The organism is Salmonella sp. 32082101201600294FB01SM01, assembly GCF_017572865.1.
Lineage (GTDB): Bacteria > Pseudomonadota > Gammaproteobacteria > Enterobacterales > Enterobacteriaceae > Salmonella > Salmonella enterica.
This window is the reverse complement of record NZ_JAGESB010000002.1, coordinates 57672-173014: the sequence shown is the minus strand read 5'-3', so window position 1 is coordinate 173014 and position 115343 is coordinate 57672. Positions and strand designations below refer to the sequence as shown.

The 115343-nt window shown below is 50.2% G+C and carries 117 protein-coding genes and 5 tRNA genes (2 of these 122 cut by a window edge); 67 read left to right on the top strand and 55 right to left on the bottom strand.

Translation table 11 applies throughout. The features are described from left to right. The 8 genes from hycE to hypF all read left to right on the top strand — a co-directional run. A protein-coding gene (gene hycE, locus J4645_RS10605) for a formate hydrogenlyase subunit HycE (protein WP_001288155.1) crosses the window boundary here: on the top strand, positions 1-1162 show its 3' portion. 548 nt of this gene lie to the left of the window's left edge; 1162 of the gene's 1710 nt are visible here — the last part of the coding sequence; its start codon lies off the left edge, out of view; its stop codon occupies positions 1160-1162. A gap of 9 nt (positions 1163-1171) precedes the next feature. Beyond that, positions 1172-1714, top strand: coding sequence for a formate hydrogenlyase subunit HycF (hycF, locus tag J4645_RS10600; RefSeq protein ID WP_000493767.1), 543 nt, complete (start codon positions 1172-1174; stop codon positions 1712-1714). Then, a complete protein-coding gene (hycG, locus tag J4645_RS10595) occupies positions 1714-2481 on the top strand; it encodes a formate hydrogenlyase subunit HycG (RefSeq protein WP_000067419.1) in 768 nt (255 codons plus the stop codon). Before hycF ends, hycG begins: the two co-directional genes overlap by 1 nt. Continuing rightward, the gene (locus tag J4645_RS10590) at positions 2478-2888 is read left to right on the top strand and encodes a formate hydrogenlyase maturation HycH family protein (RefSeq protein ID WP_001660787.1); all 411 of its coding nucleotides are present in this window, start codon (positions 2478-2480) and stop codon (positions 2886-2888) included. Before hycG ends, J4645_RS10590 begins: the two co-directional genes overlap by 4 nt. Beyond that, complete coding sequence (gene hycI, locus J4645_RS10585) at positions 2881-3351, top strand: hydrogenase maturation peptidase HycI (protein WP_000132981.1); 471 nt, start codon at positions 2881-2883, stop codon at positions 3349-3351. The genes J4645_RS10590 and hycI overlap by 8 nt, the downstream gene beginning before the upstream one ends. A 26-nt stretch (positions 3352-3377) precedes the next feature. After that, positions 3378-4187 (top strand): hypothetical protein, encoded by an 810-nt coding sequence (locus J4645_RS10580; RefSeq protein WP_023214350.1) that lies wholly within the window; start codon positions 3378-3380, stop codon positions 4185-4187. A gap of 200 nt (positions 4188-4387) precedes the next feature. Continuing rightward, the gene (gene hydN / locus J4645_RS10575; RefSeq protein WP_001078787.1) at positions 4388-4933 is read left to right on the top strand and encodes an electron transport protein HydN; all 546 of its coding nucleotides are present in this window, start codon (positions 4388-4390) and stop codon (positions 4931-4933) included. A gap of 145 nt (positions 4934-5078) precedes the next feature. Continuing rightward, on the top strand, positions 5079-7319 hold the full coding sequence (hypF, locus tag J4645_RS10570) for a carbamoyltransferase HypF (RefSeq protein ID WP_023214349.1): 2241 nt from the start codon (positions 5079-5081) through the stop codon (positions 7317-7319). 96 nt (positions 7320-7415) lie between these two features. Here hypF and norW read toward each other — a convergent pair whose 3' ends face one another. Together norW and norV are read right to left on the bottom strand one after the other, a co-directional pair. Continuing rightward, positions 7416-8549, bottom strand: a complete 1134-nt coding sequence (norW, locus tag J4645_RS10565) for an NADH:flavorubredoxin reductase NorW (protein WP_023214348.1) — start codon at positions 8547-8549, stop codon at positions 7416-7418. Beyond that, complete coding sequence (norV, locus tag J4645_RS10560; protein ID WP_000026005.1) at positions 8546-9985, bottom strand: anaerobic nitric oxide reductase flavorubredoxin; 1440 nt, start codon at positions 9983-9985, stop codon at positions 8546-8548. The genes norW and norV overlap by 4 nt, the downstream gene beginning before the upstream one ends. Positions 9986-10170: 185 nt before the next feature. Here norV and norR point away from each other — a divergent pair, with 185 nt between their 5' ends. Then, positions 10171-11691 carry a nitric oxide reductase transcriptional regulator NorR gene (gene norR, locus J4645_RS10555; RefSeq protein WP_000010808.1) on the top strand — a complete coding sequence of 507 codons (1521 nt, stop codon included), beginning with the start codon at positions 10171-10173 and terminating at the stop codon, positions 11689-11691. On the opposite strand, the gene gutQ is transcribed toward norR, so the two are convergent. From gutQ to srlA, 7 genes are all read right to left on the bottom strand, one after another. Continuing rightward, a complete protein-coding gene (gene gutQ / locus J4645_RS10550) occupies positions 11688-12653 on the bottom strand; it encodes an arabinose-5-phosphate isomerase GutQ (RefSeq protein WP_001278206.1) in 966 nt (321 codons plus the stop codon). The two genes, norR and gutQ, sit on opposite strands and share 4 nt — an antisense overlap. Then, positions 12646-13419: a glucitol operon DNA-binding transcriptional repressor SrlR gene (gene srlR, locus J4645_RS10545; protein WP_023214346.1), complete on the bottom strand. Its 774-nt coding sequence runs from the start codon at positions 13417-13419 to the stop codon at positions 12646-12648. The genes gutQ and srlR overlap by 8 nt, the downstream gene beginning before the upstream one ends. Positions 13420-13616: 197 nt before the next feature. After that, complete coding sequence (gene gutM, locus J4645_RS10540; protein WP_000255198.1) at positions 13617-13976, bottom strand: transcriptional regulator GutM; 360 nt, start codon at positions 13974-13976, stop codon at positions 13617-13619. Between the two features lie 76 nt (positions 13977-14052). Further along, entirely contained in the window at positions 14053-14832 is a 780-nt protein-coding gene (gene srlD / locus J4645_RS10535) for a sorbitol-6-phosphate dehydrogenase (RefSeq protein WP_001077372.1), read from the bottom strand. Positions 14833-14843: 11 nt separating this feature from the next. Next, a complete protein-coding gene (gene srlB, locus J4645_RS10530; protein WP_000111553.1) occupies positions 14844-15206 on the bottom strand; it encodes a PTS glucitol/sorbitol transporter subunit IIA in 363 nt (120 codons plus the stop codon). An 11-nt stretch (positions 15207-15217) separates the two neighbouring features. Then, the gene (locus tag J4645_RS10525; RefSeq protein ID WP_023214345.1) at positions 15218-16189 is read right to left on the bottom strand and encodes a PTS glucitol/sorbitol transporter subunit IIB; all 972 of its coding nucleotides are present in this window, start codon (positions 16187-16189) and stop codon (positions 15218-15220) included. Next, the gene (gene srlA / locus J4645_RS10520) at positions 16186-16749 is read right to left on the bottom strand and encodes a PTS glucitol/sorbitol transporter subunit IIC (RefSeq protein ID WP_000573333.1); all 564 of its coding nucleotides are present in this window, start codon (positions 16747-16749) and stop codon (positions 16186-16188) included. Before srlA ends, J4645_RS10525 begins: the two co-directional genes overlap by 4 nt. Before the next feature lie 252 nt (positions 16750-17001). On the opposite strand from srlA, the gene mltB reads away from it, so the two are divergent. Further along, entirely contained in the window at positions 17002-18081 is a 1080-nt protein-coding gene (gene mltB / locus J4645_RS10515; RefSeq protein WP_000476811.1) for a lytic murein transglycosylase B, read from the top strand. A 37-nt stretch (positions 18082-18118) separates the two neighbouring features. Here mltB and J4645_RS22230 read toward each other — a convergent pair whose 3' ends face one another. Continuing rightward, positions 18119-18364, bottom strand: coding sequence for a hypothetical protein (locus tag J4645_RS22230; RefSeq protein ID WP_001519391.1), 246 nt, complete (start codon positions 18362-18364; stop codon positions 18119-18121). Positions 18365-18558: 194 nt separating this feature from the next. On the opposite strand from J4645_RS22230, the gene pncC reads away from it, so the two are divergent. The 15 genes from pncC (at position 18559) to J4645_RS10440 (ending at position 30368) form a co-directional block, all read left to right on the top strand. Then, the gene (gene pncC, locus J4645_RS10510; RefSeq protein WP_000132239.1) at positions 18559-19056 is read left to right on the top strand and encodes a nicotinamide-nucleotide amidase; all 498 of its coding nucleotides are present in this window, start codon (positions 18559-18561) and stop codon (positions 19054-19056) included. Between the two features lie 84 nt (positions 19057-19140). Beyond that, entirely contained in the window at positions 19141-20202 is a 1062-nt protein-coding gene (gene recA / locus J4645_RS10505; protein ID WP_023214344.1) for a recombinase RecA, read from the top strand. A 115-nt stretch (positions 20203-20317) separates the two neighbouring features. Beyond that, positions 20318-20818, top strand: coding sequence for a recombination regulator RecX (gene recX, locus J4645_RS10500; RefSeq protein WP_001294863.1), 501 nt, complete (start codon positions 20318-20320; stop codon positions 20816-20818). 235 nt (positions 20819-21053) lie between these two features. Next, on the top strand, positions 21054-23684 hold the full coding sequence (gene alaS, locus J4645_RS10495) for an alanine--tRNA ligase (RefSeq protein ID WP_000047220.1): 2631 nt from the start codon (positions 21054-21056) through the stop codon (positions 23682-23684). A 234-nt stretch (positions 23685-23918) separates the two neighbouring features. Continuing rightward, positions 23919-24104, top strand: a complete 186-nt coding sequence (gene csrA, locus J4645_RS10490; RefSeq protein WP_000906486.1) for a carbon storage regulator CsrA — start codon at positions 23919-23921, stop codon at positions 24102-24104. A gap of 303 nt (positions 24105-24407) precedes the next feature. Continuing rightward, positions 24408-24500: transfer RNA gene (locus J4645_RS10485), tRNA-Ser, on the top strand. A gap of 3 nt (positions 24501-24503) precedes the next feature. Next, positions 24504-24580, top strand: a tRNA-Arg gene (locus J4645_RS10480). Positions 24581-24641: 61 nt separating this feature from the next. Further along, positions 24642-24718: transfer RNA gene (locus J4645_RS10475), tRNA-Arg, on the top strand. 62 nt (positions 24719-24780) lie between these two features. After that, a tRNA-Arg gene (locus tag J4645_RS10470) sits at positions 24781-24857 on the top strand. A 196-nt stretch (positions 24858-25053) separates the two neighbouring features. Beyond that, positions 25054-25130: transfer RNA gene (locus J4645_RS10465), tRNA-Arg, on the top strand. Positions 25131-25365: 235 nt separating this feature from the next. After that, on the top strand, positions 25366-25932 hold the full coding sequence (gene yqaB / locus J4645_RS10460) for a fructose-1-phosphate/6-phosphogluconate phosphatase (protein ID WP_000271296.1): 567 nt from the start codon (positions 25366-25368) through the stop codon (positions 25930-25932). After that, on the top strand, positions 25929-26354 hold the full coding sequence (locus J4645_RS10455) for a YqaA family protein (protein WP_001279499.1): 426 nt from the start codon (positions 25929-25931) through the stop codon (positions 26352-26354). The genes yqaB and J4645_RS10455 overlap by 4 nt, the downstream gene beginning before the upstream one ends. A gap of 76 nt (positions 26355-26430) precedes the next feature. Further along, positions 26431-27987, top strand: coding sequence for a glutamate--cysteine ligase (gshA, locus tag J4645_RS10450; protein ID WP_000611821.1), 1557 nt, complete (start codon positions 26431-26433; stop codon positions 27985-27987). 149 nt (positions 27988-28136) lie between these two features. Then, entirely contained in the window at positions 28137-28652 is a 516-nt protein-coding gene (gene luxS / locus J4645_RS10445) for an S-ribosylhomocysteine lyase (RefSeq protein WP_001130194.1), read from the top strand. A gap of 345 nt (positions 28653-28997) precedes the next feature. Next, entirely contained in the window at positions 28998-30368 is a 1371-nt protein-coding gene (locus J4645_RS10440) for a carbohydrate porin (protein ID WP_023214625.1), read from the top strand. A 48-nt stretch (positions 30369-30416) separates the two neighbouring features. On the opposite strand, the gene emrB is transcribed toward J4645_RS10440, so the two are convergent. The 12 genes from emrB to J4645_RS10380 form a co-directional block, all read right to left on the bottom strand. Next, positions 30417-31955, bottom strand: coding sequence for a multidrug efflux MFS transporter permease subunit EmrB (gene emrB / locus J4645_RS10435; protein WP_001187297.1), 1539 nt, complete (start codon positions 31953-31955; stop codon positions 30417-30419). Positions 31956-31971: 16 nt separating this feature from the next. Continuing rightward, entirely contained in the window at positions 31972-33144 is a 1173-nt protein-coding gene (emrA, locus tag J4645_RS10430; RefSeq protein WP_001275603.1) for a multidrug efflux MFS transporter periplasmic adaptor subunit EmrA, read from the bottom strand. Between the two features lie 126 nt (positions 33145-33270). After that, the gene (mprA, locus tag J4645_RS10425; protein WP_000378431.1) at positions 33271-33801 is read right to left on the bottom strand and encodes a transcriptional repressor MprA; all 531 of its coding nucleotides are present in this window, start codon (positions 33799-33801) and stop codon (positions 33271-33273) included. A gap of 496 nt (positions 33802-34297) precedes the next feature. Then, positions 34298-35482: an MFS transporter gene (locus J4645_RS10420; protein ID WP_000165772.1), complete on the bottom strand. Its 1185-nt coding sequence runs from the start codon at positions 35480-35482 to the stop codon at positions 34298-34300. A gap of 164 nt (positions 35483-35646) precedes the next feature. Beyond that, entirely contained in the window at positions 35647-36642 is a 996-nt protein-coding gene (proX, locus tag J4645_RS10415) for a glycine betaine/L-proline ABC transporter substrate-binding protein ProX (RefSeq protein WP_001216613.1), read from the bottom strand. 69 nt (positions 36643-36711) lie between these two features. Further along, complete coding sequence (gene proW / locus J4645_RS10410) at positions 36712-37776, bottom strand: glycine betaine/L-proline ABC transporter permease ProW (protein WP_000775021.1); 1065 nt, start codon at positions 37774-37776, stop codon at positions 36712-36714. After that, positions 37769-38971, bottom strand: coding sequence for a glycine betaine/L-proline ABC transporter ATP-binding protein ProV (gene proV, locus J4645_RS10405; RefSeq protein ID WP_000985527.1), 1203 nt, complete (start codon positions 38969-38971; stop codon positions 37769-37771). Before proV ends, proW begins: the two co-directional genes overlap by 8 nt. A gap of 354 nt (positions 38972-39325) precedes the next feature. After that, positions 39326-40285, bottom strand: a complete 960-nt coding sequence (gene nrdF, locus J4645_RS10400) for a class 1b ribonucleoside-diphosphate reductase subunit beta (protein ID WP_000777903.1) — start codon at positions 40283-40285, stop codon at positions 39326-39328. Between the two features lie 10 nt (positions 40286-40295). Beyond that, entirely contained in the window at positions 40296-42440 is a 2145-nt protein-coding gene (gene nrdE, locus J4645_RS10395) for a class 1b ribonucleoside-diphosphate reductase subunit alpha (protein WP_024147061.1), read from the bottom strand. Then, positions 42413-42823 (bottom strand): class Ib ribonucleoside-diphosphate reductase assembly flavoprotein NrdI, encoded by a 411-nt coding sequence (gene nrdI / locus J4645_RS10390; protein WP_001275402.1) that lies wholly within the window; start codon positions 42821-42823, stop codon positions 42413-42415. Before nrdI ends, nrdE begins: the two co-directional genes overlap by 28 nt. Then, a complete protein-coding gene (nrdH, locus tag J4645_RS10385) occupies positions 42820-43065 on the bottom strand; it encodes a glutaredoxin-like protein NrdH (RefSeq protein ID WP_000028870.1) in 246 nt (81 codons plus the stop codon). The genes nrdI and nrdH overlap by 4 nt, the downstream gene beginning before the upstream one ends. A 271-nt stretch (positions 43066-43336) precedes the next feature. Beyond that, positions 43337-43768: a carboxymuconolactone decarboxylase family protein gene (locus tag J4645_RS10380; RefSeq protein ID WP_000209808.1), complete on the bottom strand. Its 432-nt coding sequence runs from the start codon at positions 43766-43768 to the stop codon at positions 43337-43339. Positions 43769-43856: 88 nt separating this feature from the next. Between J4645_RS10380 and J4645_RS10375 the strand changes: the two genes are divergently transcribed. Then, a complete protein-coding gene (locus J4645_RS10375) occupies positions 43857-45191 on the top strand; it encodes a PLP-dependent aminotransferase family protein (protein WP_001138473.1) in 1335 nt (444 codons plus the stop codon). An 83-nt stretch (positions 45192-45274) separates the two neighbouring features. Here the strand turns inward: J4645_RS10375 and J4645_RS10370 are convergent, their stop codons facing one another. After that, positions 45275-45601, bottom strand: a complete 327-nt coding sequence (locus J4645_RS10370; protein ID WP_001549924.1) for a DUF883 domain-containing protein — start codon at positions 45599-45601, stop codon at positions 45275-45277. 161 nt (positions 45602-45762) lie between these two features. Between J4645_RS10370 and J4645_RS10365 the strand changes: the two genes are divergently transcribed. After that, positions 45763-46113, top strand: a complete 351-nt coding sequence (locus J4645_RS10365; protein WP_000281304.1) for a DUF2002 family protein — start codon at positions 45763-45765, stop codon at positions 46111-46113. Between the two features lie 34 nt (positions 46114-46147). Here J4645_RS10365 and alaE read toward each other — a convergent pair whose 3' ends face one another. Continuing rightward, positions 46148-46597, bottom strand: a complete 450-nt coding sequence (gene alaE, locus J4645_RS10360) for an L-alanine exporter AlaE (protein WP_000492669.1) — start codon at positions 46595-46597, stop codon at positions 46148-46150. 899 nt (positions 46598-47496) lie between these two features. Between alaE and stpA the strand changes: the two genes are divergently transcribed. Further along, positions 47497-47898, top strand: a complete 402-nt coding sequence (gene stpA, locus J4645_RS10355) for a DNA-binding protein StpA (protein WP_001051100.1) — start codon at positions 47497-47499, stop codon at positions 47896-47898. 89 nt (positions 47899-47987) lie between these two features. Here stpA and J4645_RS10350 read toward each other — a convergent pair whose 3' ends face one another. The 3 genes from J4645_RS10350 to J4645_RS10340 form a co-directional block, all read right to left on the bottom strand. Beyond that, positions 47988-48167, bottom strand: coding sequence for a hypothetical protein (locus tag J4645_RS10350; RefSeq protein WP_000494935.1), 180 nt, complete (start codon positions 48165-48167; stop codon positions 47988-47990). 78 nt (positions 48168-48245) lie between these two features. Continuing rightward, positions 48246-48773 carry a rhodanese family protein gene (locus tag J4645_RS10345; RefSeq protein WP_000022011.1) on the bottom strand — a complete coding sequence of 176 codons (528 nt, stop codon included), beginning with the start codon at positions 48771-48773 and terminating at the stop codon, positions 48246-48248. A gap of 9 nt (positions 48774-48782) precedes the next feature. Continuing rightward, entirely contained in the window at positions 48783-49082 is a 300-nt protein-coding gene (locus tag J4645_RS10340) for a metalloregulator ArsR/SmtB family transcription factor (protein ID WP_023214628.1), read from the bottom strand. A gap of 182 nt (positions 49083-49264) precedes the next feature. Between J4645_RS10340 and J4645_RS10335 the strand changes: the two genes are divergently transcribed. After that, positions 49265-49423: a YqaE/Pmp3 family membrane protein gene (locus tag J4645_RS10335; RefSeq protein WP_000508175.1), complete on the top strand. Its 159-nt coding sequence runs from the start codon at positions 49265-49267 to the stop codon at positions 49421-49423. A gap of 99 nt (positions 49424-49522) precedes the next feature. Next, positions 49523-49972, top strand: a complete 450-nt coding sequence (gene lysM, locus J4645_RS10330) for a peptidoglycan-binding protein LysM (protein ID WP_060634079.1) — start codon at positions 49523-49525, stop codon at positions 49970-49972. 21 nt (positions 49973-49993) lie between these two features. Here the strand turns inward: lysM and csiR are convergent, their stop codons facing one another. From csiR to J4645_RS10285, 9 genes are all read right to left on the bottom strand, one after another. Continuing rightward, a complete protein-coding gene (gene csiR, locus J4645_RS10325) occupies positions 49994-50671 on the bottom strand; it encodes a DNA-binding transcriptional regulator CsiR (RefSeq protein WP_000126152.1) in 678 nt (225 codons plus the stop codon). Between the two features lie 41 nt (positions 50672-50712). After that, a complete protein-coding gene (gabP, locus tag J4645_RS10320; RefSeq protein WP_000531288.1) occupies positions 50713-52113 on the bottom strand; it encodes a GABA permease in 1401 nt (466 codons plus the stop codon). Between the two features lie 129 nt (positions 52114-52242). Beyond that, positions 52243-53526, bottom strand: a complete 1284-nt coding sequence (gene gabT, locus J4645_RS10315) for a 4-aminobutyrate--2-oxoglutarate transaminase (protein ID WP_023214629.1) — start codon at positions 53524-53526, stop codon at positions 52243-52245. A gap of 14 nt (positions 53527-53540) precedes the next feature. Then, a complete protein-coding gene (gene gabD, locus J4645_RS10310) occupies positions 53541-54989 on the bottom strand; it encodes an NADP-dependent succinate-semialdehyde dehydrogenase (RefSeq protein ID WP_023136555.1) in 1449 nt (482 codons plus the stop codon). A gap of 21 nt (positions 54990-55010) precedes the next feature. Next, entirely contained in the window at positions 55011-56279 is a 1269-nt protein-coding gene (lhgO, locus tag J4645_RS10305) for an L-2-hydroxyglutarate oxidase (protein WP_023136556.1), read from the bottom strand. A 25-nt stretch (positions 56280-56304) separates the two neighbouring features. Then, complete coding sequence (gene glaH, locus J4645_RS10300; protein WP_015406327.1) at positions 56305-57282, bottom strand: glutarate dioxygenase GlaH; 978 nt, start codon at positions 57280-57282, stop codon at positions 56305-56307. Positions 57283-57584: 302 nt separating this feature from the next. Further along, on the bottom strand, positions 57585-59099 hold the full coding sequence (locus J4645_RS10295; protein WP_000382034.1) for a tripartite tricarboxylate transporter permease: 1515 nt from the start codon (positions 59097-59099) through the stop codon (positions 57585-57587). A 10-nt stretch (positions 59100-59109) separates the two neighbouring features. Continuing rightward, positions 59110-59544 carry a tripartite tricarboxylate transporter TctB family protein gene (locus J4645_RS10290; RefSeq protein ID WP_077905333.1) on the bottom strand — a complete coding sequence of 145 codons (435 nt, stop codon included), beginning with the start codon at positions 59542-59544 and terminating at the stop codon, positions 59110-59112. 11 nt (positions 59545-59555) lie between these two features. Next, positions 59556-60533 carry a tripartite tricarboxylate transporter substrate binding protein gene (locus J4645_RS10285; protein WP_000744413.1) on the bottom strand — a complete coding sequence of 326 codons (978 nt, stop codon included), beginning with the start codon at positions 60531-60533 and terminating at the stop codon, positions 59556-59558. 154 nt (positions 60534-60687) lie between these two features. On the opposite strand from J4645_RS10285, the gene tctD reads away from it, so the two are divergent. The 3 genes from tctD (at position 60688) to J4645_RS10270 (ending at position 63910) form a co-directional block, all read left to right on the top strand. Then, entirely contained in the window at positions 60688-61362 is a 675-nt protein-coding gene (gene tctD, locus J4645_RS10280; RefSeq protein ID WP_001237934.1) for a transcriptional regulator TctD, read from the top strand. Then, positions 61349-62764 (top strand): sensor histidine kinase, encoded by a 1416-nt coding sequence (locus tag J4645_RS10275; protein WP_000872340.1) that lies wholly within the window; start codon positions 61349-61351, stop codon positions 62762-62764. The genes tctD and J4645_RS10275 overlap by 14 nt, the downstream gene beginning before the upstream one ends. Before the next feature lie 132 nt (positions 62765-62896). Continuing rightward, complete coding sequence (locus J4645_RS10270; RefSeq protein ID WP_001059351.1) at positions 62897-63910, top strand: HoxN/HupN/NixA family nickel/cobalt transporter; 1014 nt, start codon at positions 62897-62899, stop codon at positions 63908-63910. A 721-nt stretch (positions 63911-64631) separates the two neighbouring features. On the opposite strand, the gene J4645_RS10265 is transcribed toward J4645_RS10270, so the two are convergent. Then, a complete protein-coding gene (locus tag J4645_RS10265; RefSeq protein ID WP_000701508.1) occupies positions 64632-65528 on the bottom strand; it encodes an antimicrobial resistance protein Mig-14 in 897 nt (298 codons plus the stop codon). A 293-nt stretch (positions 65529-65821) separates the two neighbouring features. Next, the gene (locus J4645_RS10260) at positions 65822-66751 is read right to left on the bottom strand and encodes a VirK family antimicrobial peptide resistance protein (protein WP_000178742.1); all 930 of its coding nucleotides are present in this window, start codon (positions 66749-66751) and stop codon (positions 65822-65824) included. A 516-nt stretch (positions 66752-67267) separates the two neighbouring features. On the opposite strand from J4645_RS10260, the gene pipB2 reads away from it, so the two are divergent. Together pipB2 and J4645_RS10250 are read left to right on the top strand one after the other, a co-directional pair. Continuing rightward, positions 67268-68260: a type III secretion system effector PipB2 gene (gene pipB2 / locus J4645_RS10255; protein ID WP_023136559.1), complete on the top strand. Its 993-nt coding sequence runs from the start codon at positions 67268-67270 to the stop codon at positions 68258-68260. 1043 nt (positions 68261-69303) lie between these two features. Then, positions 69304-71478 carry a TonB-dependent siderophore receptor gene (locus J4645_RS10250; protein ID WP_023136560.1) on the top strand — a complete coding sequence of 725 codons (2175 nt, stop codon included), beginning with the start codon at positions 69304-69306 and terminating at the stop codon, positions 71476-71478. Between the two features lie 41 nt (positions 71479-71519). Here the strand turns inward: J4645_RS10250 and J4645_RS10245 are convergent, their stop codons facing one another. The 4 genes from J4645_RS10245 to iroB all read right to left on the bottom strand — a co-directional run bounded on the left by J4645_RS10245 (position 71520) and on the right by iroB (position 78693). Continuing rightward, positions 71520-72455: an alpha/beta hydrolase gene (locus tag J4645_RS10245; protein WP_023214630.1), complete on the bottom strand. Its 936-nt coding sequence runs from the start codon at positions 72453-72455 to the stop codon at positions 71520-71522. A gap of 31 nt (positions 72456-72486) precedes the next feature. Then, on the bottom strand, positions 72487-73731 hold the full coding sequence (locus tag J4645_RS10240) for an esterase family protein (protein ID WP_001239928.1): 1245 nt from the start codon (positions 73729-73731) through the stop codon (positions 72487-72489). A 109-nt stretch (positions 73732-73840) separates the two neighbouring features. Then, a complete protein-coding gene (gene iroC, locus J4645_RS10235; RefSeq protein ID WP_023214631.1) occupies positions 73841-77497 on the bottom strand; it encodes a salmochelin/enterobactin export ABC transporter IroC in 3657 nt (1218 codons plus the stop codon). Positions 77498-77577: 80 nt separating this feature from the next. After that, positions 77578-78693 (bottom strand): salmochelin biosynthesis C-glycosyltransferase IroB, encoded by a 1116-nt coding sequence (iroB, locus tag J4645_RS10230; protein ID WP_023194778.1) that lies wholly within the window; start codon positions 78691-78693, stop codon positions 77578-77580. Positions 78694-80466: 1773 nt separating this feature from the next. Here iroB and J4645_RS10225 point away from each other — a divergent pair. The 4 genes from J4645_RS10225 to J4645_RS10210 all read left to right on the top strand — a co-directional run bounded on the left by J4645_RS10225 (position 80467) and on the right by J4645_RS10210 (position 83967). Continuing rightward, positions 80467-81336 (top strand): hypothetical protein, encoded by an 870-nt coding sequence (locus J4645_RS10225; protein WP_000603564.1) that lies wholly within the window; start codon positions 80467-80469, stop codon positions 81334-81336. An 8-nt stretch (positions 81337-81344) separates the two neighbouring features. Next, positions 81345-81728, top strand: a complete 384-nt coding sequence (locus J4645_RS10220) for a hypothetical protein (protein WP_000504709.1) — start codon at positions 81345-81347, stop codon at positions 81726-81728. Positions 81729-81977: 249 nt separating this feature from the next. Next, complete coding sequence (locus J4645_RS10215; RefSeq protein ID WP_001090617.1) at positions 81978-82289, top strand: conjugal transfer protein TraD; 312 nt, start codon at positions 81978-81980, stop codon at positions 82287-82289. A 1408-nt stretch (positions 82290-83697) separates the two neighbouring features. Continuing rightward, positions 83698-83967 (top strand): hypothetical protein, encoded by a 270-nt coding sequence (locus tag J4645_RS10210; RefSeq protein WP_000657150.1) that lies wholly within the window; start codon positions 83698-83700, stop codon positions 83965-83967. A gap of 111 nt (positions 83968-84078) precedes the next feature. Here J4645_RS10210 and J4645_RS10205 read toward each other — a convergent pair whose 3' ends face one another. The 3 genes from J4645_RS10205 to J4645_RS10195 form a co-directional block, all read right to left on the bottom strand. Beyond that, the gene (locus J4645_RS10205; RefSeq protein ID WP_023214633.1) at positions 84079-84507 is read right to left on the bottom strand and encodes a hypothetical protein; all 429 of its coding nucleotides are present in this window, start codon (positions 84505-84507) and stop codon (positions 84079-84081) included. After that, positions 84491-85354 (bottom strand): hypothetical protein, encoded by an 864-nt coding sequence (locus J4645_RS10200; protein ID WP_001067697.1) that lies wholly within the window; start codon positions 85352-85354, stop codon positions 84491-84493. Before J4645_RS10200 ends, J4645_RS10205 begins: the two co-directional genes overlap by 17 nt. A gap of 341 nt (positions 85355-85695) precedes the next feature. Further along, on the bottom strand, positions 85696-86937 hold the full coding sequence (locus J4645_RS10195; protein WP_000113811.1) for an integrase: 1242 nt from the start codon (positions 86935-86937) through the stop codon (positions 85696-85698). Positions 86938-87442: 505 nt separating this feature from the next. On the opposite strand from J4645_RS10195, the gene J4645_RS10190 reads away from it, so the two are divergent. Next, positions 87443-87646, top strand: a complete 204-nt coding sequence (locus J4645_RS10190) for an AlpA family transcriptional regulator (RefSeq protein WP_023214634.1) — start codon at positions 87443-87445, stop codon at positions 87644-87646. A 919-nt stretch (positions 87647-88565) separates the two neighbouring features. Here the strand turns inward: J4645_RS10190 and J4645_RS10185 are convergent. The 3 genes from J4645_RS10185 to mobQ all read right to left on the bottom strand — a co-directional run bounded on the left by J4645_RS10185 (position 88566) and on the right by mobQ (position 91138). Next, positions 88566-88943 (bottom strand): hypothetical protein, encoded by a 378-nt coding sequence (locus J4645_RS10185; protein WP_023214635.1) that lies wholly within the window; start codon positions 88941-88943, stop codon positions 88566-88568. 36 nt (positions 88944-88979) lie between these two features. Continuing rightward, positions 88980-89474 (bottom strand): DUF4755 domain-containing protein, encoded by a 495-nt coding sequence (locus J4645_RS10180; protein WP_023214636.1) that lies wholly within the window; start codon positions 89472-89474, stop codon positions 88980-88982. A 362-nt stretch (positions 89475-89836) separates the two neighbouring features. After that, positions 89837-91138, bottom strand: coding sequence for a MobQ family relaxase (gene mobQ, locus J4645_RS10175; RefSeq protein WP_023214637.1), 1302 nt, complete (start codon positions 91136-91138; stop codon positions 89837-89839). A gap of 336 nt (positions 91139-91474) precedes the next feature. Between mobQ and J4645_RS10170 the strand changes: the two genes are divergently transcribed. From J4645_RS10170 to J4645_RS10145, 6 genes are read left to right on the top strand one after another with little or no spacing between them, the layout of a single operon-like run. Next, positions 91475-91660, top strand: coding sequence for a hypothetical protein (locus J4645_RS10170; protein ID WP_023214638.1), 186 nt, complete (start codon positions 91475-91477; stop codon positions 91658-91660). Continuing rightward, positions 91657-91992 carry a hypothetical protein gene (locus J4645_RS10165; protein WP_023214639.1) on the top strand — a complete coding sequence of 112 codons (336 nt, stop codon included), beginning with the start codon at positions 91657-91659 and terminating at the stop codon, positions 91990-91992. Before J4645_RS10170 ends, J4645_RS10165 begins: the two co-directional genes overlap by 4 nt. Then, positions 91982-92332 carry a hypothetical protein gene (locus J4645_RS10160; protein ID WP_023214640.1) on the top strand — a complete coding sequence of 117 codons (351 nt, stop codon included), beginning with the start codon at positions 91982-91984 and terminating at the stop codon, positions 92330-92332. Before J4645_RS10165 ends, J4645_RS10160 begins: the two co-directional genes overlap by 11 nt. Continuing rightward, positions 92325-92735 carry a hypothetical protein gene (locus J4645_RS10155; RefSeq protein WP_023214641.1) on the top strand — a complete coding sequence of 137 codons (411 nt, stop codon included), beginning with the start codon at positions 92325-92327 and terminating at the stop codon, positions 92733-92735. The genes J4645_RS10160 and J4645_RS10155 overlap by 8 nt, the downstream gene beginning before the upstream one ends. Further along, positions 92732-92968, top strand: a complete 237-nt coding sequence (locus J4645_RS10150; protein WP_001528703.1) for a hypothetical protein — start codon at positions 92732-92734, stop codon at positions 92966-92968. The genes J4645_RS10155 and J4645_RS10150 overlap by 4 nt, the downstream gene beginning before the upstream one ends. A gap of 1 nt (position 92969) precedes the next feature. Next, entirely contained in the window at positions 92970-93434 is a 465-nt protein-coding gene (locus J4645_RS10145; RefSeq protein WP_023215379.1) for a hypothetical protein, read from the top strand. Between the two features lie 201 nt (positions 93435-93635). Here the strand turns inward: J4645_RS10145 and J4645_RS10140 are convergent, their stop codons facing one another. The 4 genes from J4645_RS10140 to J4645_RS10125 all read right to left on the bottom strand — a co-directional run bounded on the left by J4645_RS10140 (position 93636) and on the right by J4645_RS10125 (position 98669). After that, a complete protein-coding gene (locus tag J4645_RS10140) occupies positions 93636-95375 on the bottom strand; it encodes an LA2681 family HEPN domain-containing protein (RefSeq protein ID WP_023214644.1) in 1740 nt (579 codons plus the stop codon). An 82-nt stretch (positions 95376-95457) separates the two neighbouring features. Then, on the bottom strand, positions 95458-96678 hold the full coding sequence (locus tag J4645_RS10135; protein ID WP_023214645.1) for an integrase domain-containing protein: 1221 nt from the start codon (positions 96676-96678) through the stop codon (positions 95458-95460). 329 nt (positions 96679-97007) lie between these two features. Then, positions 97008-98033 (bottom strand): site-specific integrase, encoded by a 1026-nt coding sequence (locus J4645_RS10130; RefSeq protein ID WP_001536726.1) that lies wholly within the window; start codon positions 98031-98033, stop codon positions 97008-97010. 3 nt (positions 98034-98036) lie between these two features. Continuing rightward, positions 98037-98669 carry a helix-turn-helix domain-containing protein gene (locus tag J4645_RS10125; protein WP_208208974.1) on the bottom strand — a complete coding sequence of 211 codons (633 nt, stop codon included), beginning with the start codon at positions 98667-98669 and terminating at the stop codon, positions 98037-98039. Between the two features lie 116 nt (positions 98670-98785). Here J4645_RS10125 and J4645_RS10120 point away from each other — a divergent pair, with 116 nt between their 5' ends. The 3 genes from J4645_RS10120 to J4645_RS10110 are packed head-to-tail and all read left to right on the top strand — an operon-like array spanning position 98786 to position 99811. Beyond that, a complete protein-coding gene (locus J4645_RS10120; protein WP_000102104.1) occupies positions 98786-99025 on the top strand; it encodes a hypothetical protein in 240 nt (79 codons plus the stop codon). Positions 99026-99060: 35 nt separating this feature from the next. After that, positions 99061-99570 carry a phage regulatory CII family protein gene (locus J4645_RS10115; RefSeq protein WP_000460862.1) on the top strand — a complete coding sequence of 170 codons (510 nt, stop codon included), beginning with the start codon at positions 99061-99063 and terminating at the stop codon, positions 99568-99570. 7 nt (positions 99571-99577) lie between these two features. Next, complete coding sequence (locus tag J4645_RS10110) at positions 99578-99811, top strand: phage filamentation protein Fil family protein (protein ID WP_000957775.1); 234 nt, start codon at positions 99578-99580, stop codon at positions 99809-99811. Here J4645_RS10110 and J4645_RS10105 read toward each other — a convergent pair. Then, positions 99759-100217: a hypothetical protein gene (locus J4645_RS10105; RefSeq protein WP_000166366.1), complete on the bottom strand. Its 459-nt coding sequence runs from the start codon at positions 100215-100217 to the stop codon at positions 99759-99761. The two genes, J4645_RS10110 and J4645_RS10105, sit on opposite strands and share 53 nt — an antisense overlap. Positions 100218-100436: 219 nt before the next feature. Between J4645_RS10105 and J4645_RS10100 the strand changes: the two genes are divergently transcribed. From J4645_RS10100 to J4645_RS10050, 11 genes are all read left to right on the top strand, one after another. Then, positions 100437-100778 (top strand): DUF5347 domain-containing protein, encoded by a 342-nt coding sequence (locus tag J4645_RS10100; protein ID WP_000963195.1) that lies wholly within the window; start codon positions 100437-100439, stop codon positions 100776-100778. 67 nt (positions 100779-100845) lie between these two features. Beyond that, positions 100846-101079: a DUF2732 family protein gene (locus J4645_RS10095; RefSeq protein WP_151352076.1), complete on the top strand. Its 234-nt coding sequence runs from the start codon at positions 100846-100848 to the stop codon at positions 101077-101079. Beyond that, entirely contained in the window at positions 101079-101306 is a 228-nt protein-coding gene (locus J4645_RS10090) for a TraR/DksA family transcriptional regulator (protein WP_000785509.1), read from the top strand. The genes J4645_RS10095 and J4645_RS10090 overlap by 1 nt, the downstream gene beginning before the upstream one ends. Further along, the gene (locus J4645_RS10085; RefSeq protein WP_208208972.1) at positions 101303-102157 is read left to right on the top strand and encodes a DNA adenine methylase; all 855 of its coding nucleotides are present in this window, start codon (positions 101303-101305) and stop codon (positions 102155-102157) included. Before J4645_RS10090 ends, J4645_RS10085 begins: the two co-directional genes overlap by 4 nt. Next, entirely contained in the window at positions 102154-102984 is an 831-nt protein-coding gene (locus J4645_RS10080) for a hypothetical protein (RefSeq protein ID WP_000164042.1), read from the top strand. Before J4645_RS10085 ends, J4645_RS10080 begins: the two co-directional genes overlap by 4 nt. Then, positions 102981-105356, top strand: a complete 2376-nt coding sequence (locus J4645_RS10075) for a replication endonuclease (RefSeq protein ID WP_000073901.1) — start codon at positions 102981-102983, stop codon at positions 105354-105356. Before J4645_RS10080 ends, J4645_RS10075 begins: the two co-directional genes overlap by 4 nt. Positions 105357-105509: 153 nt before the next feature. Beyond that, on the top strand, positions 105510-105698 hold the full coding sequence (locus tag J4645_RS10070; RefSeq protein WP_001154431.1) for a hypothetical protein: 189 nt from the start codon (positions 105510-105512) through the stop codon (positions 105696-105698). A 10-nt stretch (positions 105699-105708) separates the two neighbouring features. Beyond that, on the top strand, positions 105709-105942 hold the full coding sequence (locus J4645_RS10065) for a DinI-like family protein (RefSeq protein WP_001217575.1): 234 nt from the start codon (positions 105709-105711) through the stop codon (positions 105940-105942). Positions 105943-106055: 113 nt separating this feature from the next. Further along, positions 106056-106733, top strand: coding sequence for a hypothetical protein (locus J4645_RS10060; protein WP_000700647.1), 678 nt, complete (start codon positions 106056-106058; stop codon positions 106731-106733). 324 nt (positions 106734-107057) lie between these two features. Next, positions 107058-107639: a phosphoribosyltransferase family protein gene (locus tag J4645_RS10055; protein WP_015701350.1), complete on the top strand. Its 582-nt coding sequence runs from the start codon at positions 107058-107060 to the stop codon at positions 107637-107639. Then, positions 107629-108606 (top strand): DNA-processing protein DprA, encoded by a 978-nt coding sequence (locus tag J4645_RS10050; protein ID WP_014344392.1) that lies wholly within the window; start codon positions 107629-107631, stop codon positions 108604-108606. The genes J4645_RS10055 and J4645_RS10050 overlap by 11 nt, the downstream gene beginning before the upstream one ends. 26 nt (positions 108607-108632) lie before the next feature. Here J4645_RS10050 and J4645_RS10045 read toward each other — a convergent pair whose 3' ends face one another. Then, positions 108633-109664, bottom strand: a complete 1032-nt coding sequence (locus J4645_RS10045; protein WP_208208970.1) for a phage portal protein — start codon at positions 109662-109664, stop codon at positions 108633-108635. Next, entirely contained in the window at positions 109664-111430 is a 1767-nt protein-coding gene (locus J4645_RS10040) for a terminase ATPase subunit family protein (protein WP_208208968.1), read from the bottom strand. The genes J4645_RS10045 and J4645_RS10040 overlap by 1 nt, the downstream gene beginning before the upstream one ends. A gap of 142 nt (positions 111431-111572) precedes the next feature. Between J4645_RS10040 and J4645_RS10035 the strand changes: the two genes are divergently transcribed. The 7 genes from J4645_RS10035 to J4645_RS10005 form a co-directional block, all read left to right on the top strand. Beyond that, entirely contained in the window at positions 111573-112406 is an 834-nt protein-coding gene (locus tag J4645_RS10035) for a GPO family capsid scaffolding protein (protein ID WP_208208967.1), read from the top strand. Between the two features lie 16 nt (positions 112407-112422). After that, positions 112423-113490 (top strand): phage major capsid protein, P2 family, encoded by a 1068-nt coding sequence (locus J4645_RS10030; RefSeq protein WP_000730754.1) that lies wholly within the window; start codon positions 112423-112425, stop codon positions 113488-113490. A 3-nt stretch (positions 113491-113493) separates the two neighbouring features. Continuing rightward, complete coding sequence (gene gpM, locus J4645_RS10025) at positions 113494-114144, top strand: phage terminase small subunit (RefSeq protein WP_000059169.1); 651 nt, start codon at positions 113494-113496, stop codon at positions 114142-114144. 93 nt (positions 114145-114237) lie between these two features. Next, positions 114238-114702 carry a head completion/stabilization protein gene (locus J4645_RS10020; protein WP_208208966.1) on the top strand — a complete coding sequence of 155 codons (465 nt, stop codon included), beginning with the start codon at positions 114238-114240 and terminating at the stop codon, positions 114700-114702. After that, complete coding sequence (locus tag J4645_RS10015; RefSeq protein ID WP_000868184.1) at positions 114702-114905, top strand: tail protein X; 204 nt, start codon at positions 114702-114704, stop codon at positions 114903-114905. The genes J4645_RS10020 and J4645_RS10015 overlap by 1 nt, the downstream gene beginning before the upstream one ends. A 3-nt stretch (positions 114906-114908) precedes the next feature. Next, positions 114909-115124, top strand: a complete 216-nt coding sequence (locus tag J4645_RS10010) for an HP1 family phage holin (protein WP_000171565.1) — start codon at positions 114909-114911, stop codon at positions 115122-115124. Continuing rightward, a protein-coding gene (locus J4645_RS10005; RefSeq protein WP_058108880.1) for a lysozyme crosses the window boundary here: on the top strand, positions 115105-115343 show its beginning. Its footprint extends 271 nt past the window's final position; 239 of the gene's 510 nt are visible here — the first part of the coding sequence; it begins with the start codon at positions 115105-115107; its stop codon lies off the right edge, out of view. Before J4645_RS10010 ends, J4645_RS10005 begins: the two co-directional genes overlap by 20 nt.

Genomic DNA, 115343 nt, shown 5'->3' with positions numbered 1-115343 from the left:
GATTGGCCCGCTGCATGTCACTTCCGATGAACCGGGCCACTTCCGTCTGTTCGTCGATGGCGAAAACATTATCGACGCCGACTACCGTCTGTTCTATGTCCACCGCGGCATGGAAAAACTGGCGGAAACCCGTATGGGCTATAACGAAGTGACGTTCCTGTCGGATCGCGTGTGTGGTATCTGCGGCTTCGCGCACAGCACCGCCTACACCACTTCCGTGGAAAACGCGATGGGCATTCAGGTGCCGGAACGTGCGCAAATGATCCGCGCTATTCTGCTGGAAGTGGAACGTCTGCACTCGCATCTGCTCAACCTCGGCCTGGCCTGTCACTTCACCGGCTTTGACTCCGGCTTTATGCAGTTCTTCCGCGTGCGTGAAACCTCCATGAAGATGGCGGAGATACTGACCGGCGCGCGCAAAACTTACGGTCTGAACCTGATCGGCGGGATTCGCCGCGATCTGCTGAAAGAAGACATGATCCAGACCCGTCAACTGGCGCAGCAGATGCGTCGTGACGTGCAGGAGCTGGTGGACATGCTGCTGAGCACGCCGAATATGGAACAGCGTACCGTGGGTATCGGCCGTCTGGACCCGGAAATTGCCCGCGACTTCAGTAATGTCGGCCCGATGGTGCGCGCCAGCGGCCACGCCCGCGACACCCGCGCCGATCACCCGTTTGTCGGTTACGGTCTGCTGCCGATGGAAGTACATAGCGAGCAGGGCTGCGATGTGATTTCTCGTCTGAAAGTCCGTATCAACGAAGTCTACACCTCTCTGAATATGATCGATTTCGGTCTGGATAATCTGCCGGGCGGCCCGCTGATGGTGGAAGGCTTTACCTATATTCCGCACCGTTTTGCGCTCGGCTTCGCTGAAGCGCCGCGTGGTGACGATATCCACTGGAGCATGACCGGCGACAACCAGAAGTTGTACCGCTGGCGCTGCCGTGCGGCGACCTACGCCAACTGGCCGACGCTGCGCTATATGCTGCGCGGCAACACCGTCTCCGACGCGCCGCTGATTATCGGCAGCCTCGACCCGTGCTACTCCTGTACCGACCGGATGACCGTGGTCGATGTGCGTAAGAAGAAGAGCAAAGTCGTGCCGTACAAAGAACTTGAGCGCTACAGCATTGAGCGTAAAAACTCGCCGCTGAAATAAGGAATCGCCATGTTTACCTTTATCAAAAAAGTTATCAAAACCGGCACGGCGACCTCGTCTTATCCGCTGGAGCCGATTGCGGTTGATAAAAACTTCCGCGGCAAGCCGGAACATAATCCGCAGCAGTGCATCGGCTGCGCCGCCTGCGTTAATGCCTGCCCGTCGAACGCGCTGACGGTGGAAACCGATCTTGCAACCAATGAGCTGGCGTGGCAGTTCAATCTTGGCCGTTGTATCTTCTGCGGTCGCTGCGAAGAGGTGTGCCCGACGGCGGCGATTAAACTGTCGCAAGAGTACGAACTGGCGGTGTGGAAGAAAGAAGATTTCCTGCAACAGTCCCGCTTTGCGCTGTGCAACTGCCGCGTGTGCAATCGTCCTTTCGCGGTACAGAAAGAGATTGACTACGCCATTGCGCTGCTTGCGCACAACGGCGACAGCCGCGCGGAAAACCACCGCGAAAGCTTTGAGACCTGCCCGGACTGTAAGCGTCAGAAATGCCTGGTGCCGTCCGACCGTATTGAACTGACTCGCCATATGAAAGAGGTCAGCTAATGAGCAATTTATTAGGCCCGCGTGACGCCAACGGCATTCCGGTACCGATGACGGTGGATGAATCCATCGCCAGCATGAAGGCGTCTCTACTGAAAAATATTAAGCGTTCGGCATACGTTTACCGCGTGGACTGCGGCGGCTGTAACGGCTGTGAAATCGAAATCTTTGCGACGCTGTCGCCGCTGTTTGATGCCGAGCGTTTCGGCATCAAAGTGGTACCGTCGCCGCGTCATGCCGATATTCTGCTGTTTACCGGCGCGGTGACCCGCGCCATGCGCTCTCCGGCGCTGCGCGCCTGGCAGTCGGCGCCGGACCCGAAAATTTGTATCTCTTACGGCGCCTGCGGCAACAGCGGCGGCATCTTCCATGATCTGTACTGCGTATGGGGCGGTACCGACAAAATCGTCCCGGTGGATGTGTACATTCCAGGCTGCCCGCCAACGCCTGCGGCGACGCTGTATGGCTTTGCGATGGCGCTTGGCCTGCTGGAGCAGAAAATCCACGCCCGCGCGCCGGGTGAGCTGGACGATCAGCCCGCAGAGATCCTGCATCCGGATATGGTGCAGCCGCTGCGCGTGAAGGTGGATCGCGCGGCGCGCCGGCTGGCGGGTTATCGCTATGGTCGTCAGATCGCTGATGATTACCTGACACAGTTGGGGCAGGGCGAGCAGCAAGTGGCGCGCTGGCTGGAAGCGGAAAACGATCCGCGTTTAACCGAAATTGTCACCCATCTCAATCATGTTGTTGAAGAGGCGCGTATCCGATGAGCGAACAGGTGGTGTTCAGTCAACTGAGCCGTAAGTTTATTGATGAGAACGATGCGACGCCTGCCGAGGCGCAGCAGGTTGTCTATTACAGCCTGGCGATTGGTCACCACCTGGGGGTTATCGATTGTCTGGAGGCCGCGCTCACCTGCCCATGGGATGAGTATCTGGCGTGGATCGCCACCCTGGAAGCCGGTAGCGATGCCCGGCGTAAAATGGAAGGCGTGCCGAAGTATGGCGAGATCGTTATCGATTTCAACCATGTGCAAATGCTGGCGCGCGCGTTTGATGATGCACGCGCCGCGCAGACCCCGCAGCAGCAAGAATGGAGCAAACTGATGCTCAGTATGCTGCATGACATTCATCAGGAAAGCGCCATCTACCTGATGGTGAGGAGGCTTCGTGACTGACGTTTTACTCTGTGTCGGCAACAGCATGATGGGCGACGACGGCGCAGGCCCGTTACTGGCGGAAATGTGCGCAGCGCAGCCGAAGGGCAACTGGGTTGTCATCGACGGCGGCAGCGCGCCGGAAAACGACATTGTGGCGATTCGCGAACTGCGCCCGCAGCGTCTGTTGATTGTCGACGCCACCGACATGGGGCTTAATCCGGGCGAGATCCGCATTATCGATCCGGATGATATCGCCGAAATGTTTATGATGACCACCCACAATATGCCGCTCAACTACCTTATCGATCAGCTCAAAGAGGATGTCGGCGAGGTGATTTTTCTTGGTATCCAGCCGGATATCGTCGGGTTTTATTATCCGATGACTCAACCGATTAAGGACGCGGTAAACATCGTCTATCAGCGCCTGGAAGGGTGGCAGGGAAACGGCGGATTTGCCGCGCTGGAAGCGCCGGAGGCGTAAAATGCGCACATATTTAGGGATAATTTATGTTACCCGGCAAAGGTTGTAAGAAGGACGTGAAGATTATCGTATGGAGCGGACTGTTATTTTTCTGCATCGCCGTGCGCGCGCTGGCCACCGATTTTGTCGGTTACCTGCCGATGAGCGACGGTGAATATGCGCAAAAGCGTGCGCTGAAGCCGCTGTTGACCCTGCCTTATTCTGTATCGCCCGACCAGACATGGCATTTTCGCCAGGTTGGAGTCAGTGGCGTGACGCTACTGCCGGAGCCGAAAAAAGATAACGAATGGCGGATTAGCGGAAAAGACAGCGCCGGTAATTCGTGGGTTGTCCCGGTGGGAATGCTGATTAATTTGGCGGGTAATGCGCAATTTTATCGCGCTGACCTCGATCGTAACGGCATTCAGGATCTGGTTATCTGGTTGGGCAATCCTGGGTTGGGCCTGGCGCCGAGCGCGCAATACATCATTTTCACCTTTCTCAATAATGGCCGCCCCTGCGTCTTTGAACCGTGGGGGTTTTATACCGCCAGCGATAATGGCGTCGATGATTTGCTTGATTTACAGGGCAATGGGCGCACGCAACTGTTGGATATGCAGTTTGACTCAGGCTACTGGATAACCAATTTATATCAGGTGAAGGACGCCCGCTGGCAGCGCGTACACGGCTGGTTTGGCCGGTTGAGTTATCCGGCGCTGACCCGTTTTAATCACTATCCTGGCCGTAAATTAATTATCAAACCTATTGCCGGAAGGAATCCACAAACGGACGATCTTTCCCTTACGCAGCGCTGTTTAATACGCGGTAACGTATTGCCAGGTGTTAATCAGGATTGATGCCAGTTTCGGTGCAGAGTTGGCTGGCTATCACTGCAAATCTTGACCACCACTGGCGACATTACGTGTCATCGACACTTGTGACGATGACACGTAAATGCTCACGAAAATAGAAATAATATTCTTAAATAACAATGAAATAAAAATTGGCACGATTCGTGTATATATCGGCACATCATCTGTTATTGCTGGAGAATTTGATGAACCGTTTCATCATTGCAGACGCGAGTAAGTGCATTGGTTGCCGTACCTGTGAAGTGGCTTGCGTCGTATCCCATCAGGAAAATCAGGATTGCGCATCGCTGACCCCTGAAACCTTTTTACCTCGTATCCATGTCATCAAAGGCGTGAACGTTTCCACGGCAACGCTGTGTCGCCAGTGTGAAGACGCGCCGTGCGCCAACGTTTGCCCGAATGGCGCCATCAGCCGTGACAAAGGCTTTGTTCATGTGATGCAGGAACGCTGCATTGGCTGTAAAACTTGCGTAGTGGCATGTCCTTACGGCGCCATGGACGTGGTGGTACGTCCGGTGGTTCGCAATAGCGGCGCGGGGCTGAACGTGCGTGCCGAAAAAGCCGAAGCCAACAAGTGCGATCTGTGTCACCACCGTGAAGCTGGTCCAGCCTGTATGGCCGCTTGCCCAACGCACGCCCTAATCTGCGTTGACCGCAATAAGCTTGAACAGCTGAGCGCGGAAAAACGCCGTCGTGCGGCGCTGGATTCAACGGCATCGTTGCTTTTCTGATTTCTGCGATTGCGCGTAGAATACGCCACAAAGCATTGCCGGATGGCGGCATCAATGCCTTATCCGGTCTACGGTCCGTGCGGTTGTAGGCCTGATAAGCGTCGCGCCATCAGGCATCCGGGTTCGATGATGGCGGGAAAATAAGATGGCGATAGACACACCTTCCGGCGTACAGCTACGCATTCGGGGCAAAGTACAGGGCGTCGGTTTTCGTCCTTTTGTCTGGCAGCTGGCGCAGCAGTTGCGATTACACGGCGACGTGTGTAATGACGGCGACGGCGTCGTCGTTCGGCTGCTGGAAGAGCCGTCGCAATTTATTGCCGCGCTTTATCAGGATTGCCCGCCGCTGGCGCGGATTGACAGCGTTGAACACGCGTCGTTGATATGGGAGCGCGCACCGACGGATTTTACCATTCGTCAGAGCGCAGGCGGTTCGATGAACACGCAAATCGTGCCGGATGCGGCGACCTGCCCGGCATGTCTTGCCGAGATGAATACCCCAGGCGAGCGGCGCTACCGTTATCCTTTCATCAATTGCACCCACTGCGGACCACGCTTCACCATTATTCGTGCTATGCCCTATGACCGACCATTTACGGTGATGGCGGCGTTTCCCTTGTGTCCGGAATGCGACAGCGAATACCGCGATCCGTACGATCGCCGTTTTCATGCCCAGCCCGTTGCCTGTCCGTCATGCGGGCCGCATCTTGAGTGGCGGAGCCAACATGAACGAGCGGAAAAAGAGGCGGCTTTGCAGGCGGCGGTCGCCCAACTGAACGCTGGAGGCATTATTGCCGTTAAAGGGCTGGGTGGTTTTCATCTGGCCTGCGATGCGCGCAACGATAACGCAGTGGCGATGCTGCGGGCGCGTAAACATCGCCCGGCGAAACCATTGGCGGTGATGTTGCCCACGGCGCAAACGCTGCCGAGCGCGGCGCGTTCGCTGCTGACCACGCCAGCGGCCCCGATTGTACTGGTGGATAAGCAGTATGTACCTTCGCTGAGTGAGGGCATCGCGCCAGGGCTTACGGAGGTGGGTGTGATGCTGCCAGCCAACCCATTGCAACACCTCTTGTTGCAGGCGCTCAATTACCCGCTGGTGATGACATCCGGCAACCTGAGCGGCAGACCGCCCGCCATCACCAACGAACAGGCGCTGGACGATTTACACGATATTGCCGATGGTTTTTTGTTGCACAATCGCGACATTGTTCAGCGCATGGACGACTCTGTCGTGCGCGACAGCGGCGAAATGCTGCGTCGTTCGCGGGGATACGTGCCGGACGCGATTGCGTTGCCGCCCGGATTTCGCGATGTGCCGCCGATACTTTGTCTGGGCGCGGATCTGAAAAACACGTTCTGTCTGGTACGCGGCGAACAGGCGGTTGTCAGCCAACATTTGGGCGATCTCAGCGATGACGGTATCCAGGCGCAGTGGCGCGAGGCATTGCGTTTGATCCAGTCAATCTACGATTTTACCCCAGAGCGTATCGTCTGTGATGCGCATCCGGGCTATGTTTCCAGTCAGTGGGCCAGTGAGATGCGTCTGCCGACAGAGACGGTGTTACACCATCATGCCCATGCGGCGGCTTGCCTGGCCGAGCATGGTTGGCCGCTGGACGGCGGAGAGGTGATTGCCCTGACGGTAGACGGTATCGGCATGGGTGAGAATGGCGCGCTATGGGGCGGAGAATGTTTGCGGGTCAATTATCGCGAATGCGAACATTTAGGTGGTTTACCCGCCGTGGCGCTGCCGGGAGGCGATCTGGCTGCCAAACAGCCGTGGCGTAATCTGTTAGCGCAGTGCCTGCGCTTTGTGCCGGACTGGCAGGATTACCCGGAGACAGCGGGGCTGCAACAGCAAAACTGGAGTGTCCTGGCGCGCGCCATTGAGCGCGGCGTCAATTCCCCGTTGGCCTCTTCCTGCGGGAGGTTGTTCGACGCGGTGGCTGCCGCGCTTCGCTGCGCGCCAGCATCGCTTAGCTATGAGGGCGAGGCCGCCTGCGCGCTGGAGGCGCTGGCCTCTCAATGCGCTAACGTTGAGCATCCGGTAACGATGCCGCTTAACGGCGCTCAACTGGACGTCGCTGTTTTCTGGCGGCAATGGTTGAACTGGCAGGCCACGCCCGCGCAACGCGCCTGGGCTTTTCATGATGCGCTGGCGTGCGGGTTTGCCACGCTAATGCGCCAGCAGGCTACGGCGCGGGGGATAACCACTCTGGTCTTCAGCGGCGGGGTGATACACAACCGCTTACTTCGCGCGCGTCTTGCCTTTTATCTTTCTGATTTTAAATTGTTATTTCCGCAGCGGTTACCGGCGGGCGACGGCGGACTGTCGTTTGGACAGGGCGTGATTGCCGCAGCGCGAGCATTAAGGGAAGTGTAGGGCACCGGATGGCGGCTGCGCCTTATCTGGCCTGTAAACAGATGCTCACTCGTAGGCCGGATAAGACGCGAAGCGGCGCCATCCGGCATCACAGGCTTATACGGACAACGTTTTCAGTAGTGCAAAGGCCTCTTTCATGCGGTCTTCACTCACCACAAAGGCGCGTAGTTGGCCTTCTCCACTCATGCCTTTGGCAATCATACCGTCAGATTCTGCGGTAATCTGCCAGCTTAAATCGCGGCGCTGAGTTTCTCCCGCCAGATGCAGCGGCAGTTCCGGCGTTTTGACTTTGACCAGCATCGCCGGTAGCTTCAGCGGCGCGTTGCCGCCAAACAGATTTTTCGCCAGGTACATCGTGCTTAACTGGATCGGTTGCAGGAAGGGCAGCACCTGACCATTGATTTCCGCGCAATCGCCGATCGCATAAATATCCGGGTGACTGGTCTGTAGATAGCTATCCACGCAGACGCCGCGGTTGACGGCTACCCCGGCGCGGCGCGCCAGGGCGGTTTCCGGGCGTAAGCCGGTGGCGGCAATCACCGTATCGACCTCAATACTATGCTGGCTTACCAGCGTAGCGCGGATACCGGCTTCGGTTTTCTCCAGTTTTTGCAACTGCGATTTCAGCAGCAGATGTACCCCCATATCGGTCAGGTGATGCTGTAAGCGACTGCTCACTTCCGGTGGCATCAGTGAGGCGAGAAGGCTGGCGGCGTTATCCATCAGCGTTACCGTTTTCCCGGCGCGGCAGAAATCCATTGCTAATTCACTACCAATGAGACCGCCGCCGACAATCAGCACTCGCTGCGCGTCGCGCAGTTGTGTCTCACAGGCGCGGTACTCCTGCTGGCTATTCAAAGTAAGCATTAACTCACGTCCTGCAATCGGCGGTACAAAGGCTGTCGCCCCGGTCGCCAGTACCAGCTTGTCGTACTGCCACTGCTTATCCTGACTTTTCACCACATGGGCATCGGCATCAATGTCAGCAACCCAGGTATGCGGGAACAGTCGCAGATTAAACTGTTCAGCAAATTCCCCCGCTAACTGGCGGGTGAGATCATCGGCGCGCTGCGACTGGCTGATAACGTGGCTGAGATCGGGCTTGTTATACTCATCCATACTGTCCGCCGCAATCAGGGTTAACGGCACATGCGCATCTTGTTTACGGATATTTTTGACGAGCTGGCGGGCGGCGAAGCCCGACCCAATAATGATGATTCCCCGACTCATTTTGCCTCCGTCGCCAGTACGTCGAACACGTCTTTACCTAATGAACATTCCGGGCACAGGAAGTTATCCGGCACGTCGCTCCACGGCGTACCCGGCGCGACATCCTGCAACGGCTCGCCCAGCGCAGGGTCGTAAATCCACTGGCATACGCTGCATTGCATTTTAGGGCCGAGGTCTGCGGCGGCGCAGGTTGTGGTTTCTTCGGCTAGCGCGGTTTTCTGTGTGGTTTCCGGCAGCGGAGCAAGCGCCCACTGACGCGCGATGTCGCGACCGTGCTGACGGCACAGCTCCAGCGCATCCAGATCCGGACGCCATTTCGCTTTCAGGCTCAGGGACATTTCAAAACCGGCATCCTGTAAGCGCGTGGACAGTCGATCCACCGCGCCGCCGCTCCAGCCATGAGAACCGAAGGCGCTGGCGCGTTTGTTGCGAAAGCGCAGGCCGGTCATCTCTTCCACCAGACCAGCGATTTTCGGCATCATCACGTTGTTCATGGTAGAAGTGCCGACCAGCACGCCTTTCGAACGGAAGACATTGGTCAGTATTTCATTTTTATCGCTGCGGGCGACGTTAAAGATTTTGACCGCCACGTTCGGGTCCACTTCATTGATACCCTGTGCGATGGCATCCGCCATCATGCGAGTATTGTTCGACATGGTATCGTAGAAAATAGTGATACGATCTTCCTGATAATCTGCCGCCCATTTCAGATACAGTTCCACGATTTGCGTTGGGTTGTCGCGCCATACCACGCCGTGTGATGTGGCAATCATATCCACCGGCAGGTTGAAGCCGAGGATTTCGGTAATTTTTGGCGTTACCAGACGGCTGAACGGCGTCAGGATATTGGCGTAGTAGCGCTGGCATTGTTCAAACAGTTCGGTTTGGTCCACTTCATCATTGAACAGACGCTCGTCGCAGTAGTGCTGACCAAAGGCGTCGTTGCTGAATAACACCGCGTCGCCGGTCATATAGGTCATCATGCTGTCCGGCCAGTGCAGCATCGGCGTTTCCACGAAGATCAACTGCTTGCCGTTGCCGATATCCAGCGTATCGCCGGTTTTCACCACCTTAAAATTCCATTCCGGGTGATGGTGATGGCCGTTGATAGAATCAATGGCGTTGGCGGTACAGTAGATAGGCGTGTCCGGGATCTGCGCCATCAGTTCGGTCAGCGCGCCTGCATGGTCTTCTTCGGCATGGTTAATGATGATGTAGTCGATATCCGCGAGGTCGATTTCACTGCGCAGGTTTTGCACAAACTCACGGCTAAACTTATGATCGACGGTATCGATCAGCACATTCTTTTCTTCACGAATGAGATAGCTGTTATAGCTGCTGCCTCGCAGCGTTTTGTATTCAGTGCCGTGAAAATCACGAACTTCCCAGTCGCGCTGGCCAACCCAATGAATATTATTTTTAACCAGGATAGACATAACCACCTCAATTCATTCAACGTTTGCAAAAAGTTGTTTTGCTTATTGCAGGTAGTGTGCCAACTTTACATATTATTGATTTATATGAATTTATAATAAGTTTGTATTTTTGATATAGTCAAAAAGACTATAAATGATGCTGTCAATATGACACTATAGATTGTCAAAATGACAATGAGGTAACCATGAGTTTTTCTGTGGAGGTATTGGCGGGCATCGCCATTGAGTTACAACGCGGCATTGGGCATCAGGATCGTTTTCAGCGGCTGATTACTACGCTGCGTCAGGTGCTGGCGTGCGACGCCTCGGCGCTGCTGCGCTATGAATCACGACAATTTATTCCACTGGCGATTGATGGCCTGGCGCAGGACGTTCTCGGCAGACGTTTTACCCTGGAAGGGCATCCGCGCCTGGAAGCCATCGCCCGCGCGGGGGACGTGGTGCGTTTTCCGGCTGATAGCGATTTACCCGATCCGTATGACGGGTTAATTCCCGGACAGGAAAGCCTGAAAGTCCACGCCTGTGTTGGTCTGCCGCTGTTTGCCGGACAGAACCTCATCGGTGCGCTGACCCTTGATGCTATGACGCCGGAGCAGTTCGAGGTATTTAGCGATGAAGAGCTACGGCTTGTCGCCGCGCTGGCCGCCGGGGCATTGAGTAATGCGCTGTTAATTGAACAACTGGAAAGCCAGAACATGCTGCCGGGGTCGTCAGGCGTGTTTGAACCGATAAAAGAGACGCACATGATCGGCCTGTCGCCTGCGATGACGCAGTTGAAAAAAGAGATCGAGATTGTGGCGGGCTCCGATCTTAACGTGCTGATCGGCGGTGAAACGGGGACCGGTAAAGAGCTGGTGGCGAAAGCTATTCACCAGGGCTCCCCCAGAGCGGTCAATCCGCTGGTCTATCTCAACTGCGCCGCGCTGCCGGAAAGCGTGGCGGAGAGCGAGTTGTTTGGTCATGTAAAAGGGGCTTTTACCGGGGCTATCAGTAATCGTAGCGGTAAGTTCGAAATGGCAGATAACGGTACGCTGTTTCTGGATGAGATTGGCGAACTGTCGCTGGCGCTACAGGCCAAGCTACTTCGCGTGTTGCAGTATGGCGATATTCAGCGCGTCGGCGACGATCGTAGCCTGCGCGTGGATGTGCGGGTGTTGGCGGCGACCAACCGTGACCTGCGTGAAGAGGTGCTGGCGGGGCGTTTTCGCGCCGATCTGTTCCATCGCCTGAGCGTTTTTCCGCTCTTTGTGCCGCCGCTGCGCGAGCGTGGCGATGATGTGGTGCTGCTGGCGGGCTATTTTTGCGAGCAGTGCCGACTGCGGCTGGGGCTGTCCCGCGTGGTGCTGAGTCCCGACGCGCGCCGCCATTTGCTCAACTATGGCTGGCCGGGCAACGTCCGGGAACTGGAACATGCCATTCACCGTGCGGTTGTACTGGCGAGAGCGACCCGGGCAGGGGATGAGGTGATACTGGAGGCGCAGCATTTTGCCTTGTCAGAGGACGTTTTACCCGCGCCGCCTGCGGAAAGCTTTCTGGCGCTGCCGACCTGCCGCAATTTGCGCGAATCGACGGAGAACTTCCAGCGAGAGATGATTCGCCAGGCGCTGGCGCAAAATAATCATAACTGGGCGGCCAGCGCGCGGGCGCTGGAAACCGACGTCGCCAACCTGCATCGGCTGGCGAAGCGTCTGGGACTGAAGGATTAGATAATCCCCGCCTGGTAGAAATCCTGTAGGTTAATGGCGCCGGTGAGTTTGCCGTTTTCATCGACCACTGGCGCGGCGGTAATTTTGCGCTTCATCAGGAGCTCTTTGGCGTCAATGGCGCGGCTTTGCGCCTGGAGCGTAATACCGTTGGGCGTCATGGCTTCGCTTACCGGCGTGGTGAGCGCGCCGCCGCCCACCAGCCAGCGACGCAGGTCGCCGTCGGTAAAGACGCCTTTCACAACATGTTGCTCATCGCAAACCGCCACCAGCCCCAGTCCGGTACGGCTAAGTTCCAGCATGGCATCCATTACGCTGGTGGCGAGCATCACCTGCGGTATTGCATCGCCCTGGCGCATCAGGTGATGCACATTATTGAGCAAACGCGCGCCCAGTGCGCCAGCCGGATGCGAACGGGCGAAATCTTCTTCGTTAAAACCGCGCGCCTGCATGACCGCCATCGCCAGCGCATCGCCCATCATCAGCGTATTGACGGTACTGGATGTCGGCGCCAGATGCATCGGGCAGGCTTCACGCTCGACGGAAATATCCAGAACGGCTTTTGCCGCTCGCCCCAGCGGAGAGTGAGGTTTACCGGTCATCGCCAGCAGCGCGACGGATTTATCTTCCAGACGCGGGATGATGAGGTCGAGTTCTTTTGCGCCGCCGGAATAGGAGATAAATAACATCACGTCGCGGCTTTCAATCATCCCCAGATCGCCATGCAGTGCTTCCGCCGGATGAACAAAAAAAGCGGGAGTACCGGTACTGGCAAGCGTCGCGGCGATTTTTTTACCAATATGACCTGATTTACCAATACCGGAAACGATCACTTTGCCTTCACAGTGAATAATGATATTGGCGGCGCGGACAAAATCATCGCCCAGACGCTCCGGCAGACGGCTGGCTTCTTGTAGCTCCAGCATTAAGGTCTGACGGCCCGCGTTTAGTAGTGCATCACTCATTGCTTTCTCCGGTTATGATTACTTCAATCCCTTTTGCTTCCAGCGCCTGACGAAATGCCGGATCGATCCCCGCGTCCGTGATCAGTTTGTCGACGGTTTCCAGACTGCACACCACATTGGGGCTTTTACGACCAAATTTTGAGGAGTCCGCCATCAGAATCACCTCGCGTGCTGCATTGCACATTGCGTTACTGACGGTGTAAACCTCATTGAACGTGGTCACACCGACGTTCAGGTCAATACCGTCAGTTCCCATGAAAAGTTTATCAAAGCTGAATTGCTCAAAGGCGTTTTCCGCCAGTTGACCGTGAAACGACGCCGATTTTTTACGGAAGGTGCCGCCGGGCATCAGGATAGTTTGTTCGTTGTCCAGTTCCGATAGCGCGTTAACAATATGGAGGCTGTTGGTCATCACCGTGATGTTGCTAAAACGCGAAAGCAACGGCACCATCTGTAACACGGTACTTCCGGCGTCCAGAATAATGGAATCGCCATCATGGATATATTTCACAGCGGCTGCGGCTATCATCGCTTTTTTGTGGGTGTTGATAAGCGTTTTGTGATCAATAGGCGGATCGGACTCTTCTTTATTCAACACCACGCCGCCATAGGTGCGGATGACGGTTCCGGCATTTTCCAGAATGACCAGATCTTTACGGATAGTGGTGCCTGTCGTGTCAAAGTACTGGGCCAGTTCTTCAACCGAGCATTTTCCCTGTTTTTGCAGGTGCTCCAGAATCGCGGCCTGACGCTGACGAGGTTTCATAGGCGTGATTACCCTGACTTATGTATTTACCCGTCATACTTCACGCTGCATGTGCGTTGGCTTTCCTCGCTCACCCCGGTCACGTACTGATGTACGCTCCTGGGATTCACTGCGTCGCCGCCTTCCTGCAACTCGAATTATTTAGGGTATTGGTTGCAAAATGATAATTTCGCAAGCTATACGCATTCACAACGAAATTACCCATGTTTCAGTTTAAGCGCCAATGATAGTGCATTCTGCGCGAGCGAATCATGGGGAAAGATCACATCAGGCTGTAATTCATGCAAATGTTTTCCTTGCATTGCGGCAATTTTAACCGGTCTGGCGAATACCGTAAGGCCTTTCATCAATAAAGTGTCCGTCACCCGCTGCTGTTCGTCCAGCGCCACGGCAACCACCACCCGGGGCTTAAAACGCCCGCCGGAGCGTCCGACGCCGACCCGTCCCTGTTGGCTAAGTTTATCGAAAGCCCGATTAAAGCGGGAAATCTGCCAGCCGCCCAGCGCCAGTTGCGCACACCAGGCGATAACGGCGACGGTAATCAGAGTGGAAACCATAATGTGCTCCTGTTGTTTTGCCTGATGGCGGCGTAACCGTCTTATCCGGCCTACGGCGCCATCCGGCAATTCACGGTCAGAACATCACTTGACCGCCGGTTACGTTGATCGACTGCCCGGTGCAATAAGACGCTTTCGGGCTGGCATAAAATAGCAGCATGTTCAGCACATCCTGATAATCACACCCGCGTTTGAGCGGTACCTTATCAATGTAATACTGCTCCACCTCGTCGGGCTTAATGCCCAGTTTAGTGGCGTATTGCGGCAGCAGTGACTGGAACATCGGCGATTTCAACAGGTTGCCGAGCATCAACGAGTGTACGGTAATGCCGTATTCCGCCAGATCCAGCGCCAGAGACTGGGTTAACCCCACGCCGCCGAATTTCGCCGCGCTGTAGCCGGAGTTGTGTTTACTGCCCACTTTGCCGGATTTAGAGTTAATCTGAATAATGCGCCCCTGAATGCCGTCGCGGATCATCAGGCGGGAAAACTCCCGGGCGCAGAGGAAATAGCCCACCAGATTCACCTGTAGCGAGCGGTCAAAATCGCCCAGCTGGAAATCGCTGATAAACGCCGCTTTGGCGATACCCGCGCTGTAAACCAGCAGATCGACGCGCCCGAAAATCTCGTCTACGCCGCGGGACAGCGCCAGCACGCTCTGCTCGCTGGTAGCGTCAGCGCCAAAACCGTACGCCATACCTTCGCCAAAATCGGCGTTAATTTCCTGGGCGACATTCGCGGCTTTATCGCTTTGAATATCAACGACCGCCACGCGGTATCCTTCTTCTGCAAGCCCACGGCAAAGGAATGCCCCCAGGGTCTGGCCTCCGCCAATGACAACGGCAACTTGATTCATGTTTTTTCTCCTTAAGCGACAAACGTCAAAATACAGCCCGGCGCGATATCGTCCGGTACAGGCCCCGCAACGTGTACGGTGCCGGGAAATTCCGCTTCACGCAGACCATCGAAGCGCAAAGTGATATGCCCCAGTTCACGCAGGTTTTGCTCGGCTACGCTGCCGACCGCCGTGACCGGATAGCAATGTTGGCCCAATTCACACCGCGCGCCAGGCTGCAGCGCGCCGGTCAGTTCGCCATGACAATGGATGAAGCAAAATTCTTCGATATCCGCCGGCGCGCCTTCCCGAAACGTAATCAGCATCTGTTCGCCGAGCGCCTCCTTCGCGCTCTGGCCGATACGGGTGATGGTGGTTTGATAAATCACGCTCATGTCTGAACCTCTTATTGATAGATAAAGCCGGAAACAAACCAGGCGATAAGTACCGTGGGCGCGCCAGTCAGGAAGCGTCCGACCAGCACAGAAGGTACGCCGACGCGAACGGTGTCTTGTTTCGCTTCCGCCAGTGACAGGCCGACCGGGATAAAGTCGCAGGCCGCCTGCGCGTTAATCGCGAACAGGGCGGGAAGCGCCAGATGCGGGGGGATATTGCCCAGGCCTATCTGAACGCCGATCAGGACGCCAATGACCTGAGCGATAACCGCGCCAGGGCCGAGAAAGGGCGACAGCAGCGGGAAAGAGCAGATCAATGCCAGCGTCACCAGCCCCAGTGGATGGCTGGCTAATGGCGCCAGGCCGTGGGCGATCCAGTCGCCAAGACCTGAGGCCATAATGATGCCGATCAGCGCCGAAACGAACGCCATAAACGGCAGGATTGTTTTCAGGACCGTATCAATGGTGTCGCGACCGGACTGGAACAGTACCGCCACGGCGGAGCCCATTCCCATACCGACTTTTGCCAGCAGCCCGTCGCTCTGCTCGGTGATTTTTTTGCTGGTGTCGTAGTCACGTCCTATTGTCGTTTTGGCAGGCTGAGGACTGGCAGGCGTTTCGCCGACAAGAGTAATGTTTTCTTCTTTTACGCCGGAGACATAAATATCCTCAACAATATACTGCGCCAGTGGGCCGGACTTACCCGTCGAGTGAATATTAATGGTTGGAATCCGGCGTTTCGGATAGATACCGCAGCGCAGCGTACCGCCGCAGTCGATAATGGCCGCGCCGATCTCCGCTTCCGGTGGTTCGCCTTCTTTAAAGCCGTCCACCGCTTGCCAGCCTGTTAGTTGCGCCAGTTTGTCGACGATCGCCGGGCGCGTACCGGCTGTGATATAGACGATCTTTTTGCCTGGCGTAACGTCCAGTTCAAGCGGGCCGCCCCAGCCGCCGGCGCCTTTCTCAATACGAACCCGTGTCATGATACCGCTCCTGTCAGATGAACTTTCTGCTCAAGTTGAATCCCCATTTTTTTCTCAAAAATAGCGGTGGTGAGATCGGTGACCCAACCGCGGAAGAAGTTCGTCACCAGACCTACCAGCAGATAGCTCACCGCGAGCGGGCCGAGAGGAAGTCCTAACGTGGTGAGTCCGCTGGCGATACCCAGATAAACAAACAGTTCGCCGGGATTGATATGCGGAAACAGACCGTTCATGGAGTGACAGCTATAGGAGGCCGCCGCGTAATAGCTCGGCTTGTACTTCTCCGGCATAAAGCGTCCCAGACTCAGGGTCATCGGATTACAAAAAACAAATGTCCCGATACACGGTAAAAGCAGGTAACGAGATAGCGGATTTCCGGCGCAACGTTGGGCAAAACGCTCAATACGCTGCTGGCCGATAAAATTGATGAGCGCATTCATGATAACCAGCAGGCTTATCAGTAGCGGAAGAATACCTGTCACCATACCGGTAAACACCTCTCCGCCTTTCTGGAATAACCCGATGAACCACTCCGCACCATGTGTAATGGTTTCGATCATTGTTCTCTCCTGTAGGGTTTTTAGTTTTCTTGCTAATTTCCTATTCATTTTAATCATGTTGAAAGATTCAAAAGTGTTATTGTGATCTCAAAATAAAAGAAAAATATTTTAAGTTGAAAGTTTGTGGGGTGGGGGAGCAGATACAAACTGAAAAGAGGAGAAAGGTGATTTATTCTCTTGTGCCGCTTCCTTGTGCGGCGGGGGATGCTTTACCATACTTCTTCCTGGCTGAATTTGTTTAATGGATGTCTCATGTTCAAGCGTCGTTATGTAGCGTTACTTCCACTTTGCGTATTGCTTGCTGCCTGTAGCAGCAAGCCAAAATCTTCCGAGACTCAAGCGACGACGGGCACGCCTTCCGGCGGCTTCCTGCTTGAGCCGCAGCATAACGTCATGCAAATGGGCGGCGACTTCGCCAACAACCCTAATGCGCAGCAGTTCATTGATAAAATGGTCAGTAAACACGGTTTCGACCGTCAGCAACTGCAGGAGATCCTCTCGCAGTCTAAAAGACTGGATTACGTCCTGCGTCTGATGGACAGACAAGCGCCGACCACTCAGCCGCCCGCCGGACCAAATGGCGCCTGGTTGCGCTACCGCAAACAATTTATTACGCCGGATAACGTGCAAAACGGCGTCGCGTTCTGGAATCAGTATGAAGACGCGTTGAACCGCGCCTGGCAGGTATACGGCGTACCGCCGGAAATCATCGTGGGGATTATCGGCGTGGAAACCCGCTGGGGACGTATCATGGGGAAAACGCGGATTCTGGACGCGCTGGCGACGCTGTCATTTAACTATCCGCGCCGGGCGGAATATTTCTCCGGCGAGCTGGAAACCTTCCTGCTCATGGCGCGCGATGAGCAAGACGATCCGCTCAATCTGAAAGGTTCCTTTGCGGGCGCGATGGGCTACGGCCAGTTTATGCCGTCTTCCTATAAAGAATATGCGGTCGATTTCAATGGCGACAATCACATCAACCTTTGGGACCCGGTTGATGCCATCGGCAGCGTGGCGAACTACTTCAAGGCGCATGGTTGGGTGAAAGGCGATACGGTTGCGGTGCCGGCGAATGGTCAGGCGCCTGGGCTGGCGAATGGTTTCAAAACAAAATATAGCCTCTCTCAGCTTGCCGCCGCAGGCTTAACGCCGCAGCAATCGTTGGGCAATCATCAGGAAGCCAGCCTGCTGCGTCTGGATATCGGTACGGGCTACCAGTACTGGTACGGCCTGCCGAACTTCTACACCATTACCCGATATAACCACAGCACGCATTATGCGATGGCGGTTTGGCAACTGGGCCAGGCGGTAGCGCTGGCGCGGGTGCGCTAATTTACGCTTAGGGAGGGGAGCACCCCCTCCGCTATTATTATGGCTTTTTGGGCTGATTCTCTGCCTGCAAGTGGGATATCTTCTTTGATAGTGCCAGACTATATCCCAGACATCCCAGGCCTAAGATAATTTGACCGCCATCATACGGTTCAAAATAGCCTGACGACAATATATTCAGTACTCCCATTCCTAATGAACATACTCCACCCACAATTAACCACAGCCGTAGTTGACAGGTTTGTTTCAGTTTGTGCTGTGTGCTTTCCGTTTTTTTGAGTGACATCCTTGCTTTGTCTCCGTGCGTGTAAATTTAGCAACATGGTACTGCTATTTAGTCATGTGCTACCTCTTTCATTCTGCATAAATAACCTGCTGGCATTTTTTCGGAATCCGACTCGTAAAATCGACTGCTCGTCCCCATCTCTGGTGAGAAAGTGCTATCTTGTGCGGCAAGATTTCTAACTGACAGAGGTCATGATGACTGACAGTGAACTGATGCGGCTTAGCGAGCAGGTCGGGCTGGCGTTAAAAGCGCGCGGGGCGACCGTAACGACAGCAGAGTCCTGTACCGGCGGCTGGCTGGCGAAAGCCATTACCGACATCGCCGGAAGCTCCGCCTGGTTTGAACGCGGCTTTGTCACCTATAGTAATGAAGCCAAAGCGCAGATGATTGGCGTGCGTGAAGAGACTCTGGCGCAGCATGGCGCGGTCAGCGAACCCGTAGTGGTCGAAATGGCGATCGGGGCGTTGAAGGCCGCTCGCGCCGATTTTGCTGTCGCTATTAGCGGAATTGCCGGGCCGGATGGCGGCAGTGAAGAAAAGCCGGTTGGTACGGTGTGGTTTGCTTTCGCCAGCGTCAGTGGAGAAGGGATTACGCGTCGGGAATGCTTCAGCGGCGACCGTGAATCGGTGCGTCGACAGGCGACGACGTACGCGCTACAAACCCTGTGGCAACAATTTCTACAAAACACTTGATACTGTATGAGCATACAGTATAATTGCTTCAACAGTACGAATTCACTATCCGGTTCAATACCAAGTTGCATGACAGGAGTAATAATGGCTATCGACGAAAACAAACAGAAAGCGTTGGCGGCAGCACTGGGCCAAATTGAAAAGCAATTTGGTAAAGGCTCCATCATGCGTCTGGGTGAAGACCGTTCTATGGATGTGGAAACTATCTCCACCGGTTCGCTTTCACTGGACATCGCACTCGGTGCGGGCGGTCTGCCGATGGGGCGTATCGTCGAAATTTACGGGCCGGAATCTTCCGGTAAAACGACCCTGACGCTGCAGGTGATTGCCGCTGCGCAGCGTGAAGGTAAAACCTGTGCGTTTATCGATGCGGAACACGCGCTTGACCCTGTTTACGCACGCAAGCTGGGCGTCGATATCGATAACCTGCTCTGCTCTCAGCCGGATACCGGCGAGCAGGCGCTGGAAATCTGTGACGCGCTGGCGCGTTCAGGCGCGGTGGACGTCATTGTGGTCGACTCCGTAGCGGCGCTAACGCCGAAAGCGGAAATCGAAGGCGAAATTGGCGACTCTCACATGGGCCTCGCGGCGCGTATGATGAGCCAGGCGATGCGTAAGCTGGCGGGGAACCTGAAACAGTCCAACACGCTGTTGATTTTCATCAACCAGATCCGTATGAAGATTGGCGTGATGTTCGGTAACCCGGAAACCACCACCGGCGGTAACGCGCTGAAATTCTACGCCTCTGTTCGTCTTGATATCCGTCGTATTGGCGCGGTGAAAGAGGGCGATAATGTCGTGGGTAGCGAAACACGTGTGAAAGTGGTGAAAAACAAAATCGCCGCGCCGTTTAAGCAGGCCGAGTTCCAGATCCTCTACGGCGAAGGCATCAACTTCTATGGCGAACTGGTTGACCTGGGCGTGAAAGAGAAGCTGATCGAGAAAGCGGGCGCATGGTACAGCTACAACGGCGAGAAGATTGGCCAGGGCAAAGCGAACGCGACTGCCTGGCTGAAAGAGAACCCGGCAACAGCGAAAGAGATTGAGAAAAGGGTTCGTGAATTACTGTTGAGTAATCAGAATGCCACGCCCGATTTCGCCGTTGACGATAGCGAAGGCGTTGCAGAAACCAACGAAGATTTTTAATCATCAGGTGATGGTGGGTCGGACAAAACGAAGCCGCCATTCAGCAAAACGTTAAATTACCATCAGGGCTGCATTTATGCGGCCCTTTTGGCATTTCTCCCTGTTAAGGCTTTTTATGAGTGAACCCACATCGCGCCGTCCCGCTTATGCTCGTCTCCTTGATCGTGCGGTACGTATTCTTGCTGTCCGCGATCACAGCGAGCAGGAATTACGGCGTAAACTCTCCGCGCCGGTGATGGGCAAAAATGGGCCGGAAGAGATTGATGCGACGGCAGACGATTATGAACGCGTGATCGCCTGGTGCCACGAACATCACTATCTTGATGACGAGCGTTTCGTGATGCGCTTTATCGCCAGTCGTAGCCGCAAAGGCTATGGCCCGGCGCGTATTCGCCAGGAGTTGAATCAGAAAGGCATTTCCCGTGAATCGACTGAAAAAGCGATGCGAGAATGTGAAATTGACTGGAGTGAAATGGCACGTGAACAGGCCGTTCGCAAATATGGCGAGCCGCTCCCTTCAAACTTTTCAGAAAAGGTTAAGGTACAGCGCTTTTTGCTCTATCGCGGGTATCTGATGGACGATATCCAGCAAATATGGCGAAATTTTGCAGATTGAGCGCATACGGGATTTTACTTCCCGGTAAAGAAAACTTATCTTATTCCCACTTTTTCCGTCTGGACGCGGGTTGCTTAACGGCGAACAGCGTCTGCGACGAATATTCCTTAAATACACAAAATCATTCAAGCCGCATCAAAGCGGCAAGTGAGCCTCGGGAACGCGTGACCGGGAAACTCGCAGCCAACGCAGAGGCGGCCTGAAGGATGAAGTGTAGCTTGATTTCAGGATAATTATGAGCAAGAGCACCGCTGAGATCCGTCAGGCGTTTCTCGACTTTTTCCATAGTAAAGGGCATCAGGTAGTTGCCAGCAGTTCCCTGGTGCCTAACAATGACCCCACTCTGTTGTTTACCAATGCCGGGATGAACCAGTTCAAGGATGTTTTCCTTGGGCTCGATAAACGTAATTATTCCCGTGCAACCACTTCCCAGCGTTGCGTACGCGCGGGGGGTAAACACAACGATCTGGAAAACGTCGGATACACTGCACGTCACCATACTTTCTTCGAAATGCTGGGCAACTTCAGCTTCGGCGATTACTTCAAACACGACGCCATTCAGTTCGCATGGGAATTACTGACCGGTGAAAACTGGTTTGCTCTGCCAAAAGAGCGTTTATGGGTCACCGTCTATGAAACCGACGACGAAGCCTATGAGATCTGGGAAAAAGAAGTCGGCATCCCGCGCGAGCGTATCATCCGTATCGGCGACAATAAAGGCGCGCCATACGCATCGGATAACTTCTGGCAGATGGGCGACACCGGTCCCTGCGGTCCGTGCACCGAAATCTTCTACGATCATGGCGACCACATCTGGGGCGGCCCTCCGGGAAGCCCGGAAGAAGACGGCGATCGCTATATTGAGATCTGGAACATCGTCTTTATGCAGTTCAACCGTCAGGCTGACGGGACGATGGAACCATTGCCGAAACCGTCTGTAGATACCGGTATGGGGCTGGAGCGTATTGCCGCGGTACTGCAACACGTTAACTCTAACTATGACATCGACCTGTTCCGCACGTTGATTGAAGCGGTAGCGAAAGTCACCGGTGCCACCGATCTGGGTAATAAATCGCTGCGCGTTATCGCCGACCACATCCGTTCCTGCGCATTCCTGGTTGCCGATGGCGTGCTGCCGTCGAATGAAAACCGTGGCTATGTGCTGCGTCGCATTATTCGTCGCGCGGTGCGTCACGGCAACATGCTGGGCGCGAAAGAGACCTTCTTCTACAAGCTGGTTGGGCCGCTGATTGAGGTAATGGGCTCCGCAGGCGAAGAGTTGAAACGTCAGCAGGCGCAGGTCGAGCAGGTTCTGAAAACGGAAGAAGAGCAGTTCGCCCGTACGCTGGAGCGCGGTCTGGCGCTGCTGGATGAAGAACTGGCGAAATTGCAGGGTGATACCCTGGACGGCGAAACCGCTTTCCGTCTGTATGATACTTATGGTTTCCCGGTCGATTTAACGGCGGACGTCTGCCGTGAGCGCAATATCAAAGTCGACGAAGCCGGTTTTGAAGCAGCCATGGAAGAGCAACGCCGTCGCGCGCGCGAAGCTAGCGGTTTTGGCGCGGACTACAACGCGATGATCCGCGTTGATAGCGCTTCTGAATTTAAAGGTTATGACCATCTGGAACTGAACGGCAAAGTGACTGCGCTGTTTGTCGATGGTAAAGCGGTTGAAGCGATTAACGCGGGACAGGAAGCGGTTGTCGTGCTGGATCAGACCCCATTCTATGCGGAATCAGGCGGTCAGGTTGGCGATAAAGGCGAGCTGAAAGGCGCTGGATTTACTTTCGCTGTGGACGACACGCAAAAATATGGTCAGGCGATTGGTCATATCGGCAAATTGTCTGCGGGCGCTCTGAAAGTGGGCGATGCGGTACAGGCTGACGTAGATGAAGCGCGCCGCGCACGTATCCGTCTGAACCACTCCGCCACGCACCTGATGCACGCGGCGTTGCGCCAGGTGCTTGGGACACACGTTGCACAGAAAGGTTCGCTGGTTAGCGATAAAGTGCTGCGCTTCGACTTCTCGCACAATGAAGCGATGAAGCCGTCGGAGATTCGTCAGGTTGAAGATTTGGTGAATGCGCAAATTCGCCGCAACCTGCCGATTGAAACGAACATCATGGATCTCGACGCGGCGAAGGCGAAAGGCGCCATGGCGCTGTTTGGCGAGAAATATGACGAACGTGTACGCGTTCTGAGCATGGGCGATTTCTCTACCGAACTGTGCGGCGGTACTCACGCCAGTCGTACCGGTGATATCGGTCTATTCCGTATTATCTCTGAGTCCGGCACCGCAGCGGGCATTCGTCGTATTGAGGCGGTAACCGGTGAAGGCGCTATGGCCACCGTTCATGCGCAAAGCGATCGCTTAAACGATATTGCGCATCTGCTGAAGGGCGACAGCCAGAATCTGGGCGACAAAGTGCGTGCCGTGCTGGAACGTACACGTCAGCTGGAAAAAGAGTTGCAGCAGTTGAAGGACCAGGCCGCAGCGCAGGAGAGTGCAAATCTTTCCAGTAAAGCGGTCGATCTCAACGGCGTGAAGCTCCTGGTCAGCGAGCTTGCTGGTATTGAGCCGAAAATGCTGCGAACCATGGTTGATGATCTGAAAAATCAACTGGGGTCTACCGTTATCGTACTGGCAACGGTTGTTGAAGGTAAGGTTTCTCTGATTGCGGGCGTGTCGAAGGATGTGACCGACCGGGTTAAAGCAGGGGAATTGATTGGTATGGTCGCTCAGCAGGTAGGCGGTAAGGGTGGCGGTCGTCCGGACATGGCGCAAGCCGGTGGTACGGATGCGGCAGCTCTGCCTGCAGCGTTAGCCAGTGTACAAGGCTGGGTCAGCGCAAAATTGCAATAATTATAAGCGTTCGTTGGCGCCGCAGCCCGTGCTGCGGCGTTTACGTCAACGCTATCGACAACGATAAAGTCAGGTTGAAGTTTTGTATATCGGCTAAACTTAGGTTTAACAGAATGTAATGCCATGACTGCTTACACCTAAGGTGTTTGTCATCGCTTACTTTTTGGCGTTATATGATGGATAATGCCGGGATACAGAGAGACCCGACTCTTTTAATCTTTCAAGGAGCAAAGAATGCTGATTCTGACTCGTCGAGTTGGTGAGACCCTCATGATTGGCGATGAGGTCACCGTGACAGTTTTAGGGGTGAAGGGCAACCAGGTGCGTATTGGCGTGAACGCCCCGAAAGAAGTTTCTGTCCATCGTGAAGAGATCTACCAGCGTATCCAGGCTGAAAAATCCCAGCAGTCCAGTTACTAAGGTTTTCGCGTCTCACTTTTCGGGTGAGACGCAGCCTCTCCTCTCGCTCGCCCTCGTTGTCCCTTCATGACTTTTTTCAACCCCACTGTTGATATGGTGCGCTTTTGGCGGCCAGCGTGTCATCAAATTATCTGTTGATAAAACACTCTTTTTGGCTTTTTTACAGACTAATTGAGCGTGAAGTGTGCAAACGATAAAAGCTCTGGAAAAATTGTTTGACTTATAAGTCCCAGAAAGTAATATGTGCGCCACGCAGCGACGATGAGCAGAACAAGTTCTTCGAAGCACTCGTAAGAGGCGTGTGGTGAGGTGGCCGAGAGGCTGAAGGCGCTCCCCTGCTAAGGGAGTATGCGGTCAAAAGCTGCATCCGGGGTTCGAATCCCCGCCTCACCGCCATTTGCATCCGTAGCTCAGCTGGATAGAGTACTCGGCTACGAACCGAGCGGTCGGAGGTTCGAATCCTCCCGGATGCACCATCTCTTACTTGATACGGCTTTCCCGCGGTATCAAAATCTGCAGTAAAGTAAGTTTCCCGATGCATCCGTAGCTCAGCTGGATAGAGTACTCGGCTACGAACCGAGCGGTCGGAGGTTCGAATCCTCCCGGATGCACCATCTCTTACTTGATACGGCTTTCACCGCGGTATCAATATCGGCAGTAAAGCAAGTTTTCCGATGCATCCGTAGCTCAGCTGGATAGAGTACTCGGCTACGAACCGAGCGGTCGGAGGTTCGAATCCTCCCGGATGCACCATATTCTCCGTACTTTCAGTGATGAAGATACGGATAAGATAGCGGTAATCACCGCTGGCACCAGGAAGGATAACGTTGCGTCAGCAACGGCCCGAAGGGCGAGCCGTAAGGCGAGTAATCCTCCCGGATGTACCATCTCTTAATTGATACGGCTTTCACCGCGGTATCAATATCAGCAGTAAAGCAAGTTTCCCAATGCATCCGTAGCTCAGCTGGATAGAGTACTCGGCTACGAACCGAGCGGTCGGAGGTTCGAATCCTCCCGGATGCACCATATTCTTCATACTTTCAGCGATGAAGATGCAGATAAGATAGCGGTAATCACCGCTGGCATCAGAAGGATAACGTTGCGTCAGCAACGGCCCATAAGGCGAATAATCCTCCCGGATACGTCACTGCCCTGCAATCGCTTTTCCCCTTATCCTGAATATACCTCTTCATCTCTATTAGCGACAAAATCAACCAATTGCGATAAAGTACTGTCTGGTTATTCGGTTTGCGAGAACACGATGTACGCACGTTATGCTGGTTTGATTTTTGATATGGACGGTACTCTCCTGGATACCGAACCCACGCATCGCAAAGCGTGGCGTGAGGTTTTGGGGCGCTATGGTCTTCGTTTTGATGAACAGGCAATGGTCGCGCTTAACGGTTCGCCAACCTGGCTTATCGCCCAGTCAATCATTGAGCTTAACCATGCCGATCTTGATCCCCTGTCACTGGCGCGTGAGAAAACCGACGCGGTAAAAAGCATCCTGCTGGACTGCGTAGAACCGCTGCCGCTGGTTGAGGTGGTCAAAGCGTGGCATGGGCGGCGTCCCATGTCGGTCGGTACCGGTAGCGAAAGCGCTATCGCGGAAGCCCTGTTAGCGCATCTGGGGCTGCGTCGTTATTTTGATGCGGTTGTGGCGGCAGATCACGTACAGCATCACAAACCCGCGCCTGACACCTTCCTACTGTGCGCCCAGCGGATGGGCGTCATGCCGACGCAGTGCGTGGTATTTGAAGATGCCGATTTTGGTTTACAGGCGGCGCGGGCGGCGGGAATGGATGCCGTGGATGTCCGACTATTGTGAGTGACGGACTGTCGCTCCTGTCTCTGTTTGCCAGTAGTTTTCTCAGCGCGACGCTGTTACCCGGTAATTCTGAGGTGGTTTTGGTTGCTATGCTGGTCTCCGGCGTCAGCCATCCCTGGGTCTTAGTCTTAACAGCAACAATGGGTAATAGCCTTGGAGGGGTAACTAACGTTATTCTTGGGCGTTTCTTTCCGCTGCGCAAAACGTCGCGCTGGCAGGAAAAAGCGACTGGCTGGCTAAAGCGTTATGGCGCAGCCACACTATTATTAAGCTGGATGCCGGTCATCGGTGATTTGTTGTGCCTGTTAGCGGGATGGATGCGCATCCCGTGGGGGCGGACGATCTTTTTTTTGTGTCTTGGTAAGGCGCTGCGCTATGTTGCGCTCGCAGCGGCGACGGTTCAGGGCATGATGTGGTGGTAATAATTGTAGGTTTGGCATGTATGGCCGCCATTACAGTTATGCTTATTAAAACGATTTGGACAGGCGGGAGGTCAATTTGATCCCGGACGTATCACAGGCTCTGGCCTGGCTGGAAAAACATCCTCAGGCGTTAAAGGGGATACAGCGCGGGTTAGAGCGCGAAACGCTGCGTGTCAATGCTGATGGCACGCTGGCGACAACAGGTCATCCTGAAGCGTTAGGTTCAGCGCTGACCCATAAATGGATTACCACGGATTTTGCGGAAGCCCTACTGGAGTTTATTACGCCAGTCGATGGCGATATCCAGCATATGCTCACTTTTATGCGCGATCTCCATCGGTATACGGCCAGGAAACTGGGCGATGAGCGGATGTGGCCATTAAGTATGCCCTGCTATATTGCGGAAGGGCAGGACATAGAGCTGGCGCAGTACGGCACATCAAATACCGGGCGCTTTAAGACGCTCTATCGCGAAGGGCTGAAAAATCGTTATGGCGCCTTGATGCAAACCATCTCCGGCGTACATTACAATTTTTCATTACCGATGGCGTTCTGGCAGGCGAAATGCGGCGTTACGGAAGGCGAAGCGGCAAAAGAAAAAATTTCTGCCGGCTATTTTCGTCTGATTCGCAACTATTACCGTTTTGGCTGGGTCATCCCCTATCTGTTTGGCGCGTCTCCGGCCATTTGTTCCTCTTTCCTGCAAGGAAAGCCAACCACATTACCGTTTGAAAAAACGGACTGCGGCATGTACTACCTGCCGTACGCGACGTCGCTACGTCTGAGCGATTTGGGTTATACCAATAAGTCGCAAAGCAATCTCGGAATTACGTTTAACGATTTGCATGAGTATGTGGCAGGTCTGAAGCGCGCGATTAAAACCCCTTCCGAGGAGTACGCGCGGATTGGTGTGGAAAAAGACGGTAAGCGGCTACAGATTAACAGCAACGTTCTGCAAATTGAAAATGAGCTGTACGCGCCCATTCGTCCCAAGCGCGTGACGCGCAGCGGCGAATCGCCTTCTGACGCGCTTCTGCGTGGTGGTATTGAGTATATTGAAGTTCGTTCTCTCGATATTAACCCGTTCTCACCGATCGGCGTAGACGAGCAACAGGTGCGCTTCCTCGATCTGTTTATGGTCTGGTGCGTATTGGCCGATGCGCCGGAAATGAGTAGCGATGAGCTGTTATGTACGCGTACAAACTGGAATCGCGTTATTCTGGAAGGGCGTAAGCCGGGCCTGACGTTAGGCATTGGCTGTGAAACTGCGCAGTTCCCGCTGCCCAAAGTAGGGAAAGATCTCTTCCGCGATCTGAAACGCGTGGCGCAAACGCTGGACAGTATCCACGGGGGAGAGGAGTATCAAAAGGTGTGTGATGAGTTGGTCGCCTGCTTTGATAATCCTGAACTGACATTCTCCGCCCGGATCCTACGGTCTATGATTGATGAAGGCATTGGCGGCACCGGGAAAGCGTTCGGTGAGGCTTACCGTAATCTGTTACGCGAAGAGCCGCTGGAGATTTTACAGGAAGAAGAGTTTATTGCTGAACGTGACGCTTCAGTACGTCGTCAGCAGGAGATTGAGGCGGCGGATACCGAGCCGTTTGCCGCGTGGCTTGCGAAACACGCCTGACCCAAAAGAAAAAGGCCACTCACGGAGTGGCCAAAATTTCATCGCTGAAAACAGGGATGATGATAACAAATGCGCGTCTTTCATATACTCAGACTCGCCCCGGAACAAAGAGTTCAGTTTATTTTTAAAAAATTATCGGAGGTGACTAAATGCCATTATTAGATAGCTTCGCAGTCGATCATACCCGGATGCAAGCGCCGGCGGTCCGGGTTGCAAAAACGATGAACACCCCGCATGGCGACGCAATCACCGTGTTTGATCTGCGTTTTTGCATTCCGAACAAAGAAGTGATGCCGGAAAAAGGGATTCATACGCTTGAGCATCTGTTTGCTGGCTTTATGCGCGACCACCTCAACGGTAACGGCGTTGAGATTATCGATATCTCGCCGATGGGCTGCCGCACCGGCTTTTACATGAGCCTGATTGGCACGCCGGACGAGCAGCGTGTTGCCGACGCCTGGAAAGCGGCGATGGCGGATGTGCTGAAAGTGCAGGATCAAAACCAGATCCCGGAGCTGAACGTTTACCAGTGCGGTACGTATCAGATGCACTCGCTCAGTGAAGCGCAGGACATTGCCCGTCATATTCTGGAGCGTGATGTGCGCGTGAACAGCAATAAAGAGCTGGCGCTGCCGAAAGAAAAGCTGCAGGAACTGCATATTTAGTCTTATTGGTAAGCGTTTCCAGTATTTAAATTAACCCCGGTTTATGGCCGGGGTTTTTTATTGCTTAATATAATTTACGTTTATTATATTTGCGGCGAGAATACATTTTAAATTAAGTAATGCCTGGCCTGTTAAATAATAAAATGTGATCTGGCAAACAGAAAAGGCGGATAACTCACGATGCCAGAGTGTATTGATCACATAAACTAAAAATCATAAATAATTAATAGAAAAACATAATGGAATGCGCCAGATATCCAGGTAATAACAAGACTCTACTAATAGCCGGTCGATGGGGTTTTTAGCAAATCTTATCTGGTATACATCAAACTTAAGGGATAAAAAATGAAGGCTAAATATTTGGCGCTGATGATCGGTGCTTGCTTTTCTCATAACCTTTGGGCAGCGAATAATATCACTATTGAGCAGCGTCTGGCTGAACTGGAGCAACGTGTTGTTAATGCTGAAAAACGGGCATCCGATGCCGAGGCGCAAATTCGCTCGCTGAAACAGCAGCAGGTCGCCGCTACGCCGACGGTGAATGTCCAGTCCGCCGAGCCCATTGCAGCAGGTAAAACGCCGCCGAAGCTGACCTTATCCGGATTCAGCGATATTAAGTTCTATGGCGATGTCGAATTTAATATGGATGCGGCAAGCCGTTCCGGTAGCCTAACCTCGATGAGAACGTCAGCGAATAAAGATTGGGCATCAGGAACCAATGAACGCTGGGATATTAACGGACGCCTGTTGTTGGGCTTTGATGGCTACCAGCGGCTGGACAACGGTAATTTTGCCGGATTCTCTGTACAGCCTCTGGCGGACCTGACCGGAAAAATGAACCTTGATGATGCCGTTTTCTTCTTTGGCCGTGAGAATGACTGGAAAATTAAGGTTGGTCGTTTTGAAGCCTACGATATGTTCCCGCTGAATCAGGATACATTTATTGAATATTCGGGGAATACAGCGAACGATCTTTACAGTGACGGTTACGGCTATATCTATATGATGAAAGAAGGACGGGGACGTAGCGACAGTGGGGGTAACTTCCTGCTGAGTAAAACCATCGACAACTGGTATTTCGAAGTTAACACATTGCTGGAAAATGGCAGTACGTTATATACCGAGAAGCAGTACCACGGAATGGATTTAACCAACGATAAAAACGTGGCTTACGTCCGTCCGGTTATCGCCTGGCAAAACGGGCGTTTTTCAACGGCGATAGCGATGGAAAGTAACGTCGTTAACAACGCCTATGGCTATTATGAGAATGGGAAGTGGATCGATCAGTCAGATCGTACGGGCTATGGTTTTACCATGACCTGGAATGGTCAAAAAACTGACCCGGAAGATGGCGCAGTGATTAACCTGAATACCGCCTATATGGATGCGACCGATGAGACAGATTTTACCGCTGGGGTGAATGCGCTGTGGCATCGATTTGAACTGGGTTATATCTATGCGCATAACAAAATCGAAGCCTTCAATGCTGCCAATATCGATGCCGTTTGTGAGGACGATTGTTGGATCACCGATCCCGGCAATTATGACATTCACACTATTCATGCCTCATATTTATTCCCCAACGTGATGGATATGAAAAACTTTAACATCTACCTCGGTGCCTATGCTTCATGGGTAGAGGCCAATCCGAATAATGGCGATAACAGTGAAGATGCGCGTTACGGCGGGCGTCTGAGATTCAAATATTTCTTCTGATTGTTGGTCTACTAAAAAAGGGATCCGCAGATCCCTTTTATCAGATAGTTAGTGCGCGCCGCCACCGCCGCCGCCCGCACCGAAGGGCGGTTTGGCGAACCACACCAGGCCGAGCAGCACCAGGAAGATCCCCGCCGACATCCAGAAGATTTCGTTGGCGGAAATAATCAGCCCCTGATTCGTGATTTGCTGGGCTATCCAGCCTGACGCCTGTTGGTGCGTCATCCCTAAGCCTTCCAGTTTATCGTACATAGCCTGAGCGTTTGGATTATACGCCGTAATCGACTCCGTGAGCTGAGCATGGTGTAGCGACTCACGATCGGTCCACATAGTGGTGGTAATCGAGGTGCCGATGGAGCCCGCCAGCGTTCGCGTGAAGTTCGACAGGCTTGATGCCGCCGCCAGCCGTTCTGGCGGTAACCCGGAGAGCGTAATGGTGGTCAGCGGCATAAAGAAGCAGGCGACGGCAAATCCCTGAATAAACTGCGGCCATGCGGAAGCGCCGAAATCCATACCCGGTTCGAACGTCCAGGCGCGCCAGTAAAAACAGACGGCGTACATAATGAAGCTGAACGTGACCAGTCTGCGCATATCCAGTTTATGCGCGAAGCGTCCGATAATCGGCGACAAAATTACCGGAATAATGCCGACTGGCGCCGACGCCAGACCTGCCCACGTTGCGGTATAGCCGTACACCTCTTGCAAAAGCTGCGGCAGTAGAACAATGGCGCCGAAATAGAGCATATAGGCAAGGCTGATGCACAAGCAGCCAATCGTGAAGTTACGCGATTTAAAAAGAGAAAGATCGACGATAGGGTGATCGTCGGTTAGTTCCCAGACGATCAGGAAACTGATGGCGATGACGGCGACCACGGTCAGGATGATAATTTCCTGCGAGGAGAACCAGTCCAGCTCTTTACCGCGATCGAGCATAATTTGCAGGCTGCCGATGCCAATCACCAGTAACGCCAGCCCGACGGCGTCAATACGTCGCCGTTCGGTATGCGTTTCACGTCCGCGCAGCGTGTGTAACGTCATCAGGACGACGGCGATGCCAATCGGCACGTTGATGAAGAAAATCCATCCCCAGTGGTAATTATCACTGATGTAGCCCCCCAGAATCGGGCCGCAAATCGGCGCGACAATGACGGTCATTGACCAGAGCGCCAGCGCAATGGAGCGCTTTGCAGGCGGATAGTTATTCAGCAACAGGCTTTGCGAGAGCGGAATCAGCGGCCCGGCGACCACGCCCTGCACCACGCGGAAGAAGATCAGCATATTCAGGCTGCTGGATACGCCACAGGCCCAGGAGGCCGCGGCAAAGGCGACCGTCGACCACATGAACAGTTTGACTTCGCCAAAACGTTTCGCCAGCCAGCCGGTTAAGGGAATCGAGATAGCGTTTGCCACCCCGAAAGAGGTGATAACCCATGTCCCCTGGCTTAGGGAAGAACCCAGGTTCCCGGCGATGGTCGGAATCGCCACGTTGGCAATGGTGGAGTCCAGCACCTGCATGAATGTCGCCAGCGACAGCGCGATCGTCATGATGACGAGCTGCGCGCCCTCCAGCGGTTTTTGCTGTTGCATCACACGCACCTCAGGATTAACCCGCGTTAGCCTGTACGATGTCGTCGATCAGTTTATTGACCGGCGCGAGATTAATTTCGCGTGCGTTACTTTCGGCAACCGGCGTCGTTCGTACCTGGCTGGCCAGTACCTGACCGTCGCGATTAGCGGTATCCACGGTGACCAGCGTCGATAAACCAATACGCAGCGGATGTTGTTCTAACTGGCGGGCGTCCAGTTCGACGCGTACCGGCAGACGTTGAACCACTTTAATCCAGTTACCCGTCGCATTTTGCGCGGGCAGCAGGGAGAAGGCGCTGCCTGTTCCCATATCCAGACCGACGACTTTACCGGTGTATTTTACGTCGTCGCCATAAATATCAGTAATCACCGTCACTGGCTGCCCAATGCGCATATTCGCTAATTGGGTCTCTTTAAAGTTAGCGTCCACCCACAGATCGGTTGCAGGCACGACGGCCATCAGCGGCGTGGTGGGGCTGATCTGCGCGCCAGGCTGGACGGCGCGGCGGGAAACATAACCGGTCATTGGACTGACGATGCGAGTACGCTCCAGCGCCAGCCAGGCGTTACGCACTTCGGTCGCCGCTTGTTGAACCGCAGGCTGATCTTCCAGATTACTGTTGAGTATCATTGCCTGGTTGGCATTGTACTGTTGAATGGCGACATCCAGCTGTGCCTGCGCGCTGGCGACGGCATCGCGGGCGTGTTGCAGTTCTTCACGGCCAATAAGATTGGCATTACCCAGCGGCACACGACGGTTAAGGTCGCTTTGCGCTTGCGCCAGGGCGGTTTTTTGCACGTCGATATTCGCCTGCAACTGCTTGCTGTTAATCATCAATTGGTGCGTCTGACGCACGCTGGAGGCCAGCGCCGTTTTGGCTTTTTCAAACGCTTGTTTGGCGTCAGTCTGATCGAGCGTGACCAGAACATCGCCCTCTTTTACAAAGTCGGTGTTATCAGCCCAGACTTTCGTCACGCTGCCTGACACCTGCGCCATGATTTGAACCTGGTTCCCTGCCACGTAAGCATCATCTGTCTCTTCAATATGACGCAATACTAAAAACCAATAAATTCCATATGCCACGGCAATAATAACAAAGAGCAAGGTAAGAAGTAGCAGCGCTGTTTTGCGTTTGCCTTTCTTCTTAGCCGGTTGCTGCGGGGTTTGGATCTCCGCATTTGCGCTCATGTTGTTCTCCACGATCTTATTATTCACATCGGCTGAGCCGACCTGTTGTCAGAAAGGCCAGCAGTAACGCGTGCCGGCCTGTCCGCTTTCCTGTTATTAATCTGGATTTTTGAGCGGGTCGGCGCTTTAGCGCAGCGCCTCAAGAACAGTGCCTTCCTGCTCCATTTGATCAAGACGCGTCAGGAGTTTACGAGTGATGTGCTCAAGTTGATCTTTTTCGGCAGTGCTAAGTGATGACCAGAGTTGATGCAGACAATGATGCTGAGGCGGAAGCACTTCTTGCAAAAATGCCTGACCTTTCTCCGTTAATTGCAGATGCAGGCAACGGCGATCGTTATCGCTCTCACGACGCTCAATCCAGCCGCGTTTTTCCAGCTCATCTGCAATGCGTGTCGCATTGGTGCGAGATGAACCCAGCGCGCAGCTTAATTCAGACGGCTGAATACTGTGGTTTTCCTGAGACTCCAGCGTAATCAACGCCATAAACAACGTCTCGTTAATCCCTTGAGCCTTCAGCATTTTATTGCGGTTTTCCAGGAGCTTGCCTTGCATGTGCATACAAAGACGAGTCAAAAGAATTTCCTGGTAAGGAAAGTCTTCGTGACGGCTGGCGCGAAATTTTAGCATTTGTTCAATGGGCGTAAACGAACTATCCATTTGGGCATGACCTCATTAATTTCAGCCGATATAGTAACGACAGTGACAAATAAAGTAAATGTATTATTAATACAAAATCATTCTTTCAGGCTATAAAGCAACCAATGATACGCAGACTGAGACGCCAGCGGGAACATTGGGCCCGGTAAAGCGCCGCCTGCGGCAAATCCAGGAATGACGAGAAAAGCGTGAGTGCCTGCATGAAAAAATCAGGAGAGAACGATAAGCGGGAGGGGCGAAAGCCGGGTAAACGGCCTTACAACCCGATGCAAAAGCCACCAGAATATCACGGATAGCTATCGGTGAACGACCTTCGAATCCTTGAACGGGCGCTATTGGCCTGGGAGCAGATGGGGATGCAGGGCTTTCCATAGAATTATATTATTCTTCACCGGTATAAAAATAACCATGATAAATGAATAGCATAACCTTAACAGACTGGGGAGCTCCTTAACACCCTAAGGAGCTTAAACAAAGGTAAACGCTCACTATCCGCTTAATTTACGGCTTCCTGTCGGTGAAAACCTCGCCACCAGACCAGTAAATTAAGTAAGGCTACCGTGACACCCGCCAGACAAACGCCGGCCCAGCCGGCATGTTGCCAGGCGGAGGCGGAAATCAGCGACCCTGCAGCGCCACCGATAAAGTAGCTGGTCATATAGCCGGCGGTGAGCCGGTTACGCGCATCCGGATGCAAACGATAGATGACCGTCTGATTGGTGATATGTACCCCCTGAACGGTGAGGTCCAGTACCAGAATGCCAATAATCAGCGCCAGTACCGAGGTGTGCCCAAGCCAGATAGCCAGCCAGGAGAGTAACAGCAGCAGTAAGCCGAACGTGGTGGTGAGGTGAGATTTACCTTTATCGGCAAATCCGCCAGCCGGACGCGCGCCTAAAGCGCCGGCGGCCCCCGCCAGGCCAAACAGGCCAATCATCCCCTCGGAATAGCTAAACGGCGGCGCGGCGAGCAAAAAGGCCATTGACGTCCAGAGGATGCTGAAATTAGCAAAGGTCAGGCAGCCCAGCATTGCGCGGGTACGCAGCAGCTTATCGTGAATAAACAGGCTGAATACAGAACCCAACAGTTGCGGGTAGTTAAGATGGGTGTCGGATTTGAGCTTTGGCAGTCCGCGCCATAACGCGACGGCCATCAGCGCCATCAGCGCCGACGCTACCCAAAATACGGTGCGCCAACCGCCGAGGTTTGCCAGCAGTCCGGCGACCGTTCGCGCCAGCAGGATCCCCAGCAACAGGCCGCTCATAATGGTGCCGACCACTTTACCGCGGGTGGCGGGCGTCGCAAGCGTGGCGGCCAGCGGAACCAGAATCTGCGCCACCACGGAGAACAGTCCGGTTAAGGCCGTTCCGAGTATCATCATGCTAAGCGACTGACTGCTGGCGGTGATTAGCATTCCGCCAGCCGCCAGCAACGTCATGGAGACAATCAGCGTTCGGCGTTCAAACATGTCGCCAAGCGGCACCAGAAACAACAGGCCAGCGGCATAGCCCAACTGCGCGGCGGTAACGATAAACCCTGCGGAGCTGGCGGAAAGCGAAAAGTGATGCGCGATGGTATCAAGCAGCGGCTGGGCGTAGTAGTTGCTGGCGACCGCCAGACCCGTGGCCACAGACATTAAAACGATCAGCGCCGGGCTAAGCCCATGAGTGGGTTTCGTCATGATGGTAATCGTGATTCAGATAATTATTTCCTGGGAAAACAATCATAGCGGATGTTGATGAATAAAGGGGAACGGTGACGTGATGAATCGTGCGCTTTGAGGAGAGATTGCGTTGGCCGGATAGCGGCGCATGAACTGCGCTTTATCCGGCATAAAAAACGATCTTATTTCTGCGCGGCCAGCGCTTCTTTCACCCAGCCGTCAAACTGCTGCTGGTGGGCGTTGATCCAGCCGTCCACATGGCCCTGAACATCGGCTTCAGACGATTTACCGGCATGCATCATGGCGTTCTGCGCGTTGATATCCGCCAGCGGCAGCTTCATGATGGCGAACAGTTTCGCCGCCGCCGGGTTTTTCTCCGCCCATGCCTTATTGGCGACAATATGCATGGTATTAACCGGGAACCCATAGTTCGCGCCGTTCGGCAGTTTAGTATCAATATTTTTCTGTTCGCCCGGCAGGGAGGAGAACGGCACCTGTAGCCAGACGACATCTTTACCCGGCTTCATTACGTCGCTCACCCAGTACGGGGTCCAGGTGTAATACAGCACCGGCTTGCCTTCTTTAAAACGGGTAATGGTATCAGCCATCATCGCCGCATAGTTACCGTGGCTGACCTCAACGGTTTTTTGCAGATCAAACGCTTTATTCTGGTGATTGATCACGGCTTCGCAGCCCCAGCCCGGCGAGCAGCCCATCATGTCCGCTTTTCCGTCGCCATTGGTATCGAAGATTTTGGCGATTTTCGGATCTTTTAGCTGAGCGATATTGGTGATGTTGTACTGCTCGGCGGTTTTTTTATCGATCAGATAGCCCTGCGCAGCGCCGGAGACGAAGACACCCTCGCGGTAAAACTTTTTGTCTCCGCCTGCTGCGGCATACATATCATCATGCAGCGGCTGCCAGTTCACGGCGGTAAACGTCGCATCGCCAGAGGCGATGGAGGTATAGCCTACGTTGTAATCGACTTCACTCGGCTTATTTACGGTATAACCCAACTTTTCCAGCGCCCGGCTGACCAGTAACGTCTGGAAGGACTCTTCAGAAATCGTGCTTTGGATTGGTTGGACGGTAATGCCTTTGCCAGGCAGGTCGGCAGCGAAAGCGCTGGCGGTGACAAGGGTGGCAAACGCTGAGGCAAATATCACAGTATGTCGCATCGTTGTTCCTTTAATTATGGTAGGGAGTTGTAAGCCCGGTAAGCGCAGCGTCACCGGGCGTCAGGAGAGTTACTTAACGAAAGGGCGGGTGATTAGCCCAACAGGACCGGTGGTATACCAGCGACGGTTACCGCGGCTACGCGAGTCGCGCCCGACGGCCTGCGTCAGACGGTCCAGAATGATGGCGAGAATCACAATGCCGACGCCGCCCACGGTTGCCAGCCCCATATCAAGACGACCAATGCCGCGTAATACCATCTGGCCAAGCCCGCCGACCGCAATCATCGAGGCGATGACGACCATTGAGAGAGCCAGCATCAGCGTCTGATTAACGCCTGCCATAATGGTGGGCATCGCCAGCGGTAGTTGCACTTTGAACAACATTTGGCGCGGGCTGGCGCCGAACGAGCGCGACGCTTCAATTAAGTCGGCAGGCACCTGGTTAATGCCCAGGATCGTCAGGCGTATAATCGGCGGTAGAGCAAAAATAATCGTCACCACCACGCCCGGCACGTTACCGATGCCGAATAACATGACAATCGGCACCAGATAGACAAACGCGGGCGTGGTCTGCATCGCATCCAGCAGCGGACGAACTATTTTGGCTGCGCGCGGGCTGCGCGCCAGCCAGATTCCCATCGGTAATCCGATCACGACGCAGAACAACAGGGCGGTCAACACCAGCGCCAGGGTAATCATCGCCTGCGACCAGGCACCGATCGCGCCGATCGCGATCAGCGATATCAGCGTTGCGATCCCCATGCCCACGCCGGAAACCTGCCAGGCAATCAGCGCAAAGAGAATAATCGCCACAGGGGCGGGCATGCCCAGCAGCAGTTGCTGAAAGCCGTTAAGGATGTAATCCACCGGCACACGAATCCCCTGAAAAAGGGGACGGAAATGAGTGACGACCCAGTCGATTCCCTCTGTGACCCAGCTATCCAGCGGGATCAGCGTCTTATGGAACGGGTCCAGAAGAGAAAAGTGTTCAGGGGCTGGCGCGGGCGCGCTGTTCAACCAGTCGGTACTGCCGCCGTCCGTGGCTACGCCTGCCGGTGTTCCCCAGGCATCAGCCGTTTGCGTCGTAGTATCGGCCACCTGTGCGGTATCCCACGGATTCGTTTGATCAGCCATTGTTACCCCCCTCGCGATCTAAAGCCTGTAGCAACATACGTTTTGAAATAATGCCAACATACTGGTGTTCTTCATCGACAACCGGCACCGCGCAGGGCGCCTGACCGACGTGAGAGAGCAACTCGCTGAGTGGGGTTTGCGCATCAACGACTAAAGGGGCGTCGATAAGCGCCGCTTCAATCCCTTGCGCCTGGCTTAATGCCGCTTTTAATGAGTCGATGGACACGACGCCCACGAATTTATTGCCACGCTCAATGACGTAACCATATTCACGGTCTTCATCCTGTAATAATTTCAGTGCCGAACGGGGACCAAAACCTGGCGTTTTACGAATTAATCCGACCGGACTGCGACGGGCAATATCTTTGGCGCTAAAGACCTGACTAATATCCACGCCACGGAAGAACGTGCGGACATAATCATTTGCCGGATTATTCAGGATCTCATCCGGCGTACCAACCTGTACGACCTCGCCATTTTGCATGATGGCAATCCTGTCGCCAATACGCATAGCCTCATCAAGATCGTGGGAAATAAAGACAATGGTGCGCTGATGTTTCGCCTGTAATTTCACCAGCTCATCCTGCATTTCGGTACGAATTAATGGATCGAGGGCGGAAAATGCTTCATCCATTAATAAGATATCAGGGTTGATTGCCAGCGCGCGGGCAAGCCCAACACGCTGACGCATCCCACCGGAAAGTTCATCCGGGTAGGCGTGAGCGTAATTCTCAAGCCCTACCTGACGCAAGGCGTCCAGCGCTTTTTCGCGACGCTCTTGCGCCGCGATGCCCGCTAATTCCATACCGAATGCCGTATTATCCAGCACGGTCATATGCGGCATGAGCGCAAATGACTGGAAGACCATCGCAATCTTTTTCCTGCGCACCTCGCGAAGCTCAGCGTCTGATATTTTGGCAATATCAACACCGTCAATCAGTACCTGCCCGCGGGTGGGTTCAATCAGGCGATTGAGAAGGCGTACCATTGTGGATTTACCCGAGCCGGATAATCCCATGATGACAAATATCTCGCCTTCTTCAATGGCCAGACTGGCGTCTTTAACGCCAAGCGATAGCCCCGTTTTTTCCAGTATTTGCTCTTTCGATAGTCCCTTTTCAATATATTTGAAGGCACGCTGCGGATGCTCTCCAAATATTTTATACAGATTCTTCACTTCTAATTTAATTGCCATGCAATAGAATGATTCCTGTTATTTACTTATGTCGATATGTTACCTGATAGAAATAGTTACCTTTTTCTACCCTAACATACTCAGAATCTGAGACAACCCTGAATTTGCTTCTGGCATGAATATTGCGAGGTTCTATCGGCTGTGATTTCCCATGATATAAGGGCTGAACGCGAATGGAGAGGGAGAGATATTTTTTGGGACAACCAGCAAAAATCCACCTGAATTGGGGGAATCCAGGTGAATAATCTCACTCGTATTGAGTGTAGGACATGTTGTAATATTTGCGCGATTTAACCCGCTATTGCTTGAAATAAAGGCATGGAAAATGTAACGTTATTTCCCATGCCCGTAAGGTTAAAAATTCCAGTCTTCGTCTTCGGTTTCGACTGTTTTCCCCATCACATAAGATGAACCTGAGCCGGAAAAGAAATCATGGTTTTCGTCGGCATTCGGCGAGAGCGCGGCAAGGATTGCGGGATTCACGTCTGCCATCTCCGGCGGAAATAACGCCTCATAACCCAGGTTCATTAAGGCTTTATTGGCGTTGTAGCACAAGAAGGCTTTGACGTCGTTAACCCAGCCGGTTTCCGCATATAATGCTTCTGTGTAGCGGATTTCGTTGTCGTACAGTTCCATTAACAAATCCAGCGCGAAAAGCTTTAACTCTTCACGCTCGATTGCCGATAGTTTTTGTAGCGCTATCTGATACTTATAGCCAATATAATAACCGTGAACCGCTTCATCGCGAATGATTAAACGAATCAGGTCGGCAGTGTTCGTGAGCTTACCGCGGCTGGAGAAATACATCGGTAGCCAGAAGCCGGAATAGAACAGAAAAGACTCTAAAAAGACGCTGGCAATCTTTTTCTTTAGCGGTTCATCGCTGACGTAATGAGCCAAAATAATCTGCGCCTTACGCTGTAGCGGCGGGTTTTCTTCGCTCCAGGCGTAGGCGGCATCAACCTCTTTTGTCTGGCACAGCGTGGAAAAAATAGAACTGTAAGAGCGGGCGTGTACCGCTTCCATAAAGCTGATGTTCGACAGTACTGCCTCTTCATGCGGCGTGATGGCATCTGCCATTAACGACGGCGCGCCTGCGATGTTCTGGATAGTGTCAAGCAGCGTAAGACCCGTAAACACGCGAATGGTGAGCTGCTGTTCGGCGGCGCTCAGCGTCTGCCAGGCCGGAATATCATTCGATAACGGCACTTTTTCCGGCAGCCAGAAGTTACTGGTCAGCCGGTTCCACACCTCCAGATCTTTGTCGTCCTGGATCTTGTTCCAGTTGATGGCGCTAATACGAGATAATTTCATATGGCTTTCCTTATAGCGCGCAGGATACGCAGCCTTCAATTTCAGTACCTTCCAGCGCCAACTGGCGAAGCCGGATGTAATACAGTGACTTAATACCTTTTCGCCAGGCATAGATCTGCGCTTTGTTGATATCGCGGGTCGTGGCGGTATCGGGGAAAAACAGGGTGAGCGACAGTCCTTGATCGACGTGGCGCGTGGCCTCGGCATAGGTATCAATAATTTTTTCCGGACCGATATCGTAGGCATCCTGATACATGTCCAGATTTTCATTGGTCATAAACGGCGCGGGGTAATACACACGCCCGGTTTTGCCCTCTTTGCGAATCTCAATTTTGGCCACAATCGGATGAATGCTGGAAGTCGCATGATTAATGTAAGAAATCGAACCGGTCGGCGGCACCGCCTGCAAATTTTGGTTATAGATGCCATAGCGCATCACATCGTCGCGCAGCTTTAGCCACATTTCTCGTGTGGGCAGCGTAATGCCGCTGCGGGCAAATAGCGCCCTGACTTTCGCCGTTTTCGGTTGCCAGTCGTCCTGTAAATACTGCGTAAAATAGTCGCCGCTGGCATAGCGCGACTGCGCAAATCCGGCGAAGGTTTTGCCGCGTTCGCGGGCCAGCCGCATTGAAGTATGCACGGCATGCCAGGTAATGGTGTAAAAATAGAGATTGGTGAAATCCAACGCCTCCGGCGAACCGTAGGCAATGCCTTCTCTCGCCAGATAGCCATGCAGATTCATCTGGCCCAGACCGATGGCATGAGAGGCGGCATTACCGGCGGCTATTGAGGGCACGCTGCGTATATGGCTCATGTCCGACACCGCCGTCAGGCCGCGAATAGCGGTTTCTACGGTACGACCAATGTCCGGTGAATCCATGACGTGAGCGATATTCAGCGAGCCGAGATTGCAGGAGATGTCATGCCCGATGTGGGTATAGTCAAGGTTATCGTCGTAACGGGAGGCGCTATTGACCTGTAAAATTTCCGAGCACAGATTGCTCATATTAATGCGACCAGCAATGGGATTCGCGCGGTTTACCGTATCTTCAAACATGATGTAGGGATACCCGGATTCGAACTGAATCTCCGCCAGTGTTTGAAAAAAGTCACGGGCGTTAATATAGGTTTTACGCACGTGTGGATCGGCAATTAATTCATCGTACCGTTCGCTAATGGCGATATCGCCAAACGGTTTGCCGTAGCGTCGTTGTATGTCATAGGGCGAAAAGAGCGCCATTTGCACGTTTTCTTTCGCCAGCCGGAAGGTGATATCCGGGATCACCACGCCGAGAGAGAGCGTTTTGATCCGGATTTTTTCGTCAGCGTTTTCTCGTTTGGTATCCAGAAAACGCAGAATATCCGGGTGGTGCGCATGGAGATAAACCGCGCCGGCCCCCTGGCGCGCGCCAAGCTGGTTGGCATACGAAAACGCGTCTTCCAGCATTTTCATCACCGGGATCACGCCGGAAGACTGATTCTCAATGCGTTTGATCGGCGCGCCCGCCTCGCGCAGATTGGAGAGTAAAAACGCGACGCCGCCGCCGCGTTTGGAGAGTTGCAGCGCCGAATTCACCGCTCGCCCGATCGACTCCATATTGTCTTCGATACGGAGCAGGAAGCAGGAGACCAGTTCCCCACGCTGCTGTTTACCGCAATTTAAAAAAGTCGGGGTAGCGGGCTGAAAGCGACCAGAAAGCATTTCATCGGTCAGTTGGGTGGCCAGCGTTTCGTCACCCTGCGCCAGCGTCAACGCCACCATTGTCACCCGATCTTCAAAGTGTTCCAGATAACGTTTGCCGTCGAAGGTTTTCAGCGTGTAACTGGTATAGAACTTCCAGGCGCCAAGAAACGTCTGGAAGCGAAAGCCGCTGGCGTGGGCGTGCTCGAACAGGCGGAGGACGAAGGCGCGGTCGTAACGCGCGAGGACAGCGTCATCGTAATACCCTTCCCGAACCAGCGTCTCCAGACGTTCATGCTGGCTGGCAAACGTCACGGAATGCGGGCGGACGTGGGCGGCAAAGAAGGCGTCGATCGCCTGCTGGTCCTTGTCGAACTGAATATGGCCTGCTTTATCATAAAGATTCAGCATCGCGTTCAGGGCGTGGTAATCCATGGTTTCCTGCATTACGCGCTCCGGGATAGTTGTTGCCAAAATTCATTTACTCCTTTTCGGACGTTATCGATGTCGCGTTGTGTGCCCATGAGCTCAAAGCGGTACAGCCAGGGAACGCCGCATTTTTGTGCTATCACATCGCCAGCGCATCCCCAGGCATCGCCGAAATTGCGATTACCGGAGGCGATAACGCCGCGAATGCGCGCCCGGTTGTGTTCATCATTTAAAAAGCGGATCACCTGTCGCGGCACCGCACCGGCCATCCCGCCGCCGCCGTATGACGGCACAACCAGAATGTACGGTTCGTCTACCTGAATTCGCTCCCGTTCATTGAGCGGAATACGCGTGGCAGGCAGCCCCAGACGCTGCATAAAACGGTGCGTATTTTCAGAGCTGCTGGAGAAGTAGACGAGCGCGCTCATGCGTTTGCCGCGTGGGGTGTCGGGTGCAGACGGTTAATCATGTCCGGGCGGAAGCCAGACCAGCTCAAATCGCCCGCCATCACCACCGGTAATTGACGAAATCCTTGCGCCCGGAGCGTATCCGCTGCATCCGGCACCAGATCGACGTTCACCATCTCAAATTCAAATCCACGGCTTTCCATCGCCCGCTTTGTGGCGTGGCACTGAACACAGTTATTGCGAGTGTAAATAGTAATGCTCATGATTCGTATTTCCATTTAAAATGAGAAAACGGCGCGATGAAACGCGTCGGATTGTCGGGTGTTGATACAGGAAATACTAGATGTAGTTGAATTAAGATTCAACCATACAAGATATGGGAATTTTCGATTGGTTTTAACGCCGCTGATGAACGCAGTGGGGTAGGGGCGGCATGGCTAATTTTTGCCGGATGGCGGCGTGAATGCCAGATCCGGCCTGCAGGTTCACGCATAACAGAGTTGGCTGACATCAGCGCCATCCGGCAACAATGCGTCACATTCGCATACCGATCGCCAGACGGTTAAAGCAGTTCATTAAACCGATGGCGAAGGTCAGATCGCTGATTTGACGCGCGCTGAAATGATCGAGCAGCGGCAGGTAAACATTATCTTCGGCGTGGGTTTCAGCAATGTGCGTCACCGATTCCGCCCAGGCTAACGCCGCGCACTCTTGCTCGCTGAAATGGTGGCTTACCCGCCATCCTGCCAGCGCATCTAATTTAGCTTGATTTACGCCAGCCTTACGCAGCGCTTTACTGTGCATCTCCAGGCAAAATGCACAACCATTTATTTGCGAAACACGCAGGTAAATCAGCTCCATCAGAGTGAGGTCAAGCGTGCTCTTTTCCAGCGCGTTTTTCGCCTGCACCAGAGCGCTGTAAACCTCCGGGCTCAGTTCATAATAGGGTTGGCGTAACGTCGTCATCATGTTTCTCCTCGTGTTGATGACGAGCACTGTAGCACTATAATGGTCTGTAAAAGAGAGCCATATTTTTACAGAAAAAGCAGACCATATGCCGCGCTATCAGCACATCGCTCGTCAGTTAAAAACGGCCATTGAGCAAGGAGAACTCGCGCCCGGAACGCGTTTGCCGTCCAGTCGGACGTGGGCGCAGGAACTGGGCGTTTCTCGCGCCACGGTGGAAAATGCCTATGGCGAGCTGGTGGCGCAGGGCTGGCTGGAGCGACGTGGCCAGGCAGGCACGTTTGTGAGCAACGCTCTACGGTTTGAGACGGCGCCGCCGATACCCGCTGTTTTTGCCGGAGAAAGTCCGGAACCGAAACCCTTTCAGATGGGGTTACCGGCGCTGGATCTCTTTCCACGCGAGAAGTGGGCGCGAGTGATGGGGCGTCGGTTGCGCACGCAGACGCGCTTCGATCTGGCATTAGGCGACGTCTGCGGCGAGGCGATTTTGCGCCAGGCGATAGTCGATTACCTGCGGGTTTCACGTAGCATTGAATGTCTGCCGGAACAGGTATTTATTACCTCCGGATATGCGGATTCTATGCGGCTAATCCTGCGTACATTGTCTGTGCCGGGAGACAGCATGTGGGTGGAAGATCCCGGTTTTCCGTTAATTCGCCCGGTGATAACGCAGGAGGGGATTACGCTGGCGCCGATTCCGGTCGATGCCGATGGGCTGAGTGTCGCGGCGGGGATGCGGGATTGCCCGCAGGGGCGCTTTGCATTGGTGACGCCCGCCCATCAAAGTCCTTTGGGGGTAGCGCTGTCGTTAACTCGCCGACGGCAACTTCTGGCATGGGCGGCGAATGTGCAGGCCTGGATTATTGAAGATGATTACGACAGCGAATTTCGTTATCACGGTAAACCACTTCCGCCGCTCAAGAGTCTGGATGCCCCGCAGCGAGTGATTTACGCCGGAACGTTCAGTAAGTCGCTCTTTCCGGCATTACGTACCGCCTGGCTGGTGGTGCCGATAAAGCAGATTGAGCATTTCCGCCAGCAGGCGTCGCTGATGCCCTGTAGCGTACCGTTGTTATGGCAGCACACGCTGGCTGATTTTATCCGTGATGGCCATTTCTGGCGGCATCTGAAAAAGATGCGTCAACATTATGCTCAGCGACGGTTATGGATTGAAGAGGCGCTGGCAGAACAGGGATTTGTCGTGACATTACAGAAAGGCGGTATTCAATTGGTTATTGAGGTTGAAGGCGATGATAAAGCGCAGGTAGCGAAAGCGAATCAGGCCGGACTGGCGGTACAGGCGCTAAGCCGTTGGCGAGTGGTTTCGTCAGGAAAGGGGGGCATTTTACTGTCGTTTACCAATATTACTTCCGCTGGCATGGCGAAACAGGTCGCATGGCAGCTTCGACAGGCGATACAGTAACCGTTTCGCCGAATGGCGCGACCTGGGCCTGCGGCAATGATGCAGGCCCAATAAAGTATGTCGCCATCCGGCAGCGCACGTCGTTAGCGACGCAGGCTGAGCAGCGCCCCGATAAAAATCCCTACCGCTGCGGCGGTTCCTACGCTACACCAGGGTTTTTCACGCACAAACGTATCCGCGCACCCCATCGCATCACAGGCGGCTTGTTTTACGCGAGTACGACCCTGCATCCGCGCCCGGGTCTCTTTCAGCAACGCCTGTGCTTTACGTCGCGCAGCCTCGGCTTCGTCTTTCGCATCGCTTCCCCAGGATTTAAGGACATCTTCCAGACTGTCGGCTAATCGATTGACATCATTCTGAATATCCTGAACACCATCATCGACGTCGTTTCGGTTCGGTTTTTTAAGCATATGATCCTCCATTGATTTCGATGTAGCTTTCAGTGTAGTTCATATTTTTACCTGCTGAGGCTTGTTACGGCGATATCATGCGTTTCTGGACTTTTCTGAAAGCGTTGATAACGCGCTATCGGGTAAGGTAAGCCCGCAGTAAAAGAGAATGAGGATAAAATATGTATTTACGACCTGACGAGGTGGCGCGGGTACTGGAAAAGGCAGGGTTTACCGTCGATGTGGTGACGAATAAGACGTATGGTTATCGACGCGGCGAGAATTATGTTTATGTTAACCGCGAGGCGCGTATGGGGCGTACCGCGCTGATCATTCACCCCAGATTAAAAGACCGTAGCTCATCACTGGCTGACCCGGCTTCGGATATTAAAACCTGCGATCACTACCAAAATTTTCCGCTCTATTTAGGCGGCGAGACCCACGAACATTACGGTATTCCCCACGGCTTTAGCTCCCGAATAGCGTTAGAACGTTATCTGAACGGGCTTTTTGGCGACGAAAAAAGCGACTAAAAGCGCGACTGGCAATGCCAGTCGCGACGTTAACTTATGCCTTAGCCTGATGATAGCTGCTCACTTTAAACAGGCGACGACAATAATCCAGGAAGTAGCCATAAACCGCGCCCATTAACATTGAAACAACAATGTTTGAACTCACGGCGGCCACTATCTGATGCCAGCCGGCGCCGACGGTCAGCAAGATGATAATATAAACGGGTGACTGAAAGGTGACATAAGCCAATACATCCGCCAGGTTTTTGGCCCATCCCGCCGGGCTTGCCTTACGCGCGACGCGCATAATCAGATCGCGGTAAACGCCGTATGGCCATGCAATCAAAATGTTGACAGGTATCGCCACCAGCCTGGAAGAAAGCGACTGCTCAAAGCTCATTCCGGAGAGGAATATCTCGATCAACATGTTCACAACAGAACAGTAAACAACCATCGCAAACGTGTCTGCTACGGCATGACGCAAGCGTGACTGTGGAGAGAACATGTTAATGCTCCTTGTAGCGTATCGATCAGAATGAGGTGATGGTTGGTAGTGAAATCATAAAGCACTTTTGTCTTTGCATAGAGTATATCCCTATATAATAACTATCAACTAGTGTAATATTTTTATTTATAGGCTTTTTGTCGATAAAATACTCTACGATTGTGTGTTTTTTGCTCGCGGCGAGATTTTCGTTGTTGTTAGTCATTAATTACTTTTAAATCAATGCATTATAATGCATTGTTTTTCTGGCGATTTTCAGCCACATTCCAAATGTTGTCAGATGCGATGTATTCTCGGCTAACGGCACGCGCTCTACTTTTCTCAGCATAATTATAGCTATTGCAGGCTGATTTTTAGCATAAAGCTCTGATGATGATTTTTGAATGGTTAATCTATTATTGTGCTGAAATATTCACTTCTGTATAAGGTCAGCCACCGTGAGGGTCACCGTGGCTACTGAGATACGCAATACGCTATATATTCTATGGATTTCGAATTGCTTAAAGGCGGCAAGAGAGTGAGTCACCAGGAGCATAGATAACGATGTGACTGGGGTGAGCGGCAAATCTGCCGGGAGCAGATTTGAACGTCGCGTGCGACGGCCCGTCAGGGCGAGGCCCATGGATGGGCCGGGTAATCCGTAGCCAACACATAAGCAACTTGAAGTATGAAGGGTATAAACAGCTGAACGGGAAACCTACAGATATACCGTAGGCAGAATAACCTGAAATACACAGGGGGTAATGAATATAACCTTCTGGTTAACAGATTAATAGAATTAATGGAGTTATACTGAGTATATCTGTATGAACTTTAGGATCTGGAAATATAATCAATAATCGCATACAATACCGCCTGTAATAGTTTTTTGTTTTCTGCGTTAAAAGGTTTTTATTGATATGAATTTGATGTTACAGAACTTAAATAATATCCGCACGCTGCGTGCTATGGCTCGCGAATTCTCCATTGACGTTCTTGAAGAAATGCTCGAAAAATTCAGGGTTGTCACTAAAGAAAGACGCGAAGAAGAAGAATTGCAGCAACGCCAGCTTGCCGAGAAGCAGGAGAAAATTAATGCCTTTCTGGAGCTGATGAAAGCAGACGGTATTAACCCGGAAGAGTTATTTGCCATGGATTCAGCAATGCCGCGTTCTGCTAAAAAGCGCCAGCCGCGTCCGGCAAAATATCGTTTTACTGATTTCAATGGCGAAGAAAAAACCTGGACCGGACAAGGTCGTACGCCTAAACCGATTGCCCAGGCGCTGGCGGCGGGGAAATCTCTGGATGATTTCTTAATCTAATCACGGATAACCTTTAACGGATGGCGCTTCGTTTCCTGTCTCTATTAACCGGGACTCAGGGAACGTTGCGCCATGCTCATTCTGATAAATCAGCACACGCCAAAATCGCCCTCTTCGCAATAGGGGGTGACATCTTCCGCTTTGAGGATCAATTTTTCGCCCTGCTCATTGCTGGCCTGTACCGCGACAATATGATCCTCGTTGACTTCAATCACTTTCAGTTTCGGCCCCCCCATTCGGGGCTGTACAAAATCGCCTGGTGTGAACATCACGCCCTCCTGTTGAACAATGCTATAAACCCGCCTTCAGTCTACTACACACTTACCGACGCGTGGTGAAGGTACCGCTTAATGAGTACGGGTATTCCAGGGCATTTTTTCCAGTAGTCGCGCCATTCCGCAGAAGCCGGTCATGCCTGCCAGCATTAACCCGGCCCCGACAAAACCGCTAATGAGGAAAAAGCCGCCGTGGACCGTATAGCCCAGAATCACCCCAAGCAACGTCAACCCGCCGGCGGCGATTTGCACCTGACGCATCAGTGGCAACGGTTGCGATTTGTCTTCTGTGACGGGCAATCCTGCCGCTTTCCATCCGTCGATACCGCCTTCCAGTAGACTGACCTGAGCAGGGGCGGCAATGGCCTGTAGTTTTGCTGCATTGCTGCTGGTTCGTTTACCTGACTGACAGTGAAAAATAATCTGTTCCGCTCGCAGGTTGGCGGGCAAATCGCCCTGTTCAAGCCGGGAGAGCGGCGCCAGTTGCGCATGTGGAATATGCTCGCGCAGATATTCATCGGCGTCGCGCACATCAATCAGTTTCGCGCCTTGCGCTATCAGCGCTTGCGCCTCACGGGGGGAAACTATCCCAATGGACATCGTGCCTCCTTATGGACAATAGAGATTCTTTAACGTGGCGATAATCGTATTAACCGCCTTATTTTTAATGAAATAGTGAATGCGCTGGGCATCGCGTTGACTATCAATCAGCCCTTCTTCCCGCATCCGCGCCAGATGTTGCGATGTCGCGGAGGGGCTTAGCCCGGTAATGCGCGCCAGTTCGCCTGCGCTGGTTTTTGGCGAACCGCAAAGCATACATAAAATCAGTAATCTTTTTGGGTGGCTCATCGCTTTGAGCAGGGCCGCCGCCTGTTCTGCGCTGGACTGAAGTTGTTCAAGCTCTGTCATAGTTATTTAAGCATTTTCTAAATTTAGTTAATTCTAAAATAAACGTCAACCTAATGCCAGCGTAAAGAGCGTAAAGGAGGGTAAAAGCGCGGCGCGCGACTGGCAGGCTCAGGTAAACTGACTATGCTTAGAGATAAAATCTCTTTTTAAACAATGACTAATTTTGCTTGTATGGAGTGTATATGGGTTTCTGGAGAATTGTATTTACGATTATTTTGCCTCCGCTCGGCGTACTTTTAGGAAAAGGGTTCGGTTGGGCATTTATCCTTAATATCCTGCTGACATTACTCGGATATATTCCGGGGCTTATCCACGCATTTTGGGTTCAGATGCGTCATTAATTACCGGCCACCGGCGGCGCATAAGCGCCGCTTATCAGGATAACCTCATTCCCTCTGCTACACTTTTCTTTGTGTGTATTTTTGACAAGCGAGGTGAATATGGGACTTTTCAATTTTGTAAAAGATGCAGGTGAAAAACTCTGGGACGCGGTAACCGCTAATCATGATAAGGACGATCAGGCGAAAAAAGTCCAGGAACATTTAAATAAAACGGGAATACCCGACGCTGACAAAGTGAATGTGCAAATTGCGGATGGAAAAGCGACAGTGACGGGTAATGGGCTGAGTCAGGAGGCAAAAGAAAAAATTCTGGTTGCCGTGGGGAATATCGCCGGGATTAGCAGCGTTGACGATCAGGTTAAAACCACGACGCCAGCGGCTGAAAGTCAGTTTTATACCGTAAAATCAGGCGACACCCTGAGCGCTATTTCAAAGCAAGTGTATGGTAACGCCAATCTGTATAATAAAATCTTCGAGGCAAATAAACCGATGCTGAAAAGCCCGGAAAAAATATATCCGGGACAAGTGTTGCGTATTCCTGAAGAATAATGGCTATCAGGCCGCGCCAGGCTACATTTTTCCTGCCATCGCCTGGCGAATAATGGGAATCGGCGTCAGCAAATGCTGACGCATTAATTCGCTGGCGCGTGCCGCCTCGCGCGCCAGTATCGCTTCGGTTAGCGTGTGATGCTGAATATGTTTATCTTCCAGCATCTCGACGGACAGAACGGTTTCACGTAACCAAATAAAGCGGTAGCGGGCCGCCAGGTCAAATAAGCGTTCACGCATCTGTAGCAGATAGTGGGAGCCGCACCCGGCGACAATGGCGGAATGGAACGCCTGGTGGCGCTGGTCCCATTCATCGAGCATATGTTCACTGGCATCGCTGGCTTCCAGTTTACTGAGCATATGCGCTCGCGCCAGGATCTCCGCCTCCCACGCATCATCGCCGCGTTCAATCGCCAGGCGTACCAGCATCGCTTCCATATTGGCGCGCGCGTCAAAAATATCGAGGAGTTCCGCCTCTGACATGGATGCCACGCGATAGCCTTTTTGATTCACCACGGTGACCAGCCGTTCCGCCACCAGTTGTGACAGCGCCTCGCGCAGCGGCCCTACGCCGAGCGCATAGCGGGCGGTTAATAAACTCATCCGCAGTTTCTCATCCGGCTGATAAGTGCCGCGAATAATGTCATTTTTAAGCCAGCGATAGCCATCTATGGCCGTCGGTTGGGAAAGGGCGGTCATCTTTTACTCCTGAGAAGCTTCCCGGCTGACGCCGGGAATAACTAACGTAGGTTTTGCAGGGGGGCTTTTTGCCACCTTATCAGTTTTTTCCAGCGAGACATAATGGGGACAGTACCTATTATGCCCAGCCCTAACAGCCCCGTCGAAATGACTTCTAATTGCTGTGCCGGTCGAAATAGCATCACCACCAGAACAAAGCAGATAAAGCCGATAACCAGCCAGGTGAGCCACGGATAAAGCCACATTTTCAACTTAATTTCTCCGCCCTGCGCCAGCAGAATTTTACGCATCCGCAATTGCGAAATCGCAATCACCAGATAGACCAGCAGCGCGATGGCGCCAGAACTGTCGATAAGAAATTTAAACACTTTTGCCGGGGCGTAATAATTGACGACAACGGTTAAAAAGGCCGCGCCGGTAGAGAGGAGAACCGCCACCCAGGGCGTTTTGCTACGGTTAGTTTTTCCCATTATCGCAGGCGCATCGCCGCGGCGACTAAGGGAATAGAGCATCCGGGAGGCGGTATATAATGCGGAGTTCAGACAACTGGTCACCGACAACAAAATCACGCAGTCCATAATGAATTTTGCGTGCGGAATATGAAGCAGCTCCAGTACCGAACGGTACGAACCTACACTTTTCAGACCCGGCATATTCCACGGGATCAGCGCCACCACCACAAAAATGGAACACAGGTAAAAGATGGAAATTCGCCAGATAACAGAATTGGTGGCGCGTACGATATGTTTATCCGGCGTATCGGATTCCGCGGCAGCAATAGTGACGATTTCCGCGCCCATAAAAGAGAACATGGTGATCAACATGGCGCTTAACACCGCGCCGAAGCCGTTAGGCATAAAACCGCCGTGATCCCATAGCCGGGAGATACCGCTTACCTCGGCATATGGATAAAAACCGCTAATCGCCGTCGCGCCCAGCGCGATAAACGCCAGGATAGCAATCACTTTACATAGCGCCAGCCAGAATTCGAATTCGCCGTAATTTTTGACGCTCAATAAATTGCTTCCGGTTAAGGCAAGCGTAATCACTAATGAAAATAGCCACACCGGAATACCCGGTATCCATGAATTCAGAATAATGGCGGCAATATTGGCCTCCAGCGGAATAACCAGCACCCAAAACCACCAGTATAACCAGCCGATGGTATACCCGGCCCAGGGGCCGATCGCTTTATCCGCATAGGTGGAAAAAGAACCGGTATCCGGCGTGGCGACGGCCATTTCAGCCAGCATTCGCATAATCATGACGACTAAAAGTCCTGCGAACAGATAGGCCAGCAGTACCGCAGGGCCGGCCTCCGCAATCGCCACGCTGGAGCCGACAAACAGGCTGGCGCCGATGACGCCGGCGATCGATAACATGGTGACGTGGCGTGATTTCAGCCCGCCCCCTAATGCATGTGATTCTGACAATTGCCCCATCCTAAAACCTCTTTATTGTTATTGCGCTCGTTTACCGGATGGCGCCTGGCTTAATTCGGCCTACAATCGAAACGGTTTTGTAGGCCGGATAAGACAGTTACGTCGCCATCCGACGCTGCTTATTGGACATTACGCTTGTTTCGCCTCATCAAAGCACTGGGCGATAATCTCCAGGCCTTGCCGAATCTGCGAGGCCTCAATAGTGAGTGGAACGAGGATGCGCAAGATGTTGTAGTAAGGACCGCAGGAGAGCAGAATTAACCCTTTCTCGCGGGCGCGGGTCACAATGTCGGCGGTCAGAGCCGCGTTCGGTTTGCCGGGGTCGCCATTTTCGAACAACTCAATGGCGATCATGGCGCCCAGTCCGCGCACGTCGCCAATCTCACGGTGCGTTTCCGCTATCTCCATCAGGCCATCGCGCAGCGTGTTGCCAAGCGTATTCGCCTTTTGCAGTAGATTTTCCTGCTCGAAAATGTCCAGTACCGCCAGCGCGGCGGCGCAGGCAATCGGGTTTCCGGCATAGGTGCCGCCCAGACCGCCCGGCGCGATAGCGTCCATCACGTCTGCCCGACCGGTAACGCCTGCCAGCGGAAAGCCGCCGGCGATCGATTTCGCAAACGTGGTAATATCTGCCGCAACGCCCATCTGTTCCATGGCGAACAGCGTACCGGTCCGGCCCGCGCCGCTTTGCACTTCGTCGGCAATCAACATAATGCCGTGTTGGTCGCATAGCGCGCGCAGTCGCTGCATAAACGCGGGAGAGGCGGCGTAAAATCCGCCTTCGCCCTGTACCGGCTCAATAATAATGGCGGCGATATCTTCCGGCGCGGCATCATTTTTAAAGATGCGTTCAATGCTGGCGATCGCGTCGTCGTCGCTGATGTTGTGTAGCGGGCAAGGATAAAGCGCGCGGTAGACATGGCCTGGCATCAATCCCATACCAGCAGAGTACGGGTGTACTTTCCCGGTCAGAGAGAGCGTGTAGTGGGTACGACCGTGGTAAGCGCCGCTAAACGCGATAGCGCCGCTGCGTTTTGTCGCCGCGCGGGCGATTTTCACCGCGTTTTCAACCGCTTCTGAACCGGTCGTGACCAGCAACGTTTTTTTGGCGAAATCGCCTGGTACCTTCTGGTTCATGCGTTCGCACAACGCCAGATACGGTTCATAGGCCAGCACCTGAAAACAGGTATGCGACAATTTCTTCAGCTGCGCTTCCACCGCTGAAACAATGCCCGGATGTAAATGACCGGTGTTCAGGACGGCAATGCCGCCCGCGAAATCGAGATACTCACGGCCTTCGACATCCCAGACCCGACAATTTTCCGCCCGCTCGGCGAAAATCGGGTGAATCTGGCCCACGCCGCGAGGAACGGCGTTATGACGGCGCTGCATTAAAGCGTGATTGGTATTCATTAGCGACTCTCCTGTTAAAGGCCGATGCACATATATTTGATTTCTAAATAATCTTCGATGCCGTATTTGGAACCTTCACGGCCTAATCCGGAGGCCTTAATACCGCCGAAAGGCGCGACTTCGTTGGAGATAATGCCGGTATTAATACCGACGATGCCGTATTCCAGCGCTTCGCCGACGCGGAAAACGCGGCTTAAATCGCGTGCATAAAAATAGGCTGCCAGGCCGAACTCGGTATCGTTAGCCTGCCTGATGACATCCGCCTCGTCGCTGAAGCGGAACAGAGGCGCGAGCGGCCCGAATGTCTCTTCTTTGGCGACTTTCGCGTTATCAGGAACATCCGCCAGAATGGTCGGTTGAAAGAAGTTGCCGCCCAATTTGTGCGCTTCACCACCCGTAATGACGCGGGCGCCTTTTTCCAGCGCATCGGCGATATGCTCCTGGACTTTCGCCACGGCTTTTTCATCAATCAGCGGCCCGATAGCAACGTCGGCTTGCAGGCCGTCGCCGACCGCGAGCTTATTTACCGCCTGGTTGAGTTTTTCCGCAAAACGATCGTAAACGCCGTCCTGTACATACAATCTATTGGCGCAGACACAGGTCTGCCCGGCGTTGCGAAACTTCGAAGCCAGCGCGCCTTCGACGGCTTTATCCAGATCGGCATCGTCAAAGACGATAAACGGCGCATTGCCGCCCAACTCCAGCGACACTTTTTTAATGTCTTTGGCGCATTGTTCCATTAGCTGGCGGCCAATCTCCGTCGAGCCGGTAAACGACAGTTTGCGTACCAGCGGGTTGCTGGTCAGCTCGCCGCCGATATCGCCTGCCGAACCGGTAACGACGTTAAATACGCCTGCGGGAATTCCGGCGCGCCGGGCCAGTTCCGCCAGCGCTAGCGCGGAAAACGGCGTCTGGCTGGCGGGTTTGAGTACCATTGTGCAGCCTGCGGCCAGCGCGGGGCCGGCTTTACGGGTGATCATTGCCGAGGGAAAGTTCCACGGGGTAATCGCGGCGGTGACGCCGATGGGCTGCTTAATCACCAGCAGCCGTTTATCGGCCTGATGACCTGGAATCGTGTCGCCATAGATACGTTTCCCCTCTTCGGCGAACCATTCAATAAACGAGGCGGCGTAGCTAATTTCGCCTTTCGCTTCCGCCAGCGGTTTGCCCTGTTCCAGCGTCATCAGACGCGCCAAATCGTCCTGATTTTCCATCATCAGATTGAACCAGCGACGCAGGATATTGGCTCGCTCTTTGGCGGTGAGCGCGCGCCAGGCGGGCAGGGCGCGATTGGCGGCATTGATGGCGTCGCGAGTCTCTTCCGCCCCCATTTTGGGCACATTGCCGATCGGTTTCCCGTTGGCGGGGTTGCTCACGGGGATGACATCGCCGCCGCGCGCGTCGCGCCAGTCGCCATCGATAAAGGCCTGCTGGCGGAACAGGGTAGAGTCGTTAAGTTGCATAATTGCTTCCTGTCTGAAGGGTTAACGGGTAAATGCGGCGTGTAATGCGTCCACGCTGCGTGCCGCACGCAGCGCACGTCCGGGGTTGCTCTGGCTTGCGCGTAGCGCCTGAACTTTGCTGACGATATGCGCGCCGATAGGTATCGCGGATGTCGCCGCCGGGGAGGGGGCGTTACAGGTGTGAATGGAACGCGGCGTCGTGACAAACAGAAAATCATCAATCAGTTTGCCGTCCGGCGAAACCGCCTGCGCCCGCACGCCTGCCGGCCAGGGCTGGAGATCGTTGACGGTCAGGCTGGGGCAATACTTTTGTACTCGCCGCAAATAGCCGCTTTTGCACAGCGAGTTTTTCATCTCGCCCAGTCCGGAAAGCAGATGGTTTTGCAGTACGCGGCGAATGCCGGCGGAGCGGAAAATCTCCAGGGTGTCGGTGAAGGAAACGTCGCGCTTACGGTAGCCTTCGCGTTTAAGCGCCAGCACCGCATTCGGCCCGACCGTAACGCTGCCGTCGATCATGCGGGTAAGATGGACGCCGAGAAAAGGCATTGCCGGATCGGGGATCGGGTAGATCAAATGGTTAACGATCCGGTTGTGTCGCGGGGCCAGACGAAAGTACTCGCCGCGGAAAGGGCAGATAATAAAACCGGGCTCCACGCCCAGCATTTTGACCAGCCGATCCGCCATCAGTCCTGCACAGCCGATAAGCGTAGCGGTTTCGATTTCCCGACCTTGCGAGGTGCGAATGACAACGCCAGCGGCATGTTCTGTTAGCGCGCTGACCTCGGCATGGTAGATGATCTCGCCGCCTTTGGCCTGAAAGCGGTTCGCCATGGCCGTCGCGACATCGCGATAGCTGACAATCCCGCTGGAAGGGACAAAAATCCCGCCCAGGCCAATGATATTGGGTTCGCGTTCACGCAGCTCCGCCGCGCTTAACCACTCGCGCTCTAAGCCGTTGGCCGCCGTCCGCTCCCATAGCGCGCGCATCCGCGCCATTTCCAGCTCCGAGGTGGCGACCAACATTTTGCCGCAGGTGTCGTAGCGGATGTTGTTTTGATCGCAAAAGGTTTTGGTCGCCTGATTGCCTGCCAGACAAAACTGCGCTTTGAGGCTGCCGGGCGTGTAGTACACCCCGGCATGGATCACGCCGCTGTTATGCCCGGTCTGGTGGCAAGCTGGCGCGGACTCTTTTTCCAGCAACGCGATGCGCGCATCCGGGTAGACATCAATAAGTTGCATGGCGGTCGACATGCCGATAATGCCGCCGCCGATAATCACAAAATCATACATCCGCGTAATTCCTTCGCCGTGGCGCTTATTGGTGAGTTTGATAATGGCTGGCGGCGTAGGCGAAGTAACCGCGCTGGCGCATCAGTTCGCGACGCAAGTCAGGATGCGGCGTAAAACGATCGCGTCCATGTAGCCAGAACAGATTGTTAATCAGCAGGAATTTGCCGACCGGTACCGGTACGGAGAGGATGTTTTGACTGGTTTCCAGCGCGTCTGAAAGCTCGCTGAGCCAGACGCCTTCTTCAAAGTCTTTTGGCTGGACGAACTGGTCGATATAACGCATGACCGGGCGGCCTTGTTGGTCGACATCAAACACCGGGTGCCAGACGTCATGGCTAACATTCTTGCTTGGCGGCGCCGCCCAGCGCATGACGCGACGCGCCAGCGGATGGGTAAAAAACGACTCCAGATGTTCCCAGTCATCAAGGTGCAGCAGCAGCGAATTACCGCCTTCCATATTTTGTTCGTCGATTTTCATCATCAGCACGTAGTCGGTCACCTCCTCAACATAGGTGCCGTCATTGTGCAGTTCCATTACGCGGTGGGGCTGGCGCAGATAACTGTCGGAGTTGTCGACGTTTTTGACCACGAAACGCGCGTAATACTGGCCGCTCATCGCATCGTAGTTGGAGCGACCAATAAGATGCGCCACCGCCGTCGCCAGTTTGACCATCTCTTCTGCCTGTGCGACATCATCGATCCCTTCGGCGCTGATTAACAGCGCGCCTTGTGCACGGTTGAGGAGCGTTTTGATCAACAGCGGTTGTAGCTGATTGCCGCACAGATCGTCGAGGATCTTGCCGATTTTGAAACGTAAGAAAGATTTGTATTCCAGCGCCTGCACCGGCCACTGCGCAACCTGATGGAGAAATTGTCTTGTGGTATCCGCCGTAAACGTTAACGCCAGCAGGCGCGGCGACTGCGCCGAAGGGGCAAGGGTGAAACCAGTATGGCATTGGGCTAAATCATCTGTGTTCGCTTTTACGGCAGTCAGTGCATTCATCAGAATCATTCCTCTCGGTAGATGGTCAGGGAGACATGGCGATGCTCATTTCGTAGCCATAAATTAAAAATATCGACATTTTCCAGGAACGCGTATGAAATAACCGCTTTTGTTTAATTATTGTGATCAAAAACAACAAATATTTAACAATGCGAAGGGTGAGGTTAACGGCGCCACGAGCCTGACAACGGCAAGAAGGGGGGTAAAATGAGTGAGTTATGGGGAGAGTGATGCTGGCGGGGTTGCCCGGCCTGGCACATGAGCGCGTAGGCCGGACAAGTACAACGTATTTCAGCAGTCAATTAACCGGCGTCAACCTGCGGTTTACGGCTGTGTTTACGGATCAGACGTAACACTGGCGGTACGACAATGACCATGATCGCCATGATCAGCAGGGCTTTGGCAACGCCGCTTTGCCACAAAATCGCCATATTGCCGTTACTGATGGAGAGTGCGCGACGCAGGTTCTGCTCCAGCATTTCCCCCAGTACGAATCCCAGGATCAGCGGCGACATGGGGAAGTGCATTTTACGTAAAATGTACCCTAACACGCCGAGCGCGACCATCAGCACCAGATCGAAGGTGGTGCTGTGTACCGCATACACCCCTACCGCCGATACGGCAGCGATGGCGGGTACCAGGAACCACAGCGGAATGGTGAGCATACGGGTGAACAGACCGATCAACGGGATATTCATGATCAGCAGCATCACGTTCGCAATCAGCAGCGCAGCGATGAGTCCCCAGACGATATCCGGCTGTTCGGTGAACATCGCCGGGCCTGGCGTGATGTTGTACAGCGTCAGCGCCCCCATCATCACTGCCGTAGTGCCGGAACCGGGAACGCCCAGCGTCAGCATCGGGATGAAGGAGCCGCAGGCAGAGGCGTTGTTTGCCGCCTCCGGCGCCGCGACGCCGCGAATATCCCCTTTGCCGAAGCTATCGCTGTTGCCGCTGAGTTTTTTCTCGGTCATATAGGTAATGGCGCTGGCGATGGTCGCCCCGGCGCCGGGCAATACGCCGACAAAAAAGCCGATTACCGAAGAACGCAGGGTGGTGCCGATACACTGCGCGCCTTCTTTCAGGTTGAACAACATTCGACCCGTTTTGCGGACCATTGTTTGCCCGCTGCTGGTATGTTCCAGCATTAAAAGTATTTCTGATACCGAGAACAGGCCGATCACCACGACGATAAACTGTACGCCGTCGGAAAGATGAACGCTGTCAAAGGTAAAGCGATAAACCCCGGTGTTGGCGTCCACGCCGACGGTCGCAAGGCCAAGACCGATCAGCGCTGCCAGAAATGATTTAAGCGGGTTTTGCGCCATCATGCTGCCAAGACAGGCGATGGCAAAAACCATTAAGGCGAAATATTCCGCCGGACCGAAGGCCAGCGACCATTGCGCCAGTAAAGGGGCAAACAGAATGATGCCGCCGATAGCGATTAATGAACCGAAAAATGAGCTGACTGCGGAAATCGACAGCGCTACGCCGCCTTTCCCTTGCTGTGCCATCGGGTAACCGTCCAGCGCCGTCATGATCGCCGCCGCATCGCCGGGGACGTTGAGCAATATGGAGGAGATCCTGCCGCCATACTCACAGCCAATGTACACCGTCGCCAGCAGAATTAGCGCCGACTCCGCAGGCAGATGCAACGCAAAGGCCAGCGGCAGTAAAATTGCCACGCCGTTGATCGGTCCCAGGCCCGGCAGCAGACCGACGATCGTGCCCACGAAGCAGCCAATCAACGCGATAACCAGGTTTTCCGGCGTCATCGCCACCGCAAAGCCCTGAGAAAGATATATCCAGGTATCCATCGTTGCTCCGTTAACTCAGCCAGGCGCCGAGAGGTAAGGTGACATCAAGCAGCCGGTCAAAGGCATACCACAGCAGAATGCCTAATACCGCGCCGGAGATACCCGCCGCTGGAATCGTGGCGCCGAACAGCATCCCGATAACCATGGTGAGAAGCGCGGTGGCGATGGGAAAACCCAGCCATTCGAATCCCCAGGCATACATCAACAGGATGATGATCATGGTAACTAGCTTTTGCAGAACATGGCGGCGCGGCCAGCTCACCGTGTCGGGATGGCGCAATAACAGCGCCAGCGCGCAGAGCGCCATCAGGCCGATAATCCCCAGCGGAAAAGGGCGGGGGCCGACGGGTTCATAGCTGTATTCGCTTTGGATCTGCCAGGCGATGAATAGCCCGGCGATACAGAGCAACAGCCAGATACCCGCAAAGATACGATCGCTCATCATTGCCTCCGCGATTATTTCGCGAGTCCGAAGGCTTTCGCCTGTTCACGGTAATCAGTAACCTGTTTTTTCACGTAGTCATCGAGCTGCTGGCCGGTCATGTCGAACTCAAACAGGCCGCGCAGATCGCGCTGCTTTTTAAACTCGTCGGTTTGCTGGAGCTTCTTGAAGGTATCCACCCACCATTGGTAATCGGCATCGCTGACTTTGGGCCCGACGTAGAAGCCGCGAATAATCGGCCACACCAGGTCGTAGCCCTGTTCTTTAGCGGTAGGGATATTGGCAAGCTGGCCCGGCAGACGATTTTCTGAAAAGACGGCAAGCACGCGGATTTTGTCGCCGCCCAGATAAGGCACCATTTCACTGAGATCGCCGGAGACAACCTGAACATGGTTGCCCATTAATGCTGTCACCGGCTCGCCGCCGCCTTCAAAGGCAACGTAGCGCATCTTGTGCGGGTCGACGTTCGCCTTTTGCGCCAGCAACGCCGACTTCATCCAGTCCTGGCTGCCAATAGAGGCGCCAGCGCCAATGACCACGCTGTTGGGATCTTTTTCCATCGCCGTCATCAGATCTTTCAGCGTTTTCCACGGGGAATCCGCACGCACGGCGATCATGCCGTAATCAGTGCCCACGCTTGCCAGCCAGCGCACATCATCTACGCCGTAGCGACCAAATTTCCCCTGCGACAGGTTGAGCAGCGAACCGCCGGAAAAGGCGACCACAGTCCCGGGTTCGCCAGGGCGTTGGGCGACTATCGCGTTATAGGCCACAGCGCCGACGCCGCCGGGCATATACGTTACCCGCATGGGTTTCTCGATTGCGCCAGTCTCCAGCAAACTCACCTGAATCAGCTTACAGGTAAGGTCGAAACCGCCGCCAGGTTTGGCTGGCGCGATACATTCTGTTCGCGACGGCGCCTCCTGCGCCAGAACAGAGGTACTCATTAATAAAATGCTTGCAGTAAGGGTACGAAGTAATTGTTTTTTCATTTTTTATCCTCACGCCGGACGTCCGGATTTTTCAGGTTCGGAAGAAGATTTTTGTGATTATGTGAGCCGACATGTAGCAGTTCGGTTGCGTGATTGTTAAAACAATAACCTTTCAATTCCCTTTCAATGCGGCAGAAACTTTACAGGATGTGATATGCGTCTCTTATTGGCGGAAGATAACCGTGAGCTGGCTCACTGGCTGGAGAAAGCGCTGGTGCAAAACGGCTTTGCCGTGGACTGCGTATTTGACGGCCTGGCGGCTGACCATCTTCTGCACAGTGAAATGTACGCGCTGGCGGTGCTGGATATCAATATGCCGGGAATGGATGGACTGGAGGTGGTGCAACGGCTGCGTAAACGCGGTCAGACCTTGCCCGTTTTGCTGCTCACGGCGCGAAGCGCGGTGGCGGATCGCGTAAAAGGTCTCAACGTCGGCGCGGATGACTATCTGCCGAAACCCTTTGAACTGGAAGAGCTGGATGCCCGTTTACGGGCCTTGCTCCGACGCAGCGCTGGGCAGGTTCATGAAGTTCAGCAACTGGGGGAATTGATCTTTCATGATGAAGGGTATTTTCTGTTACAGGGACAGCCGTTAGCGCTGACGCCGCGTGAGCAGGCGCTCTTAACCGTATTGATGTACCGACGAACGCGACCAGTTTCGCGTCAGCAGCTTTTTGAACAGGTGTTCAGCCTGAACGATGAGGTAAGCCCTGAAAGCATCGAACTTTATATTCATCGACTGCGTAAAAAACTCCAGGGAAGCGATGTACGAATTACGACGCTGCGCGGCCTGGGTTATGTGCTGGAGCGCGGCGATGAAGTGGGTTAAGCCGCAATCGTTGTACCTGCAACTCTTACTGTTCCTGGGGTTGCCGCTGATTCTGCTATGGGGGCTGTCGGCGTTTAACAGTTATGTCAATGCGCTACAGGCCGCCACTCAGGCTTATGATCGTACGTTGCTCTCCTCGGCGCGAACGGTATCGGAACGGCTGGTGGTGCGCAATAACCATCTGGAAGTTAACGTGCCCTGGGTGGTGCTGGATAGCTTCGAGCTTAATATGAATGATCGACTCTATTACAAAGTCGTCGACCCTTCCGGAAAGGTCATTTCCGGTTATGACGATCTGCCCGCCATGCCGCCTGCTACGCCTCGTACCCGGCTTTATCCGGCGCTGGCGTGGTTCTATCATACCGAGTATCGCGGCGAGGCGATCCGCGTGGCGCGTTTGCTACAGCCGGTCAACGAAGGCGGCATTATCGGCATGGCGGAGATTTATGTCGCAGAGACGCTGCAGTCCCGTCGTTATCTGGCGGGCCAACTGCTGTTCTCTTCCTGGATCTCACAGGGGCTGCTGGTGTTGCTGACCCTGGTGCTGGTTGGCTGGTTATTACGCCGGATCCTGCGCCCTATGCGTCAACTTTCGTCATTAATGGTACGCCGCGAACCGGGTCTGTTAACGCCGCTGCCGGAACTGCTGCCGTGGTCGGAAACACGCTTGTTAATCGTGGCGTTTAATCGCTACATTGACAGGCTCCGCGGCATCCTCTCCCGGCAGGAACGCTTTAGCGCCGATGCTTCTCACCAGTTAAAAACGCCGCTGGCGGTGTTAAAAACGCAGGCGGCGGTGGCGTTAGCCAGCCAGCACCCTCATCACTGGTACGAAAGTCTGCAGGCGATGAGCGTAACGCTGGATAGCACCATTCAGCTCACGGAAAGATTGTTGCAACTTTCTGCGGTAAAGCATAAAGAGCAGGGCGAGCGGCGTTTTTCCCCGGTGAATCTGTACGATATCGTACAGAGCGGCTGTTTTACCCGCCTGGCGCAGGCGCGGAGTAAACATATCGACCTGGGCTACGAAGGCGAACAGGAAGCGATGTGGATCGAGGGGGATGAGGTACTGCTTAGCGAGCTGTGCGGAAACTTGCTGGATAATGCGCTGAAATACACGCCTGAGCAAGGCATCGTCACCGCGCGGCTTGAACGGGATAGTGATGCCGTGACGCTGGTTGTCGAAGATAGCGGCCCCGGTATTGATGATGAACACATCCATCTGGCGCTACAGCCGTTCCACCGGCTCGATAACGTAGGAAATGTGGCCGGGGCGGGCATTGGTCTGGCTTTGGTCAATGATATCGCACGCCTGCACCGTACTCATCCCCATTTTTCCCGTAGCGAAGCGTTGGGAGGGCTATACGTTCGGATACGCTTTTTAAGCCTTGTTCCGCAGTAATGCGCACAAATGTGTCAGCGGTAAAGCACGTTTACAAAAAGTCGCATCTTGAGGTGTGACGTTTTAATCAAATGATCATACATTCCCCCTACAAACCGTAGCGTTAATTAAAAATATAGTGGGTGCAGGGGCATGAATAATCATACTAAACGACGGGGAATAGCATTAACCGTCTTTCTTGTTGGGGTTAACATCCTGGCCTGGATTTGGGCGTTCTGTGTTTTTCATCACCATGCCGTCATGCTAAGCGCAGCCATACTGGCGTATAGCTTTGGGCTGCGTCATGCGGTTGATGCCGATCATATCGCAGCCATCGATACCGTCACCCGTAAACTGATGCAGCAGGGTAAAACGCCTTTAGGCGTGGGGGCGTTTTTTTCATTGGGTCATTCGACCATTGTCGTTCTGGCATGTCTGGCGATTGTTGTGACGTCGATGGCATTTCGCGATCGTATTGATGTTTTGCATCAATATGGTTCGTTGATCGGTACGGCTGTTTCCGCTTTTTTTCTGCTGGCGATGGCCCTGCTTAACCTGTTTATTTTGTTCAACGTCTGGCGGCAATTTCGCTCGGTTACCCGCGGCGAGTCAGTGAGGGCGCATGACGAGGCGATACCTGGCGGGCTGATGACGCGTATATTTCAGCGTACGTTTCGTTTGGTCACTTCCAGTTGGCATATGTATTTTGTCGGTTTTCTGTTTGGTCTGGGATTTGATACCGCAACCGAGGTTGGGCTGCTGGGCATTTCCGCTTCAGCAGCTAACCAGGGGCTATCTCTCTGGTCGATGATGATTTTTCCTGTGCTGTTTACCGCCGGGATGGCGCTGGTGGATTCCCTGGATAACTTTGTCATGGTCGGCGCTTACGGTTGGGCTTTCTCGCATCCATTACGTAAGCTTTATTATAATATGACCATTACCGCCGCATCTGTCATTGTCGCGCTGGCGATTGGCGGGCTTGAGGCGCTGGGGTTGATTGATGATGCGTTACAGTTAAGCGGAACATTTTGGCAGACCGTAAGCACGCTTAACGATCATATGGGGAATGTGGGCTTCTGGGTAGTGGGCGCTTTTGTGCTATTCTGGCTGCTCTCGTTGTTGAATTATCGCTGGCGCGGCTATGATAAAATCACCCTCAATACCTGATTGATTTCTGTAAAAATAACATTTCGGCAGTGGTGTCATATCATTGCCGAAGCATTTTATCTCCTGAGAGTATATTCTTCCCGGTAAGTGCGTTATTTTTCATGCTTGCCTTTCGTTATCAATTTAAGCAATCCGATATAACATACAATACCAAAAATAATAATAACAGTTGTATACCCAAGAATCAGCCAGTCTGCATGTGTCATAATATAATCCAGTTATCAGGTATCCCGTGTTAAGGCGATCTTTAAGCCTGTTGTCAGCAAGAACCACTGTACCCGTTCAGTGCTGTTGACAATAACGTATTGTTTATGCACAAGAGCGTTGTTACAAATAACGTATGCATTGAGCATAGACCCCACCCGCATTTTTGTAATGCCATAAAGCAAGGCTACACCTTTAATCTACTGACGGTATGCCAGGCCAGAAGAGATAAAATGGTGGTTGTCATCATCATCTGTTCCTGACGCCAGGTTAATGACACACACATATGAAAATGTATAACCGCTGCACGCTTTTTAGCACGTTATCTGTAACATACCGTGTTAATCAATTCCATAAAACCGAGTATAGTGTAAGTGAATTTCGAGTAATTGTCATTATGATTATATGGTGGTTAACTTATTTTTTAAATTCTGATTAAATTTTAGTTTTTTATCAGTTCATCAGGATTTATGAAAAATCTGGACGTAAAAAACATATTTACGTCCAGGCTTTCTTTTTAGCAAATCGATTTCCCGGTAAAATAGGGGGTCGACCACATGCGCTTATATTCCCATTCAGGCTTTAGTATGCCGATGGAAAAAAGCAATTTTTTTTGTCTTTCCTGGCAGTAATTTCTGGCGCGGCTAATATTTAGCCACATTAGTATGCTGCCGGGACTGAGTGGCCTGCACTCATTTTTAATTGCACCATTAGATACGTCAAAGTAGACGTTCATCTGGCTTTCAGATTTCAGTACGATATCAAATGCACAGGGTATCCCTTCAATATAAAGAATATGCCCAAACAGAAGGTGATGCAGTTGACTAAAAAAGTTGGCAAGGTTATCAGCGGGATAGCAGGATGAAGTGTTGCCGAAACGAGACCGAAATAACTCGATAAAAATATGAGTCAGTTCATCAGAAGAACAATCAGCAACGCTTTTTACACTTCCGCCTTTTTTAAGAAATCGCTGGTATTCATTACGGCGTGTTTTTTCAAACTTAGAAGAGAACGCTTCTTTGACCAGACAATTTTGTTTTTTTCTGGTGAGTTTCCATATGGCATTGCGTATTTGTGGCTGATGTAACGCCGAAAGCCGGTTAGTACGATCGGGTAAGAAGCAGCGTAAATCTGGTGCCATCGGAATAAGTATCTCATCTGACGATAGCGGGAAGGTTCTGCGCGTCAGGATGCCAATATTCTGATCATTACAAATAAAGTAGGCGCCTTTAATCTTATCATCTTCTTCATAGTGGAAGAATTTAAAATGCCAGTTATGGCGCTTCATAAAATAATCAACAATATCTGGGTGCATATTGATACTACCGCCGTATTGCGCAAACACCTCCCGGTATAGGGTAAAGGAAGACGGCTGCCAGCGGGTTAATATACGCTTAACTTCTTGTATTTTCACCAAAACTCCTGACTTGGCTTACTGAAAATTCTATTTTGTATTATTTTTTTGCTTAACCAAATAAAAATGTGACAAATGTTTAGCTTGTATTTAATGGTTAACATGCTAATCGATGACGTTATGGTGAAGGGAATAAGATTAAGATGTTGATCATAGCATGAGTGAAAGCGACGGTTTAATGCCGCGCTTTTCACTCGCAAGCCATTCTGTATTTAACCATCCAGTAGCGATACAGATTTCAAAGAGATCCGCTGAACGGTAGCAGGATCTGCACATCCGCGTATGAAATAGTTCTACCGGGAGAGGCTGTTAACCTCTTGTATTATTGTATCCAGAATATGATAGCGTTTCCGATACTCTGCGCGTTTTTTGCTGGGGATACTTTCAGGAGCTTTACGCATCACCTGTGATGGCAGATGATATAAGGCACCTTTCTTAACGCCGTTTAGCGACTCCCAGAATTCACTATAGCTGGCCACAAAAGTTTTTTTCTTCTGGAATAAGTACCTGAGTTGACGATAAACATGGTTGTTTTCACTTACCGCATAAATCTCGTCGACATTACAGGCCTGCATCAATGTCGCAAATGCTTCATACAGCATCCGTTTAGGAAAGAGACCGTAACAATCTTTGGTGGCGTTACGTATGACTTGTGGGCCGATATGTTTACTGGGCCCTTGTAACCCGGCAACCAGCGCTATTTGCTTCCCTTCATGGCGGATAAAGGAAAATGATAAACGTGCCAACGGCGTATCATTGAAGCACAGCGTTAATGTCAGCTCACCTTCTCTGTCATAGCCACAGGGACCGCAGTAGATATCTACCAGAGCACCGTTTTTTCCTTCCAGGTGAGCGAGTAAGATTTGTTCCTCGGACAGAAGGATCTTTTTAATTTTACTTTCCGGAAAGGACTGAACGAACTGGTAGTGTTCCAGAATAGCTCTTGCCCGGCAACGTATGCTAAGCCCGGTATACAAATAGGGCCGCTGGATTTTTGCCGGCAATAGGGGACGATGAATGATCAGCGTTCTGGGCTGAGACAGATGGCATAATTCATTGAAGTATTTAATTGTCGTTACGGGGTTAATAAGGCAACGTAATACAAATTTATAGCGAAACTTACGCTCTCCCCAGCGTTTATGGCGATAAGGCGTCTGCGCCATGACTTCTTTTAACATTAATAATGGATTATATCTTTCCATATCACTTTGCTGCATCGTCATACTACGTCCCTACTACTCGATAGACTTATAACCGAGACGGTAGCCTGATTGAGTTAAACGTAAAGGCAACGAAGAAGGCCTGTACAGACGACGTTGTTAAACAGTTTATCAATGGCAGCAATAAAACGCCTGAACACGCTTTTTAATAGATTTTCTGCTAATGAGTGGGATGAGTCCTGAACGTAGTATTAAAACTAATGCCGCGTTTATTATTTTAAATAATGTTTATACTCTAAATAATTCGAGTTGCAGGAAGGCGGCAAGCGAGCGAATCCCCAGGAGCTTACTAAAGTAAGTGACTGGGGTGAGGGAACGCAGCCGCAGCACATGCAACTTGAAGTATGACGAGTATAAGCCAATATATTTATTTGGCTGGTATTGTGTAAGTCAGACAGCAAAGCGTCGTGATGCGTGATTATGTAACCAGACGCAAAGGGAGTATTCACCTTATCTCTAAATGCAAATCTATATGATAAATTTTATCATGTACTATGTTGCTCTCTGGGAGAAAATATTATGCAGCGTTCACTCGGTAGTCTGGCCGGTATGGCTACATCTGCTTTTGGCGCGGGGACTTATGCTGCTATGCGGCAAGCCACCTCTCCCAAAACTATTCTGGAACATATCATTAACTTTTTTACCTGTGGTGGGGTACGTCGGAGAAATGAAACACAGTATAAGGAATTGATAGAGGTTATGGCTGATACATTGAATAGTTCAATGCCTGGCAGAGGTGCTCCGTTGCCAGAAAACATTATACTGGAGGATATGGGCGGGTGTCGTGTCGAATTTAATCTTCCTGGTGAGAATAACGAAGCTGGACAAGTTATTGTACGAGTCAGTAAAGGCGACAATTCTGAGACAAGAGAAATTCCGCTTGTCTCTTTTGAAAGAATATGTCGAGCTTTACTATTCAGAACCGAGTTTTCTCTCCCTCAGGATTCTGTAATATTAACTGCCCAGGGAGGCATGAATCTTAAAGGCGCTGTCCTTCCCGGAGCAAATCTGACGGCAGAAAATTTATGTGACGCAGACTTAAGCGGCGCAAATCTATCGGGAGCATTATTAGGCAACAGTAACTTAACGAACGCCTGTCTGGAAGATACTATTATGTGTGGCGCTATCCTCGATCACGCTAATCTTACTGGCGCCAATTTACAACACGCGAGTCTGTTAGGCTGTAGCATGGTAGAATGTAATTGTTCCGGTGCGAATATGAATCACGCTAATGTTTCAGGCGCAAACCTTATACTTGCCGATATGAGCGGTGCGACATTAAAGGGTGCTACTATAATGGCTACTGATATGGAAGGCGCTGTCTTAACCCGGGCAAACCTGCAAAAGGCGAGTTTCATTTCTACTAACCTGGGCGAGGTTGATTTGTCCGAGGCTAATTTAAAAAATACCAGTTTTAAAGATTGTACACTAACCGGTTCATGTACCGAAGACGCCACAATGTCTACAAGTACACAAGCACTTTTTAACGAATTTTATAGTGAAGATATTTAGTCCTTTTTGACGTAAATCGAAAATAAAAGCAATGTAAGAATAACAATCTGCTACTGAATAGTAGCTGAGAGTTAATTATTTACAGTATCTTTTATTATTACAGGAGTATGCGACGGTAAAAATATCTGAATAACCATTTCTATTTTCTCAAGTAGAACTTCCAACTAAAGCGAATTGTTTGAAAAGGAAAACGTTATGCCTGGATGTATAAGTGCCTGTTCGTGCGTTGTCAGCTCGACGCCTACCGAGCCTAAGGGCCCCCCTAAGCCTAAGTGGATAGAGTTAAAAGGTTATTGTGTTACATGTACTCATGAGTCTGATATTCGCCCGCCTTCTGAAAGGGAAGACAGACGACAGAGAAAAATACAGGCGATTGAACTTTATTGGTTGCGGCGTCTCCTGGACGACTTGGGAATACAAGAAGGTACTTCTCAAGACACGGCAGTAAAACCCACTAACTGTGGGTTGTCATATTTTCCAGTAGCTCCTGGAGAACGAGAAACCGATGTTTGATGGTTTTCTGTCTGCAAAGCGCCTGATAAATATTACCAGGCGCTTTGTATTTTGGCACCAACATCACTTTCATTATCAAATATCGAATGACTACAATCGTATCCGATCCCACCATTACCCAGACGGAAAGTCGCTGGCAAACTGTAAGAACGGTTCGCCGTCGGCAGGGAAGCGCCGGTGGACTCTGAGCCGCACTATACCATCTTACCTGGGTGTTTCTTGTCATTAACGCTTTGAAAAATAGTTTTATTTCTCTACTCCTGTTTTGTAAAACCTCCGTTCAGTAGGCGCATTCTGCCCCCCTTCCCGGATTTACTGGCAAAGCGGAGCCCGGACAGAGAGTCATATTGCAAAATCCCGTTTCCGTTTTCTTATTACCAGATTTTTGCGGTCGAAAGATTGCCTTTTTCTTAATTGAATGATAATTATTATCATTAGCATATGATAATAACTACTATATAGCCGTAACCTGGCAAGGATGTGAGCTTGAGGGCAACAGCGCTACTTTAGACATTATTTAGGGAATGGGTATGAGAGTTAAGAAGTTCCTCTGGTTAATAACCGTGGTTTCTACAGGGGTTAATAGTCCATTATCAGCAGCAGAATCTACTGACGACAACGGCGAAACGATGGTGGTTGAATCCACCGCCGAGCAAGTATTAAAGCAACAGCCGGGCGTTTCGATTATTACTCGTGACGATATTCAGAAGAATCCTCCCGTTAACGATCTTGCCGATATTATTCGTAAGATGCCTGGGGTTAATCTTACCGGCAATAGCGCCTCGGGGACGCGCGGAAATAACCGACAAATTGATATTCGTGGTATGGGGCCGGAAAATACCTTAGTGCTGATTGACGGCGTGCCGGTGACGTCGCGAAATTCGGTTCGCTATAGCTGGCGCGGAGAACGCGACACCCGTGGCGATACGAACTGGGTACCGCCGGAGATGGTAGAACGTATTGAAGTGATCCGTGGGCCCGCTGCCGCGCGCTATGGCTCCGGTGCCGCAGGTGGGGTGGTGAATATCATCACCAAACGCCCCACTAACGACTGGCATGGTTCGCTGTCGCTCTATACCAACCAGCCGGAAAGCAGCAAAGAGGGCGACACCCGGCGGGGTAACTTTAGCCTTAGCGGCCCGTTGGCTGGTGATACGTTGACGATGCGCCTGTACGGTAATCTCAACAGAACCGATGCCGATAGCTGGGATATTAACTCCTCCGCCGGTACCAAGAATGCCGCCGGACGGGAGGGGGTCACCAATAAAGATATTAATAGCGTCTTCTCATGGAAAATGACCCCGCAGCAAATCCTTGATTTTGAAGCGGGATACAGTCGGCAGGGGAATATCTATGCCGGCGATACGCAAAACAGTACTTCAAACGCGGTTACCAAAAGTCTCGCGCAGTCCGGGCGGGAGACCAATCGCCTGTACCGGCAGAATTACGGTCTAACTCATAACGGCATCTGGGACTGGGGGCAAAGCCGCCTGGGGTTCTACTATGAAAAAACCGATAATACCCGCATGAATGAGGGGCTCTCCGGCGGCGGCGAGGGGCGTATTACCAACGACCAGACGTTCACCACTAACCGCCTGACCTCGTATCGCACCAGCGGCGAGGTGAATGTCCCGGTGATATGGCTATTTGAGCAAACGCTCACCGTCGGCGCGGAGTGGAACCGCGATGAGCTGAACGATCCTTCCTCTACCAGTCTGACGGTTAAGGATAGCAATATCGCCGGGATTCCCGGTTCGGCGGCTAACCGTAGCAGCAAAAATAAATCGGAAATCAGTGCGCTGTACGTTGAAGATAATATCGAACCCATGGCCGGTACCAATATTATTCCGGGTCTGCGTTTTGACTATTTGAGCGAATCCGGGAGTAATTTTAGTCCCAGTCTTAACCTTTCCCAGGAGTTAGGTGAATACGTCAAGGTGAAAGCCGGTATTGCCCGGGCCTTTAAGGCACCGAACTTGTATCAAACCAGTGAGGGGTATTTACTCTATTCGAAAGGCAACGGTTGTCCAAAAGATATTACGTCGGGCGGCTGTTACCTGGTCGGTAATAAGAATCTCGATCCTGAAATTAGTATCAATAAAGAGATTGGGCTGGAATTTACCGTAGACGATTACCACGCAAGCGTCACGTATTTCCGTAACGATTATCAAAATAAGATTGTCGCAGGTGATAAAATTATTGGCAGAAGCGCATCTGGCGCTTATGTATTGCAGTGGCAGAACGGCGGTAAAGCGCTGATTGAAGGTATTGAAGCCAGCATGGCTGTTCCGCTGATGCCGGACCGTCTGAACTGGAATACCAATGCGACTTATATGATCGCTTCTGAGCAAAAAGATACCGGCAATCCCTTATCGATAATCCCGAAATATACGGTGAATACCTTCCTCGACTGGACTATTACCAGCGCGCTCTCCGCTAACGTCAACTGGACGTTATACGGCAAGCAAAAACCGCGAACACATGCGGAGTCGCGTAGTGAAGAGACCAAAGGATTGTCCGGGAAAGCGCTGGGGGCTTACTCACTGGTCGGCGCTAACGTTAATTACGATATCAATAAGAACCTGCGTCTTAATGTCGGTATCAGCAATATCTTCGATAAACAGATCTATCGCTCCGCCGAAGGGGCAAATACCTATAACGAACCGGGTCGGGCTTATTATGCCGGTGTGACGGCCTCGTTTTGATGGATTATGCCCGCCGCTGGCGGGCATAATCTGGCGGCGGGTTAATGGCAGCGTGGTTTTTGGCTTGCCGGTTCGCGACTGATATCCAGCAATGCACTGCGAAAAGAGGCGTTAAACATGGGCCCGTGGCCCAGGCCCGGGTAATGCTGCAGGGCCGCGTTAACGCCGTTGTTCTCAAGCGTTCTCACGGTCTCCTGAACTTTTTGCAGGAGCTCGGCCATCTGGCGTTGCCTGCTATCCCCATTCGACGCTGAACCTTCCATTATGATGAGTTTTTTATGGCAGAACGGCGACGGCTTCACTGTCGTAAGGCGATTCAACAGGGCAAAATTATCCCTGCTGAGTGACGGGCTGGCGCTGTAATAGATATGAAAGAAGGATGACGACAGCCAGGAGTCCAAAACGAACAGGCCGCCATAAGAATGTCCCCATACCCCGCGCTGTTCGGGGTTGATGGTGATTCCTTGTTCCACCTGCGGCGCGATATGTTTCTCCAGTAGCTGGCGGAACGCTGGCCCGCCGCCGGTTTTACGATGGAAACGCGGGTTATTTTCACTGCCATCGCGATCGATTCCCGGCGCCGGCGTATAGTCATAAGCTCTGCCGTTAAGATCAAACGGCAGGTTAGTCTGATAGCCAATCGCCACAATCACCGGCGGCGAGTGGTCTGCCAGTTGTTTGAGCAGCGCCTCCGGCAGCCTGTCCATCACTGCGTTGCCGTCCAGCATATATAAGACAGGATAACCCGACGGCGGGGCGGCTTTATTGGGAATAGCGGTCCATACCCGGTAATGTCTTACGCCATCAGCAGATTGAAAGTCATTGACCCTAAAATGGTAATATCCCGAACCTTTATCAGCAATATTCGGCCCTAATGGCTGCATATCCGGCTGCGCATAACTCAGCGCGCTAAAACAAAAACTCACTAAAAATAGCGCCATGCGATAGCACTTGTTGTGGTACTGGCGACCATACATCGGATGTGATTCCTTTTTGGCAGGTGAAGTTTTATCGGGGCAGTAGACGTAATCCGTCAATCAGCGCGCCGCGCCACCAGGCATAATCGTGACCGCCGGTGTACACGCTGCAATGGCTTTCGACGCCGGCGGCGCGCAATTTTTCATGCAACTGTTTGACCTGCGGGACCGTCGAACCTTCCAGCGATCCCACGCACAGATGCGTACGTACGGCTGGCGAGGGCGCGGATAACACATGTTCGCTGACCCATGAGCGCTCTTCTGCGCTGAAATGGGGCGGGCGATTGCGGATGTCCGGCGTCCACCACATTGAGGGGGAGTGGCTCAGCACCAGGCCGAAGCTCTCTGGCGCGTGGCGGGCCGCCATCAGCGCGGTCACGCCGCCGAGGCTTTGCCCTGCCAGCACCGTTTGTGTACGGTCCGCCCACCGCCGTTCCGGGTATTTGGCGCGAAGGGTTGGCAGCAGGCGTTCGGCAATGTCGAGCACCAGCTCGCGGCGACCGCCGAGGATTGCGACGCGTTCACGCGCGTTGATGTTATCAATGCCGAGTACGGCCACCGGCGCGATGCGTCCGCTGCGGATGGCAGCGTCAATGGCGGCACTTACCCCAAGATGGTCGAACCAGATCTCGCCATCCGTGAGTACCAGTAAGCCCAGCGGTTGTACGACAGGAACGTCAGGAAGATACAGCCGCACACGGCGACGTTGTCCGGCGAGCCGATGTTCTGAGGTGAAAAGCTGCCCGGCGTAAGCGCGACAGCCTGACCACTCCTCCTGTGCCGGGGCGTGATCCAGCGCCAGAACGGATTCCTGCGCATTGCCCCGAACATTTATTCCCGGCGTGCTGTTCAGTGGGTCCGCCTTCCCGACAAGGGAGGCGAAACGGCTTCCAAGCTGCAACACCGTCTCGTCCGGGGTTTCCGGTGGTATTTCGACCATCGTATAGGAACCGCAGTAGGATGCCGGTAAGCGAAGCGTCAGATGCCAGATATCCGTTGTGGGCAGTTGCGTCATCATACCTTTCGCCACGTTATCTTTATCGGTGACACGGTTCAGGCGGACATAAACCCCCCGCAGAGGAGAGGCGGCACGCCACAGGAAGGTGACTTCCCGTTCATCGTCTGCGTCGTTAATGGCTGTCACCAGCGGCAGCGCGAGCGAGTTTGCTTCTCGCCAGAAGTGAGAAGCGTCAACCTGGCTTCCGGCGGCGAGTTGGCGGCGAAGGCGCGTAGCGGTCTGTATAGCGACAGGAGCGACGGGCGGGCTCAGTCTCATTTTCTGTATTCCATCTCATTTATATTTCGGTCAGTATCAATAGCTAAAGCGGCTGTTACAGGAACAGCCGCTTGCGGGCTTTCTTTTGCGTAAATCGTGGCGATAAAAACTATCCTATGACCTCTCCTTGCGTATCGCGTGTCTGGCCGATGCTGTCCCGCCACAGACGAGCATACAGGCCATGAGCCGCTATCAACTGCTCATGGCTACCATATTCAGCGATACATCCTTTATCGATTACGACAATAACATCGCAGCGGCGAGCGGTGGTCAGTCGGTGCGCGACGATAAGCGCGATGCGTTTCTCGGTATGCGTCACTCCGGTAAGCGAGGTTATTAAGCGCTCCTCGGCGCTGCGGTCGATACGCGCTGTCGCCTCGTCGAGCAGCAGAATGTGCGCCTGTGCCAGTTGGGCGCGGGCGAGGGCAATCAACTGACGCTGGCCCGCGGACAGATCCGTGCCGCCGTTATTGACCGGAGTACGAAACCCCAGCGGCAGATGTTGCACAGTTTCAAAGAGTCCCGCCTGTCGCGCCGCGATCTCCACCTCCGTGTCGCTGCTGTCTGGCCGCGAATAGCGGATATTTTCGGCAATATCGCCGCTAAATAATGCGACATCCTGAGTGACCAGCCCCGTCTGGCGACGATAATCACTAAGCGACGCGGCATCAATTAGGCGCTCACCGACACGGATTTGCCCGCTGCCGGGAGAGTAGAGCCCGGCCAGCAGTTTGATCAGCGTCGATTTGCCGGCGCCGCTACGTCCGACCACCGCGACTACCGTTCCTGGCGGAATGGTGAGCGAGAGCTTATCAAGCACAGGTTGCGTTTTTTCGGGATAGCGGAATGTCAATGCCTCCAGACGTAGCGCGCCGCCAGTGCCAGGCGTTATGGAGGACGGTTCAATATTCTCCGTTTCCTCAGTCGCCAATAGCGCATTGATATGTTTGCCGCTGGCGGTCGCCTGCTGCCAGGAATCAACAATGCCTGACAACTGCTGTACCGGGCCATAAAATTGGCCCAATAGCAGGAAGAACGCCGCCAGTATCCCGGGCGTCATTTCGCCTCCGGCGACCCGGGTCGCCCCGATTAAAAGCACGGCGGCATAGGCGGCCTCGGTGCAGAAGGTCAGGAACGGAAAATAGACAGCAAGGTATTTTTGCGCCCGCACGCGGGTGGCGCGGAAGTTGTCTGATAACGCCCGTAGCCTGGCGGCTTCCTGCTTCTGTTGACCGTGTGACTGCACTACCCGCATACCGGAGACCTTTTCCTGAAGCGTACTGTTCACCTTACCAATTTCCAGCCGTGCCTGGGCGTAGGCAGGCGAGCTCAAACGGCGGTAAATCCACGTCGCCAGTATCACTACAGGTACGGCGCTTAATGCCGTTAACGCAAGAATGGGGTCAAGCCAGAACATTGCCGCGGCGATAGCGACCATCGTCACGATGCTGGTGGCCGCGCTGGCAAGACCGTTTTGCAGAAATCGGGCGAGTGAATCAACGTCGACGGTCATGCGAGTAAGACGCGAGTCGATGTGCTTCTCGTGCCAGGGAAGACTCAGGCGTAGCAGGTGGCTGAAGCTGCGTAAGCGTACCGTATGCTGTACCGACTCTGCCGCGCGGGCGGCGAAGATCGTTTGCAGCGCATAGCAGCACCAACCGATCGCCACCAGGCACAGCGCGAGCAGGGCGCATATGCCAATAGTCGACATATCCCCTGCGGCAACGCCTGAGTCAATACCGCGCTGCAAAAGCACCAGCACGCCAACGCCTGCGGCGGAATCAAGCGCGATAAGCAGGGCGGCGATGACGAACATCCAGGCTACTGGCGTCAGCAACGATGAGACTTGACGCCCGTGGCCTGCCAGCGCCATCTGTACGGCGCGTTCCGGAACGCGCGTCATCCGGTCGACAAAACCTTTTCCGGCGGGGGGCTGGCGCTCATGCGCGTCGTCGGATTTTACCGCCTGCGTTGTTGGCCATAGCGCACGTTGTTCCGCCGGGGCGAGGGCGAGAAAATCACCCTCGCCGCTCATCAGCGAGCGAAACGTCGGACACCTTGCATCCAGCTCCGCTTGGGTACCGATATCCACGACGCGGCCTTTATCCAGCACGACGATCCGATCGGCTAACTGCAGTGTTGAACGGCGGCGCGCAATCACCAGCAGCATATGCTCATTATCGGCATAACGACCAAGAGCCGTATTAATTTCCGCTTCAGTACCGGCATCGACCGCCGAGGTGGTGTCATCGAGAATCAGCAGTTCCGGCGCGGTAATCAGTGCCCGGGCTAGCGCAATACGCTGGCGTTGGCCGCCGGAGAGGTTGCTTCCGCGTTCGGCCAGTCGGGTGTTGAACCCCTGCGGTAGCGCATTGATGAACCCGCTGGCGCCTGCGGCATCGGCGGCGCGTCGGATGTCGTCCTGAGTCGCTTGCGGGTGCCCATAGGCGATGTTTTCCGCCACCGTACCGGCAAACAGAAACGCGTCTTCAAACACTACGCCAACGCGACGACGAAGCGCCGCCAGTTTTAGGTCGCGAATATTCTGTTGACCCGCAGTGGTGTTGAGCCACACCCCGCCGGAGGTGGGATCGTAAAAGCGCGCCAGCAACATCAGCAATGTTGATTTCCCGGAGCCGGAGGCGCCAACCACTGCCACGGTTTCACCGGCGTGAATGGAAAACGAGATCTCATTGAGGATACGGTTACCGTTGTCGTAGTGGAAACTCATCTTCTCCACGTCCAGCCCAATAATCTGACCCTCAACCGACTCAGTACCGTCTTCCATGCGAGAACGCGTGTCGATAAGCGCGAAGACGCGCTCCACCGATGCCTGTGTGCGCTGTGCGATAACTAAAAACGATGCCAGTACGCGGGTGGGGCCGGTCAGCATAGCGAGAAAACTCGCGAACGCAACGAAGGTTCCCAGATCGATGCGCCCGTTCATCACCGACCAGCCGCCATAGCACAGCAGGACGATTTGCCCTATCACCGGTAGCGCCAGCATGGTTGCGCCCGGCATCGCCTGCGAGATAGCGGCGCCGATGCGTACCCGCACCATCTGCCGCGACTGACCATCGAGCCAACGCGTTTCGCGTAACTCCGCCACGCAGGACTTCACCACTGAGATCTGTTCCAATACTTCGCGCATGTGCTCCGTCATGTGCGCCAGCCGGTCTGAGGCAAGCCCCGTTTGCGCGAAAACACGGCGACGGGCGCGCAGGGCGGTAATGGCAAGGGCGGCCAGTACGCAAATCACGATAAGCGTCATGGATGGCGACATCCATAGCATCACCGCGATACCGGCCACATAGTAAGTGAGCACCGCCAGCGGCACCGGACACATCTGTAGCAAGGTGTGTACCTGTTGAAGATCGCTGTTGGTACGCGAAATGACCTGCCCGGTACGCAAGGCGTCCTGGCCTGCGCCGTCCAGTTTTTGAATACTGTCGAACGCACGGCTACGTAACGTATGCTGAACCCACAGCGAGAGTTCCCCGGCATAGCCGCGGCGCACGTAATTCCCGATAAAATCAAAAAGGGCAATTAATAGCAGGCCGCAGGCAAGTAACGGCAGGCGTGTCGTATCGCCTGCTATCGCGTCATTGACGGCCTGACGCGTTATTAACGGCGTCAGCGCAGCCAGTAAAATGGTCGATACTGATGCTACGATGACAATGATGCTCAGTGTCTTACGTTCCCAACACACGCGGGCAAGGCGAACTATCCAGGCACGAGCGGGCATGGGGGAATGAGTCGCGGGCATTAAGCCTCCTTATCGGTGAAAGATGAGATATGGCGACACAGTCTGGGTTCAGCCGCCATATTGTCATTGCGCTGCCGCGGTTAGCCGTGTTGCAGCATGGCGATCAGTTTTTTTGCCACCTCGGTCGGGCAAGGCTGGGCCGCCATTTCCGCCGCGACCTCCTGCGACGCCTCGCGAAGCGCGTGATTATCGAGGAAGGTATTGATCATGCTGCTCGTAAGTCCGCTCTTACCGGGAATAATTCCGCATCCGCGCTCGACCACGGCGCGGGCATTGACGGGTCTGTCTGCACCCTGGCCAAAGACTATCTGCGGAATGCCGGCATGTAGCGCCGTCAGGGTGTTGCCTGCGCCGCCATGGTGGATAAAACCGTCGGCACCGTTAAGGAAAACGCCCATCGGAAGCCAGTCGACCAGACGGACATTCGGCGGCAGCGAACGTAAATCCGAGCGGGCGTTTGCCGGAAGATGCAGGATGATTTCGGCATCTACTTCGCCGGCAGAATCCATTACCCAGGAAATCAGATCCAGGCCATCCACCATCGGTTTGACGGTGCCGAGGCTGACCAGAAGACGCTTGCGATCAGGTGTACGTTCCCACCATTCTTCCCAGACGGCGCCGCCGTTATACGGGACGTATTGCATGGAGATAACCGGCTCTCCGTCATTTTGCAGTATGCTCATGCTGGGCGGTGTGACGTCTATCCACGCCAGATCTCTTGGTGGCGCGCTGACCCCATGGCGGCGGTAGGCGTTAGAAAGTGATTTCGTCACGCCTTTGATGTGCCAGGGCGTATGACCGAAGCCGACGGTTTGCATCACTACCGGAATGTCATACTTAGCGGCAATCAGTGGTCCAACGACCCCAAGGGGAGGGTAGACGATGAGATCTGGTCGCCACTGCCCGGCGAACGCGACCAGCGGGTCAGTCATCTCTTCGCTGAAGAATGAGAAGTTCCCCATTTTTGTTCCAATGTTATTTTCTTTTCGTAATGCCTCCTGACGGCGATAACCCGCTTCCGAATCGAAACCAGGCGCAGCGTCAAATACCACCAACCCAGCTTCGGCTGCTTTCTGTGCAAATTTGCCACCGCTTGCAATCAGTACTTCATGGCCATTAACACGAAACGCTTGCGCCAGGGACAGCACAGGGTATAGCAGTCCATACAGTGGCGGACCGACAAACAGAATACGCATGAGAAATCCTCTCTCTCCACGTCGTAAATCGAACAAGTTGTTAATGAGAATGATAATAATTACCAATATCATTTGGAAAATGCAATAACTAATACAACACTTGATCATGTGATGATTTTTTGCGTAAAAATCGGGAAAGAGGAGAGCGTTAAGCGATGAAGTTTGGTTTCAGGCTTATTTACGTGCGTATGGTCGCGAAGGCAAAGCGCCAGGATTGGGGAACTGGATTCGCATACCAGACGCCCGTGGATTATTAATGATAACTTTGCAAATAACCTTTCAGGCAATGAGGTAAACGTACCGACAACAAGGTAACGGGAAACGTCGGTAGTTGTATTGATAACGCGTTGCGGGGCAATTTAATGGTATCCGGCGGCAGATCGTGTTCTGTGCAGACTTTCCGTGCAGTGATGTGACGGACGCCTCTTCCTAAAGTAGTCAGTGCCATACTTTTAGTGACTGCATTAATTCTGGCGTTAAATCCTTTAATTTGGTGGACGTAAAGTAGACATAGACAACAAATAGGAGCTACGTATTCACGTTACCCCTTGTTTTATTTGCTGGCGTCCTTGTAATTGGTGGGGGAGGTGGTTGAGTTTGTTGGGGGGGATTTTTTGCGAGGAAGGGAAGGCGCAAAAAGAGTGGCGATAGTGTTGATATGGAAAGGTTTTTGTATATTTTTTGATTTTTAAGGTTATTTTTATAGTGCTGAAGTTTATTGTATTGATTGATGCCTGCAATAGATGCAAAACGAACTATACTAGAAAGAGAAAAGATCTGATTTAGAATTTGTCAAATAAATGGCTATAATCATAGGTATCACCAGTTCTTTCATCTGTGATTCTGCAGCGAGCATGATAAGCAGCCTTCGCAACGGAAGATCTGCCCTCACTTCGTTTCACAATTTTAAAATCCAGATGAAAAATAGCCATACAATAAAAACAACCTCAATATAAAATTAAATATCAAACCAAAATATAAATCTCCAATGCGACTATGCTGGTTTTAGTTTTTCGTAAGAAAAACTCTGGTGTTGACGTTGACTTTGTTTCCGAAGGAAACGGTGTTAGCCTGCGGCAGGCAACCGTCGGTAGACCCCACACGCTCACGAAGTGAGTGTATAGGTGGGCATTGCTTTATTTTTATATCTCCTAAAGGAGCTAAAAATAATGACAATGTTTTAAGTTTTTCTATACTTAATAATAACGCTAGTTTTTAAGTCTGTGAAATTAATGGGATTAGAATCGGATGAACGGCTGAGGTAGGGGGATAATATTGAATGTTTAGGTTTAGAGAGCGCCCGTAAGGGCAAAAGTGGTATTTTCTCCTCCCGCCGTAAGGCGGGAAAATAGGATTTAGATAAAACAGTGAAAATAACAGATATTCTTATGTGTTGCACAATTCACAGGTTAAGACCAGAAATCAGTGTCTAAAAACAACAGGTAAAATTGTTTTCATTGTTTTGATAAAATAAGTAACGCGGAGAGTATCAGGTATTTTAAGTTAGTAATTGCACACGTTTGTGTTGCAAAATTTCATTTTGAGCTTACTGATATCTCATTTTTCAAACCAAAACACCATTTTTTCGGGATGAATCCTATCATTAACAGGGATGAACCCTGTTCCAGCAATGTGATTGTTTTGAACAACCACAAAGTGCTGCGCCTCTTTCAACGCCACGGACCATTTCAAGCAGTTCAGCTTTACAAATGATGTTGATTTTCTATGTAAACTGGTATTTATTAATGTTATTAGAGTAGAAAGGATGCCAACATGATTCTATCTGAGAAAACGCTTGAAAAACTGAGGGTTTTGATCAATGAGGATACGGAGTATCGTTCCGGTCCAAAGCTTGTTCAGTTCTTTAATGATCTTGGTTTTCAAGATACATATGTACAGGGATTTCCTTCAAGGTGGATGTATACCGATGAAAAGTTGAGCGTGATAAATGGTAGTCCGCAGTTAGATCGTTGTATCAAGAAATTGTTCGCTCCAATTAACTTTGTTGGCGATATACCTCGATTAGACGCCTTGATCACTGAATTTAATAAATATATGGCATTTGATAAATGGACGGTTAAACGAGAAAATGCTGAGATTGTTTTTGAGAAAAAGGATAAGATCGTTGTAGATACTGAGAATCAACGGAAGGATTCTGAAGATGATTTTTTGAGAAGAGAGTTCAATAATGTTGAATTTACTTCTGATTTGATTGATCCATTTGTGGCAGATGTATTGAAGGGAAGAATCAAAGAAATTGAGAATTGCTATCCGGCAGGCGCGTATCTGTCAGTGATATTTCTTGCTGGAAGCACATTAGAAGGTTTTTTGCTGGGTGTTGCTTCGAAATATCCAAAATTGTTCAATACAACAAAATCATCGCCTAAAGATAAGAGTGGGAAAATAAAACAATTTCATGAATGGTCATTGTCTTCATTTATTGAAACGGTCAGAGAGTTAGGATTGATTGAGTATGATACATATCGATTCAGTCATACTCTCAGAGATTTTAGAAACTATATACATCCATACCAACAGCTATCACATCAATTCAATCCGAGAGAACATACAGCCAAAATTTGTTTACAGGTACTAAAAGCAAGCATTACGGAAGTAAATGATCATATTGGGAAATTAAAATAGGTGCCGTTATGGGCGAAAGTATTTTTATTGGGATTTTAACAGGCATTATCAGCGGGGCCTACACAGGACTTATACTATCTAAGTATGTGCTTTTCACATCATTACGACGGGAAACACTCAGAATTGTCAGGCGGATTAATTATATCGATGGAGAAGGATACTCAAATTATGAGTCGTTATCTGAATTAATATTAATATCTTCTGATTTTCTTGCGTTAAAGCATAAGAGGGCAGGGGAGGACGTTATGGCCATTTTCAATGAACTGAACTTAGAGGTATTGAACTCTAATAAGAAAACTAATGGTGATAAAATAGTAGATGCTCAGCGAAGGTTAAGAATGATGCCTGTAAATATATGGTCTATTATTAATCCACTATCTTTTAGGATGTGATTAAATATAACTGATATAGACTAAGCTTAGCACGATATCAATATTAAATTAAAATGGTAAAACGAAAGTGAGTTAGTATCATAATGACAAACCAATAACAAGTGGAGCTGAAGATCCTGATTTATTGAATAGACTAAATAGCTGCGTAGTTGAAATAGAAATGGAATGCTTTCAACCTTCTGCCTATGGATTGACCTTTTTCTTTTTTAATTGTATTTGATGTTTTTAACAGCTAAAAGGAAAGGTATTATGAATACGGATGATAAAAATAGGAAGCCAAGAACAGAAAAAACCATTAAGCAAAAAATAGCATCAGCGCAGATGCGTCTGAATCGTCTCAAGACCAAAGAGCAATCTTTATCCAAGAGTGCTGAGACACGCTTGAAGATCATCCTTGGTGCTGAAGTAGTTAAAGCCGTGGGCTGTAAAGTTGAAGATGTCGATAAAGAGTTTGTATTAGGGATATTATTACAAAATTCGGATATTAATACGGAGGCTAAAGCGAGAGTTAAATTACGAGGGAAAAGATTCCTTGAGGATATGGTGGGAAGGCAAGAATAAAATCTGATGATTCACCATAATAACAAGTTAGTCCCTTAATGGGAGAATAAAGGGCTTTTCGGCCCTTTATTATTTAATGTTGTTTAAGTAAATCTCCCTCTATCCATTTCGTTATTGCATATCTAATATAGTTGTTGAATGTTACGTAATCCATCTGCCTTTCTTTAAAAGCAAAATCTATATTTCTTTGTAAGTTCACATTAAATTCACCAAAGTGAAATTTTCCTGAGTGAAAGTGACCTGACCTTACAGAGTAAAAGTAATCAGATATTTCTTTCTTAAAATCTGAGTTTCTATATTTTTTCATGAAGTCAGAGAAACCTATGCTATCTATTTTTGCTAAAGATTCAATAGCACATATTTTATAAGAAATCTCTGTGGTGGCATTGTTCCTAGCTAGGGTTAAGGCAGTATTGTACATACGATAAAAAGAAGTGAAAATTGATTTTTTTGTGGGGGTAAACTTGAAATATCTCTGAAATCATTTCTTATACATGTTGGTACAGAAATCTCTTCTGACGGATAATGTGCATTTTTTGGAGATGTACTAAAGGTGGTTTTGTTTTGTTATTCTGTTTAGGTTTTTCTATTTTATGATTTCTAAAAAGTGTATCGAAATGTTGATCATCTGAAAGCGTATCTTGAATATACAGTTTATCATCAAATACTAATGCTCCATTACTGTCAGGATAGGCGACATTCATAGTCCATCGACCTGATTAAAAAGAGTTAACATGCTCTAGATTTTCTATATTTTTCAACCCATAGTGATTATCTTTTATAATTAAATTAAGTTCATAATCTATGAATCCAGTTCTGTATCTGTTTAACTCAAATGCATTTCATTTTTTTATTGTGAATATTCTGAATTCTGAAGTGATCAGTTCGAAACTAACATCAAGTAATACGCATAGATAAGCATTGAGATTTGCTGTGTGATTGTATGCAAGACTTCTTGCATGATCTACATTTATTGCATCCACCTCAATGTCAAACATGACGATTTGTTCTGTCAGTGACTCTTGTTTACTTGTCCAGATATGAGGTTTTATTAAAGTTTAAAAGTCTGAATTAACTAGGTAGGATTGTCTTATCGGGTGAGAGTTAAAATAACGAGAGTATGTTCTAATGGTGTATCTTACCGTTTCATTATTTTGGCTACTCCCTAGTATATCATTGACAAGTTCAAGAACGTAATATTTTAAATGAAGTTGAGGTAGATCATTTTCATTTTTGTCTAGGGTTGCTTCAATAGATAACATTTTCAGTCTCGTTACTTTTAAAATCTATAGCTAGGTTGAATTTTTGTTGTGGCCTGATATAAGGAAAAAATCGACAAGCAAGTGAGGTTGAGGATGCAAAACAGAAGGCCAAGGGGGGGAAAGCAAAAGCGGCTCGTTTTGGAAAAATGAAAGAGGAAGTGATTAGATTACTACAAAAAAATAAAGTAGACGGAGGATGGCGTAAGAAAACAATCGCATTCAAATTTATTAAAGATGATTTGCTTTTATTTGTTGAGAAAAATGGATGGCCTTCTGCTGAGGATAAAGATGAGTTAAATAAATCATCTGTAGATAAATATGCTAATATGCAGCGGTTAGTGATGGATTGGTCTAGAAATGATCAAGGCGTGAAGAGTGCTTTTGATTCGGTAATACAAAGGAAGCCCAAAAAATAAAGAATTTTTTCTTACTCATTGACGTTATTTGTGGGCATCTTTATTTCTATCGCGGATCATCATTCATGACTATCCGCGATGCATCGGAAGTGATTTAGAGCAAGTATATTATTATCTTTTACACTCATTTTTTTGAAGCAGTTTAGTTGTGAAGCCATCTTTGAAATGAAAGTAACTAGCAGTAATGAAAATAATTATTTGTATGTATCCAAGACTCATTGTAGGCTTTGCCAGCATGCCAAAATAAGCAGCAATAGATATGACTACTAAAAGGAAACACTTTGCGGTATACCATCCAAAAAAATGCTCACTTGTTTTAGTATTAGAGCAAGCGACGGCTTTCGATACTTTAGATGTTATTTGTCCAAAGATCAGGCATGATGCTAAAGACCAATCTGGAGATGTGATTATCTCTTGCCATGTTGAAATATAGATTTTTATCGAAATTAAAAGTAGAAAAGGAATGGCTATAAATAAATATTCAGCCTTCAACTCTGCAAATGTTGCTTTTCTTTCTTTTAAACTAAGTGTCGAGTTCATACTGTAACCCATTATTTCGTTGGATATTGCTGATGTTTATCACTTTTAAGTTTCTAATCTGGGGTTGGCCTTTGCCTTTTGGTGGTGTGTAAATATCAAAAGTAATTTTAGCATCAATAATATCTTTTGGTCCAATTGCAGGAATTAAACCGTCTTGATATCTTTCCAACCATTCTTTATGTGTTATTCTTCCACTCAAGCGCTTATCCAAACTTATGCTACGAAATGACCACACAGAATTACCTTCGTTAACAGAGACGGTTACATAGAGTTTATCATTTAATTCTATGCTTTCAGTACTCCCTAGGAACATTTCTCTTGGTTTTCCACCAAAACGCCATTTTGTATTAAATTTAAAGTTTTGGTTGTTATCGCTATTGCTAGTAATAATGACTGATTCATTTGGCTTTATTTTTTGATTCGCAGTTGAGAATTTTTCTAGAGCAAATGATAGATTTTGTCTGTCTATATTGGGGTCCGCTATTTGTTGTGGTAGATTTTTTGCTAATGCAGTTTCTAGATTTACAGCTAGAGTTTCTACTTGTTCTTCAGTGTCGGTGGTTTCAATGTCAGTTAACTCTCTAAATAACTCATCACCTGAGTTATAAAATGCATTGGCTAATATTTCGTCAATTTTTCCGGGAATCACTGAGAGTTTACTAAGTATTGAACCACTTTTAATTTCATTTAATTGAAAGTTGAAATCTGCTTTAATTCCAATAGAGTTACTTAATACTTGTCCAAAATCACGGTAAGCATTTATGTATAATGCCATCGCCTCAAATACCTCTTCTGGATTGTGGCGGTCTTTGAGATAATCTATTTTTATCGATAACTCTGGGTTCACATTTAGCCCCTTGTGGCGCGCAACATTCAGGACCGTGATCCATGCTTTCCTATAGGTGGACGTCTGAAAGTTGAATTATCATGATGGTTTTATCTATCCAAAATAACTCTAATACTCCTGTTTTTCAATGGTTTTCTGCAGTCTTGAAGGGGGCAAGACATATGTTGATATGACGTAACTTGTACTTTCAGCAAACTCCTTTGGTATTTGGATAATCATTCCACCAAAAGAAATGAATAGATAACTTTGATACATGATGGCCTGTTTCAAACTTAAGTTGATCATTAGGGGATGGGACACTAACACACTCTGGTGCTAGTGTAAGGTAATCTGATTTGCATTTACCCCGCTAACTTAATACCTCTCACGCCCCCAGCCAATATGCTTCCTGCATCAGCTGCTTCTATAAAGTCAGCCCACCATTGCATCATAGGTCGTCGCGGCTCAAGGTAATCACTGCGGTTGTAAGCTCGACGTACCTCATTCTTATCCACATGTGCAAGTGCTGCCTCAATGACATCAGGTGGAAAACCTTGTTCATTAAGGGCCGTACTTGCAATAGATCTCAGCCCGTGTGAAACGAGCACCCCACCAAAACCTGCGCGTTTTAGCGATGCGTTTACGGTCTGACTGTTCATCGGCTTGTTTGGCTTGATGCGGCTGGGAAAGATAAATTCTCGATTTCCACTTAACGGCTTCATCATCTCCAGTATCGCAATTGCTTCATCTGACAATGGAACAGTATGGTCGCGGTTCATTTTCATACGTGCTGCAGGAATCTTCCACTCTCGCGCTTCTATGTCTACCTCTTCCCAGCGAGCTTCAGCCGCTTCGACAGGGCGGGTAATAGTAAGAAGTTGCCACATGAACAGGCAGCGTGTTGAGAGGCTAATGCTGGCTGTTCGCATTGTCTGCATCAGTTGAGGTAGCTGATCCGGTCGAATACTGGGCATGTTCTTTTTCTGAGGTTTCTCGAAGGCTTTACCGATATGAACGCTGGGAACAGCATCAATCAGTCCTGTGTTTTGGGCATAGATCATGACCTCATTAATGCGCTGGCACAGGCGACGAACGGTTTCCAGTGCTCCTCTGGCCTGAACCGGTTGCACGGCCTGAACCAGTGTATGAGCTTTAATATCTGTAACGCTAACGTCGCCAATCGCAGGAAAGACATCTCTTTCAAGAGAGCGCCAGATATCTTCCGTATAGTCCTCTGTCACACTAGCTTTCTTCACATTCCACCTACGTTCAGCTACGAGCTGGAAAGTATTTGTTTTGGCTTCCAGCGAACTGCGCAATTGTTCTTGCTGATGTTCCTGCGGATCGATCTGTTTAGCCAGGAGTGAGCGGGACTCTGCACGGTAGTTTCTGGCATCGGCAAGGGTAACTGACGGGTAGGGGCCTATGCTCTTCTTTGCTCGTTTCTTGGTGACAGGACGAATGTAGCGAAACTGCCAGATTTTACTCCCGCTGGATTTGATGAGTAGCTCAAGGCCATCGCCATCATAGAGAACGTAGTCCGCTTCTTTGGGTTTAGCAGATTCGATTTCCTTAACGAATAGAGGTTTGGTTTGTCTTGCCATTGCCGGGTTTCCATAGTTTTAGGCACCTCAAAAGCAATATAGCTTTATGAGGTGCCTAACAAGGTGCCTAAAAGGTTCGGATTTAATTAGTTGGCATCAGACTTCGCGGGACAAATTCAAGGCACAAAAAAGCCCGCATGGCTTGCGCCGTGCGGGCTCTTAGGACTTCATCGGATGACTCTGGTAATCACCGATGGAGAATTTTGGGCTGGCGTCCCTGTAATACATCCTTTAATGCTTTGATTATTAAATGTATTAATGATTTGTATTTTACATTAAGGTGCAATAAAGGGATAAAAAAAGTATTGTGGCTAAAAATCAGTCATATTTTAAATGTCATGATAGCGGTGAGGAGTTGAACTCATGAGTTCAACTTCCGAAGGGGATTGAATGACTGTCAATGTAAAATAGTCAACTAAAAAAGCACTTTTTGCTAAAAAAGTTGTTGATCGTCATAAGCGATATTCGAATAATAGCTTCTGTCGAAAAACAATGGGAGAGATAAATGAAAGAAAAAAACAACTTTATACGTTTACCTGAAGTTCTGGAAAGAACTGGATTTTGTAAAGCTTGGATTTATCGTTTGATTAGTCGTAACGAATTCCCTTCACCTATAAAAATCGGTGATCGTGCAATCGGGTTCGTCGAAAGTGAAATAGATGCGTGGATTGATGAAAAGATTTATTTCTCAAGAAATAAAGCCGCCTGAATGTTATTACATGTTTTTTGATTTATTCCTGACGGGATTAGTCATTAAAAGTAGAAAACCTCTCAAAATCGCGTATAGAGCGTTTTAGAGCCACATATGAAAAATATTATTTATTTAAAATAAAAGACTGGTTTTTGAACTGGTCTTTTTTGTTTTTTATCTAATCGCGTTTTTAAAATATTTTTGATTTTATCTATTGACTGATATTATATATAGATTTATATAATATAAAGATACAAAATATTAAAAATCTTCGCTGACTTTTAACTAATGTTAAATACCACTTCCAGAAGATTTTAATCTTTAATAAAGCAATAACGCTAATCCTGTGTATCGGGTATAAGAATGAAGGTTCCTCAAGTGTTTGGCAATTCTTATGTTATTGTGGCAGTGCCGGATGACGCGTAGCTGCCAACCTGAATCGCACAATCTAAAAAATTTACAAATAGTAGTATAAACTCTTTAGTAAAACGAGAGTCGTTTGAAAGTTTAATGATTTGTGTTTGCGCGGGTCGTGGGGGAAGTATCAGGATGGAAACGTTCTGAATATTTTCAAGGCGCAATGAGCATCTCCTATCTTTCTATTTTAGCCTTTTTGGCGTGGGGGGTAGGGGGGGAATGCTTAAAGAAAAACTATTTCCTCCTTCGGAGGAAAACTACTACGGCTGGAAGCCGCCCCGCTAAAACACAACCCCCAAAACCTTAAAACCAAAAACTTTTAAATTAATTAATTAGTACTACTAGTACAAAAGTTTTTTAATAAAAATAAATATAAAATCCCAAATAAAAAATATAAAAAGTAAAGTGTTATTTAATGAAGAGCTAATAGAAATATAAGTGAAGTTAGATCATGGATAAAATATAAAAGAAGTTGGATTACGCCAACTTCTTTTATAAATAAAATGGTATTCGATTTAGATTAATCTAACAAACCGCGAGAAGTTTTACTTGCCGTTTGTCTAAAGGTATAGCGTTCAACAACATCACCTTTAAACCAGATCTCAAGATCTTTCATGTGAGCTGTGCTGCTGTTCTTTAATAATGCTAATCCCGGTATGTAATTTGAAATCTGGGATTCACCGGACATAACGGAATACCCCCACATTTCTTTACCATCGTTAGTTTCTTTAGTCTGAGGCTCCCCATAAAAACGAAGGATATCTTGTTGAGTAGTTTTACCCTTGATAATCTTAGAGGCTATATTCTGCTGTGTTTCGTCTTTAATAGATTTGTTTCCATAAACGGTACAACTCGCCAAAGGAAGAATAATAAATGCTGCCGCAATCAATCTTTTCATATCAACTCCAAATATAAATAATAAAACATAACAAGGTTATAAAACGTATTTATTAAAAATGAGAAGCCAGCGATCGCAGATCTCCTGATTGGTCGATGATGTTTTGTTTTTCATTGGTAGATTGATTTTCCATGAAGGATTTTTTATATCATCTGTCAGTATAAAAATACCGGAACGCTGATTAGCTAACATTTGTTCATTACTGTTAGCTCCAGCGGACTTTATCATAGAGTTTAGATTATTACCTGTGCTGTAAATTTTTCCGGCTTCGGATAGCGTATAATTTATTTCCCTGATGTTGTCGTATTTGAAAGTGCTGTCCTTATCTGTATTGAAAATACGTACTGTGTGTTTTTTAGTATCAATGACTACACCGGTGTTTTGACATTCATATGAGAGGACATCACCATCTAATACCTCTGTGTAAGTATTGAGATATCTTCTTTTTTTAGGGCCAAAGTAAAACAGTTGGCAGAGAATCAGGATAAAAATCACTGCCCAAAAAAGAAAAATAATGTTTTCGGTTTTCATAAAATTTCATTCCTCATAGAGCGATAGTTTTTAACTTAATCATGAAGATACCAAGGTGATTCGCCCGGTCTTCCACGCTCCGAGCATACCATGAAGAGGGCTGCTCTCAAGTAAAATGATCGTTATCACAGATCAATTATTTAATATTGATAGTTTTTAGCGATTAAAAAGTGATTATCGATCGGTGTATCAATTGTTTTAATCGATCGATAGTGACTTTATGATAGGTATTGACTATCATTATATCGATTTTGATCGATATAAACGATACGATGGCAGGTGAAAATAAACCAATACTATCAATTGGTTAAAGTGAATATAACTCCAAGTCATTCATTGGGGACAAAAAATGAGCAAAATATCTAGCGCGGTATTGGTCGGTTTCTTCTGTTCTCATATGTTTCACGTTCTTCATTAAATCTCTGTTCAGTTAATGATATTGATTGTTTAGCTGTATGAAGTTTATTTTTAAACTCACTTTTTGACTGTGTTTTGTTATCTTGAGAAAGTTCAGGAACGGCAGCGCCGCCCATCAGATAAGCTTTTTTCTTTGCTGCTGCTTCTTTATTTTCTAAATCCTCTAACTCCTCTTTTTGTGCTTCTGTTAAGTGTAGATTCTTATCTACTTTCTCATCGGTTAAATTAATATTTGATGTTGAACCTATAGCCGCTGCTGGACTGCTTTTACTATTATTTTTAGTGGTGTGAACTTTGATTTCATTATCAGCATTAAGATCTGCTTTATCTTCTTTATTGAGTTTAGATTGAAGATATTCGCCAACTTCGCCGAGTCTATTTTGCGGGTTGTTTTCATTGCCTCCCTGTGTAGCATCTTGCAAAGATGCGGCAGGGGAGGAAGCTGGAGCCAGCGGCGAGGGCTTAAGCTGTTTCTGTTCAATGTGGTTAAGTGCTTTTGCCTCTTGTGATACTTTCACTTCTTGGAGCACGTCAAAGCGTGCTTGTCGCTCTGGATTGCGGCTATGGCCTCTATGGATAGTCGGCGGTCTGTCTAAGCTGATTGCCTGCGCCTCTTGCTCAACCGTTCTGAGAGGGGGCAGGATAGCGTCAAACTCTGCTTTTTGTTCTTTCAGTGATCTGTGATCGATATGCGCATCGATGCCAGCCTTTTGCATGTGCTCGTTTGCTGTGTCTGCCCAACTCTTGCGCCATTGCTCTAACAGTTCTTTATCGTTCCATTTCCTTTCCTTCTGACCGAACCCCGCGCCGTCAGGAGTAAGGTGGCGAGTAGTTAGCATTACGTGAAAATGCGGGTTGTCGCTATCGAGTTTGTGGAAGGCTATATCAGCAATCATTCCATTTTTTACAAAATGCTCTTGGCAAAAATCTATTGCTAACACCTTTTTTTGTTCGTCTGTCATTTCGACAGGAAGCGCAATATTAAACTCGCGTGCTAACTGCGCATCTTTTCTTTTTTCGCTTTTTTCTATCGTGTTCCATAAATACGCAGGCTTTAAAAAATTACGGTCTGCGCTTTCAGGTATTAATATCATACTGTCTGAAATACCTTTCTTTTTGCTGTAGTCGTGGATCTCTCCTGTGTGTTCGTCCATTAACTTTTCGCCGTGGCGATAAGCTGCCGCAGCTACGCTACTATGCCCCTTGCTGCGTGTTATTGTTTGAGCGCTCATATGAAATATTGCCATTGTTTTTATCTCCTGATATTGAAAACACATACTTTTTAAAACAAGCAAAATATATTTGCTTTTTTAAAAAGCGATTAAGTAATATTAAGCATAAAGCGAATATTACTTTTTATTTTTATGCGTTAGTAAATCCCCATTTATGGGGCGCACACATTCGAAGAATGTATAAGTGCGCTATTGTAGTTTTTAGCAAAACTAAAATAGCCGCTATACGTAAACCTTTTATCTATAAAATCGCGCTCTGGAAATGAAAATACATATATCGCGCTTTACTTAAATAAATATATTACTTAAAATATATATAACAGAAAAACATAAAAATAAAAGAGGTGAAATATGAATGATAATGATAAAAAAATAGAAGTGGCAGCGTCTGAACTTGTTAGATTGATTATTAAAAAGCTACAAGATGAAAATACGGATGTTATATGTAGAACAAGCTTATTTATAACTTACAATCTTTTTTCTCATGAAAGCGATTTTACTGTTGTTTATGACACGTTAGGGGGAGATCTGGAATGATTGGAAATTATAACAATGATTACGACTATGATGATAATGAGTATTTAAATGATGACACTATAGAAATCCCTTTGAGCTGTGAAGATGACGAATATAGAGAGGATTATTTAAGAGATCAAGAGCAAGAACAAAAATCTGTTTTACAGAAAATGATTGAGTATAAAAATGAAAATGCATTTTTTGGTCATTTATACGAAATGTCCGGCGTTTTTGGTTTTACTGTTGTTTTATTGTTAGGGTTTATTTTTACGCTGCCGATTTTGTTTATAGCTGGATTGATTGCGTTTTTTATTACGATAAAAGAAAAGAGAGGTTCTAAAAATGGCATTTAATATTGATAAATATAATAAATTGAAAAAAGAACTTGAACAAAAAGCAAACTTACTAAATAGGTTGGAGCAAGAAATGAAAGCTGAAAAAAGAAAAGAAGATACAGCGCGAAAAATAAAAATTGGTGCTGAGTTAATAAGGATAGTTAGAGAGAATAGCAAAGAAGTATCTGACGAGTTAGATTTTACTAATGATTTATCGCTATTGGTCGGGGCTTTAACTAATCATATGGTATTAAAAAGAATATACGATCAGCGCGAGTTTTTGAGAGCGGAAGGGGATAAGAGGCTTAACGAATGGAAACTAAAAAATAATAAAAAAAGGAGTAAAACGGATGAATAACTTAAGACCTAACCCGAACCCTCCACGCGAGGGAACGGCGGACATGATTAACCGCCTGAACTTCTATGATACGTCTTTTACTTGCTTACATTTTTTAATGATAGATTTTGATAATGACATGCAAGAAATGAAAAGAAAAAAAGATTTTCACCCGCTCCAGCTTTTAAACAAGCACGATAGAGAAAGTTTAGATTTAGAGATATTAAATATTATTAGAATATCACTTGCTAGCAAAATGTTAGATATTCAAAGTGAAGAACTATTGAGTGCTGATTTATATTTTAATAAAAAAGATGAGTTAGACATGGGGGAGGATGCGAGAATAATAGGTTTTGTGTTTAGAGACTTTGTAAAACAAAGAATAGAAACAGCGATTAAAACTATTGAGGAGAAAAATATATGAATATATTAGGTTTAATAGCAAAAGCAAAACCTGCGGTAGACGATGGCGGCGGTAGTCTCATTCCTGCCGCGATGGGTTTTTTTATTTGTGCTTTTTTAGTTGCTATCATTGCCTCTGTTGTTTCTAGTGCTTTTCGTTCTGCTAAAAATTCAGCAGACGTGAGTATAAACAATGCAAAAAAATATCACATAGCACTAATAAAAGAGCAGTATAGAAAGAAAGGCGGGGGCTGATATGTTTTATTTAATATGTATGGTTTTTATGGTCATATTTTTTATTGCTTGTATGTTGTCGGTTATATATGCGTCTGAAATATATCAGTGGCAGCATTATAACAGCTATAAGTTTAAGCAATGGTTAAAAAGTGGGAGTATAAAAAAAGATGCGCATGAAGAAAAAATAAAAAAGGAAGTGAAAAAAATGACTATAGATTATATATTAAAACTTCTTAAAAAATACAATATAGATTTTGATGCTAACGAGTTTGTAAAAGCAAGTTTTAATATTAAGATGAAATACTACAAGTTAATATTAAATGAAAAGGAGAGGCTGAAAGAAAATAAAATATTAGATGAAGCAGTTAAACAAAAAATAAAAATAGAAACTGACACATTTGACGCTGAAAAATTTCAAAAAGAAGCTGATGAACGTTATAAGTTATTCATGGAACGCCGCAATCTCTCCAATAGAGAAAAATAACAACTCCTATATTTAGGACGTCAAGAAGAATGGCGGGGGCTCCCTTTTAAGGGTTCCGCTATTGTTCTTGATGACACATAGATAAAGAATTTTTATGGGTGGGTGATTCACGTAGTGAAACACTCCACCTATTAGACCTTTTTATCACGGCCTTACATGAAAAAGCATATGTTTAGATCTGCTGAAATGTTCTTAGTACAATCATAAATTATGCTTGAGTGGTACTTCTCTTTGCATGTAAATACCGTCGTTTGGGCGTTTTCGCTCTTCAAAATGGATAGCTAATGATAGATACATTATTGAGTTACGAGCTAAGCCAATGAGTTGCATAATTCTTGATTCGAATTGGCTTATTGGCACTAAAAGACAATGTGATGATAGTTTTTCTTTTTCATGGATTTTTGCTTTTAAGTCTGAATGCTTAGTATTTAGTTTGTTAATCTTTTCTTTAAGCTGTTTAGATAAATGAGGGTCATGGTCTTCATTTGTTTTTTTTATCTTTAATTCAATTTCTCTAATTTCATCTGGTATCGTATTGACCTCTCTTTGCAATTTTGTAAATTCTTCATCATTGTAAGTATTATGTGATGTTGCGAGTTCATAGCCAAAATCATCAACAATTTTCAATGAACGATGTTCCATAGCATTTCTGATTTCAGCAAATGCTACAGCATTTGGATCTAACCATTTTGATACTGAATCAGAGCTACCAACTTTGCGAATATCTTTTAATATATAGAATAAAGCATGGATAAAAGGATTATCACTATCCTTAAGTTTTTTATGGGGCTTCCATTCATTATTCTTGCCTGTGAAGTCGCGAAATAAATTGTCGATGCTTATTTTTCTGTCATGCTTTAAGTCATTTAAATCAAAAAAATGGCTAATTAGGTATGCTATTTTGTCAAAAAGTGAATATATTATTCTGAATGCTGATTTGTATTGGGCAACCTTTAAATTGTTAATTGAGTAAGTCATATCTTCAACGTGTTGAAAAGTTGAGTTGAATATATGAGGCGCATCGTCCGGTATATCCTTTGAGGAGTATATTAAATACCGCGCATAGCAGTAATCATTTTTTAATTCATCATAATTACCATGGTATGATAATTCTTCATGCATTGTAAGCGCACCATTAAGAGATTGGATAAATGATGGTAATGAAAAAATATCTTGGTAAGTAATCTGGTAATCGCAAACATCATTTAAATCATTAAGGAAAAGCTTGTTTTTTGCACACCATTCAAAATACTTTTTCTGTTTTATTGATGTGAGTTTTTCAGTGTATTTCATGAAATAATCGAAAGATGATATCTCAAAATTATCCTCAAACCATTTTTGGAAATTGTGTAATCGCCCCCCATCCTCAAGTGATTCTTTTTGTTCTGGATATTGTTTTTTGAAATTATCGAGTCCCTTTTTTAATAGATTGTAAGCAATGAAATAATGATATTCAGAATGTCCTTCATCGTATAGTGAATTGCCAAGAAATAATTCATTATTGGCTTTTGATATAATTGCTACGGGATTGTTATCTATAGAAATAGCTTTGTCATAGTGAGGGATACAGCATAGTGCTCTTCCCTGTGATGAAAGACGGTTAGCTAAATTTGTCTCAATCATAGATCTAAGACTATCATATGCATGAATGTTATTTACGTGTTCCTGCCAGTTTGCTTTAGGGAGAGTATGTATGGCTTTTCTGTAGAAGATGACCGATTTCATCAAATCATCTGAATACCACTCTGTTTTACGTGTTTCATAGAGTTTGGAATAACAATTTCCTAGACAGTAGAGATAATGGGCTTCGTACAAGGGGTGAGAAAAGGTGAAATCCTGTTTTGTATAACTTTCGACTAACGCAGCTAAAGAAGCGTGATCACATGTAATGATGTATTGATCCGCAAGTTTACTGAACTCCTCAAGTTCATCTTTTACCATTAACAAGGGAACTCCTTAAATATTGATAATTATTGATTGCCGAACTTCGATATTAAAAGATAGTATACATTTCTGTGTTTTATCATGCGGCAATAGACTTATATTTTTGTATTTGGACGTAATCACTCCACCATTGCATTAACTCGGCACGCTCGGCTAAATATTCTGCACGGTTGTATGCCGCAATGATTTCATCTTTTTTAGAGTGAGCGAGGGCTGCTTCAAGAACTTCTGTTCTGAACTTACTGGATTCCTCGGCGGCAGTTCTGGCAATAGAACGCATACCATGTGCCACCATTTCACCGCCAAAACCCATGCGGATTATCGCTGCGTTAGCTGTTTGCTCGTGCATATGGCTAAGAGGAGCTTTGATGCTGGGGAAAACCCACTCACGATGACCGCTGATTGGTTTCATGGATTCAAGAATACGCATAGCTTCCTTACTCAATGGAACCTTGTGGGGCCGTTTCATCTTCATGAACTCAGCGGGGATGTTCCAGAATCGGTTCTCTTCGTCGATGTCAGTCCAACGCGCCCGAACGGCTTCACCGGGCCGAACCCAAGTCAATAACTGCCACTCGATAAGCATACGTGTTTCTAAACGTATAGAAGCGTTTGCTAATGCTGATATGAAACGAGGTAGCTCACTTGGGGGGAGGGCTGGCATGTTTTGCTTCTTTGGCTTGCTGAAACGCTGTGTGAGGTTATCTGCAGGGTTGAACTCAATAAGCTCTTCTGTGGCCGCATAACGGAAAATTTCGTTCAGTCGTGAAATTATACGGCGTAGAGTTTCAAGGACACCTCTTTGCTCGATAGGGTCAAGATGTTGTTTCAACATCTTAGGGCGGATCTCTTTAATGGGAACCTCCCCTAAAGTAGGAAAGATGTTCCGCTCAAGGCTACGCCAGATATCCTTAGCATGATCTTGCGATATGCCTGATGTTTTAATTTTTTCATCAAGCCATTTTTTCGCCACTGTCTGGAATGTGTGTTCAGTGGCATCTTTGAGCGCTTTAGCTTTTTGCTCATTGTGGGATTGGGGATCGATACCCTGTGCAAGCAAAGAGAGGTATTCATCCCGGAGCGCTCTTGCCTGTGCAAGAGTCAGGTAGGGATAGAACCCAAGGCTCATTTTGGCCCGTTTCTTGGTTAAAGGAACGGTATAGCCGAGGTGCCAGATTTTTTTGCCACTTGGTTTGATACGCAGGAACAAGCCATCTCCATCCCATAGCGTGAACTCTTTCTCTGTGGGCTTGGCCTTTTTGATCTCTGTGTCAGTGAGTTTTGTTGCTACCTTCGGCATTTTTGCTCCCTCGTTTTTACTCCCTCATCGACGAGGGATAATAGGAGGGTGCCATAAGGAGTGGTTTCTAGCAATTCTCAGTAGACTTCACTGGACATGAAAAAGGCCGCAAACCCTTATGGAATGCGGCCTTAGTAGACTTTAGTAGACGTCATTTTACTAAAAAGTGGTGGAGCTGGCGGGAGTTGAACCCGCGTCCGAAATTCCTACATACCATTTTTAGTATAGTAAAAACAGTGTATTGCGTTTAAAAACAGCGAGTTAGTATTATTCAGTGTTCGTCCGTTTTACGCATTTTTAATGCCCTGCCGCCAAAATGCCGCCATAAATTAGCGTTTCCAATTGAGGTTGTGAAGCGGGTTTTTTGTCACTGCGTCTTCGAGGTGGTCAGGGGCAAAGTGAGCGTAAACCATCGTCATTTTTATATCTGCGTGGCCCAGAATATCGCGCAGTACCAGTATGTTTCCGCCGTTCATCATAAAGTGGCTGGCGAAGGTATGGCGCAGCACGTGGGTACATTGGCCTTCTGGTAGCTCAATACCAGCTCTTTTTACTGCACGCTCAAAAGCTTTTCTGCATGGCGTGAATAGCTTCCCTCTGTTTTTGGGGAGTTCGTCATACAGATCCTGAGATATTGGCACGGTACGGTTTTTCTTGCCCTTCGTCTTGGTATAAGTGATGCGGTATTTTGATAGCTGATGGCCCTGCAGGTTTTCAGCTTCACTCCATCGGGCGCCAGTTGCCAGGCATACTTTTGCAATCATCAGCAAACTGGGACTCTGAGAATCAGCACAGGCATCCAGTAGACGTTTAATTTCTTCCGGTGCCAGGAACGCCAGTTCGCCCTCTGCGATTTTGAATGTTGGTAGCCCAGCGAGCGGGTTGGGTGCTGACCAGTGGCCCAGCTTTTTCAGTGTGCCAAAAACAGATGATAGGTTACGTTGTTCAAGGTTTACCGTACGGGGCTTAACTGGCGACATAAGCACGCCATCTTCATTTTTTACTTCACCTTTTAACCGTGCTTCCCGGTATTTCGTAAAATCGCCTGCGGTTAACTCTGAGGCAATGGGATCGCCCAAGCCATTACAAATAATGCTGAGTTTTGCCATCAGGCGTTTGGGGTCTGCCAGCGTCTGCCCATAAAGTGAATGCCACTGATCAATCACTTCTGACAAATGCCGCCGATCTTCCTTCTCCCCCAGCCACGGTTTTTTGTTCACCTCATCCATGGTGTGGTTTTCGAATGCTATGGCCTCGCCTTTAGTCGCAAATTGCTTGCGTACACGTTTGCCATCCCGTCCGTTCGGGTAGCATTCACACAACCATTTTCCGTTAGGCTGTTTTCTGATGCTCATAAGTTAGAGGCTCTTGATTACTTTGACTGCACGCCCGATAGCTTCAATGTCGTCGACCGAGCATTCAAATGATGTTTCATCTTGGTGAACTACAATTTTGTTGCCTGGAACGCGAGCGATTTTGACGATGCTTTTAACTCCGTCCATATCGACTAACCAGAAGCCATTACTGACTTGTTTAACAGACGTATCCACAACAAAGCTATCAATAGCTGTTTTTACAAATAAAGAGTTGGATGAGTCACCATCGAGCAGTCTGCTATCAAGAAGAATTTCATCACTTGGCTGCAGTTCACCGTTCTTCAGTTCAACATGTTTGATGCTAGGAGCAACAATTTTAGAAAGTGGTCTTACCGTGACGGAGGTTTCGTTTTTGAGATTTCTTTCTTCGTTCTCACACGCATACATATCTCCTTGTCCCGTAGCCAGCCATAGAAGGGAAATTCCTGTTTCAAGAGCGCATTGAATTACCCATTCAGCAGGGAAACTATCCCTTAAGTATCTGTTAGCCATAGTGCTTTTTGATACTTCCAGATGTTCGCAGAGCTGCTGTCGTGAGCTGAAATTGTAAGCCTTAATAAGCCTGTTAATCGCATCGCGCCCACCACTATCATTCCCCGCCTTGATTAAACTCATAATCAAACCTCTTGACGTATATAAAAAGTGATCTTAATATCCATTCATGGTTTGAAAAGCAAAACCAAACCACATAAAACAAGATAAAACGAACCCAAACTAAGAGATACTGCACTATGAGTACTGATATTTCAATTCGTGTACCAAAAGAGATGGCAACGCCTGCTGAGTTCGCGGAGTGGGAAGGTATCTCCCGTGGCTCTGTGTATCAAAAAATTCACCATGGTCAGCTTGCTAAGTACATGGTGAAGAAAGAAAAAAATAAAGGACGTGTAAGCCTACGGTACCTGATGTACAAAACCGACCAGGTTCGTGAGTCTCTTGGTCATTCCAACTTCCGCGTCATTGTTGGTTAGTAAGTTCGATTATGAGAACTTTCTAAGGGGCTTGCATGTTTGATTATAAGATTTCCAAACATCCACACTTTGACGAAGCCTGCCGGGTTTTCGCGCTGCGTCACAACATGGCGAAGCTGGCAGAACGCGCGGGAATGAAAGTCCAGACGCTGCGTAACAAGCTGAACCCGGAACAACCGCATCAGCTCACGCCGTCGGAGATCTGGCTGCTTACCGATCTTACTGAGGACTCTACGCTCGTTGACGGTTTTTTGGCTCAGATTCACTGCCTGCCATGCGTACCGATGAACGAAGTGGCAAAAGAGAAGCTGCCACATTATGTCATGAGCGCTACTGCTGAAATCGGACGTATTGCTGCCGGTGCTGTATCGGGTGATGTGAAAACTACTGCAGGCCGCCGCGATGTTATCAGTAGCATCAACTCTGTTACTCGCTTAATGGCACTGGCTGCCGTTTCCATACAGGCACGTTTGCAGGCTAACCCGGCGATGGCAAGCGCGGTGGATACCGTGACGGGCCTCGGCGCTTCATTCGGTCTGATCTGAGGTGGCTATGCTGACTAGAGAACCATCTTTTGCATCACTTCTCGTTAAGCAAAGCCCAGCAATGCACTACGGTCACGGCTGGATTTATTTACCTTGCGGAAAAAAGTGGCATCCATGTATTGAACTGTCTCCCCGGCAGCAGGCTGTCCGGGGAATAGGTAAAAAGAGATTGCTACAACGTCTAAGTTTTAACGTGGCAGGCATCCTGCAAACCAGGCGAAAAGCTTTTCCTGGAAGCTGAGCTTAGTGTCGTCAGACCGACCACATGCAATAGCTGCTCTTTTGTAGGCTGGATTTAACAAAGAACCGAAAGGTGCGGAATCAGAGTGATGCAGTGTTTTCAATTTTTGTGCAATCAGTTCCGGGGTCAATTCATCCCCAGCATAAAGCAATTCACCGTACTGACGGCTTTGTACGCTAGCACGCTCGGAAATAATTGCGGGTTGCCACACAAGTTGAATTGTTGCGATTACAACAACGGGCAAAGCGAATACCCATTCCAGCCCGGTATCGGCTATGACAGCAGTACCGCTAATAATCTGAATAGCAGTCATCAATTTGTCAGCCCTACCGTGAAGTGTCGCTGTCATAAGCTCAAGGTAATAGCAGTAATGCAACTGGAAATATTCGGAGCTTTGTTTAGTCATGCCGGATTCCTATTTTTTATCTTGCCCCGGTTCTGGCTTAGGTACAGGGGCAGGACGAGGCAATACATGGAAGTTGTCAGAGTCTGACATCAGGTTTCTCCTTCGAGGGGTAGGTGATTGTTGGCGCAAATAGTCTACCACTAAGGCACGCGCCGGGCGTGTGAAAAAATTCCCGGCACAACTTCAAATAGGTATATGTACGACGAGATAGGAGGGAGAATGGCTATTGATGGCCCGGTGGCGACAGTTCCACTAAGCCCCGGCAAACGCCTGGATGGGTTGAATCATATTGCTGAATTACGCGCAAAAGTGTTCGGCCTGAATATTGAGTCGGAGCTTGAAAGGTTCATTGAAGATATGCGCGACCAAAGGGATGTTAACAATAAACAAAATGAGAGGGCACTGGCAGCCATATTCTATATGGCAAAGATTCCAGCAGAACGTCATAGCGTCAATATTAGTGATCTGACTACTGACGAAAAGCGGGAACTGATTAAAGCAATGAATCATTTTCGTGCAGTGGTGAGCTTATTTCCAAAACGGCTAACCATGCCGAATTAACCCACAACAGAAATTAATGGCGTAAACCCGCCGGGCTTCTTATTGCCCAAATTCAGGAGAAACAACAATGCGAAATATTGAAACCCGTATCACTAAAACCGGACCAGATGATGCTGGCCTTAATCAGCTGCTGACTGATGCGCGCATGGAAGAACGCCGTGGACGCGCTGATTTGATAGCAGCACGTCTGGACTCTTTGGCTGCCCATATCGTGTCACGTCAGCTTAACCACACGGAAGCGGCTGAGCTGCTGCGTCAAGAAGCGGTGAAGATTCAGAACGAAGCGCAGGAGATCCACTGATGGCTGATTCAATGGACCTCGTACAGCAGCGCGTTGAAGAAGAACGCCAGCGCCACATCCATACCGCCCGCAATAAAACGCCGGGCGTTTCCCGTGTTCTCTGCATTGATTGCGATGCACCGATCCCGCCAGCACGCCGCCGCGCCATTCCGGGCGTGCAGTGCTGCATCACCTGTCAGGAAATCGCAGAGCTGAAAGGCAAACACTACAACGGAGGTGCTGTATGAGCACCATCCTGAAATGGGCGGGTAATAAAACCGCTATCATGGCAGAACTGAAAAAACACCTCCCAGAAGGCCCGCGACTGGTTGAACCTTTCGCGGGTTCATGCGCTGTGATGATAGAGACAGACTATCCTCATTATCTTGTCGCGGATATTAATCCAGACCTGATTAATCTCTATCAGGTGATTAAGAATGATGTTGAATACTTCATCAAAGAGGGCAGATATCTTTTTGAAGCCCGTAATAATCCAGAGGCATATTATAAGACGAGACAGGAGTTTAACTTGCGCCATGGTGGCGCAATTGAACGGGCATTGTATTTCTTATATTTAAATCGCCATGGTTATCGCGGACTGTGTCGCTATAACTTGGACGGTTATTTTAATGTTCCTTACAGTAATTATAAAAAGCCGTACTTCCCTGAAAACGAAATACGCGCATTTGCAGAAAAAGCAAAACGCGCAACGTTTATCTGCGCCAGCTATGACGAGACACTGGCACTGCTGCAAACGGGTGATGTTGTCTATTGCGATCCACCATATGACGGCACGTTTAACGGATATCACACAGCTGGTTTTACAGAGAATGATCAGTACCATCTGGCGTCTATTCTTGAACGCCGGTCGTCAGAAGGTCATCCGGTTATCGTGTCCAACAGCGATACGTCTCTGGCCCGTTCGCTTTATCGTGATTTTACTCGCCATCGTATAACCGTTAAGCGCAGCATGGGCGTGGCTGCCGGTGATAGTAAAACTGCAGTAGAAATCATCGCTACTTCTAAACCCCATCACTGGATTGGTTTTGACCCTGCAGGCGGTCCTGGCTTCTGCGTTAAGCATGAGGTACGGGCGTGACGAAGTTGCAGCCCGGCGTGCATCATTTTCATGGCACACCTGTCTGGGGAAGTGCTGGTGACGTTCATCGCATAGCGGTGAACGGTGCTGGCGCTTTCGTCTCATATGTAAGGCCAGACCAAATTGCTGCATCAATCAAATATGCCAGTGCGGTAGGGATTGATAATGGAGCATTCTCTGCCTGGATGCGGGGACTGGTTATTGACTGGCGTAATTTTTATAAATGGCTAATTAACTATTATCACCATCCCAAAGTAGCATTCTTTGTTATCCCTGACGTAGTGGAAGGGGGCGAAAGCGATAATGACGCTCTGATCCGCCTTGTTCCCAGAATGTTTCATGATAAAGCGGTGCCTGTCTGGCACCTACATGAGTCATTGGATCGACTTGTTGAGCTTTGCCGGGAATGGCCCAGAGTCTGTTTCGGTTCATCCGGTGAGTTTGCTGTAATTCGAACAGCGCGCTGGCATCGTCGTATGCAGGATGCTTTTGAAACTATCTATTGTAAATATAACTTCCAGACCAGCATTCATGGCCTGCGCATGTTAGACGGGCGTGTGCTGGGTAATTATCCACTTGCCACTGCCGACAGTACAAACCTTGCCTGTAACGTTCCGAAATTCAATTCCAAATATCCAGAACTAACCCGGGCGATCCGTGAAGCGGAATATTCTCGTGGGCTTTCCGCAAAGGAACTTAAGGCAACCATTTTAAAAAACAGGTGCGCCATTCTTAAAGGAGCTATTGAGGCCGTAGAGCCTCCATCTATTTCTGAATGGGTGTCTAAAGGATTGCAGCCTTTCCAGCTCGAACTGGAGATCGCATGAGCAATTACCGCCATTTCTGGAACGCCGAAAAGAAAGCAGTTAACCCCTATCTGAATACAGATACACAGGCCACTACGTCTGCGCTTTCAAACCTGATCACTCTGTACGCTGCGGATAACGAGCAGGAGCATCTGCGCCGTGAAGCGCTGAGTGATCAGGTTTGGGAACGCTATTTTTTCAATGAATCCCGTGATCCTGTCCAGCGTGAAATGGAGCAGGACCGGCTGATTAGTCGTGCCAAAATGGCGCGCGAGCAGCAGCGTTTTAATCCCGATCTGGTCATTCTGGCTGACGTTAACGCCATGCCGTCCCATATCAGCAAGCCTCTGCTGGAGCGGATTAAATATTTCCATAGTCTGGGCAGAGCAAAAGCCTATTCCCGCTACCTGCGCGAAACAATCAGGCCGTGTCTTGAGCGGCTGGAGCGTGTGCGTGACAGTCAGGTATCTGCGTCTTTCCGGTTCATGGCGAGCCATGACGGGCTGGAGGGGCTGTTGGTACTGCCTGAAATGAATCAGGATCAGGTCAAGCGCCTTTCCACGCTGGTTGCGGCACATATGAGCATGTGTCTTGATTCGGCCTGCGGTGATCTGTTTGTCAGTGACGATGTTAAACCAGAAGAAATCCGCCAGGCATGGGAAAGGGTTGCTGCAGAAGCTATGCGCCTTGAGGTCATCCCGCCTGCCTTTGAGCAGTTGCGCCGCAAAAAGCGCCGCCGTAAGCCGGTGCCTTATGAACTGATCCCACCGTCGCTGGCCCGTATGCTGTGCGCGGACTGGTGGTATCGCAAATTGTGGCAGATGCGCTGCGAGTGGCGGGAGGAGCAGTTGCGCGCCGTCTGCCTGGTCAACAAGAAAGCCTCACCGTATGTCAGCTACGAAGCCGTGATCCACAAACGCGAGCAGCGCCGCAAATCGCTGGAGTTCTTCCGCTCTCATGAGCTGATCAACGAAGACGGCGACACGCTGGACATGGAAGACGTGGTGAACGCCAGCAACAGCAACCCGGCGCACCGCCGTAATGAAATGATGGCCTGTGTTAAGGGGCTGGAGCTGATCGCGGAAATGCGCGGAGACTGCGCGGTGTTTTATACCATCACCTGCCCGTCACGTTTCCACGCAACCCTCAACAACGGCAGACCTAATCCGAAGTGGACCAGTGCCACTGTCCGGCAGAGCAGTGACTATCTGGTTGATACGTTCGCCGCTTTCCGCAAGGCAATGCACAAGGCCGGGTTGCGCTGGTACGGCGTTCGCGTTGCAGAGCCGCACCATGACGGCACCGTGCACTGGCATCTTCTTTGCTTTATGCGCAAAAAAGACCGCCGTTCCATCACCGCGCTGCTGCGTAAGTTTGCCATCCGTGAAGACCGCGAGGAGCTGGGCACCAATACCGGGCCGCGCTTTAAGTCCGAGCTAATCAACCCGCGCAAGGGCACGCCGACCAGCTACATCGCCAAATACATCAGTAAGAACATCGACGGGCGCGGGCTGGCTAAAGAAATCAGCAAAGAAACCGGCAGATCACTGCGTGACAGCGCCGAGCATGTCAGCGCCTGGGCGTCACTGCACCGTGTCCAGCAATTCCGTTTCTTTGGTATTCCAGGGCGTCAGGCATACCGAGAGCTGCGTTTGCTGGCTGGTCAGGCGGCCAGAGTGCAGGGCGAACGCAAAGCGGGTGCGCCGGTATTGGATAACCCGCGTCTGGATGCGGTACTGGCGGCAGCTGATGCGGGCTGCTTTGCCACCTACATCATGAAGCAGGGCGGTGTACTGGTTCCCCGCAAACATCACCTTGTCCGCACAGCTTATGAGCTTAACGACGAACCGAGCGCCTACGGCGATCATGGTATCCGTATCTATGGCATTTGGTCCCCGATTGTAGAGGGCAAAATTTGCACGCACGCGATGAAGTGGAAAAAGGTTCGTAAGGCCGTTGACGTTCAGGAGGCGGCAGCCGACCAGGGCGCTTGCGCCCCTTGGACTCGTGGCAATAACTGTCCCCTTGCTGAAAATTTGTACCAACAAGGGAAAGACAAATCAGCTGATGGGGATACCAGAACGGATATCACCCGCATGGATGACAAGGAGTTGCACGATTACCTGCACTGTATGAACAAAAAAGAGCGCCGGGAACTGGCTGCAAGGTTACGCCTGGTGAAACCGAAACGGAGTAGAGACTACAAACAGCGAATTACAGACCATCAACGACAGCGGCTCGTCTATGAACTGAAGTCCAGAGGATTTGATGGCAGCGAGAAAGAGGTCGATTTACTCCTTCGCGGCGGCAGTATTCCGTCAGGAGCAGGCCTGCGTATTTTCTATCGGAACCAGCGTTTGCAGGAAGATGATAAGTGGCGGAACCTGTATTAATTACTCTGGTTAACAATTCGTGCTCTTAATAATACCAGGCATATCAGGCTGATAAGCGTAAAAAAACGTTTTACATCAGTAAGATTATTATATACTGTAAATATAAACAGTGGTTATGCATACAGTATTGCGTGTGGTGTCATAGGAGGAAAGATGCAGGACTATTTTTTGGAGTCTTTGAAGCTCCAGCGCATTGATTTTTTTCTTAAGCTTGTAGCGGCTAGTGAGTGTAGTGATGAAGAGAAGGGGCTGGCTCTGCAGTGGGTTTCTGAATTGACTGATGAACTCATGGCAAAAATCAGAAGCCACGAATACAACCGCTCAATGGATGTCATCAGCTGAGGTGACTTTTATGCGCATTGAAATAATGATCGATAAAGAGCAGAAGATTAGCCAGTCTACCCTGGACGCCCTTGAATCCGAGCTTTACCGCAATCTGCGCCCCCTGTATCCCAAAACGGTAATCCGTATCCGTAAAGGTAGCTCTAACGGTGTGGAACTGACCGGACTGCAACTGGACGAAGAAAGAAAACAAGTGATGAAAATTATGCAGAAGGTGTGGGAAGACGACAGCTGGCTGCATTGATTTTGTCAATAGACGCTTGTTTTTACTAATCAAAAAGGGTTACATATGAGTGAGAGGCGATGTCAATCAGATATCGCCTTGTTTTTTGTCAAGAAAAGAATAATAGGCTAAAAATGAAAATTAATAATGTAGCGTTACCAATATCTCTTGCTGTAATCCTAACTGGTTGCGTACCACATGCTTCTAACCGAAATATCACTGCTATTGAAGTGGTGAAGCCTGCTATTGGGCAAAGTGCTACCGCCTACATGGGCGATCCCATTATCACATCTGCTACTGGATTTAAAACGGACGTATTAGAACTTGGTGCGGCTAATGGTGCATTGTCTTCTATCGCTGCTGGTACATATTGCAGTGAGGGGAATGGAATTTACCGCAATTATCATAACCCTCAAGCTGTTGCGTTAAAAAATCTCTATGGCCAAATCGGTAACTATGTTGATTATGTTAGTTACGATGCTGCAAAAAATGAGATATCACCGCCAAATGGCACTTCTTATACTGCATCAGAAATTTCTATCAAACGTGTTCCTGATGGGCTGTGTCGAGTGAGTAACTCATTGGTTAAGACTATCGAATACAATGGAAATGCAGGCGGTGTAATGAAGTTCACCTATCGTGAATTTGCAAACGATATGGCTCGTGCAGCATTTACAACAGATTTTTCTGTAGATTCTAAGGGAAGTGATGTTATCGCTTACAAAGGTGCCAAGTTCAAAGTGAACAAGGCTGATAACTCGTCTATTTCTTATACAATTATTTCTGGCTTTGACAAGGCTGTCACGTTCTAGGTTTCACGCTTACTGAGTATGTTACGATTTTGCACATTCTGCATAAACGCGCATGTCTATGCTGCATGAGATCGCATGATCGTTTGAGGATCTTTTGTGTTAAGGCCCGCCAGTTCTGGCGGGCTTTTGCGTAGATCATGCAGGTGCATGAAAACCACTACATAAAGTGGGCAGGCGTGGCGGGGATACGAGCGCGCGCAGCTAGCCGTATGCTGGAAATTGTGCTGGAAATCATAATTTTGATTTTGTTATGTCGTTTATGTTGTCAATAGCATAAATTCTTATTTACTATGGGGTTAAATAATTTAAGAGAAGAAATGTATTATGACTGGGGAAGTAAAAATTTTTTGCTGCGGTACTTATCATCCATATCGATACAGAGGAGAGCGTAACCCAAAAGCAGGTGATCGGCTATCACGTGCGATGATGGATTTGAAGGATCATAATAATCAAAACCACAAAAAAGCTATTCAAACATTTTCAAGTTTAATTATTGATGAATTAGAACATTATATTATTGGAAAGAAAGAGAATAAAAAGGACTTCACTTCTGTACCGTTTGAAGTATGTGTTGTCCCATCGCATGAAGAGGGTAAAGTGTCTTCTGCGTTACAAACTATAGCCCAGAAGATATGTGGACATTATGAAAATGGTAAGGTTGGTCAGTCGCTACAGAGAAAAACCACTGTTCCGAGCGCACATAAAGATAACGGAGATCGCTCAGTGGCTAATCATATGGCAACGATCTCGGTAGTCTCAGATGTAAAGAATAAAGTGATTTTGCTGATTGATGATGTGACAACAACTGGCGGAAGTATGATAGCGTGCGTAAATCTGTTAAAATCAAAAGGCGCGAGAACAGTTTTGCCATTAGCATTGTTGGAAACAGCGAATTATGAGGAGTAATAGCGTGCGCCCTTCAGATCTGAAGAAATATTTAGGCCTTACTATTCAAACAGAGAGGCTAACCTCAGAGCAAGGGTTGTTAAAACTCATTAATAGTTTACGCTTTGACTCTTTAAGAGATATTCATGATTTGGTTGAGTCAGTCAATCTAACATCAATTTTAAAAAATAAATTAACAGTTGAAAGTTTAATAAATGCTGAAAGGTATTATGATATTCACCGACAATATAAAATAGAAATTATCCCATTTGGTGATAAACGTTACCCACTTTCTTTAGCAATGACACCAAACCCACCTGCTATGCTTTATATTAGAGGTGATGTCAATATTCTTCATGAAATGCCAGGCGTAGCTATCGTCGGATCTCGGCAGGTATCGCGTGCTGGAGAGGAGATTACAAAGAGAGTCACTTCTAGAATATGTAAGAGTGGGTTAGTGATAGTTAGTGGTCTTGCTATCGGGACTGATACAAATGCTCATCAGGCATCTCTTGATGCACATGCTAAAACTATCGCTGTTTTAGCTCATGGACTCGAATTAGCCAAACCTAAACAAAATGCCAAACTGGCTAGAGACATTTTAGAGAATGGTGGGGCATGGATGTCTGAATATCCAGTAGGTCGACCAGCATTTAAACAATCTTTTGTTCAACGAAATAGAATCCAAGTTGGATTATCGGCAACGTCCATTCTTATTGAGGCAGCGAAGGATAGCGGCACTATGACTCAAGCAGATTTTGCGATAAAAGCAGGTAGACCTATTTTTGCTGTTGTACCTCATAAAATAAACAATCCCTTAGGATTAAATTGCGAAGGAAATATTCAACTGGTTAATAATAATCTTGCCAGTCCTTTAAGGACTAGTGAAGATTACGATGACTTAATGGCAGTTATTGCAGACTCAATTAATCGCATTGCTGAATATTCAAAAATATATTTAAATAATATAAATACTTCTTTACTTTAAAGGAGGCAGGTAATCTGCCTCAATAATTATAGCTCATAACTATCAAAACTAATTATCTGTTGTCCGAACCATTCATTTAGCTCCTGTAGCCGCTTTTGCAGCGGCATCAGCTCGTTGCGGACAAAGACGCGGCTGGCCTTTTCAACATCACCAAAGCCGCCGGTATTGTTGGGAATAATGCCCATCATCTGTGGCGGCACGCGGTGTGCTGCCATCATGTCATCACGGCTCACATTCTTGATGTTCAGAAACTCATCCTTAGCAGCCACTTCTGACAACGGAATTATCTGGATACCATCCTTTTTCCCGTTAGGTGAGTACATAAACAGGTTGCGGAAGTTACCTGGTCCTTTGGCACTTTTCATAGCCTGGCGGATGTTGTTCACGTCCTCCTGATTTTGCGCGGCGTCGGTCATGTACATGATAAAACCCGCGTGGCTGCCGTTGATATAATACTTGCGGCGGAACAGCGTGGCGGACTCGTTCAGAAGGGCCGAAGGGATGGCGGACAGGTATTCCGGCAGGCCGTAAATCTCCTGGTTTAAATCCGGTTCCATAAGGTGAAAGATGCTGCCTTTGGTGAACTCGTAGGGCTGCGTGGTCATGCCATACTGCACAAACCAGTAGGTATCGAGATCCAGACCACGACGGGTGTATTTCGCCAGTGATGGCTCCAGCGACAGAATGCCGCCGAGGCGGTTCGTCCGTTTCTCCAGATAGGCGTTACCAAACACTAGGTAGTCCTGCACGAAGCGGCTGAATGCCTGCTGGCTCAGTAACGGGTGTGGGATAAACGTGCTGGTCAGGATGTTGCGCTTTACCGCAATTGGTGAGCTGTGATGCACGGCGGCGCGGTAGGTGCGGGCCAGTCCGTCAAAGCTCACCGGCGGCTCATACCAGCGATCCATCTGCACGCATTCCACATAGTCCAGCAGCTCGCGGCGGTCCAGTACCGGGATTGGATCACCAAAGCTGAAAGCCTCGGCAGTTGCGCCTGCGTTTTTAGGCGCCGTATCTTCTGTTGACGTTGTGCTGGTTAAGGCTTCGAGTTCACTCATCAAAAAATCTCCACAATATTGCTGGTATTGGCGGATTCGCCCTGCAGCGGTTCGTTAAACAGTGCGTGCATAGTTGCCCAGGCCAAATCTGCGTGGCTGGCTTCTTCGCTGCGGCCTGCTTCGTAGGTGGGACGGTTGCCGCTGGCTGTGGTGGCCCGGCGGATTGCCATAAAGGACTGCGCAATGTCGGTGTGTCCTGCGTCAAACTCCAGACGACGGTGGCTGATAATGTCGTACGCCTTGAGCACCAGGGCGTTTTTGACGTTGGGGTTGTAGACAAACTCCCGCACGGCAGGAAAGAACGCTTTTACGTTCTCATAAACACCGTGCCCGACGCCGGTCGAGTCGATGCCGATATAGGTCACGTTGTACTGCTGCGTTAGCTTTTTGATAGCGTCCGCCTGGGCGCGAAAGTCCATCCCGCGCCACTGATGACGCTCCAGAATGCGGAACTTCCCGCCCGGTACAGTTGGTGGTGCCATAACCACGCAGCCTGCGCTGTCACCGTTCTGCGTACCTTTCGCCGGGTCGTAACCGATCCAGACTTCTCGCCAGCCAAACGGGCGCAGCGCCAGTGCCTGAAAATCGGTCCAGACTTCCCAGCTGTCCACCATGCACGCCTGCAGCTCGCTGAGTGGGAATACTGACGCCAGATCGTCTATAAATTCGCACATCAGCAGGTTCTGGTATTCGTCCGGGCTGTACTCCATGCGCAGCTGGTCGAGGTCGAACAGGTTACAGCCGCCGCGCACCGCATCCTCCACGGTGACGATCTGGCGGTACTGCCCGTCAGGGCAGAGCAGGCCATGCGCTAGGTTGCTGTGGGTCAGATCAATATCCACCTTGTCCGCTTTGGCGCGGCCCCGGTTAAACAGTGCGCCGGACCAGAACGGATAGGCACTGTGGGTCAGGCTGGACGGCGTGGAAAAGTAGGTTTGTCGCCATTTCTTGTGAATGGCCATACCGGAGGCCACCTTGCGCAGTTCCTGGAATTTCGGTATCCAGAAATATTCATCAAGGTACAGGTTGCCGTGGTAGCTCTGCGCCGTACGGGCGTTGGTGCCGAGAAAGTACAATGCTGCGCCATTGGGTAGCACCATAGGATCGCCTTTCAGCTCCACCTCAACTTCTTTGGCAAAGTCGATGATGTACTGCTTAAAGACGTGCGCCTGTGCCTTACTGGCAGAAAGGAAAATCTGGTTGCGTCCGGTCAGCAGGGCGTCAATCAATGCTTCACGGGCAAAATAAAACGTGGCGCCAATCTGGCGCGACTTGAGCAGATTTCGGATGCGGTTGGTTTTCCCGGCTTCAAACCAGTGACGCTGATAGTCGAACATAGAGGCGTGGAAGACTTCTTCCAGCTTTTCGATCTGTTCGTCGGAGAAAACGTTCTTTTCCGGCTGACGGCGTGGGCCTTTGTTGCGATTGGCTACTTTTGGGTTTAAATCAGCTTCGTTCCCGCTATCGTTAAATTTGCCGATCCGGGCGTGACGCTCTGACTGGCGCGCCAGCAGGTCAATTTCCTTGAAGTCCTTCCCTTCTTTCTGCTCCTTCATGATGAGCTGGCAGTAACGTGCGGCGGTGGTGAGCTGCATCTGATCCAGCGGCCCATAGTCGCCCCACTTATCGCGTTTTTTCCAGCTGTGAACGGTTGCAACTTTTTCGCCCAGCATTTCAGCAATGCGGGCTACGCGGTATCCCTGAAAGTACAGCAGCATGGCCTGCCGACGGGGATCGAGGTCTGCGGGGGTCAGTGTCGTGTTCATGGCCCAAACATACGGCCTTGTATGGCGGCTTTCCCCGGCTGCGTTTTGTGTGGTTTACCGTACAAATACAGCGCGTTGTCTCACTCCCCCCATCACCGCAAACATAAGGCTCCAGTAAGTTATTTCTAACGGAGCACGGCTCATGACAGTGAAAGCAAAGCGTTTCCGTATCGGGGTGGAAGGTGCCACCACTGACGGGCGCGAGATCCAGCGTGAATGGCTGGTACAGATGGCTGCCAGCTACAACCCGACGGTCTATACCGCGCTGATTAACCTTGAGCACATCAAGTCTTATCTGCCGGAGAGCACTTTTAACCGCTATGGCAGGGTGACGGGGCTGGTTGCAGAAGAAATCCAGGACGGCCCGCTGGCGGGCAAGATGGCACTTTATGCCGATATCGAACCCACTGACGCCCTGGTGGAACTGGTGAAAAAAGGCCAGAAGCTTTTCACCTCCATGGAGGTCAGCACGAAGTTTGCCGACACCGGCAAAGCCTACCTTGTGGGGCTGGGTGCGACAGACGATCCTGCGAGTCTCGGCACCGAAATGCTGGCTTTCAGCGCCAGTGCAGCACATAACCCGCTGGCAAACCGTAAGCTGAACCCTGAAAACCTGTTTTCGGAAGCGGTTGAAACGCTGATTGAACTGGAAGAAGCCCAGGACGAAAAGCCGTCCCTCTTTGCCCGCGTCACCGCGCTATTCACCAAAAAAGAGCAGACCGACGATGCGCGATTCTCTGATGTGCATAAAGCCGTGGAGCTGGTCGCTATTGAGCAGCAGATCCTGAGCGAGCGCACTGATAAATCCCTGTCCGATCAGGACCAGCGCCTTTCTGAGCTGGAGTCCTCCCTGCAGGAGCAGCAGACCGCCTTTGCCGAGTTACAGCAGCAGCTGAGCCGTGAAGACAGCCGCAAAGATTACCGCCAGCGCGCGCCGGGCGGTGACGCACCGGCAGGCACCCTGACCAATTGCTGATGGAGCATAAAACCCGATGAAAAAGAAAACCCGCTTTGCCTTTAACGCTTACCTGCAGCAACTGGCGCGCCTGAACGGTGTGGAAGTTGAAGAACTGTCCAGCAAGTTTACCGTGGAGCCGTCCGTGCAACAGACGCTGGAAGACCAGATCCAGCAGTCCGCCGCTTTCCTGACGCTGATTAACATCACGCCGGTCACTGAGCAGTCAGGACAGTTGCTGGGGCTGGGCGTGGGCAGCACCATTGCCGGAACCACCGATACCACCACCAAAGAGCGTGAGCCTACCGATCCGACGCTGATGGAAGACGTGGAATACAAATGCGAGCAGACCAACTTTGATACGGTGCTGACCTACGCAAAACTGGACCTGTGGGCGAAATTCCAGGACTTCCAGGTGCGTATTCGCAACGCCATCGTCAAGCGTCAGGCGCTGGACCGCATCATGATCGGCTTTAACGGCGTGAAGCGCGCCAAAACCTCCAACCGTGCTGAAAACCCGCTGCTGCAGGACGTCAATAAAGGCTGGCTGCAGAAAATCCGCGAAGACGCGCCGGATCACGTCATGGGCAGCAAAACCGCAGAAGACGGCACCACTACTGCAGAACCGGTAAAAGTCGGTCCGGGTGGTAAGTATGTAAATCTTGACGCGGTGGTGATGGATACCGTCAACGAGCTGATCGATGTGGAGTATCAGGATGATGACGAACTGGTTGTTGTCTGCGGACGTGAACTGCTGTCTGACAAGTATTTCCCGCTGGTCAACAAAGAGCAGGACAACAGCGAGAAAATCGCCGCCGATCTGATCATCAGCCAGAAACGCATGGGCGGCCTGCAGGCTGTGCGCGCGCCTTTCTTCCCGGCAAATGCCCTGCTGATCACCCGTCTGGATAACCTGTCCATCTACTGGCAGGAAGACACCCGCCGCCGTTCAGTTATCGACAACCCGAAACGCGACCGGATTGAAAACTTTGAATCCGTCAACGAGGCGTATGTGGTCGAGGACTACCGCTGCGCGGCACTGGTGGAAAACATCGAAATCGGTGATTTCACCCCGCCTGCAGCAGAAACAGGAAACGGAGAGTAACGCATGAGCCTGAGTCCCGCACGGCAGCACCGCCTGCGCATTCAGGCCGAACAGGCCGCCCGTGAGGGCGGCAGTGTTCGCCATGCGTCGGGTTATGACCTGATGCTGCTGCAGCTGGCAGAAGATCGCCGCAGGCTTAAAGGCATCCAGTCCACGGTGAAAAAGGCGGAAATCAAGGTGGAGCTGCTGCCGAAATATTCTGCCTGGGCAGAGGGCGTGCTGGCTGCCGAAGGCGCGCAGCAGGATGACGTGCTGATGTACGTGATGCTGTGGCGTATCGACGCCGGTGATTATGCCGGTGCGCTGGAAATCGGGCGTCATGCGCTGCGCCATGGCTGGGTGATGCCGCTGGGCAACCGTAACGTGCAGACCGTGCTGGCAGAAGAAATGGCAGACGCGGCGCAAAGCGCTCTGCTTGCTGCTGCCGGTTTTGATGCCGATCTGCTTCTGCAGACGCTGGACCTGACAACCGATCTGGATATGCCGGACCAGTCGCGGGCGCGACTGCATAAAGCCATCGGCGCTGTACTGAGCGAAAGCAACCCGGCGTCTGCCCTGAATCATCTTACCCATGCGCTGCAGCTTGATCCCCGCTGCGGTGTGAAAAAAGAAAAGCAGCAGCTGGAGCGCAGACTGCGCAATGACAGCCGCTAAAGAACGTGCCCCGCGCACGGGCGGCACGGGATGGCGAAAGGCACTGCCACATCAAAATTCCGTCCACCGCCCACTTATTCAGGAGAAAGCCGCATGAAGTTTGTTGCGCCCGAACAGGTGCCGGAACAGGCGGAGGTCATCAAAAATACGCCGTTCTGGCCTGATGTGGACCTGTCGGAATTTCGCAGTGTGATGCGAACTGACGGCACGGTGACGCAGCCGCGTTTAAAGCAGGTTGTGCTGACGGCTATTTCTGAGGTTAACGCTGAGCTGTACGACTTCCGCAACCGCCAGCAGTTGCTGGGCTACCGGGCACTGGCTGAGGTTCCGGCGGATATGCTGGACGGCAAAAGCGAGCGTATCCGGCACTACCACAACGCTGTTTTTTGCTGGGCGCGCGCTGTGCTTAATGAGCGTTATCAGGACTATGACGCCACGGCGTCAGGCGTGAAGCGAGGGGAGGAGATGGCGGAGGCCAGCGGCGATCTGTGGCGTGATGCCCGCTGGGCTATCAGCCGGGTGCAGGATGCGCCGCACTGTACGGTGGAGCTTATCTGATGAAAGTGCGTGCGCATCAGTATGACACGGTGGACGCGCTTTGCTGGCGTCATTACGGGCGCACGCAGGGCGTCACTGAGCAGGTTCTGCAGGCAAATCCGGGGCTGGCTGAGTACGGCCCATTTTTACCGCACGGGCTGCAGGTGGAGCTGCCGGACATTACGGCGTCAACCACGGCGCAGACCGTCCAGCTATGGGACTGAATTATGACGCTTGAACGAATCAGCGCCTTTATCACTTACTGCATTGCCGTGCTGCTGGCATGGCTGGGCGATCTGTCGCTCAAGGATGCGTCAACGGTTGGCGGCGTACTGATTGGTGTGCTGATGCTGGCTATCAACTGGTACTACAAACACCAGTCTTTCAAATTGTTACGTGGCGGCAAGATTTCGCGGGGGGAATATGAATCCTTCAATCGTTAAGCGCTGCCTTGTCGGGGCGGTGCTGGCTATCGCCGCCACTCTGCCCGGATTTCAGTCGCTTCATACCTCCGTTGAGGGGCTGAAACTGATCGCCGATTACGAGGGATGCCGCCTGCAGCCTTATCAGTGCAGCGCGGGCGTCTGGACTGACGGGATCGGCAATACGTCCGGTGTGGTGCCTGGAAAAACCATCACGGAACGGCAGGCGGCGCAGGGACT

Excerpts from the sequence above, each read along its gene's own strand:
- hycF (WP_000493767.1), top strand. The coding sequence starts at position 1,172 with ATGTTTACCTTTATCAAAAAAGTTATCAAAACCGGCACGGCGACCTCG.
- hycG (WP_000067419.1), top strand. The coding sequence starts at position 1,714 with ATGAGCAATTTATTAGGCCCGCGTGACGCCAACGGCATTCCGGTACCG.
- J4645_RS10590 (WP_001660787.1), top strand. The coding sequence starts at position 2,478 with ATGAGCGAACAGGTGGTGTTCAGTCAACTGAGCCGTAAGTTTATTGAT.
- J4645_RS10580 (WP_023214350.1), top strand. The coding sequence starts at position 3,378 with ATGTTACCCGGCAAAGGTTGTAAGAAGGACGTGAAGATTATCGTATGG.
- hydN (WP_001078787.1), top strand. The coding sequence starts at position 4,388 with ATGAACCGTTTCATCATTGCAGACGCGAGTAAGTGCATTGGTTGCCGT.
- hypF (WP_023214349.1), top strand. The coding sequence starts at position 5,079 with ATGGCGATAGACACACCTTCCGGCGTACAGCTACGCATTCGGGGCAAA.
- norW (WP_023214348.1), bottom strand. The coding sequence starts at position 8,549 with ATGAGTCGGGGAATCATCATTATTGGGTCGGGCTTCGCCGCCCGCCAG.
- norV (WP_000026005.1), bottom strand. The coding sequence starts at position 9,985 with ATGTCTATCCTGGTTAAAAATAATATTCATTGGGTTGGCCAGCGCGAC.
- norR (WP_000010808.1), top strand. The coding sequence starts at position 10,171 with ATGAGTTTTTCTGTGGAGGTATTGGCGGGCATCGCCATTGAGTTACAA.
- gutQ (WP_001278206.1), bottom strand. The coding sequence starts at position 12,653 with ATGAGTGATGCACTACTAAACGCGGGCCGTCAGACCTTAATGCTGGAG.
- srlR (WP_023214346.1), bottom strand. The coding sequence starts at position 13,419 with ATGAAACCTCGTCAGCGTCAGGCCGCGATTCTGGAGCACCTGCAAAAA.
- gutM (WP_000255198.1), bottom strand. The coding sequence starts at position 13,976 with ATGGTTTCCACTCTGATTACCGTCGCCGTTATCGCCTGGTGTGCGCAA.
- srlD (WP_001077372.1), bottom strand. The coding sequence starts at position 14,832 with ATGAATCAAGTTGCCGTTGTCATTGGCGGAGGCCAGACCCTGGGGGCA.
- srlB (WP_000111553.1), bottom strand. The coding sequence starts at position 15,206 with ATGAGCGTGATTTATCAAACCACCATCACCCGTATCGGCCAGAGCGCG.
- J4645_RS10525 (WP_023214345.1), bottom strand. The coding sequence starts at position 16,189 with ATGACACGGGTTCGTATTGAGAAAGGCGCCGGCGGCTGGGGCGGCCCG.
- srlA (WP_000573333.1), bottom strand. The coding sequence starts at position 16,749 with ATGATCGAAACCATTACACATGGTGCGGAGTGGTTCATCGGGTTATTC.
- mltB (WP_000476811.1), top strand. The coding sequence starts at position 17,002 with ATGTTCAAGCGTCGTTATGTAGCGTTACTTCCACTTTGCGTATTGCTT.
- J4645_RS22230 (WP_001519391.1), bottom strand. The coding sequence starts at position 18,364 with ATGTCACTCAAAAAAACGGAAAGCACACAGCACAAACTGAAACAAACC.
- pncC (WP_000132239.1), top strand. The coding sequence starts at position 18,559 with ATGACTGACAGTGAACTGATGCGGCTTAGCGAGCAGGTCGGGCTGGCG.
- recA (WP_023214344.1), top strand. The coding sequence starts at position 19,141 with ATGGCTATCGACGAAAACAAACAGAAAGCGTTGGCGGCAGCACTGGGC.
- recX (WP_001294863.1), top strand. The coding sequence starts at position 20,318 with ATGAGTGAACCCACATCGCGCCGTCCCGCTTATGCTCGTCTCCTTGAT.
- alaS (WP_000047220.1), top strand. The coding sequence starts at position 21,054 with ATGAGCAAGAGCACCGCTGAGATCCGTCAGGCGTTTCTCGACTTTTTC.
- csrA (WP_000906486.1), top strand. The coding sequence starts at position 23,919 with ATGCTGATTCTGACTCGTCGAGTTGGTGAGACCCTCATGATTGGCGAT.
- yqaB (WP_000271296.1), top strand. The coding sequence starts at position 25,366 with ATGTACGCACGTTATGCTGGTTTGATTTTTGATATGGACGGTACTCTC.
- luxS (WP_001130194.1), top strand. The coding sequence starts at position 28,137 with ATGCCATTATTAGATAGCTTCGCAGTCGATCATACCCGGATGCAAGCG.
- J4645_RS10440 (WP_023214625.1), top strand. The coding sequence starts at position 28,998 with ATGAAGGCTAAATATTTGGCGCTGATGATCGGTGCTTGCTTTTCTCAT.
- emrB (WP_001187297.1), bottom strand. The coding sequence starts at position 31,955 with ATGCAACAGCAAAAACCGCTGGAGGGCGCGCAGCTCGTCATCATGACG.
- emrA (WP_001275603.1), bottom strand. The coding sequence starts at position 33,144 with ATGAGCGCAAATGCGGAGATCCAAACCCCGCAGCAACCGGCTAAGAAG.
- mprA (WP_000378431.1), bottom strand. The coding sequence starts at position 33,801 with ATGGATAGTTCGTTTACGCCCATTGAACAAATGCTAAAATTTCGCGCC.
- J4645_RS10420 (WP_000165772.1), bottom strand. The coding sequence starts at position 35,482 with ATGACGAAACCCACTCATGGGCTTAGCCCGGCGCTGATCGTTTTAATG.
- proX (WP_001216613.1), bottom strand. The coding sequence starts at position 36,642 with ATGCGACATACTGTGATATTTGCCTCAGCGTTTGCCACCCTTGTCACC.
- proW (WP_000775021.1), bottom strand. The coding sequence starts at position 37,776 with ATGGCTGATCAAACGAATCCGTGGGATACCGCACAGGTGGCCGATACT.
- proV (WP_000985527.1), bottom strand. The coding sequence starts at position 38,971 with ATGGCAATTAAATTAGAAGTGAAGAATCTGTATAAAATATTTGGAGAG.
- nrdF (WP_000777903.1), bottom strand. The coding sequence starts at position 40,285 with ATGAAATTATCTCGTATTAGCGCCATCAACTGGAACAAGATCCAGGAC.
- nrdI (WP_001275402.1), bottom strand. The coding sequence starts at position 42,823 with ATGAGCGCGCTCGTCTACTTCTCCAGCAGCTCTGAAAATACGCACCGT.
- nrdH (WP_000028870.1), bottom strand. The coding sequence starts at position 43,065 with ATGAGCATTACTATTTACACTCGCAATAACTGTGTTCAGTGCCACGCC.
- J4645_RS10380 (WP_000209808.1), bottom strand. The coding sequence starts at position 43,768 with ATGACGACGTTACGCCAACCCTATTATGAACTGAGCCCGGAGGTTTAC.
- J4645_RS10375 (WP_001138473.1), top strand. The coding sequence starts at position 43,857 with ATGCCGCGCTATCAGCACATCGCTCGTCAGTTAAAAACGGCCATTGAG.
- J4645_RS10370 (WP_001549924.1), bottom strand. The coding sequence starts at position 45,601 with ATGCTTAAAAAACCGAACCGAAACGACGTCGATGATGGTGTTCAGGAT.
- J4645_RS10365 (WP_000281304.1), top strand. The coding sequence starts at position 45,763 with ATGTATTTACGACCTGACGAGGTGGCGCGGGTACTGGAAAAGGCAGGG.
- alaE (WP_000492669.1), bottom strand. The coding sequence starts at position 46,597 with ATGTTCTCTCCACAGTCACGCTTGCGTCATGCCGTAGCAGACACGTTT.
- stpA (WP_001051100.1), top strand. The coding sequence starts at position 47,497 with ATGAATTTGATGTTACAGAACTTAAATAATATCCGCACGCTGCGTGCT.
- J4645_RS10350 (WP_000494935.1), bottom strand. The coding sequence starts at position 48,167 with ATGTTCACACCAGGCGATTTTGTACAGCCCCGAATGGGGGGGCCGAAA.
- J4645_RS10345 (WP_000022011.1), bottom strand. The coding sequence starts at position 48,773 with ATGTCCATTGGGATAGTTTCCCCCCGTGAGGCGCAAGCGCTGATAGCG.
- J4645_RS10340 (WP_023214628.1), bottom strand. The coding sequence starts at position 49,082 with ATGACAGAGCTTGAACAACTTCAGTCCAGCGCAGAACAGGCGGCGGCC.
- J4645_RS10335 (WP_000508175.1), top strand. The coding sequence starts at position 49,265 with ATGGGTTTCTGGAGAATTGTATTTACGATTATTTTGCCTCCGCTCGGC.
- lysM (WP_060634079.1), top strand. The coding sequence starts at position 49,523 with ATGGGACTTTTCAATTTTGTAAAAGATGCAGGTGAAAAACTCTGGGAC.
- csiR (WP_000126152.1), bottom strand. The coding sequence starts at position 50,671 with ATGACCGCCCTTTCCCAACCGACGGCCATAGATGGCTATCGCTGGCTT.
- gabP (WP_000531288.1), bottom strand. The coding sequence starts at position 52,113 with ATGGGGCAATTGTCAGAATCACATGCATTAGGGGGCGGGCTGAAATCA.
- gabT (WP_023214629.1), bottom strand. The coding sequence starts at position 53,526 with ATGAATACCAATCACGCTTTAATGCAGCGCCGTCATAACGCCGTTCCT.
- gabD (WP_023136555.1), bottom strand. The coding sequence starts at position 54,989 with ATGCAACTTAACGACTCTACCCTGTTCCGCCAGCAGGCCTTTATCGAT.
- lhgO (WP_023136556.1), bottom strand. The coding sequence starts at position 56,279 with ATGTATGATTTTGTGATTATCGGCGGCGGCATTATCGGCATGTCGACC.
- glaH (WP_015406327.1), bottom strand. The coding sequence starts at position 57,282 with ATGAATGCACTGACTGCCGTAAAAGCGAACACAGATGATTTAGCCCAA.
- J4645_RS10295 (WP_000382034.1), bottom strand. The coding sequence starts at position 59,099 with ATGGATACCTGGATATATCTTTCTCAGGGCTTTGCGGTGGCGATGACG.
- J4645_RS10290 (WP_077905333.1), bottom strand. The coding sequence starts at position 59,544 with ATGATGAGCGATCGTATCTTTGCGGGTATCTGGCTGTTGCTCTGTATC.
- J4645_RS10285 (WP_000744413.1), bottom strand. The coding sequence starts at position 60,533 with ATGAAAAAACAATTACTTCGTACCCTTACTGCAAGCATTTTATTAATG.
- tctD (WP_001237934.1), top strand. The coding sequence starts at position 60,688 with ATGCGTCTCTTATTGGCGGAAGATAACCGTGAGCTGGCTCACTGGCTG.
- J4645_RS10275 (WP_000872340.1), top strand. The coding sequence starts at position 61,349 with ATGAAGTGGGTTAAGCCGCAATCGTTGTACCTGCAACTCTTACTGTTC.
- J4645_RS10270 (WP_001059351.1), top strand. The coding sequence starts at position 62,897 with ATGAATAATCATACTAAACGACGGGGAATAGCATTAACCGTCTTTCTT.
- J4645_RS10260 (WP_000178742.1), bottom strand. The coding sequence starts at position 66,751 with ATGACGATGCAGCAAAGTGATATGGAAAGATATAATCCATTATTAATG.
- pipB2 (WP_023136559.1), top strand. The coding sequence starts at position 67,268 with ATGCAGCGTTCACTCGGTAGTCTGGCCGGTATGGCTACATCTGCTTTT.
- J4645_RS10250 (WP_023136560.1), top strand. The coding sequence starts at position 69,304 with ATGAGAGTTAAGAAGTTCCTCTGGTTAATAACCGTGGTTTCTACAGGG.
- J4645_RS10245 (WP_023214630.1), bottom strand. The coding sequence starts at position 72,455 with ATGTATGGTCGCCAGTACCACAACAAGTGCTATCGCATGGCGCTATTT.
- J4645_RS10240 (WP_001239928.1), bottom strand. The coding sequence starts at position 73,731 with ATGAGACTGAGCCCGCCCGTCGCTCCTGTCGCTATACAGACCGCTACG.
- iroC (WP_023214631.1), bottom strand. The coding sequence starts at position 77,497 with ATGCCCGCGACTCATTCCCCCATGCCCGCTCGTGCCTGGATAGTTCGC.
- iroB (WP_023194778.1), bottom strand. The coding sequence starts at position 78,693 with ATGCGTATTCTGTTTGTCGGTCCGCCACTGTATGGACTGCTATACCCT.
- J4645_RS10225 (WP_000603564.1), top strand. The coding sequence starts at position 80,467 with ATGATTCTATCTGAGAAAACGCTTGAAAAACTGAGGGTTTTGATCAAT.
- J4645_RS10220 (WP_000504709.1), top strand. The coding sequence starts at position 81,345 with ATGGGCGAAAGTATTTTTATTGGGATTTTAACAGGCATTATCAGCGGG.
- J4645_RS10215 (WP_001090617.1), top strand. The coding sequence starts at position 81,978 with ATGAATACGGATGATAAAAATAGGAAGCCAAGAACAGAAAAAACCATT.
- J4645_RS10210 (WP_000657150.1), top strand. The coding sequence starts at position 83,698 with ATGAAAGAGGAAGTGATTAGATTACTACAAAAAAATAAAGTAGACGGA.
- J4645_RS10205 (WP_023214633.1), bottom strand. The coding sequence starts at position 84,507 with ATGAACTCGACACTTAGTTTAAAAGAAAGAAAAGCAACATTTGCAGAG.
- J4645_RS10195 (WP_000113811.1), bottom strand. The coding sequence starts at position 86,937 with ATGGCAAGACAAACCAAACCTCTATTCGTTAAGGAAATCGAATCTGCT.
- J4645_RS10190 (WP_023214634.1), top strand. The coding sequence starts at position 87,443 with ATGAAAGAAAAAAACAACTTTATACGTTTACCTGAAGTTCTGGAAAGA.
- J4645_RS10185 (WP_023214635.1), bottom strand. The coding sequence starts at position 88,943 with ATGAAAAGATTGATTGCGGCAGCATTTATTATTCTTCCTTTGGCGAGT.
- J4645_RS10180 (WP_023214636.1), bottom strand. The coding sequence starts at position 89,474 with ATGAAAACCGAAAACATTATTTTTCTTTTTTGGGCAGTGATTTTTATC.
- mobQ (WP_023214637.1), bottom strand. The coding sequence starts at position 91,138 with ATGGCAATATTTCATATGAGCGCTCAAACAATAACACGCAGCAAGGGG.
- J4645_RS10170 (WP_023214638.1), top strand. The coding sequence starts at position 91,475 with ATGAATGATAATGATAAAAAAATAGAAGTGGCAGCGTCTGAACTTGTT.
- J4645_RS10165 (WP_023214639.1), top strand. The coding sequence starts at position 91,657 with ATGATTGGAAATTATAACAATGATTACGACTATGATGATAATGAGTAT.
- J4645_RS10160 (WP_023214640.1), top strand. The coding sequence starts at position 91,982 with ATGGCATTTAATATTGATAAATATAATAAATTGAAAAAAGAACTTGAA.
- J4645_RS10155 (WP_023214641.1), top strand. The coding sequence starts at position 92,325 with ATGAATAACTTAAGACCTAACCCGAACCCTCCACGCGAGGGAACGGCG.
- J4645_RS10150 (WP_001528703.1), top strand. The coding sequence starts at position 92,732 with ATGAATATATTAGGTTTAATAGCAAAAGCAAAACCTGCGGTAGACGAT.
- J4645_RS10145 (WP_023215379.1), top strand. The coding sequence starts at position 92,970 with ATGTTTTATTTAATATGTATGGTTTTTATGGTCATATTTTTTATTGCT.
- J4645_RS10140 (WP_023214644.1), bottom strand. The coding sequence starts at position 95,375 with ATGGTAAAAGATGAACTTGAGGAGTTCAGTAAACTTGCGGATCAATAC.
- J4645_RS10135 (WP_023214645.1), bottom strand. The coding sequence starts at position 96,678 with ATGCCGAAGGTAGCAACAAAACTCACTGACACAGAGATCAAAAAGGCC.
- J4645_RS10130 (WP_001536726.1), bottom strand. The coding sequence starts at position 98,033 with ATGAGCATCAGAAAACAGCCTAACGGAAAATGGTTGTGTGAATGCTAC.
- J4645_RS10125 (WP_208208974.1), bottom strand. The coding sequence starts at position 98,669 with ATGAGTTTAATCAAGGCGGGGAATGATAGTGGTGGGCGCGATGCGATT.
- J4645_RS10120 (WP_000102104.1), top strand. The coding sequence starts at position 98,786 with ATGAGTACTGATATTTCAATTCGTGTACCAAAAGAGATGGCAACGCCT.
- J4645_RS10115 (WP_000460862.1), top strand. The coding sequence starts at position 99,061 with ATGTTTGATTATAAGATTTCCAAACATCCACACTTTGACGAAGCCTGC.
- J4645_RS10110 (WP_000957775.1), top strand. The coding sequence starts at position 99,578 with ATGCTGACTAGAGAACCATCTTTTGCATCACTTCTCGTTAAGCAAAGC.
- J4645_RS10105 (WP_000166366.1), bottom strand. The coding sequence starts at position 100,217 with ATGACTAAACAAAGCTCCGAATATTTCCAGTTGCATTACTGCTATTAC.
- J4645_RS10100 (WP_000963195.1), top strand. The coding sequence starts at position 100,437 with ATGGCTATTGATGGCCCGGTGGCGACAGTTCCACTAAGCCCCGGCAAA.
- J4645_RS10095 (WP_151352076.1), top strand. The coding sequence starts at position 100,846 with ATGCGAAATATTGAAACCCGTATCACTAAAACCGGACCAGATGATGCT.
- J4645_RS10090 (WP_000785509.1), top strand. The coding sequence starts at position 101,079 with ATGGCTGATTCAATGGACCTCGTACAGCAGCGCGTTGAAGAAGAACGC.
- J4645_RS10085 (WP_208208972.1), top strand. The coding sequence starts at position 101,303 with ATGAGCACCATCCTGAAATGGGCGGGTAATAAAACCGCTATCATGGCA.
- J4645_RS10075 (WP_000073901.1), top strand. The coding sequence starts at position 102,981 with ATGAGCAATTACCGCCATTTCTGGAACGCCGAAAAGAAAGCAGTTAAC.
- J4645_RS10070 (WP_001154431.1), top strand. The coding sequence starts at position 105,510 with ATGCAGGACTATTTTTTGGAGTCTTTGAAGCTCCAGCGCATTGATTTT.
- J4645_RS10065 (WP_001217575.1), top strand. The coding sequence starts at position 105,709 with ATGCGCATTGAAATAATGATCGATAAAGAGCAGAAGATTAGCCAGTCT.
- J4645_RS10060 (WP_000700647.1), top strand. The coding sequence starts at position 106,056 with ATGAAAATTAATAATGTAGCGTTACCAATATCTCTTGCTGTAATCCTA.
- J4645_RS10055 (WP_015701350.1), top strand. The coding sequence starts at position 107,058 with ATGACTGGGGAAGTAAAAATTTTTTGCTGCGGTACTTATCATCCATAT.
- J4645_RS10050 (WP_014344392.1), top strand. The coding sequence starts at position 107,629 with ATGAGGAGTAATAGCGTGCGCCCTTCAGATCTGAAGAAATATTTAGGC.
- J4645_RS10045 (WP_208208970.1), bottom strand. The coding sequence starts at position 109,664 with ATGAGTGAACTCGAAGCCTTAACCAGCACAACGTCAACAGAAGATACG.
- J4645_RS10040 (WP_208208968.1), bottom strand. The coding sequence starts at position 111,430 with ATGAACACGACACTGACCCCCGCAGACCTCGATCCCCGTCGGCAGGCC.
- J4645_RS10035 (WP_208208967.1), top strand. The coding sequence starts at position 111,573 with ATGACAGTGAAAGCAAAGCGTTTCCGTATCGGGGTGGAAGGTGCCACC.
- J4645_RS10030 (WP_000730754.1), top strand. The coding sequence starts at position 112,423 with ATGAAAAAGAAAACCCGCTTTGCCTTTAACGCTTACCTGCAGCAACTG.
- gpM (WP_000059169.1), top strand. The coding sequence starts at position 113,494 with ATGAGCCTGAGTCCCGCACGGCAGCACCGCCTGCGCATTCAGGCCGAA.
- J4645_RS10020 (WP_208208966.1), top strand. The coding sequence starts at position 114,238 with ATGAAGTTTGTTGCGCCCGAACAGGTGCCGGAACAGGCGGAGGTCATC.
- J4645_RS10015 (WP_000868184.1), top strand. The coding sequence starts at position 114,702 with ATGAAAGTGCGTGCGCATCAGTATGACACGGTGGACGCGCTTTGCTGG.
- J4645_RS10010 (WP_000171565.1), top strand. The coding sequence starts at position 114,909 with ATGACGCTTGAACGAATCAGCGCCTTTATCACTTACTGCATTGCCGTG.